The following is a 114244-nucleotide window of genomic DNA, read 5'->3' on the forward strand; positions in this document are numbered from 1 at the left end:
GTACCCCGACGAGGGGAGTGAAACAGTTCCTGAAACCGGATGCCTACAAACAGTTGGAGGGCGCAAGCCTGACAGCGTACCTTTTGTATAATGGGTCAGCGACTTAATTTAACGAGCGAGCTTAAGCCGGTAGGTGTAGGCGCAGCGAAAGCGAGTCTTAATAGGGCGTTTTAGTTCGTTGGATTAGACCCGAAACCGAGTGATCTAGCCATGGCCAGGTTGAAGGTGCGGTAACACGCACTGGAGGACCGAACCCACGCCTGTTGAAAAAGTCGGGGATGAGCTGTGGCTAGGGGTGAAAGGCCAATCAAACTCGGAAATAGCTGGTTCTCCGCGAAATCTATTTAGGTAGAGCGTCGGATGAATACTCTCGGGGGTAGAGCACTGGATGGGCTATGGGGGCTTACCGCCTTACTGATCCTAACCAAACTCCGAATACCGAGAAGTACTATCCGGCAGACACACAGTGGGTGCTAACGTCCATTGTGGAGAGGGAAACAACCCTGACCGCCAGTTAAGGTCCCTAAGTTATGGCTAAGTGGGAAAGGATGTAGAACTCCCAAAACAACCAGGATGTTGGCTTAGAAGCAGCCATCATTTAAAGAAAGCGTAACAGCTCACTGGTCTAAGTAAGGGGTTCCGCGCCGAAAATGTACCGGGGCTCAAGCCATACACCGAAACTGCGGGTGCATCCTTCGGGATGCGCGGTAGCGGAGCGTTCTGTAAGTCTGCGAAGGGAGATCCGTGAGGGCTCCTGGAGATATCAGAAGTGCGAATGCTGACATGAGTAACGATAAAGAGTGTGAGAGACACTCTCGCCGAAAGTCCAAGGGTTCCTGCGCAACGCTAATCGGCGCAGGGTTAGCCGGCCCCTAAGGCGAGGCCGAAAGGCGTAGTCGATGGGAATGCAGTTAATATTCTGCAGCTTGTGGGTAGTGACGGATGCCGTGTGTTGTATCTCCTTATTGGATTGGGGGTGCAGCGAAGGTGTTCCAGGAAATAGCTCCCACGTATAAACCGTACCCGAAACCGACACAGGTGGACTGGTAGAGCATACCAAGGCGCTTGAGAGAACTATGCTGAAGGAACTCGGCAAAATGCTCCCGTAAGTTCGCGAGAAGGGAGACCTCATGGTGGGCAACCATTGTGGGGTGGCACAGACCAGGGGGTGGCGACTGTTTATCAAAAACACAGGGCTCTGCGAAGCCGCAAGGCGACGTATAGGGTCTGACGCCTGCCCGGTGCTGGAAGGTTAAGAGGAGGTGTGCAAGCACCGAATTGAAGCCCCAGTAAACGGCGGCCGTAACTATAACGGTCCTAAGGTAGCGAAATTCCTTGTCGGGTAAGTTCCGACCTGCACGAATGGCGTAACGACTTCCCCGCTGTCTCCAGCATAGACTCAGTGAAATTGAATTCCCCGTGAAGATGCGGGGTTCCTGCGGTCAGACGGAAAGACCCCGTGCACCTTTACTACAGCTTCACACTGGTATTCGTCACGACATGTGTAGGATAGGTGGTAGACGTTGAAGCCTTGGCGCCAGCTGAGGTGGAGTCACCCTTGAAATACCACCCTTGTCGTCATGGATATCTAACCGCGGTACAACCATATCCGGGACCGTGTGTGGCGGGTAGTTTGACTGGGGCGGTCGCCTCCCAAATGGTAACGGAGGCGCGCGAAGGTGGGCTCAGAGCGGTCGGAAATCGCTCGTTGAGTGCAATGGCATAAGCCTGCCTGACTGCGAGACTGACAAGTCGAGCAGAGTCGAAAGACGGCCATAGTGATCCGGTGGTCCCTCGTGGAAGGGCCATCGCTCAACGGATAAAAGGTACGCCGGGGATAACAGGCTGATGATGCCCAAGAGTCCATATCGACGGCATTGTTTGGCACCTCGATGTCGACTCATCACATCCTGGGGCTGGAGCAGGTCCCAAGGGTTTGGCTGTTCGCCAATTAAAGTGGTACGTGAGTTGGGTTCAGAACGTCGCGAGACAGTTCGGTCCCTATCTGCCGTGGGTGTAGGAGAATTGAGAGGATCTGTCCCTAGTACGAGAGGACCGGGATGGACGTACCTCTGGTGGACCTGTTGTGGCGCCAGCCGCATTGCAGGGTAGCTATGTACGGAAGGGATAACCGCTGAAAGCATCTAAGCGGGAAACCCACCTCAAAACCAGTTCTCCCTGAAGAGCCGTGGAAGACCACCACGTCGATAGGAAGCGTGTGGACGTGCAGCAATGCATGAAGCTTAGCTTTACTAATAGCTCGTTCGGCTTGATCCTCTCATTAGTCAATGCTCATCTTTTAAAAGCGCCCTTGGCGCTTTGAAAAGATTGGTTGGTTTTGTTCTCACGGACGTACCGGTCCTTACGGACCTGTCCTGCGAACCACGCGGCCTGACCGGCCGGCGGCCGCTTGGCCTTGCCTTCGCTGCGCTCGGAACAATCGTTCCCTCGCAACAAGGGCAGCACGCTGCAAAAAAAAACAGCCAATCTGAAAAATATCATCGATAAGACCAGTTTGTTCTCAGCGCAGCACGCTCAACACCCGCAAGGGAAAAGAGCCGAACCGAAAGGGTCGCAAGGCTGACCGGCCGCCGCCCGATAGGGCGCGCCTGCGCAGGCCTGCTAAACGCAGCCTACGGCCGTGAGCACAAACATAAAGACCAGTTCACAACAAAACTGCGCTTCGCCGGCCTGGTGGCCCCAGCGGGGAGCCCCCACCCGATCCCATCCCGAACTCGGCCGTGAAACTCCCCAGCGCCAATGGTACTGCATCTTAAGGTGTGGGAGAGTAGGTCGCCGCCAGGCCTGCTAAACGCAGTTTTGTATCTCTCAAGCGCGCTACCGCCTCTCGGCTACCTGAGCGCTAACTCTTCAACAATAGCGCTCACGCGCGCAACGACCTGCACGCTGCGATCCGCGAGAGCGACCTGACAGGCCGGCAGCCTCATGGCCGTGCCTCAAGCCCAACGGGGACACAAACAAACCCCTGAAACAAAATATAACGCGGGATGGAGCAGTCCGGTAGCTCGTCAGGCTCATAACCTGAAGGTCGCAGGTTCAAATCCTGCTCCCGCAACCAAATCATAAAAAAAATCAGCCCCCTCGGTGAAAACCAAGGGGGCTGTTTGGCGCGCTACCGCCTCTCGGCTACCTGAGCGCTAACTCTTCAACAATAGCGCTCACGCGCGCAACGACCTGCACGCTGCGATCCGCGAGAGCGACCTGACAGGCCGGCAGCCTCATGGCCGTGCCTCAAGCCCAACGGGGACACAAACAAACCCCTGAAACAAAATATAACGCGGGATGGAGCAGTCCGGTAGCTCGTCAGGCTCATAACCTGAAGGTCGCAGGTTCAAATCCTGCTCCCGCAACCAAATCATAAAAAAAATCAGCCCCCTCGGTGAAAACCAAGGGGGCTGTTTTGTTTAAAGGCATCGACCACCAAGGAATGGGGAACATCTCGTCTGTAGAGGTCATTCAAAGGGCTGGCTCGGCGCAGCAGAGGGCAGGCAGATGTTCAGTCCTGCTCTTGTTCGAAATAATTTGAGTGTTCCGCCGAAATCAGGTCGATCGTTGAATCGAGGCGGGAGAGGTGCAGGATACCGGCGGCTACGGCCGCCTTGCTGTCGTGGGCTTTCACCGCCTCGGCGATCGTCTCGTGATCCTTGAGGAGTGGCGGCATCCTGTCCAGTCTGGCCAGGCCCAGTGTGCACAGGCGATCAACCTTCGCCTTTTCGACGGAGATCACATCAAAGGCGAATTCGACTTCGGCAATTTTGCAGAGCGCCTGGTGAAAGGCATAATCCAGATTGCCGAAGGCTTCGAAGTTCCTCTCCGCAATGACATTGCGCTGACCGGCGATGCAGTCGTCCAGCACTGCCGCCCCCGCGGCGTCGCAGCGCCGGGCGGCCAGGTCCAGCACTTCCTTTTCCACGGCTGCGCGCACGAAACGAGATTTTTCGATTTCCCGCGTCGAGAATTTCCTGACCTCGGTTGCTCTTTGAGGCCGGATCAGCAGGAGGTCGAGACTTTCCAGGCGGCTGAAGGCGTCCCTGACGGGCTGCCGGGAGACACCGAATTTAGCCGCGATATCGGCCTCGGAAATCCGGTCTCCCGGTTTCAGCCGCATCGATCCGATCTCGTTGTGGAGATAGTCGAAGATCTCATCGACACGCGGCCTCCGGTCGCTCGTCTGTTTCAATTGCACAATTCCATTTTCCTCTGACGCCCGGGATCAATAGGCGCATTTCGCCTTCGATGCCAGCTACCTGTTCCGGTCTTCCAACCCTGCAAGCAATTCGCGACATATGAATTTCAGACTAGTATTCCAGATTGCGGACTAGTATACTAGTAATAAGTTATCAGGACCCGTGCCGATGTGATCAGACCTGATCGCGAAGCGTGGGTTCTGGAGCTGTCCGATTGGGAATGACGGATGGAGAACCGGTCGATTGACGGCCAGCCGATAGAAGGCCAGAGACGATACCTCCAAGACCGGGCGCAGGCCGCCCGGCCCGGTCCAAAATGACGCGGCTCAAAGCGATGCAGGATCGGATCGTAGTGTTGCTGTCCGGGATTCGCTGTTCGCGTCTCCGCGCGTCTTTAGTTTTGCGGCGGGGCAGAGCGACGAAAGCTTGCGCACCTTCAAGGCACGGGAGCCAAAAAAGAGCGAAAATGAACGGGTGGCGCGAGACCAGAAGCTTCAAGACACATCGCAGTCCCAAGGACTTTCAATGGCGACACGGCGTCTGACAGTGATGCGGAAAAAGGAAATGAAATGAAACTCAAGGGCAAGACAGCAATCGTTACCGGCGGCGGCCGGGATATCGGCAGTGCCTGCGCGTTGAAACTGGCGGAAGAAGGCGCGAATGTCGCCATCAACTATTTCTCCAGCAGCAAGGGCGCGGATGCCACCGTGGAGGCGATCAAGGCGCAGGGTGGGCAGGCGTTCGCGCTTCAGGGCGATCTGAACACCCAGGCCGATGCCGAAGCGCTGGTTGCCAAGACGGTCGAAGCCTTCGGAGGCGTGGACGTTCTGGTCAACAACACCGGTGGACTGATCGCGCGCAAGAAAGTGTCCGAGATGTCTCTCGAACACTGGCAGGCGGTCATGGACGTGAACCTGACCAGTACGTTCCTCATGATCAAGGCCTGTATGCCTTACCTGACGTCCGGAGCCATCGTCAACATGGCCAGTCAGGCCGGACGCGATGGAGGAGGCCCAGGCGCGGTGGCCTATGCAACCTCGAAGGGGGCCATCATGACCATGACCCGCGGCCTTGCCAAGGAACTGGGTCCCGACGTCCGCGTCAATGCGCTGTGCCCGGGCATGATCGATACCGACTTCCACAACATCTTCACCAAGGACGAGGTCCGCCGTAACGTCGAAGCCGCGACACCGGTGAAACGTCAGGGTATGCCGGTCGATGTCGCCAATCTCGTCCTGTTCCTGGCCTGCGAGGATTCTGCTTTCATGACCGGTGCCAGTGTCGATATCAACGGCGGCATGCTGTTCAGTTGATGATGTGCGAATGGGGAGACAGTTTTGCCATAAGCTGTCTCCTGCCTTCATGACTGGAAACACGGTCTGATCACAAGCTGCTCTCGATCCGGCAAAAGTGCTGGCGAGATTGCGTGCTCAAGTTCACGGACTTGCGACGGTGTTTCCCGGATTTTTTCAACGCATTTGTTTGAATAATCTTTTTTACATGCACCAGTCGGCGGACAGCGTGGGTGACCCTAACAAAACAGGATCGGCACCTGGCGTCTGCTGTTCTGCACCGGCAATCGTCTTTTTCTTCAGCGGGCTCATCGGTAACACCGGCTCAGAAGCCGATGTTACCTGATTTTGCGTGCCCGAGGCCGCCCCGTCCGTCATGAGAATTGACGCCAATGACTTTCCCCCTGCAGCAGATCCTTCAGCGGCCTCAGTCGAACAGCGACGGCAGGAACAGGGAGAAGGCCGGGACGTAGGTGATCAGCATCAACGCCACGAAAAGCGCCAGGTAGAACGGCCAGATCGATTTGAGCGCGTCCTCGATCCGGATCTTGCCGACGGCGCATCCGACGAACAGACACGTGCCGACGGGTGGTGTGCACAGTCCCAGACCCAGATTGACCAGCATCATGATGCCGAACTGTACCGGATCCATGCCGAGTTCTCTGGCGATAGGCAGGAAAATCGGTGTGCAGATCAGGATAAGGGCAGCCATGTCCATGATCATGCCGAGCACCAGAAGCATCAGGTTGATCAGCAGCAGGATGACGATCTTGTTCTCCGAGATCGCCAGGAGGAATGTGCTCAGCTTTGTCGGGACCTGGTAGAGAGCGAGCAGATAGGCAAAGGAACTGGCAAAGCCGATCAGGATCATCACCATCGCCGTGGTGCGCAGCGATGACGTTACGCAGACGACGAATTCCTTCCAGCCGAGGGTCCTGTAGACAATGGCGGTCAGGGCGAGGGCGTAGATTGCTCCGAAGGCACCGGATTCCGTCACCGTGAAGACGCCGGACAAAACGCCGCCGACAATTATGACCGCGGTGATCAGGCCGGGTATGGCGCTGACGGCGGATCGGGCCACGGCCCGCCAGCCCGGAAAGGGTTCGGAGCCGTAATTGTGTTTGATCGCCACCACATAAGCGGCGACGGCGAGGCACAGGCACATCAGGATGCCGGGGATGACGCCCGCCAGGAACAGCTTGGAAATGGATATGCCACCGCCGGCGGCCACAACAAAGATGATCATGTTGTGGCTGGGCGGAATGACGATGCCTGCGATGGACGACGTGACGGTGACATTGACCGCATAGTCCGGGCGGTAGCCTTTTTCCTTCATGACCGGGACCAACAGGGAGCCGAGCGCGGAAATATCGGCAATGGCCGATCCGGAAATGCCGCCGAACAGCATGCTGGAGGAGATGTTCACCATGGCGAGGCCGCCGCGAACATGGCCGACAAGAGTGGACGCGAACCGGACAAGGCGGGCGGCAATGCCGCCGTGTAGCATCAGCTCACCCGCGAAGATGAAGAACGGAATGGCGAGCAGGGAAAAGGAGGCAATGCCGGAAATGGAGCGCTGAAACGTCATCAGCAGCGGGAAGCCCTCGTACCAGAAGGCGGCGGCCGCGGAGATGCCCATGGCGAAGGCGACCGGGACGCCGAACAACACACTTATGCCGAACACACCCAGCAGAATTGCGAGACCCATATTCAAAGACCTTTTTTATTCGGAGATCTCGCCGCGCAGGGTGCTGAGGCCTCTCAGGACGAAACGCGAACCGGCGAAAATAACGATGAGTCCACCACAGGCGACAGCCGAAGCGGTGCGAATACTCTCCGGGATGTTCAGCATCGGAAGAAGGGTTGACCAGCCGAACTCGAAAAGCTCAAGGCTGGCGATGAGCATGACGGCACCGAAGATCGCCAGAGCCAGGTCGGTCAGCAGGAGCAGGACCTGTCTTGCCTTGCGCGGCAGCGCGTCGCGCAAAAACGTTACGCCGAGATGCGACTGTTCGTGAATGCCGACGGCTGCCCCCAGGAACGTGATGTAACAGATGAGGAGAAGGGCCAGCTGCTCGACCCAGGTCGGTGTCGAATTGAGGACATAGCGGCCGAACACCAGCCAGCCGAAGGTTGCCACGAGAACAACAAGCGCGATCGACCCGATAAACACACAGACATTCTTCAGACGGGTCAGCCCTGTTTCCAGGCGGTCCGCGAAGTCCCTGAAATGCGTCATTTCATTCTCCCGGCGGCGGGCCGTGCCGGAGGAGTGAGCACGGCCCGACACATGTATTATTGCGCGTTTCTGAACATGTTGACCAGGTCGGTCAATTCAGGATTCTGCGCGAGGTACTGCTCATAGACCGGAGCCATGGCCGCCTGAAAGGCCGCCTTGTCGGCGACGTTGTTCACCGTGACGCCGCCACCTTCAACCTTGGCCATGCTGGCGGCTTCGCGTTCCTGCCAGAGCTTGCGCTGCAGCTCGGTGCTGTTGTGCCCGGCGACCCTGACGATCTCCTGCTGTTCCGGTGTCAGGGAGTCGTAGGTTTTCTTGCTCATGCACAGGCACTCGGGAATGATGAGATGCTGGGTGAGCGAGTAATATTTTGCGACTTCGAAGTGATTGGTGGATTCGTAGGAGGGCGGATTGTTCTCCGCGCCGTCAACGACACCGGTCTTGATGGCCTGATAGACTTCGGCAAAGGCCATTGGCGTCGCGTTGCCGCCCATGGAATCGACCATTCCGACGAACAGGTCGTTGTTCATCACCCGTATCTTCATGCCCGCGACGTCCGCAGGCTCCTCGATGGGTTTCACGGAGGTATAGAACGACCGCGCCCCTGCATCGTAATAGCCAAGAGCGATCAGGCCTTTCGCCGCAAGCCCTTTGCTCAGGGCAGCGCCGGCCTCGCCATCCATCAGCTCGTACATCTGCGGCACGCTTTTGAAGATGAACGGCAGGGAGACGACATTGGCCTCCGGAACAACCTGGCCCATCGGTCCCAGGCTGAAGACGCCGAAATCGATGACGCCAAGGCGGGTCTGTTCGATAGCGTCGGGCTGTGAGCCCAGAACGCCGGAATGGAAGATCTTGGCGGTCAGTTCACCGCCGGTCTTCTCGCTGAGTTCCTTGGCGAAGGCTTCCATACCGTGCGAGACCGGGTAGTCCTCAACATGGATATTCCAGCCGCGCAGTTCGCGTGCCTCGGCTTCAAGCGCCGGGATTGCGAGCGACGCCGCAACGACGGATCCAAGAAGCATGGCTAATTTGAGAGATTTGAATTTGGTCATCGGTTCCTCCCTGTTTGACCTCTGTAGACGATATTTATTTTACAAATATTTATAAGTTAAAAAAATAATAAGACAAATTTCCGCGAGCTTTTCGATCAACCGACTGATTTGAGAAGGTAATTTCCGGACCGGCGATGAGGCGCGCTCCTGCGTCAAGCCGGGGCTCTGTGTCATTCGATGTTCTTTAATGGTGGCGGCTGCGTCCTTGCCCTGCGTGCTTCAGGTGTTGAAAAAAGCCAGGGGAGGGCAAGGAAGGCGATATAAATTTTTACAAATAATTGACAAGTAGGGTTGAGGCGAATATCTCTTTAAAGGGACAAGACGTGTCCTGTTCTGCAAATATCGGAGTGTCTCCTGTGGCGGGTTTGAGCAAGCAATCACACGAAAAACTGATGAATGTGAGCACGGCGACACTGACAACCGTTCTGTTCAAGCATGGATTGAGAAATATTTTTCTGCAGGGGCCGCAACGGTTGCGCCCCGGCCCGAACATGGTCGGGCTTGCCTATACGCTGAGGTATATTCCGGCCCGGGAAGATCTGGATCGCCTCGAAACCTTCGCCAACCGCGAGAATGCGCAGCGCAAGGGCGTCGAGGAATGTCCGGAAGGGGCGGTCTTCGTGATCGATTCTCGCGCAGATGCGTCGGCCGCATCCGCGGGATGCATTCTGGCAACACGGCTTCAGTCCCTGGGATGCTGCGGGATCGTCACCGACGGGGGCTTTCGGGATACGCCGGAAATCGCCCAACTGGAGATGCCCGCCTATCACAGCCGCCCCAGCGCACCGACCAACCTGACCAAGCATCATGCCGTTGCGATAAACGATCCGATCGCTTGTGGAGGGGTCGCGGTTTTCCCGGGAGATATCATTGTCGGTGACAATGAAGGCGTTGTCTGCATACCCGAACATATGGCAAATGAGGTGGCGAACGAAGCGGCGGAGATGACCGTCTTTGAAGATTTCGTCCTGGAAAAGGTGCAACATGGGGAGTCGATATTCGGGCTATATCCCCCGACCGACGCCTCGACAAAGGAGAGGTTCAAGACTTGGCGGCACGAAAGAAGCAGGTAGTAGCACTTGCGGCAGCCGAGGGGCAGGTTCGCGACCGGACGCTCTCCGACAGGGCGTATGAGAAGATTCTCGCCAAGATCATGGATGGGGATATTCCCGTCGGCGGCAAGCTGCCGACCGAGCAGACGCTTTCAGAGGAACTCGGTGTCTCGCGGCCGGTGCTTCGCCAGGCGCTCAAGCAGTTGCGTGAGGATGACGTGGTCGTCTCGCGCCAGGGATCCGGGTCCTATGTAAAACGCCGCCCGGAAGGCGCGGTCCGGGATTTCGCACCTGTCGGTTCAATCGCCGATATTCAACGCACCTTCGAATTCAGGGCGGCCATCGAGGGTGAGGCCGCCTTTCTTGCGGCGGAACGGCGATCGGAAGACGATCTTGCGGAATTGCGCAACGCGCTGCTGGAGCTGGACCGCTGTATCGAGAACGGCGAATTGGGTGTGGCGGCCGACGAGGCCTTTCATGTCGCCGTGTGCAATGCGGCGGACAACAAGTATTTCGTCGCGGCAAGGTCGTCGATGAAATCCAATATTCTCACCGGCATGAACCTCACCAGAAACCTCACGCTGACAAAACCGCAGGATCGTCTGAAACTGGTCCAGTCCGAGCATTATTCGATTTTCGAAGCCATCGAGAAATCCGACCGGAAGGGCGCCAGAAAAGCAATGCGAAGCCACGTCGAAAATGCCCGAAAGCGGATTTTTGAGGGCTGAGATTTTCGCAGTTGCGGTCTGGCCTCGTTTGCTTCTGGGCAAACGTGTTCACTCGATCTGAAGAACGATTTTGCCGATATGGTTTTTCTGGCCGAAAGCTTCCTGGGCCCTCGCGATTTCCTCAAGCGGGAAAGTGGCGGCGACCAGCGGGCCTATGTCGCCGCGTTCGATCCTGCCGACCAGATTGCCGAAGACGTCCGGTTCCAGAACGGTGCAGCCGAAAAAGCTCAGGTCCTTGAGGTACAAGGTGCGCACGTCCAGTTCGACGAGAGGTCCGGCAATCGCGCCCGCCACCGCGTAGCGGCCGCCGGGCCGCAGGACGTCGAGCAATGCCGGCCAGCCGGGGCCGGCCACCAGGTCTATTACGACGTCGATGCTGTCGGGCCCGAGTTCTCGAACCGGGTCCTCGTTGCGGCCAATCGTTTTCGCAGCGCCAAGCTGTCGGATCGCATCGGCTTTGGCAGCACCAGTGACCGCGATGACTTTTGCGCCGCGTGCCTTGGCCAACTGGACAGCCGCCGAGCCGACACCGCCCGATGCGCCGGTCACCAGGACAGTGTCGCCCTGTTGGACCTTTGCGCGGGTCAGCATGTTTTCAGCGGTGGAATAGGAACAGGGGAAGGACGCCAGGTCCGCATCCGACAGGCTGCTGTCGATCTTGTGGGCATGGCGGGATGCAACGCGCACGAAATCGGCAAACCCGCCGTCGCATTCCGAGCCGAGATACCATGGTCTTGGGAGTTCGGCCCCGTTCACTTCGCGCAGGCAGGGTTCGATGAGGACGCGCTCGCCGATCCGGGCAGCCGAAACCCCGTCGCCGACCGCAACGACATGACCGCAAACGTCCGCGCCCTGGATGCGGGGGAAGGTCAGCGGCCTACCTGACCAGGAGGCGTCTTCCGCAGCCGCGTTTTTCGAATACCAGCCGATACGGGTGTTGATGTCGGTATTGTTCACGCCAGCCGCCGCCACGCGCACGACAACGTCCCGAGTGCCTGGCCGGGGCACCGGGAGGTCGGTCCGCCATTGCAGCATCTCGGGGCCGCCGTGTCCCGTCAGAACTATTCCGCGCATGGTCTCCGGCAATGTCATTGAAGGTTCCTTTTCAGGTAGAATGATTACTCTACTTGCGTTTGGTAGAGCAGTCATTCTACCTTGTCAAACATGAACGAACTTCAGACACGGATAGCTGCCGGCCTTGAGCGTGCCTTCGCGGCGCACGGGTTCTCGGCACCGAATATCGAGGCACTTCGCGATGCCGCGCAGGTCAGTCTCAGGACCCTCTATAAATATTATCCCTCCAGAAACGACATGGTGCTGGCTGCACTGGAGTTTCGACACGAGCGGTATCTGGAGAAGATCTTTTCCGGCCTGCCGGCAGCGCCACGGGAGGCACTTTTTGAAGTTATCCGTCGGGTCGGGCAGTGGATGGAGAGCGAAGCCTCACATGGATGCCTGTTTCATTCCGCTGTCGCGGCTGCGCCGGAAAACGGGGCGTTGAGACATCTTCTGCAGCGCCACAAGCAGGAATTCGCACAGCGGCTGGCCGCGGCAGCGAAGCGTCCGGAGAACGAAAAAGAGTTGCTGCTGATCTGCGAGGGTCTGATGCAATTGTGGCCCTTGTACCGGAACGAGGCCTGTGAAAGCGCCCTGCAGCTCGCCGCCGCGTTGCTGGCAGATGACGGCGGCGGACAACCGACGGCGGGTCGCCGCGACCTGCATGAAACAGTTGCCTGAGACCTTTCCGGAGCGGACAAGAAAATGACCAGCCGTCCGAAGCCGCTGCAGGATTTCCTTTCAGTTGCCCTTGATGTGTTTATGGAAGCGGCAAGCGGATCGGAGAGCCAAAGCGCCCTGTCACGCATCGAAAGAGCGCTCGCCAAGTCGGCGCCGGTTCCTGCTCAGGAGGGGCGGTGCCTGCCGGTTTGCAGCCATTTGAGGGCGTTCGAGGAAAAAGGTTCCGGGCGCACGGCTCTGGGTGGTCTTCTGGACAGGTTTTTCGAGCTTGAGCCAAGGCTTGTCTGGCGGGGCCGGGCCGGAGACATGACGAACGCCAGCACGAACTTTACCGAAGGGCACGCAAACGCCGTTATTGTCGGGCCGTCCGGGATGGAGCGGCGGTCGGATGTCTGGCTGGGTGTTTCGCTGCTGGCGCCGCATGTCCGCTATCCCGACCATTCCCATCCACCGGAAGAAATCTATCTTGTGGCGAGCAAGGGAGAATTCCGTCACGGAGGCAGCAACTGGTTTGAACCCGGGCCCGGCGGATCTTTCTACAATTCGCCCGGCATAGACCATGCCATGCGCTCCAGGGACACGCCGCTGCTGGCCTTCTGGTTTCTCTGTTCCGGCGACGCGGACCAGGCATAGGGACGGCATTGCGCGAGAACGTCGGTTGTTTAGGGTGTGGGCCCATAAAATTGTACTTTCAGGCATCAATCCGACAAAGAAGAACAAGGAAAAGCCTGAAGAGCCATGCTGCTGCATGGGGCAAAGGCTTTGATGCGGCTCTTCGCAGCCGGATTGATGTCCTTCGGATCGTTCAGAAAGCGACTGTCTCCAGCGTTGCAAAATCTGGAAACCACCCGAACGTATTTGCAATGCAAACGCTGCCTCGGGCGGTTTCCAGAATAGGCGAAACCGTCTAAACGCGACACGCTTTAGCAGGTTCGGCGGCTTTGCCAGATTCAGTCCCGGTGTTCTGCTTTCCGTACGCGTAGCACGGTAAAAAGGTTTTCACGGAATGGGTAATCAATTCCATTTGGTTATCGAACGATCCGGGATTGCCATTATTCCGATGACGGGCTTTCCGCTAGACATGTTCTATCGGGAGTGGCAGCGGTTTTCGGGCCGCACATCCCGGCAAGTGGAGGAGACACTATGAAATACACGCCCAAGAGCCTGTGTGCGGGCCTGCTCGCGTCCGTCGTAATAGCGGGTGCAGCGCCTGTTCATGCCGAAACCTACATTGTCGCGGTCGGTGCGGCTTCGAACAGTCTTCAGGGGCGAAGCGCTGCGCGCTTTGCCGAAGAGCTGCAGGAGCGCCTCGGTGACGCCGACAAGGTTGAATTCTATGCGGATGCGCAGCTCGGTGACGAGAAGGAGCTGATGCAGAAACTCCGTCTCGGCACGGTGCAGTTCACCCTCATTTCATCCATCATGACCAATGTCGCACCGGAATTCGCCCTGTTCGACATGCCGTTCCTGGTTCAGGACCGGGAGCATCTGAAGGCCATCGACAAGAACCTGGTCCGGACCGAGCTTGCTCCCAAGGCGGAAGCGGCCGGACTGCACGTGATCTCGACCTGGGAAAACGGTTTCCGCCAGATCACCAACAGCAAGAAGCCGATCAATGTTCCGGCAGACCTCGATGGTCTGAAAATCCGTACGCCTTCCTCGGAGTGGCGTGTGGCGATGTTCAAGGAATGGGGCGCCAACCCGACGCCGATGGCGTTTTCGGAGGTGTTCGTCGCCTTGCAGACCGGCACCATGGACGGACAGGAAAACCCGCTGACGAATATCGTCGGCGCGAATTTTCAGGAAGTTCAGGGATATCTGAGCCTGACCGGCCATGTCTATTCGCCGACCTATCTCACGACAGGCGCCGGGACCTGGGGCAAGATGTCTGACGACGTCAAGGCGATTGTCGGCGAAGTGGCTTCCGAGGTTCAGGACTGGTCTCTGGCCCAGGGTGAAAAGGCGGACAGCGAGCTGGTCGACAAGGTTCGTGCCGCGGGCGTCGAAGTGAACGTGGCCGACAAGGCTGCCTTCGTTGCTGCATCCGCGCCGATCTACGAAGCTTTCGCCGCAAAGGTCGAGGGTGGCGATAAACTGGTCGGTCTTGCCCAGGGCCTCGCCAACTGAAACACGATACCAATGAAGCCGGCCGGAGATAACCGGCCGGCGAAATGGACCGGGAGGAGCCATGATTGCCCTATTCGAGCGCATACTTGTGCGCGCAATCGAGGCTGTCTGCATCGCCTTGCTGCTCGCCCTGACCGGGGCGGTCATTTATTCCACGACGATGCGTTATCTTGGATGGTCACCGTCCTGGTATGACGAACTTGCAAGCGTGATGCTTGCGTGGCTGACGTATTTTGGAGCGACCTACGCCGTTTTCATGCGGCACCACATGTCCTTCGCCGGCCTGGTGGCGGCGCTTCCGCGAGGGCCGGCCGTAGCGCTCGCCCTGTTTTCCGAAATACTGGTCCTCGGCTATTTCGCTCTGGTTGCCTGGTATGGAAACGCCGTTCTTGCCGTTGCCAAGTGGGATTCCCTGCTGAGCCTTCCCTGGATGACGCTCGATATCGTTCAATCCGTCATTCCGGTCTCTGCGGTGCTGATGATCGTCGGGACACTTCTCACGATGCCCCGCACCCTTCGGGACGCAGCTTCGGGCATCGACCACGAGCATGCCGAGATCGAACAGGCAATCGCCGAAGCGGAAAAAGACGCCCAGGCGCTGCTTCTCAAGGAGGCCGGCAAATGATCCTTCTTCTGACAACCGTCGCTCTGATCGCGCTTATTCTTATCAACGTGCCGATCGCCATTGCCATCGGCATCGTCTCAGTCGGCGGGTTTCTGCTCACGTCCGGCCCCGACCGTCTCTACGACATGGTGATCGCTCTGTATTCGGGAGCGACGTCCTTTCCACTGATCGCCATCCCGCTGTTCATTCTCGCGGGCAACCTGATGAACACATCGGGCATATCGGTCAGGCTCATCAATTTCGTTTCCGCCCTCATCGGGTTCGTCCGCGGCGGGCTGGGAATGGTCAACATCGGTGTCTCGATGGTCTTCGCCGAGATTTCCGGCTCGGCCGTTGCCGATGTCGCGGCAACGGGAACGGTGCTGATCCCGGAGATGAAGAAACGCGGCTATTCACGGACGCTTGCGGCCGCCATCACGTCATCCTCGGCGTCGCTTGCGATCATCATTCCGCCGTCCATTCCGATGATCCTCTACGGCGCGATCGCGGAAACCTCGGTGCTCAAGCTGTTCGTCGCCGGTATCGTGCCCGGCGTGATGGGCGGAGGGCTGCTCATGCTGGTGACCTACATACTGGCGGTGCGCTACGATCTGCCGCGTGCCGAAGGGTTCGATCTCGGCCATGTCGGCAGGACCTTCCGCGAAGCCTTCTGGGCGCTGACCATGCCGGTGATCATCCTCGGAGGCATTTTCTCCGGGCTCGTGACGGCGACCGAAGGGGCCGGCCTCGCGGTTCTCGCCGCCCTGGTGATCGGGCTCTTCATCTATCGCGACCTGGATATACGCCGGTTGCGCAAGACAATGCTGGAGGGCATCAGCCAGACGGGTGTGGTCATGATGCTGGTGGCGACGTCCGCCGCGCTGGGCCTGTTCCTGACCCAGGCACAGGTTCCCCAGCAGCTTGCCGCGCAGATCACCGAGATCACCACGAACCCCTATATCGTGCTTGCGCTGCTGAACCTGCTGCTGCTTGTCCTCGGGATGTTCCTGCATGGAGCGGCGGCGATCATTCTCGTCGTCCCGGTGGTCATGCCGCTTGTGAACGCCGTCGGTATCGACCCGATCCATTTCGGTATCATGGTGACGCTGAACCTGGCAATCGGGCAGCAGACGCCGCCTGTCGCTTCGGTGCTGATCACGTCCTGCTCGATCGCCAAGGCGGGCATCTGGGAGACGTCGCGCACCAACCTGCCATTCATCGCGGTCCTGGCGCTGATCCTGCTTCTGGTCACCTACGTTCCCCAGGTTTCACTTGCATTGACGGAGTATATTCAATGACGCCTCCCAAACCCCGTCTGGTTCTGACACTGGGCGACCCTGCCGGCATCGGATCGGAGCTGGTTGCACGGCTGCTTGCCGATCAGGAGGCCCGCGAGGCGGCGGACGTCCTGATCCTCGGCGACGAGGGCGAGTTGAAAGAGGGAATGAAGACGGCTGGTCTGTCCTTCGACTATGCCATGGTCAGCGGTGCCGCAGCGCTTTCCGAAGCCTCCGGAACACCGCTCTTTCTCCAGGTGGGGCGAGCTCCGGAAACGGGCTGGAAACGCGCGGAGGCGACGGCGGAGGGCGGTGCCCATTGCCTGTCGACGCTCGGAGCCGGTCTCGATCTCGTCAGCTCCGGTCAGGCCGATGCGCTGGTGTTCGCGCCTCTCAACAAGGCATCCCTGCATCTGGCCGGCATGCGGCAATCGGACGAGCTGCACTGGTTCGCCGACAGGCTCGGCCATAACGGCAGCGTCTCGGAACTCAACGTGATGGAGGGGCTGTGGACCAGCCGGGTAACAAGTCATGTCGCCCTGCGCGAGGTTGCCGATCTCATTACCGAGGACAAGATCATCGAGGCTTCGCGGCTGATCCATGGCGCGCTTGTCGAAGCGGGCATTGAAACGCCGCGGATCGGGGTCTGCGGGCTCAACCCGCATAATGGCGACAACGGCAATTTCGGCAGGGAGGAAATCGAGATCATCGTTCCGGCTGTCAAACGGGCGAAGGCGCTCGGCCTGCCGGTCGAGGGGCCTTATCCGTCAGACACGATCTTCCTCAAGGCGGTCGCCAAGGAACTGGACGCCGTCGTCACGCTCTATCACGACCAGGGCCAGATCGCGATCAAGCTGCTCGGCTTCTGGCAGGGCGTGACCGTTCAGGGTGGGCTTCCCGTCCCGGTCACCACGCCGGCTCACGGCACCGCCTTCGATATCCGTGGCAAGGGCTGCGCCAATGTCGGCCCGATGCGAAACGCCTGGAACATCGCCTGCACCATGGGGGGCCGGCGCCGTTCCTCACGTATTTCCCAATGACTGGATCTCCCAAATGAAAATCAAATCTGTTCGCACGCGCGTCTGGACCTGGAAAGGACCGACGGTCCCGCCGCAGGGCAATTTCTGCACGAATGCTTCCGATGCGCTCTGGACAAAGGGCGACGCCATGTCGTCCTTCCGGTTTTACCAGTGGTTGACGTGTGAGGTGGAAACAGAGGACGGCACCGTGGGGATCGGCAATGCCGCCCTTGCGCCGACCATCGTCAAGAAGGCCATCGACGACTGGTACGCGCCCCTGGTGATCGGTGAAGATCCTTTCGACTACGCCTATATCTGGGAAAAGATGTACCGGCGAAGCCATGCCTGGGGCCGCAAGGGCATCGGCATGACCGCCATATCCGCCATCGACATCGCCATCTGGGACCTGATGGGGAAACTTGTCGGTAAGCCCGTGTTCAAACTGCTGGGCGGGCGCACCAAGGAAAAGATCCCGGTCTATTATTCAAAGCTTTATGCCGGATCCATCGACAGCATGCAGCGCGAAGCCGAAGAAGCGATGAAGGGCGGTTACAAGGCGTTCAAATCGCGTTTCGGTTTCGGGCCGAAGGACGGCATGCCCGGTATGCGCGAGAACCTGAAACGGGTCGAGGCGGTCCGCGAAGTGATCGGCTATGACAACGACCTGATGCTCGAATGCTACATGGGCTGGACCCTCGATTACGCGAAACGCATGCTGCCGAAGCTGGCGAAATACGAGCCGCGCTGGCTGGAGGAACCGGTGATTGCCGACGATGTCGGGGGGTATGCCGAACTCAATGCGATGAACATCGTGCCGATTTCGGGCGGCGAGCATGAATTCTCGATCATAGGCTGTGCGGAGTTGGTCAACCGCAAGGCCGTGAGCGTCCTGCAGTATGACACAAACCGCGTCGGCGGCATCACCGCTGCCCAGAAGATCAACGCGATCGCGGAAGCCGCGCAGATCCCGGTGATCCCGCATGCGGGACAGGCGCATAACTACCATGTGACCATGGCCAATACGAACTGCCCGATCAGCGAATATTTTCCGGTCCATGACGTCGAGGTCGGCAACGAACTCTTCTATTACATCTTCGAAGGCGATCCAGAGGCGCAGGACGGCTATCTACAGCTCGACGACACGATGCCGGGTCTTGGCATTTCGATCACCGACAGGCACCTGCAGCATTTCGAGATTACGGAGTGAACATGATCGGCTATTCCGGTATCTGGCCTGTCGCTCCGACGCCCTTTCACGATGACGGTTCAATCGACGAGGAGGGAATGCGCCGCGTTCTCGACTGCCTGATCGACCAGGGCGCCGACGGCATCTGCATTCTCGCCAATTTTTCCGAACAGTTCCTGATCTCCGATGCGGAGCGGGAGCTTCTGACACGGCTGTCTCTGGAGCATGTGGCCGGCCGCGTTCCGGTGATTGTCACGATCAGCCATTTCGCCACCCGGATCGCCGTCGAGCGTGCACGTCTTGCCAGGGATCTGGGCGCTGCCATCGTGATGATGATGCCGCCCTATCACGGGACTCTTTTGAAGGGCAACGCCAACCAGACCTTTGAACAGTTCCGGGCCGTTGGCGACGTCGGCATCCCGATCATGATCCAGGATGCGCCGCTTTCCGGTGTCGATCTGCCGGTGCCTTTGCTGGTACGTATGGCGCGCGAGATCGAGATGGTGAAACTGTTCAAAATCGAATGCCCTCAAGCGGCCAACAAGCTGCGTGCGCTGATCGCCCAAGGTGGAGACTTCATCGAAGGGCCGTTCGATGGCGAAGAAGGGATCACCCTGCTCGCCGATCTTGATGCGGGCGCGCGCGGATCGATGACATCCGGCATGATCGTCGACCGGATCAAGCCGGTGATCGAACTTTACCATGCCGGGCGGACGAAAGAGGCGGCCGATGCCTATGCGCGGGTCCTGCCGGCCATCAACCACGAGAACCGGCAATGCGGCTGGCGCTCCTGCAAGGCCGCCATGGTGGAGGGCGGTGTTATCCGTTCGGAATTCTGCCGGCACCCGATCGAGCCGCTTCAGCCTGCCATCCGGGATCGGCTGCTGAACCTGCTCCGGCCGCTCGATCCGCTGGTGCTGCGTTGGGGCCGATAGCCGTCATGGCGACGGATCTTGACGGGTAAATGGTTCAAACAGAAGAGACAGTGCGATTTGACCCTCCGCAAGCGGGATTGTTCCGGTTCAATGGATAGAGCAAAGTGGATGCGCCGAAGACTGAGCGGATCGACTGATATGCACGGAACCTTTGACATGGCGATCCTGTCTCGCCTGCGGTTCAAACAACTCGCCCTTGTGGCCAGCCTGGAAGTGACCACGAATCTTCACGAATCCGCGCGCGAACTGAACCTGTCGCAACCGGGAGCGACCAAGCTGCTGAAGGAGGTCGAGGAAACGCTGGGCGTGACCCTGTTCGAGCGCCAGTCCCGGGGCATGAAAGCAACAGCCTATGGCGTCGTCGTTGCCAGGCACGCCCGCCAGATTATTTCCGAAACCGGGCGCCTGAAGGCGCAACTGTCCGCCATGCAGAGGGGCGAATACGGGAAGGTGCGGCTCGGGGCCATCATGGAGGCCTTGCCCGGGCAGGTTTCCAAGCTGCTCACGAACCTGATGGAATCGAGTTCCGGGCCGCAGATCAGCCTCACGGTTTCAACGTCCGACAACCTGATTGCCGGGCTCAACGAAGGGGCGCTCGACTTCGCGCTGGGCCGTCCCGTAGAGCATCTCGACATGAGCGGCATCCGGTTCGAACCGCTCTGGCAGGAGAAACTGGCCGTCGTCGCCGCACCCGGCCATCCACTGGTGAAGATGGACCGACTCGACCTGAAGGACCTCGACGGCTTCAGCTGGATCCTGCAGCCGCGTCCCAGTCCCATGCGGATGTCCATCGACCTGGCGTTTGCCCGCGCCGACCTGCCCGCACCGCATTACAGTCTGGAAACATCGTCGATGCTGATGACGACCGTCGCGGTCGGCGAGAGCGACCTGCTGGCCGTCCTGCCGCAATCGGTCGCCACCTATTATTCGAACAGCGGGCTGATCCGTATCCTGCCGGTGCAACTGGAGGAGCACATGAGCCGCTATGGGCTTCTCATCCCGAACAAGGATGAATTCGGTCCCGAAGTCGAGGCGCTGGTGTCTCTGGTGCGGTCACTGTTTTAGGCGCAAAGGCCTGGCGGAGGCTGACCTCGTCAGCGCCCTCTTTACTCCCGGCGGGGTTCGGTCAAGACATTCAAATCGCGCGTCGACTCCACCCACGGCATGGACAGCCGTTTCCGGACCGCCGGGGATAGGAAACCGTTATTTCGGACGACGGTTTGGAAGGGTTGCTCAAGCCGCGCTTCCGGGGTCGGTACCGCATGGCGGCCGCCCGCGTCCCTGGGGGCTGGCTTGCATCGAGCATCGAATTCGCTCAATAAATAGTCCACTTCAAGATCCGATTGCCGGTCGTGCGTCGTTTCATTTCAAGGACTTCACAGCTCAAGGCGGGACATTTCATGTTTGATGATATCGGCATGTTGGCCAGGGAGGCGACAGAGTGGCGTCGGCACCTGCACGAAAATCCGGAACTGCAATTCGTTGAAACCGATACGGCGGCCTATGTGGCGGACAAGTTGCGGAGCTTCGGCCTGGAACCGGAAACGGGTCTCGGTGGCACGGGCGTGGTTGCCGTTATCGAAGGCAATGGCCTGGCCGGCAAATCCATCGGCCTGCGCTGTGAACTGGATGCGCTGCCCATCGAGGAACAGACAAATGTTTCCTATTCCTCGAGGCGCTCCGGTGTCATGCATGCCTGCGGTCATGACGGCCATATGGCCATGCTGCTGGGCGCGGCGAAAAAGCTTGCCGCCGACCGGGAATTCCCTGGCCGGATCGTCCTCATCTTCCAGCCGGCGGAGGAATTCGGCGGGGGTGGTGAAAAAATGATCGCCGACGGCCTGTTCGACAGGTTTGACTGCGACGAAGTTTACGGCATTCACAACATGCCGGGGATCGAATCGGGCAAGGTTGCCGGTGTTTCGGGTGCGGTCATGGCTGCAGCCCGGGCCTGGGATCTGAAAATCGAAGGCAAGGGCGCGCATGCGGGCTGGCCGCACACGGGTATCGACAGCATCGCCGTCGCGATGGATTTTGTGAGCGCATGCAATGCGATCGTCGCGCGTGAAACCGATCCTATCGCGGCCGTCGTCATTTCGACGACCCAGATCCACGCGGGCAACAACTACAATGTTATTCCGCAGTCGGTTCATGTCGGCGGCACCATCCGTACCTTGTCCGACGCCGCCATGGCCGATGTGATTGCGCGCATGCAACGCGTGGCGAGGGGCGTTGCGATCACAAAGGGCTGCGAGGTGACTTTCGACGTTCAGAGCGGATACCCGGTGACTGTCAACCACGGCTCGCAGCTTGCCGGAGCGCTCGCGGCGGTGCAGTCGGCTTTCGGGAACGAAGCCGTGGAGACGGAATGCGATCCAAAGATGGGTACGGAGGATTTCTCCTACATGCTGAACGAGAAACCGGGCGCTTATCTGTTTCTCGGCTCGGGCGATGTGGCGCCGCTGCACAATCCCTCCTACGATTTTCCCGACGGGATCATAGAACGCGGAATCGGGGTCTGGATGACTGTTGCGAAGGCGCGCACCGCCGCCTGAGCATCTACACTATCGACGTTTCAACGAAGCCGGGCCTTGCCCGGCTTTTTCTTTAGGCATGCCTAAAAGGTAATCTTGACATGTCTAAGATTCTTATTGAACATGTTTAGACACAGAGAAAGACATTTTCATGTACGATCGCAATTCCCCTTTCACATCGAGGCAATCGGTTCTCGAGCCCAAGCAGAAAACCGAATTTGCCGAGGAGCGGCTCTCCCAGGCGATCTTGTGGTGTGAACTCACGCCCGGTTCGACGGCTACGGAAGTGGAGCTTGCAGAACGGTTCGGCCTCGGGCGTGCGGCGACCCGCGCGGCGCTTGCCAAGCTTTCAGCCTTCGGTCTCATGCAGTCGATTCCACGCCTCGGGTGGAGAGTTCTGCCGATGAGCGGAGCGCTGATCGGGCAGGTGATTTCGGCCCGCCGGCTCGCGGAGCCGGCACTGGCCGAAGCCGTGTTGACGGCCGGCGCTCTTGGCCAGGCCGCGAACCTCGCCAACATGATCTCCATCATCGGCGATCAGTGCGATGAAGGATCGCTTTCCACCCGGCGCGGATATGAGCGCGACTTGCTCGACCTCGCCTGTCAGGGCGTCAATCCGATCGTGGCCAATTTTCTTGCCAGCCTCTGGGATCAGTCGGACCGGATCGTGCGGTTCCTCGAGATCGGCGGCGCCAAGCCGATGGGGTCAATCGACGCGGAAGCCCTCGTGGATGCGCTTGTTGCGGGGGAGAGGGCGCTGGCCGAAACGGTGCTCATGGAACATCTCGACAGATTTCAGAGCTTCGCCAGTGCAGGACTGCTCAACGATGGCAGCGAGCTGGTGTTGGACGGAGGAAACTCGAAGCGGCAGGCGGCATCGGGAAAAAAACAAGAAGAAACAAAAAAGCCTGCAGACGGACCTATTCGCGTTTCCTCACGCGACGGGTCATCCAGTAGGGGAACATAATCATGAACGCGTTCAGAAAAACGGCGCACCGCATTGCGCCACTTATACTTTCGGTCGGACTGATCTTCACGGCTCCGGCGGCCGGATTTGCGAAGGACCTGCTGACGGTCAATCTGGTGAACGAACCGGCGACCCTCGATCCGCATCAGCAATGGAATCCGGACAGCTACTACGTTTACAGAAATATCTTCGACAACATGCTGACCCGCGACAATGCGGGTGAAATCGTGCCGCAGATCGCAACGGGCTGGAGCCAGGACAGCGATACGGAGATCACTTTCGATCTGCGCGAAGACATTGTCTTTCACGACGGAGAAAAGCTTACGGCCGAAGATGTCGTCTACTCCATCGAGCGCATCACCGATCCGGATTTCGCCAGCCCTCAGCTCGGCCAGTTCAACAAGATCATCAAGGCTGAAGCGCTTGGCGACTTCAAGGTCAAACTGACCACCGACGGTCCCTATCCGGCGCTGCTGGCACAGCTCATCAAGCTGTCCATCGTTCCCGAGCACGTCGCCTCTTCGGTGACGTCGGAAGAGTTCAATGCCGCGCCGGTCGGCAGCGGTCCCTACAAGTTCGTCAAATGGGACCGCGGCGTGGAAGTGACCGTGGAAAAGAACGACGGCTACTGGGGCGACAAGGGGCCATTTGAAACCGTCTCCTTCAAGGGGGTGCCGGATGCGTCCACCCGCATGGCGAACCTGCAGGCCGGCACCGCCGATCTGGTGGTCACGCTCAACGCGGACCTTGCCCAGCAGCTTGAATCCAGTGGCCGCGGCGTTGTGAAAAACGTGAACACCGAACGCGTCGCCTATTTCGCCATGAACAGCACCAAGGCTCCGCTCGACGACATGGAGCTTCGTAAGGCAATCGGCTACGCCATCGATCGTGAAGGCATCGTCGAAGGCTTGCTGGGCGGTTATCCGAAAGTGGTGGACCAGATGTTGTCTCCGGCCCATTTCGGTTGGAAGGACGGCATGACCGGCTTCACCTACGACCCTGAAAAGGCCAAAGAGATTATTGCGGGCCTTGGCGACGACGCGAAGGTCGAGATGGCTCTGGCAACCTCGCCGGTTTTCGACCAGCGCGTCGTGCAGGCCATCCAGCAGATGCTGACCGAAGTCGGCCTGAATGCGTCCATCGAGATCGTGGACATGGCCACCTGGCTGAAGGATCAGCAGACAAGCAACGATCAGGCGCCGTTGCTGACTTTCTCGCGCTGGTCCTGCGCGTGCCAGGATCCCGACGGCATCATGTATCCGCTGTTGCATTCGTCGTCCGCATGGTCGCGGTTCTCGGATCCGAAGATCGACGCATTGCTCGATGCCGCGCGCGGCGAGCTGGATCTGGAAAAGCGTGCTGCGCTCTATGCGGAAATCAACGGGCTTGCCGTGGAAAAGGCCGCCATCCTGCCACTCTATCAGGCCGCAATCATCTACGGCGCGTCGGACAAGCTGGAATGGCAGCCGACCTCCAACGAGAGCATGTTCCTGAACCGCATGGGCTGGTCCGAATAACCCTTCAAGGCCGGCAACTTCATGCCGGCCGCTCCCCCTTTTGCCGCGCGTCCCGTGCGGCGGACTTCACGCAAGGAGACTCTGAATGTCTTTTTTGAAATTTCTCAAGGCAGCCGCTGTCGTCTCGGCGATGCTGGCCACGGCTTCCGCGGCGCTGGCCAAGGACGAGCTGGTGGTCGATCTGGTGAACGAGCCGGCGACCCTTGATCCGCATATGCAGTGGAATCCGGATAGCTACTACGTCTATCGCAACATCTTCGACAACCTCGTCACCCGCGACAATGACGGCGAGATCGTGCCACAGGTTGCCGAAAGCTGGAAACAGATCTCGGACACCGAGCTGCAACTGGATATCCGTGGCGGGATCACGTTTCACGACGGGGAGCCTCTTACGGCTGACGACGTTGTCTATTCGGTCAAGCGGATCACCGATCCGGACTTCTCCAGTCCGCAGCTCGGTCAGTTCAATTCCATCGCCGACGCTAAGAAAATTGACGACAACACGGTTGTCCTGACCACGAAGGAGCCTTACCCGGCCCTTCTCGCCCAACTGGTGAAACTGTCCATCGTGCCCGAGCACGTTGCCGGCAAGCTCGGCAAGGAAGGCTTTAACGAAGCTCCGGTCGGTTCCGGCCCCTACAAGTTCGATGGCTGGGATCGCGGCGTTCAGGTTACCCTGAGCAAGAACGACGCCTATTGGGGCGACAAGGGGCCCTTTGAGACCGTGGTCTTCAAGGCCGTGCCGGATGCTTCCACCCGGGTTGCGAACCTGCGCGCCGGTACCGCCGATCTGGTGGTTTCGCTCAACAGCGACCTTGCCATGCAATTCGAGGGCGCCAGCGGGGTCAAGGTATTGTCCGCGCCGACCGAACGTGTCGGCTTCATGGGCATGAACACGCTTGTGCCACCGCTCAACGATCCGGAAATCCGCCGTGCCGCTGCGATGGCAATCGACCGCGAAGGCATTGTCGAAGGCATTCTGCAAGGGGGCGAAAGTGTTGCCAGCCAGATGGCAACCTCCGCGCATTTCGGTTTCGTGGACGGCGCGGAGCCCATTCCCTTTGACCTTGAAAAGGCCAGAGCGATCGTTGAGGAAAAAGGCGATGCGGCCAAGGTGCCGATGAAATTCGCGACCTCGCCGGTCTACGACCAGCGCATTGTCCAGGCCATCCAACAGATGCTGAATGAAGCCGGGTTCGACGTCGAAATTTCGATGACCGACATGGCGACCTTTCTGAAGGCCGCCCAGAACCCGGACCAGACAGGCCGCCCTCAGCTCAGCTTCGGCAGGTGGTCCTGCGCCTGCCAGGATGTCGACGGGGTACAGTATCCACTCCTGCACTCGTCCTCCAACTGGTCGCGCGTCAACGACCCTGAACTGGACACGCTGCTGGAAACCGGCCGGGCGACGCTTGATGAGGAAGCCCGTCTGGAAGCTTATTCCAAGGTCCAGAAGATCGTGGCGGACAACACCTACATTTTGCCACTCTATCAGGCGGCTGCGCTTTACGGTGCCAATGATGCGCTCGTCTGGCAGCCGACCGCGAACGAAAGCCTCTTCCTCAACCGGATGAGCTGGCAGAACTGAGCAAGACGCAATGACAAGCTTCCTCCTGCGCCGTCTGGGTCAGTCGCTCGTCGCGCTCTTCGGTGTCATGACGCTGGTGTTCTTCATCCAGCGTCTGACCGGAGATCCGACATATCTGCTCGTGCCCGAAACGGCGACGCAGGAGGACATCGAAGCCATGCGCCATGCGCTGGGCCTCGATCGGCCACTGTTCGTTCAGTATGTGGACTTCTTCCGGGATACGCTGAGTTTGGATTTCGGAAAATCCTTCATTCAGAATGTCCCTGTCACCACGATCATCGCGTCGCGGCTTCCCTATACGCTGGAGCTTGCCGCCGGAGCCCTGCTGGTCGCGGTCGTCATCGGTGTGCCCCTCGGGCTTTTGCTGGCGCTTGCGCAGAAGAAATTCTGGACCAACGGGCTTATGGGAATTGTGCTGGCGGCACAAAGCATGCCGACGTTCTGGAGCGGCATTCTCATGATCCTTCTCTTCGGCGTCTCGCTTGGCTGGCTGCCGCCGTCAGGCTCGGGATCGTTCGCCCATCTCATCATGCCCTCCATAGCACTGGGCCTACTGTCCATGGCGACATACGCCCGCATCATGCGCAGTTCGGTCCTGGATGAACTGTCGAAAGACTACATCCGTTCCGCAAGGGCGCGCGGCGTGAAGACCCGCAGGCTGGTGATCCGGCACCTGCTTCGCAACTCTGCCATTCCGGTTATCTCCATCACCGCGCTGGAAATCTCCCAGCTTCTCGCCGGTGCCGTGATCGTGGAAACGGTGTTTGCCTGGCCCGGGCTGGGTCTGTTGACAGTCCAGTCCGTGGTCTCGCGTGACTTCGTTGTCGTTCAGGGCGTCGTCCTGCTTGGTGCCCTTGTGACGATCCTGATGAATTTTCTTGCCGATATTCTCTACAGTTTCGTGGATCCCAGGATCCGTCTGGACGGAACCGGCGGATGACAAGAGCCCTCCAAAGCCTGCGCATGGTGTTCTTTCCCGCGGACGGCAAGGGGATACCCGTAGGCGTGTTCGTGATCATCGTCGCGTTCATGGTTCTGGTCGCTGGCCTGGCGCCCCTGCTTGCACCGGTCGATCCGAACACCCAGAACCTGATGGGACGTTTGAAACCACCGGGAACAGTCGCCCGGGGAACGTTGTTCGTACTCGGCTCGGACGAGCTCGGCCGCGATCTGCTCTCCCGGCTGATGTATGGCGCGCGCGTATCCCTGTCGGTCGCCTTTCTGTCCGTCCTGCTTTCCGGGCTGGTGGGAACGGTGCTCGGGATGGTTGCCGGTTACAAGCGCGGCTGGGTCGAGACGGTGATCATGCGCGTCGTGGACATCTTCCTGTCGATCCCGGCAATCCTGCTTGCGATCATAACGGTTGCGGTCCTCGGACCGGGATTCGTCAACGTCATCCTGGTGCTGGCGCTGACCCGCTGGCCACGCTATGCGCGTGTTGCCTACGGTCAGACCCTGTCCGTTGCGAATATGCCCTATGTCCGTCTTTCGACGGCCATGGGAGCCAGTTGGGTCCGCATTCTTGCCCTGCATATCTTCCCGAACATCATCGCCGCCCTTTCGGTCGTTGCCACGCTGGAATTCGGCCTGATGGTTCTCTTCGAAGCAGGCCTGTCTTTCCTGGGACTGGGTGTCCAGCCGCCCACTGCAAGCTGGGGGGCGATGCTGAGCGTGGGGCGCAACTATGTCTCCAACGCCTGGTGGATCGCCACTTTTCCAGGAATCTGTCTCTTCCTTCTCGTGCTGTCGGTCAATCTCATCGGCGACCGTCTCAGCGACTATCTCAATCCCAAGTCACGGTAGTTTATCATGGAATTCGGTACTCAGTTTCAGGGACAAGGTGTTGTCGTCACCGGTGCCCTCGGCCTGTTCGGCCGCGGCATCGCCAAGGCGTTCGCGGCGGCCGGTGCGAAGGTCTGCGTTACGGACATGGACCAGGCCGCGCTGGAGGAACTGGTCACGGAACTCGGCGCGGAGGGAAGTTTCGCGCGGGCATGCGAACTGACTTCGGCCGATGACATGGACAATCTCGTCGCGGTCGTCGGCGACGCCTGGGGCGCCCCTGACATCCTGATCAACAACGCCGGCATCTATCCGAGCGGTTTTCTGCTCGACATGGACACCAGCGACTGGGACCGGATCATGGACGTCAACCTGCGGGCACCGTTTCATCTTTCGCGCGGCTTCGCCCTGCAGATGATCAATGCCGGCAAGACCGGCAGTTTCGTCAATATCTCTTCCGGTGCGGCCCGCAAGATGCGCCGGACCGTCGTGCCCTATTGCGTTTCCAAGACAGCGCTTGACCGGTTGACCAAGGGCTTCGCGGTCGAGCTTGCGGAGTTCGGCATCCGCGTGAATGCGCTCGAGCCGGGATTTGCGGCAGGAAGCAGCGTCAGCGCTCTTTCGGAGGAACACGTGAGCCGGGCAATCAGGGGCATACCCCTCGGGCGGTCGACCAGCATGGACGATATCGGGCCGGCGGTTCTTTATCTTTCTTCACGGGAAGCCTCCTATGTGACCGGGACGACGCTCTCCGTCGACGGTGGCAATTCCGCCGGCACGCTAGATGTATTCCAGGACAAGAAGACACCGCTATGAGCAGCTTGAAACCCGCAGCCCCGTATCCCTGGCCGGAGGGAAAGGCCTCCGCATTCTGCTTCAGCGTCGATGTCGATGCCCATTCGCCCTGGATGTGGAACAACCGGGACAATCCACCCGCACTGCTGTCCCATCTCGAACAACGCCATTTCGGTCCGAGGGTCGGGCTAGCACGGCTTGCCCGACTGCTGGAGTCGGTCGGCATCAAGGGGAGTTTTTTCGTGCCGGGCGCGGTTGCCGAGGCGCATCCCTGGATGCTGCCGGAACTGGTGGACGCCGGCCACGAGGTGGGGCTTCACGGATATTTCCACGAGCTGGTCCAGCAGGTCAGCGATGCGGAATTCTCGCGCATGCTCGAGGCCTCCATAGCCCTGTTCGAAAAGCAGGTCGGGAAAAAACCGGCGGGGTTCCGCTCGCCTGCCTGGGAGATGACGCCTCACATGGTCGCGGAGGTCAAGCGCCACGGCTTCTACGACAGTTCACTCATGGGTTTCGATACGCCCTATTGCGTGGACGGGCTCACCGAGGTGCCGGTCAACTGGGCGACGGACGATGCCATCTTCTTCAAGTTCCTTGGCGGGCCGGGCGTGGATGGCTGGCCGCCGGTGGGGACCGATGCGGTGCTTTCCGCCTGGCGGGAGGAACTGACGGCAAGCCGCAAGTTCGGCACGCTGTTCATACTCACCGTGCACGACTGGATCTCCGGACGTGGTGCGCGCACGCTGATGCTGGAAAAGCTTCTCGGCAGTGTACTGTCCGACACCGGTATCTGGGTCGCGACAGTTGGTGAAGTCGCGGCGCATTATGAAGCGGTGACGCCCGGACGGGATGCCGTTTCGCCGGAGATACCGGAGACCCTCTTCAACCATCCGGCCTGGAAAGGCGCCTGATGCAGACCTGGAATGTTCACAAGCAGCAGCTTGTCTCGCAGAAAGGCATCGTCGCGGCCCAGCACTTCGAAGCGGCACAAGCCGGTGCCGCCGTTCTGGATGCCGGCGGCAATGCCATGGATGCGGCCGTTGTCACTGCGCTCGTGCTCTCGGTGCTCGAGCCCTGGTTGAGCGGCGTCGGCGGCGGTGGCCTGCTTCTTTGGGCCGACGGGAAGGGGCAGGCTGTCGATACGCTGGATTTCAATGTCCGCGCCAGCCGCAACATGAACCGTGACCAGTATCCGCTGAGCGGCGGGCTCGATGGCGACTGGTTCGACTGGCCCGCTGTGGAGGACGACCGGAACCTGATCGGCTATTCCTCCATCTGCGTGCCCGGCGCAATCGCGGGCTTTGCCGAAGCGCTGGAGAAATACGGCACGATCAGCTGGGCCGAGGCGCTTGCGCCGGCTATCGAGTTTGCCGAACGCGGCATGATCGTCGACTGGTTCACCAGTTTATGTCTTGCCATCGATCTGTCGGGCCTGTCCCGATTTCCTGCCACGGCAGACCTGTTCCTGGACAATGGCAAACCACGCAAGGTCGGGCTGGGGGAGCAGGAAGCCTTTCTGCCGATGCGCACCAAGGCAAGGATGCTTCGCCGCCTCGCGCAGGCGGGAGCGAGGGATTTCTACGAAGGCGGCATTGCCAGGAGCCTTGTCGAGGACCTGCAGGCGGGTGGATCGGTCATCGATGCGCAGGACCTTGCCGGCTACCGGCCGCGCTGGTCGCACTCCAGATCCGCGCCTTACCGGGAAACGACGGTGCATGTCGTTCCGGGCCTGTGCGGGGGAGCCAGTCTCCTCAAAACGATGGGGCTGCTTGAAGATGTTCTGCCGGGGCTTGAGGTGAACAGCGCGGAAGCGGCGTCTGCCTACGCCAGAGCGATCCGAACGACCTATGAAGACCGCCTGCAGACCATGGGTCATGCAGGAAACCGGGAAGACTGCACCAGTCATGTCTCGGTGGTCGACAAGGACGGCAACATGGTGTCTCTCACCAACACGCTCCTGTCCCGCTTCGGCTCCAAGGTTCTCCTGCCGCAAAGCGGCATTCTGATGAACAACGGCATGATGTGGTTCGACCCACGTGACGGGGTGCCGAACGCCATCGCGCCATCGGCGCAGCCGCTTGCGAACATGTCGCCGGCCATCCTGCATCGGGAAGGCAAGCCCTGGCTGGCGATCGGCGCGGCCGGGGGGCGGCAGATATTCCCCGCGCTGGCTCAGCTCATTTCCTATCTGGTGGACGGGGGGCTCACGCTGGACGAAGCTTTCCATGCGCCGCGGCTTGACGGCAGCGGGCCGACGATTGTGATCGACCGGACAGCGGAGCCGGACGTCGCGGCGGCCGTCGCCGAACACTATCCTGTGCGGATTACCAGCAATACGCTGCATCCGGTATGCTTCGCCATTCCTTCCGCGGTGCTGAACGACCGCAGCTCCGGCGAGCGATTTGGCATGGTTCATCCGGTGAATCCCTGGACGGGCGCCGCTGCAGGAGGGGCCGATGGCTGACGCAAGCGCTGACGTCACCTTGAGGATTTCCGGCTTGAAAGTCTCCGTCGGTTCCTCTCGGGTTGTCGACGGGGTGAATATCGACATTGGAAAAGGCGAAATCGTCGCCCTTGTGGGAGAGAGCGGGTCCGGCAAGAGCCTGACGGCGCTGTCCGCCATGGGACTGCTGTCCGGGCGCGTCGTCCAGAGCGGAGGCGATATTCTTTTGAACGGCGAGCGGATCGATCCGCTGGATGAGCAGGAGATGAGCCGTCTTCGCGGGACGCGCATTTCAATGATTTTCCAGGAGCCGATTGCGTCTCTCAACCCGCTTCTGAGCGTCGGGGAACAGGTTGCAGAGAGCCTGTTCGTGCATGGGCGGGCGGGGAGGCGCGAGGCCTGGTCGCAGGCTGTGCAGATGCTTGCGGATGTCGGCATTCCGGAACCGGAAAAACGTGCCCGGCAGTTTGCCTGGGAATTGTCCGGCGGCATGTGCCAAAGGGTAATGATCGCCTCCGCGCTGATCGCCGAACCGGATCTGCTGATCGCGGATGAGCCGACGACGGCCCTCGACGTCACGGTTCAGGCGCAGATACTCGACCTGATGCGCCGCCTGCGCGACAAGACGGGCACCTCGATCCTCTTCATTACCCACGACATGGGTGTGGTGGCGTCGATCGCCGACCGCGTCTGCGTCATGTACGGTGGAAGGGTTGTCGAGCAGGCGGAGGTGCACCAGCTCTTCCAGGCACCGAAGCACCCCTACACGAAACTTCTCCTGACTACGATTCCGAAAATTTCCGACACACCCAAGGCGGAACTCTATTCCATCAAGGGGACGGTTCCCGATATCAATGCCTTTCCCAAAGGATGCCGATTCCGCACCCGGTGTCCGCTTGCCGACGATGTCTGCCTGCTTCCACCCGAACTCGAAGCGGCCACCGGGGCACAGGGCGGGCTGGTCGCCTGCTGGCATTCGGACATGACGGAGACGCTGCAATGAGTGACGGGCAGCGTGAACCGGAGCCGTCGCCACGCCCGGTGCTTCTCCAGGTCGATGCCCTGAAGGTTCATTTCCCGTCGGGCAGGAAAAGCCTGTTCGGCGCGGACCAGGTCGTGAAAGCGGTCGACGGGGTTTCCTTCCTGGTACACGAAGGCGAGGCGGTGGCGATTGTGGGCGAATCCGGATGCGGGAAATCGACGACCGGCAATGCCATCCTGGGCCTCGCGCCGGTCACCGAAGGCCAGGTCTCGTTCCGGGGACGCGATATCGCCGATCTCGGACCGGACGAGCGTGCAAGCATGTGGCGCAATCTTCAGGTGATTTTTCAGGACCCTGTAGCCGCCCTCAACCCGAAGCGGACAATCGGCCAGTCGATCGCCGAGCCGCTTGCGATCAACAAGGTGCCGAGGACGCAGCAGAACGAGCGCGTTGCGACGCTTCTGGACCTTGTCGGCCTCAATCCGGGTCAGAGAGACCGCTTCCCGAACGAGCTTTCCGGCGGCCAGCGCCAGCGTGTGGTCATTGCCCGTGCGCTCGCGCTGGAACCGGACCTGATCATCTGCGACGAACCGGTTTCTGCGCTTGATGTTTCAATCCAGTCGCAGATCCTGAATCTCCTGATGAAACTGCAGAGGGATCTGGGTCTTGCGTATCTTTTCATTTCGCATGACCTGTCCGTGGTCCGGCATATCGCCGACCGGGTTATCGTGATGTATCTGGGTCATATCGTTGAACAGGGGCCGGCCGATGTCCTCTTCAGGGCGCCTCGTCATCCCTATACGGAAGCCTTGCTGTCGGCGATTCCCTTGCCGGATCCGATTCTGGAGAGGGCAAAGAAGCGGGTGCTGCTGGAAGGGGATCTTCCCAGCCCTGTGAACCCGCCGAAAGGCTGTCCCTTCGTCACGAGATGTCCAATTCGCGAGGCGCGTTGCGCCGATGAGAAACCGGGCCTGCAGCAAGATGAACATGGCCGGGAGGCTGCCTGTTTCCTGAGGTAGATCTCGGGCCGCTCCGGTCGCCTCCACCTACTCGCACGGCAGGCTCATCCGTATCCTGCCAATGCAACTTGAAGAGCGCATGAACCGCTAGGGCTTCTCATCCTTCCCAGCGGGTTTCGGTCAGGAGGTTCAGGTCGAGCGTCGATTCCGTCCGCATCATCGACAGCAGTTTCTGGGCAGCGGGAGAAAGAAAACCGTCTTTCCGGACGACCACTCCGAAGAGGCGCTCGAGCCTGGCTTCCGGGATCGGTACCTCGCGGATGATCGAGCTGCTTTCCTCCTCGGTGAGATTGCGGCGTGAAATCAGGCTGAGAAGATTGGTGCCGGCGATCAGGCGCGGCAGGTAGAGAATTGATGTGGCTTCGACCTGCGCCTTGGGCGCGGCGCAGCCGTGTCTTGCCATGAGTGCATCAAGCCAAGGCAGCGTGCCTGACGCAGAGGGGAGGATCCAGTTGTAGTTCGCAAGATCGGAGACCTGCGGCTTGCGATCGAACAGCGGGTGATCGGGGCGTGCGACAACGACCATTTCGTCCCGGATCAGCGGAGTGACTTCGAAACCGGCGATCGGCTTGGTGACATGGGTGAGCGCGAAGTCCAGGCGGCGGTCCTTGAGTGCGTCGATGATCGGACCGCTGATACCGGTCTCCAACTGGATCGTGACATCGGGCGATTCCCTGAGCAGCCTGCTGATAAATCCGGGAAGGTAGAATTTCGCCATGGTCGGCGCGCAGCCGAGCCTGATGTTGCCCGAGTAACCCGAAGCATACCCTTCGACCTCGCGGGTGGTTTCTTCCATCAGATGCCGAAGTTCGAAACTGCGCTCCCGAAGCAGGATGCCCAGTTCCGTCAGTTCGATGCGGCGCGTGGTCCGGGTGAACAACGAGCCGCCGATCGATTCCTCAAGCCGCTGGATAGCCTTGGAGAGTGCCGGTTGCGTGATGAACAGCAGTTCTGCGGCCTGGCCCATGTGGCGGGTCTCCGCGACGGTCTGAAAATAGTAGATGTCCCGTAAATTCACACTCATTCCTTTAAGCTATTAATCAATGAATATAATCAAATTGACGTTATGGATCGGCGCCGTCAAGCTTCCAGTGCATTTACAGGGAACCGGCTGGCCGCAGCCTGCCGGCGAAAGGTGAGGAAGAATTAGAATGAGTGTCGGTTCAAGAATTTATCTCAAGCGTCAGGTAACGCCTGCCGACATTGTGGATGGGTTTAGCGCGTTGCCGTCAGCCAATGTCGCCGACTCGATGAACCGCCTGAACTCCCTGGACTCGCGCATTCGCCGTATGGGCCCGCGGCTGGCCACGCCAATGGCGGGCGTCGCCCTGACAGCGCGGGTCAGTGCCGGTGACAACCTGTTGCTGCACAAGGCTTTGGACATCGCTGTGCCTGGCGATGTCATCATCGTTTCCAACGTGGGCGCGGATAGCCAGGCCCTCATGGGCGAAGTGATGTTCGGCTACGCCAAATCCCGGGGCGTTGCCGGGATTGTCTTCGACGGTCCGGTGCGCGACATCGATTCTCTCGACAGTCTGGGGCTTCCGGTGTTCGCCACCGGTCTGCGGCCCGGAGGGCCTTTCAAGAACGGACCGGGCGAACTGAACGTTCCAATCGCCTGCGGCGGCGTCAGCGTCAGCCCGGGAGATGTCATACTGGCGGACAATGACGGTGTGGTGGTGATCCCGAGGACCGGAGCCGCAGATGTGCTGCAGCGTGCCAGTGTCCTGTCGAAAAAGGATCAGGCGAAGGTCGCGGCAGGCCTTGCGGGAACCCTGGACCGGAGCTGGGTTGACCCTGCGCTTGAGGCCGCGGGTTGCGAGCAGATTGATGACTTCCATGAATGATATGTCCAGCTCAGGTGTGCCCAAGCGGGTTTTTGTCCGGGCGCCGATCCATGGCGATGCCGTCGCACTCCTGCGAAGCGACCCCCGTGTACAGGTGACGACCTGGGACGACCCGCAGGTAGATGCCTGGGAAACAGAAGCCGACGCGGTGATCGTACGCGGCCTCGAAGTGACCGCTGACGAGATCCTGCGGGCAAAGAGGCTCAAGGTAATCGGCCGGCATGGTGCGGGCGTCGATTCCGTTGCCGTGGATGCCGCCCGTGAAAAGGGCATCATCGTCCTCAATACGCCTTTCGAGAACACCCAGTCTGTGGCGGAGCTCACCGTCACGCTGATGATGGCATCGGCGCGGCGGTTGTTTGCTTCTTCCGAGCTCGCCTGTACTGGCCGCTGGGCAGAAGGGCGCAAGGGGACAGGGTGCCGCGAGCTGTTTCAAAATACCGTCGGTTTTGTCGGCTTTGGCCGTATTGCCCGGATGACGGCGCGTATTCTGACCTCCGCTTTCGACATGCGGGTGCTGGCCTATGACCCCAAGTTGCCGGCTGCCACCTGGCAGGCCTTGCAGGGCGACGTCACCCCTGTCGAAAATCTGGAAACGCTTTTCGCCAACAGCGATTTCGTCAACGTCAGTTTGCCGAAGACCAATGAGACATCGGGCCTGGTTTCCCGCGCCGCGATGGCTGCATCCAGGCCAGGTCTCATCCTTGTCAACACCGCGCGTGGTGGAATCGTCGATGAAGCAGCGCTGTTTGATCTGATGTCGCACGGGGTGATTGGCGCTGCTGCCTTCGACGTGTTCGAACAGGAGCCGCCTGACGGTGATAACCCGCTGCTCAAACTGCCGAATTTCATAGCGACTCCGCACTACGGCGGGGCAACGCAGGAGAGCCTGGAACGCGTTGCCAAGACAATCGCGAAAGAAACGGTCGCGGCACTCTTCGGGATGGAGACGGCTACCCATCGTGTCGTCTGACCGATGGATGGAACAGGGAGAAACCAGATGGGCGGTCAAACGATAGCGCAGAAGATACTCAGCAGTCATTCCGGTGCACGCGCCGAAGTGGGCGAGATCGTCGTCTGCGACATTGATCTGGTCATGGGGCACGACGCCAATGGTCCAATGGCCATCCGCGCTTTCGAGAAGATGGGTGGAACGCGGGTGACCAATCCTGAAAAGGTGGTCTTCGTGATGGACCATATGGGCCCGGCACCATTTGAGAAGGCCGCCAACCTGCAGGCGGTCTGCCGGAATTTCGCCGCCGAACAGGGCACTCAGTTCATGACGATCGGGGAAGGTGTGAGCCATCAGATCATGGCGGAGCGGGGCATGGCCAGGCCCGGCGGGCTTGTCCTGGGGAGCGATTCACACACGTGCACACTTGGAGCCTTCGGGGCGTTTGCGACGGGGGTGGGCGCCACCGACCTGGCTGCATGCCTGTTGACCGGGCGCAACTGGTTCAGGGTGCCTGAGACCTTGAAGATCACATTCGAAGGCAAACTCGATCCGGGTTGCTCGACCAAGGATGTGATCCTCTACGTCGTCGGCCGGGTCGGGGCCGATGGCGGCAATTACAAGTCGTTCGAGTTCTACGGCGACTGGCTGGAGGACATCGGAACCGCGGACCACATGACACTGGCCAACATGCTGGTGGAGATGGGCTGCAAGTGCGGGTTTGTCTGTCATTCCAACCTGGGTATCGAAGCGGATCCCGATGCGGTCTATGCGGAGGAAACCGTCATCGACCTGACGCGGATCGAGCCTGGTCTGGCAAAGCCGCATACGGTCGACAATTACGCGCCGATCTCGGAGCTGGTCGGCATGAAAGTGGATCAGGGTTTTCTCGGAAGCTGCACCAATGGCCGGATCGAAGATATTCGTATCGTCGCTGCCATACTGGCCGGCAGGAAGATCCATGAGGATGTCCGCTTCATAGTCACTCCTGCCTCGAAAGCCGTTCATATCCAGGCGATGGCCGAAGGTCATATCGCCACGCTGATGGAGGCGGGCGCTGTGTTCTTCACGCCCGGTTGCGGTGGCTGTGTGGGAACCCACGGGGGAGTGCCGGCAGATGGCGAAGTCGTGATTTCCTCCGCCAACCGCAACTTCCGCGGCCGGATGGGCAACAGCAAGGCCTCGATCTATCTCGCCTCACCGGCTTCCGTCGCCGCAGCGATGCTGACCGGCGTGGTCACCGATCCACGGATGTTGGCGGAGCAGGAGGGTGCACATGTCTGACGTCGCACTGAAATACGGAGACGATATCAGCACTGATCTGATCATCGCGGGCAAATACACCAAAACCCTGAACCTGCAGGATCTGGTGGACCACGCCATGGAGGACATCGATCCGGATTTCCTGTCCAGGGTGGGCGATGGAGCCGTGCTCGTGGCCGGCAAATACTTCGGTTGCGGCTCCTCGCGGGAGCAGGCGCCGGTGGCGCTGAAGGCGGCGGGGATCAAAGTGGTGCTCGCAAGTTCGTTCGCGCGGATTTTCTTTCGCAACGCCATCAACATCGGCTTGCCGATCATGGAATGCGACACGTCGTCGATCAGCGACGGAGACCGGATCGATTTCGACATCGGTACCGGCACGGTCACCAACGTGACGACCGGCGCCGTCATTCAGGCCAAACCGCTTCCGGACAACATGGTGAAGATCCTGAGTGCGGGGGGAGTGGTCGAGTACCTGAAGGAACAGGGAAGCTTCTGAGTTGGAATTCCGGGGAGGGAATCAGTGCTAAAGGAAAAAACAGCAGATGTGGTGTCGGGAAGTCTCCTGCTCATCATTGCTTTTGTCATGTATGCGAGTCTTCCCAAGGCCGGTGAAACCGTCATCGCCGGGACTGATCTGAGCCTTGCGCCCAGACTTGTAGCGTTGTTGCTGGGGGTGTTGAGCGCGGTGCTTCTGCTGCGCGGGTTATACGCTTTCCGGTCAGGGCGCGTCTCCAAAGCCGCGGAACGGATCGCGCATCCCTACCGGCTAGTGGGAACCGCAGCGCTGGTGGTCGCGGCGGCCTTGCTGTTCGAACCGCTCGGCTTCGCTCCAACCGCTGCGCTTTACATCTTCGGCCAGAATTTCGTGCTGTGTTATGAGCCCGGCGAGTTCCGCCCGTTACGCGCGGCAATCGTCGCGATCGTGGCTGCCGCGGTGATCTGGTATCTGTTCACCCAATGGCTGTCGATGCCGTTGCCCAGCGGTATCCTGTGAGGCAGTTCCATGTTTGAAACGATGCTCGCGGGCTTCTATTCCGCATTCGCGCTGGACTGTCTTCTGCTGATTGCCGGCGGTGTGGCCCTCGGCGTCATGTTCGGATCGATTCCCGGACTAACGGCCTCGATGGGTCTCATCCTTTGTCTGCCGTTGACGTTCTCGATGACGCCCCTCAACGGAATCTCGCTGTTGTGCGGACTTTTCATCGGCGGCATTTCGGGGGGGCTGATACCGGCGATTCTGATGAACATACCCGGTACGCCCGGTTCGGTCGCAACCCTGTTCGACGGCTACCCGATGATGCGGAAAGGGGAATCGCAAAAGGCACTCGGCGCTGCGGTGGTTTACTCGTTCCTGGGTACGCTGTTCGGCATCGCCGTCCTGTCGGTATTCGCGCCGATGCTGGCGCGCTTCGCGCTCAAGTTCACGCCTTACGAGTATTTCGCGGTGTCGTTCTTCGCTCTGGCGCTGATCTCCAGCGTGAGCTCCGGTTCGATGCTCAAGGGGTTCATAAGCGGCGTGCTGGGCATCGCCATCGCCATGGTCGGGATGAGCCCGGTCGGAGGGATACAGCGCCTGACCGGTGGGAACGTGGACCTGCAAAGCGGATTCCTGATGGTGCCGTTCCTCGTCGGCCTGTTCGCGATCTCGGAGCTTTTTCACAATGCCGGGGCGGGTTTCTCCAAGGCAACCATGATCCAGAAGGATTTCCGGATGCGCGGTATCGGCATCGGAATCGGCGATTTCGTGCGCAACATCCGTACCTTTTTTGTCTCTTCATCCGTGGGAACCGCCATCGGCATCCTGCCGGGTATCGGCGTCAGCACAGCCAGCATCATGGGGTATCTGGCAGCCAAGAAGACGTCTAAACGCCAGGACCAGTACGGCACCGGTGTCGTGGACGGGGTAGTCGCGTCGGAATCGGCCAACAATGCCTGCATCGGCGGCGCGCTGGTGCCGCTGCTGGCGCTGGGCATTCCGGGCGATACGGTCGCCTCGATCCTGCTGGGCGCGCTGATCATGAACAACATCCAGCCAGGGCCGCTGCTGTTCATTACGCAGGGGGAACTGGTCTACGGCATTTTCACTTCGCTGGTGATTGCCTCGTTCTGCATGCTGGTGATCGTCCTTTTGCTGATGCGGGTCTTCATCCGGCTGGTGCAGACACCGAAGAACATCCTCATGCCGATCGTGATCGTCATGTGTCTCGTTGGCGCCTTTGGCGTCAACAACCGGGCCTTCGACGTCTGGTCTGTGGTGATGTTCGGCGGCTTGGGCCTTGCCCTGCGTACCTTCGGGTTTCCGCTGCAGCCGGCGGTGCTGGGCTTCATTCTCGGACCGATCGTCGAAACGAATTTCTATCGGGCGCTGACGATGGCGAACGGAAACTACTCCGAGTTCGTCCTGCGTCCGATCAGCGGGGCATTCCTGGCCGCGGCGGTGATCTTCATCCTGCTGCCAGTCGTCGGGCCGGTCTTCGCCAGGTGGCGGGACAGTGCCCGCCCCGGAATACCCAAGCCATAACAAAAGAAGGAGGAAAAAATGTTATTCAAAGGAGGAAACAGAATAATGACACACGCAATGACCAAATGGGCCGCAGGCGCGCTTCTCGGTGCGGCCATGGTGGCAGCTCCCCAGGCGGCTTTTGCCGACGATGCCTATCCGTCCAAACCTGTGCAGCTCATCGTGCCCTATAACCCGGGTGGCGATACCGACCTGCTGGGCCGCATTTTCGCGAGCGAGCTGGAAAAGACACTCGGTGAGCAGGTGGTCGTGGTCAATGTTGCCGGCGCCTCCGGCAGCATTGCCACCACCAAGGTCAAGGACTCCGCTCCGGACGGCTACACCATGCTGTTCCACCATTCGGGCGTTCTCGTCAGCATGCTGACGGGCGCGATCGACTTTTCCTATAACGACATGACCCTGCTTGGTTCCGTCGGCCTTTCACAGGGATCCATCTGGGTTACTGGCGCGGGCTCGCCCTACCAGACGATCGAAGACGTTGTGAAAGCCTCGAAGGAAGCCCCGGGCAGTGTCAAGATGGGCGTGAACTTCGGCAGCCAGACCCATGTGCACGCGGTGGCGTTTGAGCGGGCCGCCGACGTCAAGCTTCACATGATCGATGTCGGGGGGATCGGCGAGAAGATCGTTGCCATTCTCGGCGGCCATGTGGACGCGACCGAAGTGCAGGCCGGAACGGTTACCAGCTACCTGGAAAGCGGCGACATGCGCGTTCTGGGTACGACGGCCGGCGAACGTTTCGATGGCATGCCGGACGTTGCGACCTTCTCAGAGCAGGGCGTCGAGGTGGCGATGCCAGACCGGATCTTCTGGGTCGCGATGCCAGCAGGCGTGTCGCAGGATGTCATCGATACGATGACCAAGGCAATTCAGGAAGCCGGAGCAAGCGAGTCGCTGAAGGCGGAATACGCGAAGGTGAAGATGACACCGATGTTCCTGAGTGCGACGGAAACGGCTGCCTATCTTGACGCCGAGTACCAGTTCAATGACGGCTACAAGGAAGTCTTCCTGTCGAAAAAGAAGAAATAACGACGCACGATCACTTGAAGACACCGAACGGGCGCCTGATCTCCAGGCGCCCGTATTTTTGCGCGCACTCTCGAACGCAAAAGCCATACCGGAGAACGCAAGCCAAATCCGTCGCGCTGTCTTGCACCGACCGGGGCATGCCGTATTCCGGTTTCTAGCGCACCGTGGAAAAGGCGGTCGGAGCAAGAAAGCTGGAAGCGATATTGGCGACGACTTCGCCGTGCTCGGCCTGATGCGCGGAACGGGCGGAGACCCATTCGGGATCGGTCGCAAAGGCGGTCCACAGCCGCTCGCGCTCCTCCAGCGATTCCCATGCCAGGAAATAGGTCAGGTCGTGGTTCGACGTCCCTACCAACGTGGTGAAAAAGCCTGCGGGGCGCAGGCCGATCCGTTGCCAGATGCGCAAGGTTGTCGTTTCGAACCGTTGCAGGAGGGCGGGCATTCCACCGGGCACACATGAATAGACACGCATTTCATAGATCATCGGGATTTCCTTTTGGAGCCTGCGATGGAATTCGCGGCGACTTGATCGTGAGTGCTCAGGTCATCGTCGATACCTCGCGCGTGTTCGCGCGGCAGGCGGATCAGAGAAAAGTTCAATTCCTGCATGGTCATGCAGGGGTTGGCCGTGACCCTAACCCCCGACCACGGCGGTCTGGTCGGAATAGCGCACGGTGAAGGTCATCGATCCTTCGTTCAGCATCCAGCGGCGCAGGTCATACCGGCGCAGGCCGGCGGCGTGGAACGGGTCGGCGTCCGCGATCTCGCGGGCTTCCGCCTCATCCCTGGCGCGCACAATGATCATGCCGCCATAGGGCACGTCCGCACCTTCCTCGAACAGCGGACCGGCGCCGAACAGAATGCCGTCGCGCTCCATCCTGATCTGATACTCGAGATGCGCGGGCAGAACCTCCTGCATCCCTGGGCCGCGTGCCGGCGTCGTGGTGATGACATAGAGCGACTGGCGCAGCATGCTGGCGTAGAGGTCTTCGGGTTTCTGTGCACTCATGGTGAGGCTCCAATCGGATCTGAAACGACAAGGCCCGCCGGAAAAGACCGGCGGGCCAGGACGTCAGCGTTTGTCGATTCCGGCTGAATCGATCACGTCGGTCCAGACAGCGATCTGGCCTTCGATAAGCGCCTTGAGCTCCTCGCCGCTCGATCCGCCGGCCTTGGCTCCCAGGTCGCCGATCTTTTCCTGAACCTCGGGCAATTCCAGCGCTTTGTGCACCTCGCCGCGAATGCGTCCGGCAATGTCATCGGGCACGCCGGCCGGCATGCCGATCGCGGTCCAGGAGACGACATCGAAACCGGGGGAGACGGTTTCCGACACGGTCGGAACGTCGGGAGAATCCGGCCAGCGGTTTTCGGAAGTCGCTGCGAGGATGTCATAGACGCCTGCCTCGGCCTGTCCGCGGATAACGGTTCCGGTGTCGATGATCACGTCCACTTCGCCGCCCATCAGCGCCGTACTTGCCGCAGCGCCGCCCTTGTAGGGCACGTGAATGAACTTCGCTCCGGTGCGAAGATCGAGAAGTTCACCGGTCAGGTGCTGGGTGGATCCGACGCCGGAGTGGCCGATCTTGAGCGTGCCGGGTGCTGCCTTGGCAGCCTCGATCAGCGCATTGATGGACTCGTATTCGCCGGATCTGGCCGCAATGAAGAACGGGAACTGGCCCAGGGTGGAGATGAAGGTGTAGCCATCGACGGACTCGTAAGGCAACTGATTGTAAAGCGCCGCGGCCACGGCGTGGCCACCCACCATCAACTGCATGGTATAGCCGTCCGGATCCTGCTTGGTGACGTAGCCGGAAGCCACGGTGCCGCCTGCGCCGGGGCGCGATTCCACGACCACCGGCTGTCCGAGGCCCTTGGACATTTCCTCGGCCAGAATGCGGGATACGGTGTCGGCATTGCCACCGGCGCCAAAGCCGTGGACGATCCGCAAGGAGTGGTCCGGAAAGGTGTCTTGCGCGGCGGCAGGCAGTGCCAGCGCGAGGGTTAATGGCAGAGCTGCCAGTAATTTCTTGAACATTTCAGTCCTCCCAGTTGTTCAAGCCCCTGTTCCGTCAGCCCGGGCTTGTTGAAGGCTTTTCGCTTGACTCAAGGCGTTGAGTGGACGGGTTTTCTCATGGCCGAAATCCCTGACCAGAGGGCCAAAACGATGAGGACGGCCGAGCATGCGACCAGCATGGCGCTTATCGGCCGGGTCAGGAAGATCGTGAAATCGCCGCCGTACAGCAGCATGGTTCGGCGGAAATTGTCCTCAAGCAGCGGGCCAAGGACAAAGCCCAGCATGACGGGGGCCGGTTCGAACCGGTAATTCTTCATCAGGTAGCCAAGCACGCCGAAGGCGAGCGTGAGAACCACATCCGTGATGCTGGTGCGGTGTGAATAGACGCCGACACAGATCATGACGATGATCACCGGATAGAGCTTCTGGTAGGGCACGCGCAGAAGCAGCACCCAGAGCTTTATCAGCGGAATGTTGATCAGAAGGAGAATGATGTTGCCCACGAAAAAGCTGGCGATCACCCCCCAGAAAAGCTCTGGCTGATCGACCGCGAGGCGGGGTCCGGGAATGATGCCGTTCAGGATCAGCGCGCCTATGATCAACGCCATCACCGCATCACCGGGGATGCCCAGCGTCAGTGTCGGGATAAAGCCCGTCTGGGCGGCCGCGTTGTTGGCGGACTCCGGTGCCGCCAAGCCGGGCAGATGCCCCTTGCCGAATTTTTCGGGTGTGCGTGAGAACCGCCTCTCCATGGCATAGGCCATGAAGGAGGCAATGGCCGCACCGGTCCCGGGCAAGGCGCCGAAGAAACTGCCGATGCCGGATCCGCGCACAATCGGCAGAACAAGGGAACGGGCCTCCGCTCTTGTGGGAAAGACGTCCCGCATCGTGATTGAGAGCGCCGGTCCCGGCGGGCTGCGCCGGGAGGCGTTGCGGATGATCTCGCTGACCCCGAAGAGGCCCATCGCCAGGGATACCAGGCTGATCCCGTCCGCCATTTCCGGCATGGCAACGAAGCGGTAGTAGCCGGTCGTCGCATCCGCACCGACAAGTCCCAGGGCGATCCCGAGGAGCACCATGGCGAAGGAACGGATCTGGGAACCGGTGCCGATCAGTGAGGCGGCCAGCAAACCGAGGATCACGAGCATTGCGTATTCCGGTGCGCCGAAGCGCAATGCGATGATCGTCATTGGGATCGCAGCCAGAACCAGAATGGCAACGCCGACAATACCGCCGACGAAGGACGAACAGGCCGCCACGAAAAGCGCAAGCCCGGCGCGACCGCGCTGCGCCAGCGGATAGCCTTCAAGACAGGTGACCACCGATGAAGGCGTTCCCGGCAGGTTCAGAAGGATGGAGGCGATGGAGCCGCCGTACTGAGAACCGTAATATATGCCCGCCAACATGATCATCGAGGTTGTTGCGTCGAGGTAGAAGGTGACCGGCAGCAACAGCGAAATCGCCGTGATGGCGCCGATCCCGGGCAACACCCCGATGAGCTGACCGATGAACACGCCGATGAAGGCATACATCAGGATCTCGGGTTGCAGGACGACGCTCAGACCGAGCAGGAATTGATCTATCATCGCTACCTCCAGAATGCCGGAATGGGCAATTCGAGTACGACAAGGAACAACAGCCACCCTCCAAGGGTTGCGAGACAGGCGTAAATCAGCACGGGCAAGGGGCGCGCTTCGTCATCGGCGAACATCGAGACGACGACGGCGAGGAACATCGACGGCACAAGGCCGGCGATGTCGATAAGGCCGGCGAACAGGAGGATGGCCGTCGAGACGAAGATCAATCCGCGCGGATGCATCCTGCCCGCCTGGGCGGCTTCGGGGGTTGCGACGTCAATGGCGATTATCGCGACAGCCAAAGCGCAGATCAAAAATCCCACCACACGAGGGATGTACCCCGGACCCATCTGGGTCAGGTTGCCCACCGGGTAGCTCCAGCAGATCATCAGCATCACAAGACCCGCCACAAGCAGCACGCCGCCGCTCAGGGCGCGCCGCGTTGTGCCTGGCCAATCCTGGGTCGCGCTTTGCATAACCGTCTCCTCCCTGAGACCGTTGATCGATGGGGCCGGTCTTAAGGCCCCTTGTTCATGGTCCCTGCCGGTGTCTCCGCAGGTGCCGGCGGAACGATGCCGAACATGTCGGCGACCACCGCCAGTCGCTTGAGTGTACCTTCGGCAATCGGAATGCCGTTTCGCATGCGTTCGGCAGACAGACAAAATCCGCGTTCCCCGGGCATCAGGATCTTGTCGGTGCCCGGCGCACGGGGCAACTTCCTGAGGCGGTCCGCCAGATCCGTAATGTGTTCGGCAAAGGTGTCCGGCTGACCGAAAGCCGAGATTTTTATGGCCAGCGCTGCGCCATTCATGGTGCCCTTTTCTCCCGCCAGTACTGGAGCGATCGCGGGGTTCGCGACGAGAACGCTTGCCAGAACTTCGATCATCAAGGACAGGCCGGATCCTTTGGGCCCGCCAAGCGGCGTCAGCGTCGCCACATCCGAGGGGTCCGTCGCAGGCGTGCCATCGGTGGCAATAGCCCAGCCTTCCGGTATGGCCGACCCTGTATCCCTGGCATGCATGATCTTTCCCAGGGCCACGGTGGAGGTGGACATATCCAGAAGAAGAGGCAGTCCCTGCGATGGCGCGGCAATGGAAATCGGATTTGTCGATAGTCCGGATACCCTTGCGCCGTGGTAGGCCATCAAGGGCCCTGAGGCCGTCATGACTATTCCCAGACAGCCGTTTTCCGCAGCTCTTAGCGCGAAGTAGCCGACGGCTCCAGCGTGGGTGATGTTACGTGCCGAGCACCAGCCGATCCCGAGACGCCCGGCGGCTTCCACTGCCGTATCCATGGCAGCGATCATCGCGGAAGGACCGGGAGCGCGTGCCGCTTCCAGAACGGAAACGGCCCCTTCCCGGGACACGACATGGGGAACCGCCACCGGATCGATGGTCCCCTGTTCGGTCATCTCGATATAGCGTGGTATGCGCAGTACCCCATGTGAGTCCGCTCCGCGCGCATTTGCCCAGACAAGGATTTCGGCCGTGTTTTCCGCATGAACCGGGCTGTAGCCGCCGGCCTGCAGAAGCTCGGCGGCATACCGCTTGAGTTTGTCCGGTTGGAACAGGCTCATGCTTGTGAGCTCAGCGGTGTCGGGAAGAATTTTTTCAGCCAGGCATGGATCAGCGCCCGGGTGTGCGGCTCGTCCTCATCCGAAAGCGGGAAATGGGAGACGCCGGTGGGGATCATCAGTTCGGCATTCGCACCGGCTTTTTCGAACAACCGCATTGACTGTTCCATCGGCGTGATCACATCCCCTGCGGTATGGAACAAGAGAAGCGGGCGCGGCGCGATCTCGGCCACGACATCTTCCGCACGGAAGTTGTACATGCTGATGGCAGTCTCGACCGGTACTTCGAACTGGGCATGCGGAGACAGGTTCTTGCGCAGTTCCTCGGGGATGGGAACCACGTCGAAGCGCGAAACCCACAGGCTTTCGCCCGTTGCCGCCTTGTGCTTACGGCCCTCCTCCAGAAGAGCGGTGAACTTCGCCCAGGCCTCCGGGGTCGGGTGTTGTCCGCGGAATTTGCGCTCGCCGTCTCCCCAGCCGCAAAGCGACAGAACACAGGCCACGCGCTGATCGACACCGCCGGTGAAGATCGCGACGGCGGCGCCGAAGCTGTGGCCGGTGACGCCTATGCGGTCCGGGTCCACCTCTTCACGCTGTGCAATGAAGCTGAGCGCGTTGCGCGTGTCGGCGACCTGATCAAAGCACCGCACCTCGCCACGCGCGCCTTCGCTCTGGCCGCAACCGCGAAAATCGATGCGGAAAACGCAATAGCCCATTTCCTCGATCATGCGCGCGACAAGCTCCACGTGAGACTTGTCCTTGGTGCCGACGAAACCGTGCAGCACGATGAAGGTCGGCAGGCGTTGTCCGGGTTTGCGTCCTTCGGGGACGTGAAGAGTGCCTGACAATTTCAGGCCGTCTGACATGAACGTGAGATCGTGTTCCATTCAGGGTCCTTGTGTCTCTTCGAGAGTTACCGGGTTTGCGCGCACCGTGCGGCGCAGAAGGCTTCGAACCGTGCCAGGTGATCGCGCAGGAAGGCTTCGGTGTCCGGATTGGTGATGCTGGCAGCCTCCACATCGACCTTCCCCCTGGCGCCTGCGATCTGCACCTCGGGCTTCGCCATGATTTGCATGTCCTGACTGTGGAGCACCTGACGCAGGCTTTCATGGACCCTTGCACCACCGAGCAGGCCGGGGGAAACGCTCCAGATTGCAACAGGTTTGTCCGTGAGCGGATTTGGGCTGGCGCGGGAAAACCAGTCGATCGCGTTTTTCAGCGCGCCTGGAATCGACCAGTTGTATTCCGGTGTCACGATCAGCAAGGCATCGACACCGGCGGCCGCGTCTGTCATCGCACCGACGGCTGCGGGCAAACCGGCGTCGAGAACATCCTGATTGAACAGCGGCAGGGTGCCCGGGTTGGGCAGGGCCTCACATGTCATGCCCTGGGGCACCAGACCCGGCACGGCGCGGGCAACCGCCCTTGAGAGCGATTGCTGCCTGAGCGAGCCTTCCAGAATTCCGATTTTGATCACGTTGTCGTCCATACCTTGTGTTGGGGGCGTCATGCTTCCTGCGGGGCGGCCCAGGGAAACTTGTGCGCGAGCCAGGGGGCGGGTGCGGGTTCTCCCCAGACGTTCATCACGCGGACATTCTCGGGCCGCTTCAGAGCGGTGATAACGTTCGGTTCATAGCGGTCATCGTCGTGGATGAACGCCATGCCGCCGGCGCATTCGACCATCGCGCCGCAGGCGTCGATGTAATAGGCATAGGTGTTGTCACCCGGCCGGTGCCGCCCGGGGCCCCAGACCAGCATCTTGTCGTGGGTGTCAAGTAAATCGCCGAGACGGCAGTAGTCGGAAAATTCGGAAACTTCCCAGGAATAATGGTGCATGCCCGTCGGGCCGCGCACGATGCCCAGAATGTGATGCAGGCGGTTGCCGCCGCGCATCCAGCTCAGCCCGTCATCCACCATCCGTTCCGACAAGCGCAGACCCATGATCTGCTCAAGCTGGGCTCGTGTTTCAGCCGGTTCCGGTGAAGTGATATTGACGTGGTCAAGGCGCAAGGGGCCGAGTCCGACCGTGGCATGCCGCCGGCCGTATGTTTCATCCGCAATCGGGGAGTGGACCTCGAAAGTATGACCTTGAGGGGTCACGAAGCTCATGCCTTTTTCGCAGCAGGACAGGCTCGGCTGCGTCGCGACGACGCGGCACCCGGCGGCCTCGACCCTGCCTGCGGCTTGCGTCACGGCGTCTTCCGAGATTGCATCGAAGCCGATGGACCGGACGGAGTTTTCGGAAGCTTGATGCAGGACCAGTTCCGCCCGGCGTCCGTTCGATGACAGCCAGACAGAGCCATCGTGTTCATGCGTGACATGCAAGCCGAGGATGGAAACCGACTCTTCAACCAGGGCCTGGACGTCAACCACGTTCAACTGAACATGGCCGAGCGCATTCACCAAGTAGCTCATTTCTTCATCCTTCAAGTCCTCATTAACCGGGACGCTAACACGTACTTTCTACAATAACAAATATTTTCGAAAATCTATGTATAGTGGAAAAGTGGCAACGTTTATGGCCGCGCCTGGCTGGATCGCCGGTGCCCGTCAGCCCTATGATTCCGCTTCCACTCTGTTGGACAGGGTTCCGATTCCCTCGATCTCCACCTCGACAAAATCGCCCGGTTTCAAAAACTCAGGCGGCTTGCGCGTGATGCCGAAACCCGTGCAGGTCCCGGTGACAATGACGTCACCGGCAACGAGTGGTGCAAAGGTCGAGATGTAGGCGATCAGGTAAGGGATATCGAAAATCATCCGCGCGGTGCTCGTGCGCTGCTTTTCGACGCCGTTCACCCGCGTTGCCAGCTGAAACCCGCGCTCCTGAACGGGCAGGTCGCCGGCTTCGACCATCCAGGGACCGAAGGCGCCGGTTCCGGTGAAATTCTTTCCGGCGGTAAACTGGTGCGAGTGCTTTTGCCAGTCGCGGACACTGCCGTCGTTGTAGATTGAATAGCCGGCCACATGGGGCATGGCCTGATCGGCTTGAATGTGTCGGCCTGGCTTGCCGATGATCACCGCCAGTTCGCCTTCGAAGTCGAGACGTTCCGATTGGCTTGGCTGGATCAGAGGATCGCCATCGGCGATTTGCGAGCACGGCAGACGCAGGAACAGGACGGGATGCTCGGGTGTCTTGGCCGGGTCGCTGCCTGTTTCATGATAGTTCAGGGCGGCCATGACGATCTTGTCCGGGTTGGGCACCACGGGCAGCAACCTGACCTCATCGAGGCCGAAGTCCGGTCCGGTGACATTGCCGGGAAGGTCTTGTGGCGACCCTGCCGCCAGGAAGGACCTCAGATCGGGGAACAGTCCGGCGGAGCGGTGGCCCAGATCGGCAATGCCGTCGCCATGGACGATTCCCCAGGAGGACCGCTGATCCTTGATGAAAGAAACCAGTTTCATTCGCAACTCTTTCAATTTTCGAAAATATATATATCTTGGAATATGCAGTCCGTTAAGAAAAACTTTGATATTTGTGTATGAGGCGTGTCTTAAGGGATATTCGAAGATCTGGTGTGTTGCCTGGAAGCTGCCGCTGCGTACTCCTGTCATCCAGGTGACGGGGCCTTTGAAACAGACTGAAACGTGTCCGGAACCAGGGCCGTATATGAATCGGAGTGCTGCTTGAAAAAGACCGCTGGAACGCGCAGCCCGAAACAAGCGAAAACCGGAGATCCATCCTCCGGCCAGGACGTCCTGTCGCGGCTGCGCAACGACATTGTAAGCAGTGTCTTCGAACCGGAGACCCGTCTGAAGTTCGCGGATCTGACCAAACGCTACGATGTGGGAATCGGCACGTTGCGTGAGGGGTTGTCGCAACTGGTGTCGGAAGGTTTCGTTACGCTGGAGGCGGGCAAGGGGTTCAAGGTCGCTCCTGTGTCAGCCGAAGAACTGATTGAGATTACCGAGCATTTCATCAGCCTTGAAAAGCGAGCGCTCCGCGATGCGATCGAGAATGGCGACGATGACTGGGAGGCCAATATCGTCGCGGTTCATCACCGTCTCAGTCTGATCGAGAGCCTCCCCTGGGAGGAACGGATGACGCGGCACTCGGAGTGGGTCCAGCGTCACCGGGACTTTCACGAGGCGCTGGTTGCGGCTTGCTCGGGACGTTGGCTGTTCAGGCTTCGCTCGATCATGTTCGACCAGCTCGACAGATACCGCTTTGTCACCAAGAGAGCGCCGGAGGGGCTCGGAGGACGAAAATTCGAAGAACACTCCGAGATCATGGCCGCGACGCTGGCGCGCGATGCCGACCTGGCGTCAAAGCTTATTGAAAAGCACATAAGCGACACCTCGGAACGTGCGATCAGGTTGCTCTGACCCGATCAAGATAATCGGTCTTTCGGCCCCGCAATCGATTGCGATTGCGGGGCCGTTTGTTTTTGAAACAGCCAGACACAATGACCGGAATACCGCGAATTCTCAAATTCGATATCTGGATGAACTGCGCAGGGCGCGGTCTTGACGCTCGAAACTCAGATCGTTCGTATTCTGTTGGCAGAAGCGATCCATAGAGCTCTGGCGACTCAATCACGCCATCCCTATCAGCGCGAAAAGATAGAATGTTGCCGCCCGGAAATTAGTTCGAGGCGGCAAGCAGGATGGACTTTAGCCCCCTGTGCAATAGTACCAGAAGCCTTCAGTCATGGCGCTGTTGGTCCATGTCCAGCAAAGTGTGGGATCAGGCGGCGGCGGCGGTGTGTTCGCTGCAACGACGATAAGCGTTCCAAGGGTTACACCAAATACGGTTCTTCCCCAGTATTGGCCCCGCCAACCTCTCGGGCGGTTAACAACATTTACATTCACATTGCGATTAATTGTGGTGTTGTTGTTTACATTCCGGTTGACGGTGTTTTTGTTTACGTTGCGATTCACAGTGTTTTTGTTCACATCGCGATTGATGTTTGTGTTCTTGTTGATGTTTGTATTCTTGTTTCTATTGTTTATATGCCTGTTTTCGGCGTTGTGGCCCGGCCGCTTTCTGTCAGATATTTGCACAAGCTCGGAATGAACCGGATTTGAATCTTGCGCAGCGGCATGTATCGAGGAATTGACAAGAGGAGCTGCCGTCATCGCGACGGCTTGTCCGACCCCCGCACCGAGGAGGCTCAAAGCCATCATTGTTGCAGTTATTTTAGAAAGCTGCATATTTCGAAAATCTCCTGTATTCAAATTTTCGCTTCATAAACCCGCTTTGCCCCTCTGGAACAGATAGTGGCACCCAAAGCGGTTGGCAAAGCCTTTTGGCATTTTAGGTTAGCACTGGCCACTGTACATTGGCGCATCGCGTCCCGTGTCGGTCGTTTTGGCACCCGAAGACGTGATCTGACCATGTGCCTGTCACCGTTTTCCCGTCGCCAGCCTATGGTTCGGCGGTCGGTCAGGGTGACGGTTTGTCAGCCGGCGACTTGTTCGTGGAGCTTCGGGTTTCTCTTGATGCGAGCGGCGTCGTCCCGTCCTGCCGCCGCCAAAAGATCGAAGAAGGCCGGGATGGCGAATGCGGCGTCGGCGTGGAGCCGCCGCCGGGTGATCGAAGGGCGGGCCTCAACGGATCAAATCAGCGTGATCATCCGTTCCAGATTTGTCATCGCCCGCACCCCGTCATGAATGTCCGGTGCGGCGGAGCTTTCCTGCCGGAAGGCCGAGGCGACATCCTTGATCAGGGCATTGTAGCCCTTGTGGTCCTCATTGGCCGCCGCGGTGAAGTTCGGGGTCCAGGACAGGGTATCGGAGGTTTCCGAAAGGGTTGCCGCCGGATCGTCGGCCTTGAACGGCGGGTCGCGGTAGCAGGCGACGTTGATGACGTTGTCGACTTCCAGGCGGATGTGGTCGCCCATGATCTGAATGGCTTCCATCGGCGTTCCCCGGGACTGGACCGTGCCCATGACGATAGTGCCGATCGCCCCGTTGCGGCATTCGAAATTGAGATGAAACAGCAGGTGTCCCGGTTCCGGCTCGATCTTGCGAAGCGCCATGTCGGCGAAGTCATCACCCGCGAACCAGGGGATGAGGTCCATGTAGTGGACGCAGTGGTGGAGGTAGAAGCCGGTGTAGTCGACTTCACCGGCAAAATAGGTCGGTGCGGTCATATAGGTGCCGGTAATGCCAAGCACCTTGCCGAAGTCGCCCTTGCGCAGGACATTGCCGGCGATCCGGTTGCCGGTCGAATAGCGTTTCATGAAGCCGACCAGAACGGGCCTGCCGGTGCGCTCGGAGACAGCTGCGATTTCACGCGCTGCGGCGGCGCTTTTCGCCGGGGGCTTTTCCAGGAACACCGGCAGGCCACGCTCCAGAGCGGCGATGGAAGCCACGTGGTGCAGATCCGGCCCGACGGCCATGCCAATGGCGTCCAGGTCCTTGTGGGCGATCAGCTCGCGATAGTCGGTGTAGATGGCCTCAGCACCATACTGCCAGGCGGCGTTGGTGGCTGCGTCCTGATTGACGTCGCAGACGGCGGCGACGTTGATGCCGTTGCGGCCAAGCTGAGGCATGAGCATTTGCGTTGCGTGGCGGCCGCAGCCGATCCATCCGATATTCAGGGTCATTGGGCGGTCTCCGCCATGGCAAGGCAGGACCGGATCAACGCCAGGCCTGCCTGCAGTTTTTCTGTTTCGTCCTCACGCGGCATGCGCCAGTGGGCGATTGGCAGGCCGACGCGGTCGTCGTTCCTGCGGAACGGTTCCAGGGACACGGGTCCGGTGTATCCGATGTCGGCAAGCGCCTTCATGATCGCGGGCCAGTCGAGATGGCCGGTGCCCGGGAAACCGCGATGGTTTTCATTGGCCTGGAAATGCACGACGCGCGGCCCGGCGGTCCGGATGGCATCGGGAATCGACCGCTCTTCCATGTTCATGTGGAACGTGTCGAGCACGATCCCGAGGCCGGGATTGTCGACCTTGTCGCAGACTTCGACGGCCTGACGGGTGGTGGAGACGATATCGGTTTCGAACCGGTTCAAGGCTTCCAGCGCGAAGACGCAGCCCGCATCCGCCGCGAGAGGCGCAACCACCGCCAAGCCTTCGACGGTTCTGTCCGCCCTCGACTGAATCTGCCCATCCGACCAGGGGGCCGGGGCGCGGCCGGCGAAGACCAGCGGCTCGCCATAGAGCGGGCCGCCGATGATCCGGGCTCCGAGCGCAGACGCCACCTCGACGCAACGTTTCAGATAGTCGATACCGCCTTGTCTGGATGCCGCTTCGTCGCCGGCGATCGATCGCTGCAGATTGACCCGAGCCGCCAGCACGACACCAAGATCCGCGTCCCGCAGGGCATCGGCGGTTTCGCGCAGATCCAGATCGTCGTCAGGCTCCGGGACCAGAAGCTCGACAAAATCGAAGCCGAGGTCGCGGATGTGGCGGAAGAGGCCCAGATCGGCGCGGGTAAAGGGCCGCACGAATTGCATGGAAATGATGCCGACGGGGTTTTTCACGTTGGGTGCCTTTAGTGTTGTCATCCCTTGACCGCGCCTTGGGTGAGGCCGCTGATCAGGCGCTTCTGGACGATCAGGAACAGGATGGTCGCGGGCATGGCGCCGATGATGCCGCCGGACGTCAGGAGACCCCATTCAACCTCATATTCGCCGATGAGGGTCTGGATGGCGACGGTGATCGGACGGACGTTCCGCCCGCCCAGGGTGAGGGCGTAGAGGTATTCGTTCCACGCGGTGATGAAGATGTAGATGCCGGTGGCGATGATGCCGGGAGTGCACAACGGCAGAACCACGCGCCACAGCGCACCGAGCCGGGTACAGCCATCGGTCATCGCGGCCTCGTCGAGGCTTTTCGGGATGCCATTCATATAGCTGGTCATCATCCACACGGAGAAGGGGATGGCGACCGTCGCATTGGCGATGATGAGCGCCAGGTGAGTGTCGAGAATGCCCAGAACGCGCATCATCACGAAGAGCGGCAGGATCAGCAGCACCACCGGGAACATGTTGATGATCAGAAACTGCAGCAGCAGGTAACGCTTGCCGCGAAACGAGAAGCGGGAGAAGGAATAGGCGGCCGTCACGCTCAGGCTGAGGCCGACGACAACAGTGCCGGCGGCGATGATGAAGGAATGGATCAGATTGGTCAGGAAGCCGACAGTCGAAAACAGGCGGATATAGTTCTCGAGCGTCGCGCCGGCCAGGCTCGGGCCTTCGGTGAACAGCCGGTTCTCCGACGTCAGCGAGGTAAGCAGCATCCACAGATACGGCCCGAGCGTGAAGGTCAGGATGAGCAGCATGGGCACATCGACGATCAGGATCCGTTTCAGAAGGGATTTGCGTCCAACCATCAGTTCACGGACCTCCCTGCACGGCGGAGATAGACAATCACGAGCCCGAGAAGCATGAGCGTGAACAGGACGGCAAGCGAGGAGCCGTAGCCGAAGTCCAGATTGGTACGCGCCTTGATGAAGGCGTAGAGCGGCAGGGTGTAGGTGGCATAGCCGGGGCCGCCGCCGGTCATGACGTAGATGACGTCGATCGAGTTGGCGACCCAGATGGTTCTCAGCAGAACCGCGGTCACCAGGACGCCGGAAATGCCCGGCAGGGTGATGTGCCAGAACTGTCGCATCGGACCGGCTCCGTCCAGGGAGGCGGCTTCATAGTAGCTTTTGGGGATCGACTGCAGGCCGGCAAGGATCATCACCGCGAAGAATGGAAACCCCTGCCAGGTGAGCGTCAGGATGATGGCGTAGAGAGCTGTGTCGGGATCGGCGAGCCAGGGAACCGAGGCCTTGATCAGGCCCAGGCGGAGCATGAACTCGTTCAAGATTCCGTAGTTGGCGTCGTAGATCCATACCCACATGAGGGCGATCACGACGCTCGGCAACGCCCAGGGAATGATTATCAGGGCCCGGGCGAGGGGGCGCCAGGGGAATTGCTGGTTGAGAAGCAACGCCGTGGCGAGACCGAGCAGAAGCTGCGCGGGGATCGTCACGGCGATCCAGATGATCGTGTGCCGCAGGGAAATCCAGAACACCTCGTCCTGCAGGGCAGCCGCGAAGTTCTTCAGACCGACAAAGGTGAAGTCCTTCGGCTTCCAGAGGATGTAGTCGTGCAGACTCATCCAGGCCGCCTGGATCATCGGGAAGAACACGATGGCCAGCGTTACAAGGACGGCGGGCGAGAGCAACGCGTAAGGGAGCACCTTTCGCGCAAGAGCCGCCCGGCCTGGCAGTCGGTCCGCCGGTTCGTTCATGGTGAGCATGGTCGAATTTCCACTCGGTGCGGGAGGTGTCTCCCGCACGCAGTTCAAGTTTTCCGTCTGCCGTTTTCAGGCAAGTCCTGTTTGTGTCCCGGATCCAAAAAAATGGCGGGCCCCGCAAGGCAACGTGCCCGGCAAGGCCCGCCTGGGAGGAGTCAGGGATTATAGAGCTTGTCGATCTCGGTGTTCATCTGTTCCGCGGTGATTTCACCGGTCAGGGCACGCTGCATGTTCACCGGCCAGACCGTGTTCACGAAGTCGGAGGTTTCCGGCACGTTCGGCAGCAGGTTGGCAAAGGGCAGAGACTGCACTGTCGCGTCCACGAAGCGCTTCTCATGCAGTGTCCAGCCTTCGCTGTCGGTCTTGGTCACCGGCAACTGGCCTGTCGCCTTGTTGAACTCCATATTGTTGCCGGCCGTCGACAGGAAGGAAATCCACTTCCACGCAGCGTCCTTGTTTTCCGCCGAAGAGAAAACGGCGGTCGATTCATCGCCGAATGATGTCCAGTGGCCGCCGCCACATTCCGGTACGGGGGTTGCGGAAACCGCGTCGCCGAGCGCTTCGACCATGCCGTTGGAAGAGCCGATGTGGTGGATCGTCATCGCGGTCTTGCCGGCCTTGAACGCGCCGGTGACTTCCTTGAAGCCGTCATTGGGCGCGGAGGGCGGGAAGACCTTGTCCTTTTCGAAGAGGTCTACCACCCACTGGGTACCGGCGACGCCGGCGTCGCTGGTCAGGCTTCCTGCCGAGAAATCGACATTGCGCGAAAGCACGAAGCTGCCCCAGTGATCGTGACCGCCCTTGCCGCCCCGGAAACCGAAGCCGTAGACATCCGGCTGACCGTCGCCATCGGTATCGCGGGTCAGCTTCATGGCCACATCGCGGAACTCGTCACAGGTCTTCGGCACTTCAAGGCCGAGTTCCTCGAGCATGTCCTGACGGTAATAGAGGTAGAGCACCACATACTGGATGGGCAGGTAATAGGAGTTGCCGTCGGAGGCCTTGGTGAGATCCAGAAGATTGTCCTGCAGGTCGGCCTTGCCGTCCCAGGCGTCGATGCGATCACCGATCGGTTCCAGCGCGCCCATTTCCACCAGGCGCGGCTGTGCGAACATCTTCACCATCGCCGCATCCGGCGCGTTGCCGGCAACAATCGAGGTGTAGAGATTGTCGTAATAAGAGTTCCAGGGAATGTTCTCGGCTTCGATTTTGATGCCGGGATTCGCCTTTTCGAACTTTGCGACCAGTTCCGACATGGGATTGTCGGCATTGTCGAAATGGTACCAGAATCGAACGGTTTCATCCGCATAGGCTGTGGCCGTTCCGGCGAGCAGTCCAACGGCCAGCGCGGCCGATATGAGTTTTGACATTGCTTCCTCCACTTTATTTATATCGTTATTCGAGACCGTGTAAGTTCGCGAAAAGCCCTCCCGGCTTCCGCCGCAGCCTTGCGGGCTTCGGGTAGTTCAAGGCTCATTTGCATGAAGCCGTGGACGACGCCCGGATACAGGGTGTATGGGTCGGTCCGGCCGAGGCTGCGAAGCTGGCGGACCAGGTTTTCCGTATCCGAGCGAAGAGGGTCGACGGCCGCCGCGTTGAAGAACATCGGCGGCAGCTTGCGCAATTGGTCATCCGAGGCTTGATGCGGGGACACCAGCGGCGACTTCCTGTCGTCCGTAGCAGCCACATACCAGTCCCAGTAGCGCATCATCTTGGCCCGGGTCAGGCCGGGGCCGTCTTTCTGGCCGAGATAGGACGCGGTTTCGAAATTCGCGTCATAAACGCCATAGAACAAAAGCGCCGCATCCGGCCTTGGCAACGCTGCATCCTGCATCATGAGCAGCAGGGTCAGCGCGAGATTGGCGCCGGCGCTGTCTCCGGCGACAGCACGCGGTCCCGAGCACGCGGCAAGGTCCTTGTGACCGGCCGTGATGGCGGTCCAAACAGACATGCAGTCCATGAGGCCGGCGGGAAAGGGGGCTTCGGGCGCAAGGCGGTAGTCGAAGGTCAGCACATGGGCTCCGGCCTCCAGAGCCAGCAACCGGGCGGCACGTTCGTGGGTCGCCATGCTGCAGAAGGCCCAGCCGCCGCCGTGAATGAAAACGATCAGACCGTCCGCGCCTTCCGGGCTCATCAGGCGGCAGGGGATCGAGTGTCCTTCACGGGCGTCAATCGAGAACTCCCGGATGGGCATCCCGGGCAGGTCGCTGTTCCAGCGCGCGTTGGTCTGCTCGGCAAGTTCGCGGCCCTCCGGCGCGGACAGAAGCGTCGGATCACCGAGACCGGCGTCTTCTTTCGCCAGGCGCTCGAGAATCCACTGCATGCGCTCCGTCGGGATCAGATCCGCGTCTGTGGGCTGGAGACCGGTCATGATTTCACCGGTTCCCTTTCCGTCTTGACCGTCACGATGCTCGGCCCGAAATCGACGATGGTGGTGATATGGTGCGACAGCGCCTCGACGGCCTCCGGCCGGTTTCCCGCCGCCAGCGCGTCAAGGATGGCGACATGGCGTTCTGCTGTTTCGACCAGACCGCGGTTCGGTTCGGAATTCAGGATCTTGTAGCGGTGATTGTGTATGAGGCAGCGGCGCAGAATGGGCCGGACGCTCGGCATGTCCGCGGCATTGTAAAGATTGAGGTGGAAACTCCGGTCGTGAAGGGAGAGCAGATATTCGTCTCCCGCCTTCGCGGCCTTGCGCATGGCGTTGAGGTCCGCTTCCAGTTCCTTGCGCAAAAGCGGCCCGAAGCGGTTCAGAACTCTGACGACGCCACGGCACTCGATGTCGCGGCGGATCAGGATCAGTTCGTGCGCGTCCTCACTGCGGCTGTCCGCAACGAAGGTGCCCCGGTGCGGCACGCGCTCCACCAGACCGTCCGTCTGCAGGAACATCAGTGCCTCGCGCACGGTGCTCTGGCTGCATTCGAATCTGTCGGCCAGCTCCAGTTCGAGAATCGCCGCGCGCGGGGGCAGGTTGCCCAGCATGATGTCCTTCTGGATTTTCTCGAAGATCGCATGGCTGCGCTTGGTGGCACGGCGGGGCTGTTGCCGGGGGCGCCCGGGTTTGCCGTTTTCCTGATTGTCGAAGCTTTCCGCCGCCATGCCGGTCATGTACCACTTGAATATCGATAACGTTATCGATAATGTAGCGATAATGATGCGCCGATGCAAGCGGAAGCGTCGCAAGGAATGAAATGCGGCTCCTTACCGCAGATGATTTTGGGAGATTATGCCGATGTCATGGAGCGAGAAAACGGACCGGAAACAGAAGCGCATGCTGCGCGGGAGGACATTTTGGCCGCTATTCAGTTAGAGCAGATCGTGAAGAACTACGGTTCCTTCCAGGCAGTGAAGGGGATCGATCTGGAGGTTCGGGATGGTGAGTTCGTGGCCTTTGTCGGTCCGTCGGGCTGCGGCAAGAGCACCTTGCTGCGCATGATCGCGGGGCTGGAGGAAATAACCGGCGGCAAACTGCAGATCGAAGGCGCCGTGGTCAACGACCTTGAGCCGAAGGACCGGGACATCGCCATGGTGTTTCAGGACTACGCGCTCTATCCGCACATGTCTGTGGCCGACAATATCGGCTTCGGATTGAGGATGCGCGGAATGAGTGCGCAGGAACGGCGCCGGCAGGTCGAGGAGGCTGCGGATATCCTGCAGATCACCGCGCTTCTGGACAGAAAACCGGGGCAGCTTTCCGGTGGTCAGCGCCAGCGCGTGGCGATGGGGCGGGCGATTGTCCGCAGGCCCAAGGTGTTCCTGTTCGACGAACCCCTCTCAAACCTCGACGCCAAGCTTCGCGTCGACATGCGCACTCAAATCAAGCGGCTGCACAGCCTCCTGAAGACCACGATGGTCTATGTAACGCACGATCAGGTGGAGGCGATGACGCTGGCTGACCGTGTCGTTATCCTCAAGGATGGCGAGGTGATTCAGCAAGGCGCCCCGGTGGATGTCTACACGCTTCCCGAAACGCGGTTTGTCGGCGAGTTTATCGGTTCGCCGAAGATGAATATCCTGGAAGCCAGATCGGTCGGGCAGAATGGCAAAAGCGCGGCAGTTATCGGCGAGATGCGGATACCGCTTGGGCAAAGGCAGCTCGCCGCAGGCCGGGACATCCTGTTCGGCGTCCGTCCGGAGCACCTGATCCGCTGCGCCATTGACGAGGCCATGTTCCACACGACGGTCGATGTGCTGGAGCCGCTCGGTTCCGACACGATGGCGATCTGCATGCTCGAAAATCAGGAGATTACCGCCCGGCTCGCACCCGATCCGTCCCTCAGGCCCGGTACGCGGCTCGATCTGAGGGTCAAGCCGGAGGACATTCACCTTTTCGACGCGGCTACCGGCACCCGGATCTGATCCGGGTACCGGTCCCGCTTCTGGTCCGACTTTCTGACTCAGGTCCCGAAAATGCCAATACTCTCTGGGCGCTTCGGGATCTGAACGACTTGCACTGTCTTCAACGGCCGACGGCGTAGGCCTGCATCAGTCGGGGGGTCGCACCCGCCTTCAGTGTTCCGTCCGCCTCGCGTTTCGCGGCAGTCAGCCTGCCAATGCTCCAGTCCCCGGAAACCTCGATCGAATGGCCCCGCGCCCTCAGCTCGGCAAGCGTGCTGTCGCTGAAATTGCCCTCGGCCATCAGGTGACCCGGCTGGCGCTGGCGCGGATGGAAGGAGGTTGGAAAATGAGTGGTGTGGAACAGCGGCAGGTCGATGGCCTCCTGCAGATTGAGCCCGTGATGGACGAGGCGCAGGAACAGGGAGAGCTGCCACTGGTCCTGCTGGTCGCCTCCCGGCGTGCCGAAGGCGAGCGCCGGCCGGCCTTCGTGGAAAGCAAGGCTCGGCGTCAGCGTGGTGCGCGGACGCTTGCCGGGTGCCAGGCTCGCGGCGAGGCCTTCTTCCAGCCAGAACATCTGCGCCCTTGAATTGAGGCAGAAGCCGAGTCCCGGGATAACCGGAGACGATTGCAGCCAGCCGCCGGACGGCGTCGCCGTCACCATGTTGCCCCAGCGGTCGATGATGTCGAGATGCACCGTGTCGCCGCGCCGCTCCGACAGGTGCGCCATGGTCGTTTCGTACAGCCCGGTTTCAGCGATCCCGGCCCGGTCGATCACCGCCATGCTTCGGGCAACCTGATCTTCATACCCGGGAAGCGTGCCGGCACGCAGGTCAAAAGAGGCGCGGCCGGAAATCAGGCCGCGGCGGGCGGAATTGTAGTCTTCGCCAAGAAGCTGGAGAAGCGGCACGTCGATGAAATTCGGATCGCCGTAATAGACCTCGCGGTCGGCATAGGCGAGTTTCATGGCTTCGGTGACGTGGTGGACGAAATCCGGTCCGGCCGGGTCCATCGCGCCGATGTCGATGCCGCGCAGAAGGGCGAGCGATTGCAGGAGAACCGGTCCCTGACCCCAGGGGCCTGTCTTGGCAACGGTCCAGTCGTGATAGTCGTCCGTCAGAGGGTCCTCGTAAGAGGCTTGCCAGTTTGCCAGATCGTCAGGAGTGAGGACACCCTTGTGCCGGCTGCCGGAGCCGTCCATGACCTCGGTGCTCTCAAGGAAAGTTCCGATCTCCTCGGCGATGAAGCCCCGGTAGAAGCAGTCGCGTGCAGCATCGATCTGCTGTTCGCGGCCGCTTTTGCCTTCAGCCTCGTCAAGCAGGCGTTTCCAGGTTGCCGCCAGCACGGGGTTGCGGAACATCTCGCCGGCCTGGGGAACGTTGCCGCCCGGAACCCAGGTCTCAAAGGACGTCGGCCACTCCTTTTCGAAAAATTCGCTGAGCCCGCCGATGGTCGAGGCCGTGCCGCGCAGTATGGGCTGGCCGTGTTCGGCATAGTAGATCGAGGGTTCCAGAACATCTCGCAGGCTCAGCGTGCCCCGGTCGCGCAGCATGAGCATCCAGCCGTCGAAAGCGCCCGGAATGACGGTCGACAACAGGCCGTTGCCGGGGATGAGGGACATGCCCTCGGACTTGTAGTGGGCGATGGTCGCACCGGCCGGCGCCGGGCCCTGGCCGCAAACGACCTTTGTCTCGTCTCTTTGCGCATCGTGGAAGATGACCGGAAGATCTCCGGCAGGACCGTTCAGATGCGGTTCCAGAACCTGCAGGACGAGGCCGGTTGCTACCGCTGCGTCAAAGGCGTTGCCGCCTTTTTCCAGGATGCTCATGCCGACAGCGCTGGCAATCCAGTGGGTCGAGGTAACGACGCCGAAGGAGCCGGTAATTTCGGGGCGTGTAGTGAAAGTCGTCATAATATACTCATTCGGGTTGAAAAAAGCTGTCTCAAGTCTCGCGCGGGTCGAGAGCATCGCGCAGGCCGTCGCCGAGCAGGTTGAAACCGAGCACGACGAGGAAGATCGCCGCGCCTGGCCACCAGGCCATCCATGGTGCCTGGGTCATGAAGTTCTTGGCGACGTTCAGCATCGACCCCCAACTGGGCGCCGGAGCCTGCTGGCCGAGCCCCAGGAAGGAGAGACTGGCCTCGGCGATGATTGCGGTTGCTACGGTCAGCGTGGCCTGAACGAGGATCGGGGCGAGAACGTTGGGAAGAATGTAGCGGCCCATGATGGCGGTGTGGGTGAGACCGACGGCGTGCGCGCCTTCCACAAAGTCCTCGGTCTTCACGGCAAGCACCTGCCCGCGTGTGAGCCTGACGAAGATCGGCACGGCGGACAGGCCTATGGCGATCATCGCGTTGGTCAGGCTTGGCCCGAGAAACGCGGCGAGCGCGATGGCCAGGATCAGAAAGGGCGTTGCCAGCAGCGCATCGGTGACGCGCGAGATCGCCTGATCGGTCCAGCCGCCGAAATAGCCCGAGATCAGGCCGAAAGGCACGCCGACCAGCACCGCTATGATTACGGAGACGACGCCGGCCAGCAGCGAGGCCTGTGCGCCCCAGATCATGCGCGACAGGATGTCCCGGCCGATCTCGTCGGTGCCCAGCCAGTGAGCAGCAGAGGGCGCCTTGCGGATCGCGCTCCAGTTTGTGGCCAGGGGATCGTCGATCGGCAGGATCGGTGCGGCCAGCGCAATGGCAATGAAGAAGGCGACGATCACCAGCCCGAACTGGGCGCTTCTGTTGACCTTCAGCTTCTTCCAGGCGCGGTTTTCCGGCCTGACGGTCTCTTCTGCCGGATCGGCGGCGGAGGTCACGGCGCTCACAGGCTGCTCCTCATACGCGGGTTGAGAAGGAAATAAAGAACGTCGGCGACAAGATTCATCAGGATGAAGCCGGCGGCGGTGCACATGACGACTCCCTGAACCACGGCATAGTCGCGGGTGAAGACCGCATCGACAATCAGCTTGCCAAAGCCGGGGATGGTGAAGATCTGCTCCGTCAGAACCGCCCCGGCAAGCAATTCGCCGAAGAGGAGTGCGCTGAGTGTGACGATGGGCAGCAGTGCGTTGCGGAAAGCGTGTTTCAATATGACGGTTTGTTCCAGCAGGCCCTTGGCTCTCGCGGTGCGCACATAGTCGGCTTTCAGGACGCCGAGCATGGCGGAACGGGTATGGCGCATGAGCGTGGCGGCAAGGGCGGTGCCCAGCACGAAAGCCGGCATGATCATGGTCTGGAAGGATTTCGCCGGATCCACGAAAGGCGATACATAGCCCGAGGCCGGCAGCCAGCCCAGATGCACGGAGACCAGCATGATGAGCATGATGCCGAGCCAGAAGTTGGGGATGGACAGGCCGGAAAGCGCGATGAAGTTGGCGATGTAGTCGACGGCCGTGCCTTTTTTGACGGCTGAGAGAATTCCCGCCGGAATGCCGATCGCGAAAGCGATGATCATGGCCATCACGGCGAGCTGGATGGTGACCGGCAGCTTGTCGCCGATCAGGTCCAGTACCGGTTGGCGGGTTCTGAGGGAGATGCCCAGATCGCCCTGCAGCATGGCTTTCATCCAGTAAAAATACTGCATGATGATCGGGTCGTTGAGGCGGTATTTCTCGCGAATGAACTCCAGCATCTCTGGATCGCGTTCCTCGCCCGCGAGCACGAGAGCCGGATCGCCGGGCAGCAGTTTCTGCAGCACGAAGACGAAGATCGACACCAGGATCAGCGTCGGTATGGCGATGAGCAGCCGGCGCGCAATGTAGGACAGCATTCAGGCACTACCCGGTTTGAAGCGGATCCCGGCGAGGAGCCGGGATCCGCGGTTGGTGTGGATTATTTGAACTTGACGTTCTCGAGGCGGATCATGCCGTCCGGATAGGGTGTGAAGCCTTCCAGCTTCTCGGAAAGCGCCCAGATCCAGGTTACGTGATAGAGATAGATGATCGGCAATTCCTCGATCAGGATGTCGCGCGCCGCGTCGTATTTGGCCTTTCGGGTGGCATTGTCGGTGCTCGTGCGGGCTTCATCCAGGAGCTTGTCGACTTCCGGAATGCAGACCTTTGAATCGTTGATGCCGCCCTCGCAGGTCATGAACTGGTGGATGTTGCCGTCAGGATCGACACGGCCCGACCAGCCGACCTGGCTGCCCTGGTAATTGCCGGCCGACTGGTCCGCCAGAAGGCTGGCGAATTCCATCGTCTTCAGCTTGACGTTGAAGCCGGCTTCAGCGGCCATCGACTGCACCACCTGCATCATCTGGGTCTGAACCGGGTTGTTGGCGACCTGGATCTCCACATCGAGGCTGTCATAGCCTGCTTCCTTCAGGAGCTCCTTGGCTTTTTCCACGTCGCGGGCCTGAATCGGATAGTCCTGATCGTACCAGGGGCTGGTCGGCGGGAACGGCTGATTGCCCGGCGCGAATGCGCCTTCGAAAACCACCTGGTTGATGGCGTCCCGATCGAGCGACAGGCTGAAGGCCTGACGGATCTTCGGATCGTTGCCGAACGGGTTGTCACCCTTGTCGCCGTTGTTGATGTTCACCGTGATGCCCTGATAACCGAGGCTGACGGCCTCGGCGTAGGACAGATCCGCATCGTCCTTGACGGAAGCGACATCGGTGGCCGCCAACCGCTCAAGCATGTCCAGATCGCCGGAGCGCAGGTTGGCCAGACGCACGGTGGTGTCCGGGATCGGCAAGAAGGTCACCGTGTCGAAGTTGATGGCATCCGCGTTCCAGTAGCCGTCGTATTTACCGAGCACGATGCGGTCCTGCTGGACGCGCTCCACGAATTTGAACGGGCCCGAGCAGACCGGGTTGTTGCCGAAATCCACTCCGGCGGCGGCTGCGGCGGTCGGTGACATCATCATGCCCGAGCGGTCGGCGAACTGGGCAAGCAGCGTCGCGTCCGGGGCTGTCAGATTGATTTTGACCTGCAACGGTCCGGAGACCTCAACGGAGTCGATGGACTTGACTTCGCTCTTGCGGCGGCTTTCCGGCAGGGTTTTCGAACGCTCGATATTGGCCTTGACGGCCTCGGCATCGAACGGCGTGCCGTCATGGAAAGTGACGCCGTCGCGCAGGTCCATGGTCAGGACCTTGCCGTCATCGGACCAGCTCCAGCCGGTCGCGAGCTGCGGAATGATTTCGAGATCCGGTGTGATGTCGACCAGTTTGTCGCACAGCGACGCATAGACGATGCGACCGACGAACGTCCGGGACTGATCGGGATCGAGCACATCGGCATCGTCCTGAAGGCCGATGCGCAGATCGGCGGCATGGGCCGCCGTTGCCAGGGTTGTCGCGCTCAGCAGCAGCGCTGCCAGGAATTGCTTACGCATTGTTGTGACTCCTCTCGGAAAGCTTGATTTGAGTTTCTGTTGCGGCCGTGACCGGCTCTTGTCGTTGACTTATTTCGCGAAACAGCGCGAAACGCTTCTCCGCGTTTTCGCTCCTTGGCGGCTCTCGGACGGAGCCTTGCGAATTCTCGGCGATTTTCTCCCAATGATGGCAGGCGACCATCCGCGCGTTGGCAACGTCGGTCAGCGCGGGTTTTTCCGTGCCGCACAGGCTGGTCGCATGTGGGCAGCGGGGGTGAAAGCGGCAGCCTGACGGAGGGGCGAGCGGCGAGGGCACGTCGCCTGTCAGGGAAACGTCCATGGACCGGCCATGGGGCGAGGCAATCGGGATTGCCCGCATCAGCGCCTGCGTATAGGGATGCAGCGGTTTGTCGTACAACGGGTCATTGGGCGCCAGTTCGACGATTTCACCGAGATACATCACGGCGATGCGGTCGCTCATGTGCCGGATGACCGCGAGATCATGGGCAATCAGGATCAGCGTCAGGTCGAATTCGGCCTTCAGGTCCTCCAGAAGATTGATGACCTGGGCCTGCACGGAGACGTCGAGGGCGGAGACCGGTTCGTCGCCGACAATCACCTTCGGGCCGCTGGCCAGGGCCCGCGCGATGCCGATACGCTGGCGCTGGCCGCCGGAAAACTCATGCGGATAGCGGTTGGCGAAAGCCGCGCGGAGGCCGACCTTTTTCAAAAGATCCGCCACTTTCAGGCGCCGTTCCTTGCGCGAAAGCGACGTGTGAACCTTCATCGGCTCCTCGATCAGCGCGCCGACGGTCATGCGCGGATTGAGCGAGGAAAACGGGTCCTGGAAGACGAACTGAAGATCCTTGCGCAGGCGGCGCATCTCCGGTTCTGAAAGAGACGAGATGTCATTGCCCTCGTAGAGCACCGCGCCCTCGGATGCCGGCAGCAGCCGCACCAGCAGACGGGCAAGTGTGGACTTTCCGCAGCCGCTTTCGCCGACAATCGAGAAAGTTTCCCCGCGCCGGATGTCCAGGGACACCTCGTTGACGGCGCCGACGGACACAGAGCGGCCGAACAGGCCCTTGCTGCTGGCAAACCGCTTTGTGGCTGAGCGCGTCTCGATGATCCTGTCGCGGGTCGGCAGCCTCATGATCCGGCCTCCTGGAGCACGGTCTCGGGGAACATCGTCTCCAGCGGGGCGTAATGGCAGGCGGCCCGGTGGGAAGGGCCGAGTTCGTCAAGCGGCGGTGTCGAGATCTCGCAATTCGCCTGTGCGAAGGGGCACCGGGGCGTGAAGCGGCATCCCGAAGGCATTTGATCGATCGCCGGTACCATGCCACCGATCGTCGCAAGCCTGCCGGAGCGCGGACCGACGGAAGGAACGGAGCTCATCAGGCCGATCGTATAGGGGTGCTGGGGATCGTCGAAGATGGAGGCCACCGGACCGTCCTCAACCATGTGGCCGGCATACATGACGCAGACCCTGTCGGCGATTTCCGCGACAACGCCCAGGTCGTGGGTGATCATGACGAGAGCCGTCCCGGTTTCCTTCTGAAGCTCCTCGACCAGATCGATGATCTGGGCCTGGATCGTAACGTCCAGCGCAGTGGTCGGCTCATCTGCGATCAGCACCGCCGGATCATTCGCAAGAGCCATGGCGATCATGACCCGCTGGCGCATGCCGCCGGAAAGCTCGTGCGGATAGTCGTCCAGCCGGCTGGATGCGGCGGGGATCTTCACCCGATCCAGCATCTGCAGCGCGCGCTGCCGCGCCTCGGCCCGGGTCACATGCTTATGGCGCAGCACGACCTCGGCAATCTGATCTCCGATCCTGTAGGAGGGATTGAGCGAGGTCATCGGCTCCTGAAAAATCATCGAGATCGTATTGCCGCGAAGATCCGCCATGGCGCGTTGCGACAGCTCAAGCAGATCGCGATCACCGAACATGGCTGTGCCGGACATGACCTGTGCGACGGACCGGGGCAGCAACCCCATGAGGGACAGGGCGGTGACCGACTTGCCGCAACCGCTCTCGCCGACGATACACAGGGTCTCGCCCGGGCAGACAGCGAAGGAAATACCGTCGATGATGTTGGCGGGGGCGCCCTTGAAGCGGAGCGCGAGATTTTCGACGATGAGAACGGGAGTGACGTTCGGGTCAGTGACCTTCGACATCGGCCACCTCTGTCACGTTCTGGTAGAGAAGGCGCTGCTGGAGGGCCAGAAGATGGCTGCGCATGGCTTTTTCCGCTGAGACCGGGTCGCGATTCTCAATGGCCTTGATGATATCGACATGCTGGGACTTGTAGAGCGTCATCGCGTCACTGGTCCTGAGCGCTTCGCGCACATGGCGCCAGGCCGCATCCTGCCGGACCCGGTCGACGACATCGAACAGCGCCAGGAACAGTGCGTTCTTGGCGGCGCGCGCGATGGCCCGGTGCAGGGCGCTGTCCCAGAGTTCCCGGCCATCCATGTCCTCGGCCTTTCCGAGGCGGCCGGCAACCTCGCGCATGGCGGCGATATCCGCCGAATTGGCCCGCAGGGCCGCGAGACGGGCAAGGACGGGTTCTATCTGCAGCCGGACTTCCATCACTTCGAGCATGTTGGAATTCTCGTGCAGGGAAAGGATCTGCTTTTCCGGGTGGGCGGGTTCGCTCCCGATGAACGTTCCCGCACCCTGTCTCCGCCAGATTTTGCCCTCTGTTTCAAGCACTTCCAGTGCACGTCGCACCGCCCTGCGGCCGACGCCGATGGTTTCGGACAGCTCGCGCTCGGTGGGAACCTGCTCGGCTCCTTCGGCCGTCAGCTGATCGACGATGATCCTGAGCCGCTCTAGAGCCATGCTGGAATTCCGCTGAGAAGGCTTTTCCGTTTCGTTCATGCCACACCAATCCGAACCAATTTGAATTGGTGTCAGTATTGTTGGGAAATCTTCGGCGCGCAACCCTCCACGATGAGGCTTCCGGTGGCGTGTTTGCCTTTGCCTCAACTGAATTCCTTAGGCGAAGTTCAACCGTTTTGTCGCAATGAACTTGCCCTAATGACTTGTTTTAAGAGAAATATTTTTCCGACTTGGTAAGTCCGTAGCTCTCCGGTTTTTCGAGAGGTGTCTGGTGTTGCTTGAAATTTGTGCGATGGAACAAATTTTAATCGGTCACCTAACGGTCGAGATTATCAACGCGAGCGCGCAAGGAAATTTCGAAAATTTCAGTAAAATGTCCAAAATATTCTGACCGAGCGGTAGGAATAGTCTATGTATTTCAAGATGGTTGTTCGGTCCTGAGCCCTCTGGGCAAGGAAAGGCGATAACCAGTTGATTGGTTCGCTTCAGATATCCTGTGACGGGAAATGCGAGTGGTGATGTTTTGGGCGTGCCGGATCTTTGGGCGATGGCGCAATTGACAAGAGTTTTGTCTTCGGCAATCCTCCGATGGACATAGCGGCATTCGTTCAGCCGCATGGCAACCGCGCCCCGATCTGTCGCAGCTGATACCTGCGGGTCGGGGTTTTTTTGTGCCCGGCCGTAATTGCGCGTTCTCGAAGTGTCGGACTGGTGGAGTTGAAGGTGAACATGGCTTTGAGGGAGATTCCGGTCGGCGTCCTGTTTTCGAAATCCGGATCCTATTCCGTGATCGGCCAGGAAGCCTATTGGGGTGCCCGCATCGCTATCGACGAAATCAACGCGTCCGGGCAGTTCGATTTCCGCTTCCTGAGGGTTGACGGCGAGCCTGCAGGCCTGGCTGAGAACTATGCCGTCGAGGCTGACCGGTTGATGCGTGAAGCCGGATGCCGCCACATTGTCGGCACCCAGACCTCGTCCAGCCGCAAGGAAGTGCTTCCGGTTCTGGAGCGCGGACGCGGACTGCTCTGGTATACGACGCCCTATGAGGGCTTCGAGAGCCATGACAGGGTCGTCTATACGGGGGCCTGTCCGAACCAGGGGGTTGTTCCGCTCTTTCGCCACATCGTGCCGGAATACGGACGCGATGCCTTTCTGATCGGTTCCAACTATATCTGGGGCTGGGAAACCAACCGTATCGCCCGCGAACTTCTGGCTGGTTGCGACGGCGAGGTACTCGGCGAGAGATATGTCGCGATCGGTGACGAGAATATCGTTCATCTGATCGCGGAAATTCGCGAAAAGCGGCCTTCTTTCATCTTCAACAACCTGATCGGCGTCAGCAGCTATGCGTTTCTTCGCGCCATGAAGGAACTGGCTGGCGAAGAGTCCGCCTTCGCGCCGGGTCGCTGTCCGATCCTGAGCTGCAACCTGACCGAGGCGGAACTGCCGGTTCTGGGCGCTGCGGCGGATGGACTGATTTCCACCTCGACTTATTTCGAAACGCTGGAAACACCGGAAAACGCTGCCCTTCGCGCACGTCTTGAAGGAATGCGTGGTCCGGAGAGGGCGATCTCCTCCATGTTCGTCGGGCCGTATGAGGCGGTCTGGCTCCTGGCGCGGGCGATCGAAGCTTGCGGGAGCGATCATCCGGACGACGTGCTGGCGGAGCTTTGCCGTCAACCCCACAAGACGCCTCTCAGGGAGATCCGCATCGATCCGCAAACCCAGCATGCTCACCTGCTGCCGTTGATCGCGGTGGCAGAGACGTGCGGCCATTCGGGCGATGGTGCGGCTGGGCGATCGCGCTTTCGCATCGTCGAAAAGACGCCTGGACCTCTGGCCCCGGATCCCTATCTCGTTCACTACGATCCGCTGGACACGGGCGCCGCAGGTCGCCCGGCGGGCTCTGCGCGGATGTCCGCTCCGGTGGCCGGCAACGCCTCGAAGCTGAGGCTGGTGTCGTCATGAGCAATCTGTTCCGCACCCCCAGTTTCCGAGGCTGGTCCGCCAGCATCCTGCACAAACCGCATACGGACCGTGACGCTGTGTGCCGTCAGCTTGACCGTCTCGGTGTGGAGATTTCGACCGCGTGGCCGGAACTGCCGGCTGGGGCCGAACAGGCAGACCTTCTCATATTCGATGCAGATGCTGGCCATGATGCCCAGTTTCCGTGGCCGGCCGATGCCCATCCAATGCCGATGATCGCCCTGATGGGAACCGAAGCGCCGGGACGCGTCGAATGGGCGATCCGGCGCGGGGCCATCGCCCATCTCAACAAGCCGGTCACGTCAAGCGGTGTTTATGGCGCGCTGGTCGTCGCGCAGCGGACCTTTACCATGCGCCGCGCCTCCGAGGAGCGCATCGCCACACTGGAGGCACGGCTTGCCTGCCGACCGCAGGTCGCGGAGGCCATCCTTCTGCTCATGCAGCATCAGGACGGCGATGCGGAAACGGCCTACCGTCTGCTGCAGGACATGGCGATGAAGAGCCGCCAGACCATTGAGGCCGTGGCCAGGGATCTGATCGAGCGTGCGGGAGGGGAGAATGACGGCCGACGCGAAGCCTGAACTCCTTCCGGTTGCCGCCACCGATCTGCCGCGAGGTGTTTTGTGGAGACTGGTTCGCAGAAAGCTGGCACTTTTTGCCATGGTCGTGATCGGGATCATCGTCGGGGCAGCCCTGTTCGCGCCGCTGGTCGCGCCTTTCAATCCGGAAGAACAGTTCTTTGAGGGCCTGACACTGGAAGGCGCGCCACTGCCGCCAGGCGAAAGGTTCTGGCTCGGCACGGATCTTCTCGGCCGGGATCTGTTGTCGCGGCTGATCTACGGAGCCAGAACGTCGCTCATCATCGGGATCGTGGCAAACGGTATTGCCGTGGTGGTCGGGGCTTTCGTCGGCATTCTCGCAGGCTTCTTCCGCGGCTGGGTGGAGACGCTGCTCATGCGGTTCACCGACCTGATGATGGCTTTTCCGGCGCTTCTTCTGGCGATCACCCTGGCGGCGATCTTCCAGCCTTCGCTATGGATCGTCGCCATGGTCATCGCCATGGTGAACTGGGTGCAGATGGCGCGTGTCGTCTATACGGAAACCAGGTCGCTTTCGGAGCGGGAGTTCATTCTCGCCGAGCGGGCCATGGGAGCGGGGCTGTTCCGCATCCTGTTCCGTCACATTCTGCCGCACCTTTTGTCCTCCATCGTGGTCTTCGGCACGGTCGGCATTTCCACGACCGTGCTTCTGGAGGCAACGCTCAGCTATCTGGGCATCGGCGTGCAGCCGCCGACTCCTTCCTGGGGCAACATCATCTACGAGAACCAGACCTATTTCACCTCCGCTCCCTGGCTGGTGTTCTTCCCCGGCTTCGCGATTATCGCCCTGGCGCTGGGCTTCAATCTCCTGGGCGACAGCTTGCGGGAAGTGCTTGATCCGACCCAGAAGGGGAGGCACTGATCATGGGTGGATATGTCCTGCGGCGCGTCCTGCAATCGTTGCTCATCCTGCTCGGGATTTCGTTCCTGACATTCATCCTCTTGTACCTGATCCCGGCGGATCCGGCGCGCCAGATCGCAGGCCGCAGCGCAACGGCGCAGACGGTGGAGAACATCCGCGAGCAACTGGGTCTCAACCTGCCGTTCTACCAGCAGTATTTCCGCTATCTGACGGGCCTTTTGCAGGGCGATCTCGGGCGGTCCTATCTGCAGAAGACGGAAGTCGGCGAGCTGATCCGCTCACGCCTGCCCGCCACTCTCCTGCTGATGGCGGGCGCGATCATCTGCGAACTTGCCATCGGCCTGACAATGGGAATCGTTGCAGCTCTTCGCCGCAACACGGCGACGGATACAAGCCTCATGGTGCTTTCCTTCGTCGGCGTTTCCTCGCCGCAATTCGTGATCGGCATCCTGCTTCTCTATGTGTTCTCGGTGCAGCTCGGGTGGTTTCCGATCGGTGGTTACGGGACATTCCGGCACATGGTCCTGCCGTCGCTGACGCTCGGTCTGCTGGGCGCCGGCTGGTATTCGCGCATGATGCGCTCGTCGATGATCGATGTGCTGCGCCAGGACTTCATCCGCACGGCGCGGGCCAAGGGGCTGAAGCGCTGGCAGGTGCTGTTCGGCCATGCCATGCCGAACGCGCTGCTGCCGGTGATCGCGATGATCGGCATCGATATCGGCCTGTTCATGAGTGGCATCGTCGTGGTGGAAAGCGTTTTCGGATGGCCGGGCATCGGACAGCTCGCCTGGCAGGCCATCCAGCGCGTCGACATCCCGATCATTATGGGCGTAACGCTCGTCTCCGCATTCGCGATCGTTCTCGGAAACTTCCTCGCCGACCTGATCGTGCCCCTGATTGATCCGAGGATCAAGCTGCGCTGATGCGCGGAAAGAATGCCGGGAAATCCACCGAAAGAGCGGACCGGCTGAATCACCTTAACCTGGAGGTTTGATCATGAATAGAACACTTCTGGCAGGGGCTGCCGCCCTTCTTGCCGCCACGGCTCTCACACCCGCGCAGGCGGATGACATCAAACAGGGTGGGTCGATGATCGTCACCTACAAGGACGATGTCTCCACGCTCGATCCGGCAATCGGTTATGACTGGCAGAACTGGTCGATGATCAAGAGCCTGTTCGACGGTCTGATGGACTACGAACCGGGCACGACCAACCTGATGAACGACCTTGCCGAGGACTACACGATTTCCGACGACGGCAAGGTCTTCACCTTCAAGCTGCGCGAGGGTGTCAAGTTCCACAATGGCCGCGAGTTGACTGCGGAAGATGTCAAATACTCGCTCGACCGGGTTACCAATCCCGAGACCCAGAGCCCGGGCGCCGGTTTCTTCGGCTCCATCAAGGGCTTTGACGCCGTCGCCGCCGGCGACGCCGACAGCCTTGAAGGGGTGACGGTGGTCGACCCCTATACGGTGAAGATCGAACTGTCCCGCCCGGACGCGACGTTCCTGCACGTGATGGCGATCAACTTCTCGTCCATCGTTCCCAAGGAAGCCGTAGAGGAATGGGGCGCCGATTTCGGCAAGCACCCGGTCGGCAGTGGCGCGTTTTCGCTGGAAGAGTGGACCCTCGGACAGCGGCTGGTGTTCAAGCGCAACGACGACTACTGGCGCGCCGGTGTGCCGAAGCTCGACGAGATCACCTTCGAGGTCGGCCAGGAGCCGATTGTCGCCCTTTTGCGCCTGCAGCGCGGCGAGGCCGATATTCCGGGCGACGGCATTCCGCCGGCGAAGTTCCTCGAGGTCGCAGAGGATCCGCAATACAAGGACCTGATCATCGAGGGGGGGCAGCTGCACACCGGTTATGTCACCATGAATGTGAAGATGCCGCCTTTCGACAAGCCGGAAGTGCGCAAGGCCGTCAACATGGCGATCAACAAGGATCGCATCGTGCGCATCATCAACGGCCGCGCCGTTCCGGCCAACCAGCCGCTGCCGCCGACCATGCCGGGCTACGACACCAACTACGAAGGCTATGCTTACGATCCGGAGGCCGCAAAAGCACTTCTGGCCGAGGCTGGCGTCGGCGACGGTTTCGAGACGGAACTCTACGTCTACAACACCGATCCGAACCCCCGTATCGCCCAGGCCATCCAGGCGGATCTCGCCGCCATCGGCATCAAGGCTGAAATCAAGGCGCTGGCCCAGGCCAATGTCATCGCAGCCGGCGGCGAACCCGATCAGGCGCCGATGATCTGGTCCGGCGGCATGGCCTGGATCGCCGACTTCCCGGATCCGTCCAACTTCTACGGCCCGATTCTCGGCTGCGCCGGCGCGGTCAAGGGAGGCTGGAACTGGTCCTGGTACTGCAACGAGGAGCTGGACGCGCTGGCAACGGCCGCCGACAGCATGACGGACCCGTCCCAGAAGGCCGAGCGCGAGGAAGCCTGGCGCAAGATCTTCATCGCGGTAATGGATGACGCGGCCTGGGCACCGGTCTTCCATGAACAGCGTTTCACAATGCGGTCCGAGCGGCTGGGTGGTCCTGACGCCATCTTCGTCGATCCGGTCCATATTCCCGTCAACTACGATTATGTATGGGCGAAAGATGTGCAGTAACTGCAAGGCCGCTTACACCATCCACGCGGCACAGCATCACTTCGGCTGGGACAATTCGTTTGCCCCGGCCGAGACGGTGGCTCCCGGTACGGTGCTCGAATTCGAGTGCCTCGACAGTTCCGCGGGGCAACTGACGCCGGAGAGCACCGTCCAGGATGTTGCGGACCTGGATTTCGGCAAGATCAACCCGGTCAATGGCCCCATCCGTGTGGATGGGGCCGAGCCGGGCGATGCACTGGTCGTGAAGATCCATGAGTTCAAGCCATCCGGTTTCGGTTGGACCGCCAACATTCCTGGCTTCGGTCTGCTGGCAGATCAGTTCAAGGATCCGGCGCTGCACATCTGGTCCTATGACAAGGACAAGCCGGTCACGTCCGCCTTCGCTCCTTTCGGAAAGGTGCCGCTCAAACCCTTCGCCGGGACGATCGGCGTCGCGCCGGCGGAGGCTGGACTGCATTCCATCGTGCCCCCGCGGCGCGTCGGTGGAAACATGGATATCCGCGACCTTGCCGCCGGAACGACGCTTTATCTGCCGATCGAGGTCGCGGGTGCGCTGTTTTCCATCGGCGATACTCATGCCGCTCAGGGCGACGGCGAAGTCTGTGGCACGGCCATCGAGAGTCCGATGAACACGGTGATCGAACTGGATCTCATCAAGGGCGCGGACCTGAAGATGCCGCGTTTCGAGACGCCGGGCCCTGTCACCCGGCATCTGGATGAAATGGGCTATGAGGTTACGACCGGGATCGGTACCGATCTCTTCGCGGGCGCTCAGGCGGCCGTGTCGAACATGATCGATCTCCTGTGCGCCCGCCACGGATACAGTGCGGTTGATGCCTACATGCTGTGTTCGGTGTGCGGCGATCTGAGGATCTCGGAAATCGTCGATGCTCCGAACTGGGTCGTGTCCTTCTATTTCCCGAAGGTCGTGCTCCAGTAGTCACATCCGGGCGGTGGTCATACGACTGCCGCCCGCCTTATCAAGCCCGATACCAGAGTGAACAGAGTGTCCACATCGCCAGATCCCTGCGCGTCCTCCGACGGCGTCGTTCTTTCCGTCCGGGGGCTTTGCACCGACGTTGCCACGCCAACCGGAGCAAGGGCCGTGGTGAGCAACCTCTCCTTCGATCTGCGGCGGGGGGAAACGCTGTGTATCGCCGGAGAGTCCGGTTCCGGAAAATCCATCACCGCGCTGTCGATCATGGGGTTGCTGCCGGAACGGATGGCCCGGGTTTCGGGTGGAGAGGTGCTGTTTGAGGGCCGGGACCTGACGAAGATCCGCGAAGATGAATTGCGCCGCATTCGCGGCGGCGACATCGCGATGATCTTTCAGGAGCCGATGACGTCGCTGAACCCGGTTCTGACCATTGGGCGGCAATTGCGCGAGGCTATCCTTGCGCATCAGGACGTTTCGCGGTCGAAGGCGGAAAAGATCGCCCTGACGATGCTTGAGTCGGTGCGGCTCGCGGAGCCCCGCCGCCGTCTGCGTCAGTATCCGCATGAACTGTCCGGCGGCATGCGACAGCGGGTGATGATCGCCATGGCGCTCGCCTGCAATCCGAAGATCCTCATCGCCGATGAACCGACGACAGCCCTCGACGTGACAATCCAGGCGCAGATCCTGCAGCTCATCCGGGACCTGCAGCGCGACTTCGGAACGGCCGTCATCATGATCACCCATGACATGGGGGTGGTCGCCGAAATGGCGGACAGGGTGATCGTGATGAACAACGGCAGCATCGTTGAGCGTGGCGAAGTCGCGGATGTCTTCGAGCGGCCGTCTGATCCCTATACGCGCCGGCTGCTGGATGCGGTTCCGAAGCTGGGTGCCATGGCCGGTCTCGACAGCGCGCCCAAGGCGGGGCTTCAGGCGCAGCCGCCGGTTCTTGAGGTGGAGGACCTCGTCGTCCGCTTCGATCTGCACGGCGGACTTCTCAACCGGGTCACTTCCCGCGTCCATGCGGTCGAGGGTGTTTGCCTTCACCTTGACCCCGGGGAGACCCTTGGGCTGGTCGGGGAAAGCGGCTGCGGAAAATCCACCATCGGCAAGGCGCTCCTGAACCTTGTGCCCTGGGAAGGCTCAATCCGGGTGGCGGGACGCCACGCAGGTGTCGGCGGCGCGGCTATGCAGAAGCGCCTGCGCCGGGACATGCAGATGATCTTCCAGGATCCCTATGCCTCGCTCGACCCGCGCATGACTGTCGGCGACATTGTCGGCGAGCCGCTTGTCATTCACGGGTTGGCGAAAGGACAGGACCTCAAGGACCGTGTCGCTTCGCTTTTCGAGCGTGTGGGGCTTCCCGCCGACGTACTGGCCCGCCATCCGCACGAGTTCTCCGGCGGACAGCGTCAGCGTATCTGCATAGCCAGGGCGCTTGCGCTGTCGCCAAAGGTGATCATTGCCGACGAAAGCGTTTCGGCGCTCGACGTTTCCGTGCAGGCGCGTGTGCTGGACCTGCTGCAGGAACTGCAGGAGGAGCTCGGACTGTCCTATCTCTTCATTTCGCACGACATGGCCGTGGTGGAAAAGATCTCCCACCGGATCGCCGTGATGTATCTCGGCCAGATTGTGGAGACCGGCACACGGCGGCAGGTCTTCGAAAATCCGCAGCATGAATACACGCGGCGTCTTCTGAAAGCGGTGCCCATTCCGGACCCGAAAAAGCGGCGGGCCGTCTTCGATGTGCCAGCCGGTGAAATTCCCTCGCCCGTGCTGCCCCTCGGACAATCCGTCAGCAGGGTGCGCTATAATGATGTCGGCGAAAAGCATCTGGTTGCGGAGACACTTCATGATTGAACGGCCAACCTGAAAAAGCCTACAATAGCGGGACTTTGGAGACCGCTGACATGACGGCATTGGATGACCTTCTGGAGACGGCGCAGGCCTTGATCTTCGACTGCGACGGCACATTGCTTGCCACGCCGGATCTCTATGCGGGAGCCTGGCAGGCAGCGTTCGCATCCGCAGGGCAGGACATGGCCGCCGGCTGGTACCACGAGCGGGCAGGCATGTCCGAACACGTTCTGCTCGATGAGTTCGAGAAGGAGCGGTCCGTGATCCTCGACTGGGAGCATGTCGTTCTGGCCATGCGCTCGGCCGTTCTGCAGCGGATCGGTGCGGTGCGTGAGATTTCCGCCGTGGCCGGCATCGCCCGACGGTTTGAAGGGCAAAAACCAATGGCGGTTGCTTCCGGTGGCCCCAGGGAGATAGTCACCGCCTCACTTGAAAGTGCCGGATTGATGCCGCTCTTTCATACCGTCGTGACGATGGATGACGTCGCCAACGCGAAACCGGCACCCGATCTGTTCCTGGAAGCCGCGCACCGGCTGGGCACGGCTCCGGCGGACTGTCTGGTCTTCGAAGACAGCCGACAGGGCATACAGGCGGCCCGGAACGCGGAAATGCGTGTCATCGATGTGAACGCCCTGATTGCCGATGAGGCCGCAACGTTCTGACGCATTTTCTCCGTTCTTGAAGGTTTCTCCGAGCCGGAAAGATCGCGGATCGAATCCGGTGCAGCCGGGGAGGCCGGAAAGCGCGTCGCACGGATGCTCTCGCGCCTTCGATGGACCGACAGCCGCGCGGTTCCGCTCAATCCGATGGAGCCACCCGGTAAGGCACGATCCCGCGCCGTCCGGGTTCGATGAAAGGATCCTTGTCGATTGCCGGGAAGGCGCGCTGGTCGCAATTGTCCCTCGGGCAGATCCGGCAGTTCACGCCAATCGGCTCGGGGGGCGAGTTGCTTTCAACATCGAGACCGTCGGCATAGACAATGGCGTCGGCATATTTGACTTCGCAGCCGATTCCGAGCGCGTATCTGCGCTCTCCGGTGGGATAGTCGGGCTGATGTTTGGTGACGCTGGTGGCCATGCACAGGTAGTTCACGCCATCGGGCATCTGCGCGATTTGTGCGGTGAACTTGTTCGAGTTCTGCTCGAAAGCCTGATGAACATTCCAGCGCGGGCAGGATCCGCCGAACCTGGCGAACTGGAAGCGGGTGGCGCTGTGTCTTTTGACGACATTGCCGGCGCGGTCAATCTTGACGAAATAGAACGGTAAACCGTTCGCGCCCGGTCGCTGCAGGGTCGACAAGCGGTGACAGACGGTCTCGATGCTGGCGTCCGTCAGATTCGACAGCAATTGAATGTCGTGACGGCATCTGGTGGCGGCGCGCAGGAAGTCGTCATAGGGCAGCAGCAGGGCACCCGCGAAATAGTTCCGAAGAGCAAGTCTGGCGATGCTCTGTGCGGATTGGGTCTTGAACTTCGCCCGTTCTACTTCCCCGGAGATGACATCCTTCACGCAGAGTTCGGCGATGAACGAACCGAGGAGGAAATTCTTGGCCGATTTCGGAATGGCGCGATAGACGGAAATCCGGCGCGTATAATCTTCCTGGCGAATAAGGGTTCCCTGGTAGTCGGGATGTTGTTCTACCGTGATCTTGAAGCGCTGCTGCAGCCAGTGAGTCAGGCTGTCGAATTTCGAGGCGCTGTTCGGCAGACCGATTTCGTAACACAGTTTTTCCGCCGCCCGGTCGAGGGAGTCGACATAGTTGTCGATGTAATGAAAATAGTCGCGAACCTCGTCGTAGGCGGATTTTCTGAATGAAGCGCCGGCTTCTCCCGCACCGCTCATGTGCACCAGTTCGTCTTCGATGGCGTCGCGATCCTGAAAACCGCGAAGGTTGCCGTAAAGATCCATGATGGCCTTGGTTATTCCAGGCGCGCGGGTGACCAGTTCATGCAGTTCCTGCTTGCCGATGGCAGAACTGTGGAACCTTGTGTCGGCGAAGATTTCCTGCAGGTCCCGAACGACCCGGTCGAGATCGTTCTTCTCGAAGGCTGCCAGATCGGTTCCGAAGATGCGGTTGATGGACAGGAGGACCGATGCCGTGACCGGCCTGTTGTTGTTTTCGATCTGGTTGACGTAGGCGGTCGACAGGCCGACCTTTCTGGCGAACTCTCCCTGGGACAGACCGAACTCCGATCTGATCTGCCGCAGCGTGTGGCCTGAATAGAGTTTCTTGTTCAAGACACCATCCCCCATCTGTCCGGTGGGCTTCCGCGCATGACGGGCCTTCCTCTAACCTCTGTTGAGGTCAGCCTTTTTTCGTCCTCCTGCGCATGCAGAATGCTCTATATGCTAATTATTAGCAATACGCAGTATGCGTTTTTACATTTTACAAAAGTGCCTTGCTGGTGAATGGTCCCGGCATACACCTCAGAACCAATCCGGGAGGAAGCCATGACCGCTCATTTTGCTCTCGACGCTCGTGCTGGCCTGAAAGGTCAGAGCGAACCCGTCGCAGGAAACGCCCGCTGGCCGATCAACCTGTGCGATGCCATGACACCGCGTCAGCTCGAAGTCATGCTCTTGTTGTGCGAGGGAATGGTGAACAAGCAGATCGCCTATGAACTGGACATCTCCATAGCGACCATCAAGGTGCATATCCGCAACGCAATTACCCGGCTCGGAGCGAAAAATCGGACCAACGCCGTGGCGATTGTTGCTGCGAACAGCGCGATTTTCAGAAACGCAGCGGTCTGACGGCCGGTCCCTGGTCACCGGAGCCGGAACGCGTTTTCCGCCTCACGTTCCCCGCTTGATCATCGCTGTGTGGATGCGTGTGACTTCAGAAGACAGGAAGTCGCAGAAATCCTTGGCCACAATCGAAATCGGGCGATGCGTCGGGGTCAGGATCGACAGGCTGTTCTGAATACGCGGGCGGAAGGGTCTGAAGACGATCATCGGCGGGCCCATGCCGAGCCGGCCCATTTCCTGTGCCTTGTAGGCGGTTATCATGTCGCAGATCAGGGCGCAAAGCCCAGCCTGGACGAAATGCAGTCCCGGCAGCGCGGTTTGCAGCTCGAAGCGCTGGTTGAACTGCACGCCTGCGTCCCTGAACCTGGCGAGAGTCTGCTTGTGGCTGCGGTGCTCTGCATGCATCAGTGCCAGGGGGTAGCCGTCGAGTTCCGCCGGTGTGATGACCTCTCTCGAGGCCAGCGGATCCGTTGCCGGAATGGCGCACATGCATTCCAGGTCGAAATCGATCTGGTCGAAAGAGTTGCGAGCGCGCGGCGTCTCCGTGAAGCCGATATCGAACTGCTGGGCCGCGATCAATTCCTCGATCTCGGCGGACGTCTTGCTTGCAAGGGCGACCTTGACGCTGGGTTTGTCGGCGATGAACTGCGACAGGCTGTTGGGCAGGAAATCGGCCGCTGCTTCCGGGATGCCGGCGATGCGTAGCTGGCCGTGTTCGCGATTGGCGAGGCCGCGCAGGGTGCGTTTGGAAATCTCCAGACGCTTCAGGATCGCTTCGGCTTCCTCCAGAAAGAACTCTGCTTCCGGGGTGGGAACCAGCCGGCCCTGCTCGCGCATGAAAAGTTTCAATTCCAGTTCGGTTTCAAGCCCGGCGATCGTCGAACTGACTGCGGGCTGCGTCCGGCCAAGCGTACGAGCTGCTTCAGAAATCGAACCGCTTCTCATGACTTCGCGAAAGGTGGCCAGTTGCCGGATTGAAAGATTCATGGTTCCTCGAGAACCGCTCCCCAATTTATATTTGAATCAATGTGGCCCTTAATTTGCAGTGGGTCAACTACTGCGGTTTTAGGCTCTGATTAGCGTAATTGTTATTTCTACTAGACTGAATTTTACTGAAAGCATTCTCATATAAAATGGCGAATCCATCTTGGAGTGTCTTGTCGCGCAGTCAATAAAAATAAACTTTTTTGATGTATTTTTCTGTATTTTCCCGTTTTACGCGAATGGTTTCCAGAGTCGGTCAAGATCAAAGGTACTCACGTCCCGGATCAACTCGATGAACTCCCTGGCGGCATGATCGAGAGACAGCCTGCCTTTTTCGGCTGTTGCTCCTGCCGCATTGCCAAGCGCTCCTGCAGGGTTCAGGTCCTGGGCCAACCAGCCGAACTGTGCTTTTCCGTGGCCGCGAAGATGCTTGAATTCCTTCAGAAACTTCTGCTGTTCGGAGAGAAAATCCTTCGTCAAGTCCATGCGTACGAGCTCGGGGTGCAAATGCAGCATCAGCGATGTCTCCACGTCACCGCCATGTATGCCGTAGGTGAATTCCTCTTGCGGATAAAGACCTTCCGGCTGACCGAAGCGGAGCCAGTTCGTTGCCGTCACGAACATGCCGTGTTTCACTCGTAGGTCGCGGGCCACGATATCGAGGACCGGCACATTGCCGCCGTGGGAGTTGATCAGCACCAGCTTGCGGATGCCTGCTCTGGAGACGCTTTCGCCGATCTCCAGCCAGCAGCGGGTGACCGTTTCCCAGGACAGGGTCAATGTGCCGGGCGAGTGGATATGTTCGTCCGACTTTCCCACCGCCTGAACGGGAAGAAATGTTACCGGCAAGTCCTCGGGCAGGAGCTCCACAACGCGGCGGATCTGGCCCTGCGCGATGGCGGTGTCGGTAAAGAGCGGCAAGTGGGGGCCGTGCTGCTCGATCGCCGCAACCGGTAGAACGGCGATCCAGTCTTCCCGGGCCGGGTCGTTGAAATCGACTGTCGTCATTTCATGCCAGAAACGCTTGGGCAGCATCATTATGTTCCTGTCCGGGTTGGTGTCTGCGCCCTCTTTGCATACCCCGGCGGGGCAGGCAAGAGCTGGCCGGCATCCGGCCAATCACGCACATATGATCGGTGTTTGGGGATGATGTTCAGACTTTACTGACTTGTTGCGGGGACAATCCGTGCCATGATCGGTGCGCTTTTGTCGAACATGCCGGCAGCCCAGTTGAGAAACAGCGGTGTTGCGGGCGTTGCTGAACCTGATTCCGGAGAAGTGTCTTCGGCGCGGGCAGAAGGCCGTGCGCGCGAAAGTCTTGCGGCTCCCGGGGCCGTCGCACTGAGGGCAGCCAGCAGCCCGGTTCTGACCTCCGAAGCCGTTCTCGCGCTTCAGGATGCGGATGCGGCCGAAGCCAATGGAAAGCGTCGGAGAGATGCTTCCCGTGAGGTGGTCGATGCGTCGGGAGATGCCAAGGCAGGTGAGGAGGTAGCTTCCACTCCGGATGCCGGGACCAACGCCTTGTCCGGCGGGGGAAACGTTGCGAGCAACGCACTTGAAGCTCCACAGGACGAAGAAGAAGATCAAGACGGCGACGGTCTGAACGAGGCTGAAGAAAAGCAGGTTGATGAGCTGTCACAGCGGGACCGGGAGGTCCGGGCTCATGAGCAGGCGCATGCCCGCGCTGGTGGCGCCCACGCCGGTCCGCCCAGCTACACGTTCCAGCAGGGACCGGACGGCAAACGGTATGCCGTGGGCGGCGAAGTGCAGATCGACACATCCAGGGAACGGACTCCGGAAGCAACCATCCGGAAGATGCAGACGGTCATCCGCGCCGCAACCGCACCCGCCGAACCCTCCCCTCAAGACCTGAAGGTCGCGCAACAGGCGCGCTCGCAGCTGGCTGAAGCTCAGGCCGAGCGCCGTCAGATGCAGGCGGAAGAGACGGCCAGTGGCGACGAGAGCGCTGAGGGCGCGCCCGCTGCCGAAGGTCCGGGAAGCGTTGCCGCCAAAGCAGAGCCCTCTTCTGGCACCGAGACCTCCGCAGAGTCGTCCCGGCTGGCGCCGGATGGGACTTCCGGAGAGACCGGCGACGCGCGCGTCAGCGGCACAGATGCCATTTCCGCCTATCAGTCTGCGCTCGACCGCAGCAAGGACGCCGGGTCTCTTGCCGCAATATTCGTTGCCTGACAGAACGCTGCTTGAGAAACCCGTTCATGCGTGACACAAAGTCATTTCCCCTTCCGGGCAGGTGACGCACAGGGCGCCGCTCCGCGTCGTTTCAAATTCTGGTCAAGTTATGCAAGCAATTGCCGCCCGCCGCGTTGTTTCGGCGATCTTTTTCATGTGCGGGTCGTCAATCGGCCTGTGGGCTTCACGTATCCCGGACGTGAAGTCCGCGACGGGGCTGGATGAAGGCGGTTTCGGACTGCTTCTTCTCGTCATGGCAAGCGGTGCGTTCGTCGCCTTTCCCTTCACCGGGGTTCTCATCGACCGGCTTGGGGCGGCTCCGGCGACAAAGATTTTTTCGGTGGCGATCGTCGTCAGTTTCACGACGATCGGGTTTGCGCCCACGACCTTGTTGCTGGCCGTCGCGATGTTCGTTTCCGGCTTTTGCATCGGCGCGCTGGATGTCTCCATGAACGGCTGGGGAGCCGAAGTGGAGACAAGCCTCGGACGGCCCGTGATGACCTCGTTTCACGGTCTTTACAGCCTGGGTGCAGGCGTCTCGGCAGCGACCGGAGGTCTGGCGATCGAGTTCGGGCTCAACCTGCCCTGGCATTTCGGCCTGTGGGCGGCAATCACGGTTCCTTTCCTTGTCTGGTTCTGGCGTCAGCCCTGGCCTCAGGTGGAGGTGATCACCGGAGAGGGTGGCAAGGCGCCGCTCTTCGCTCTGCCGAAAGGCGCCCTGGTGCTCGCCGGACTGATCGCACTTGTGGGCGCATTCGGCGAAGGCGCGATCACCGACTGGGCGGCGCTCTATCAGATCGACGACCTTGGTTACTCGGACTCCATCGCGCCGACGGCCTTCACTGTCTTTTCCATCGCGATGGTCGTCATGCGGCTTGCCGGTGACAGGGTCATTGCAAGATACGGCCCCGTGCGGGTTGCCCGGATGAGCGGCATTGTTGCCTTTCTCGGCTGCCTGCTTCTGGTTTCCGGACTCAATATCTGGGTCGTCTGGACAGGGTGCTTCATCATGGGGATCGGTTATGCCGTCATGTTTCCGCTTGCCATGTCCCGCGCCGCGAGCGATCCGCATATGTCCAAGGGCTCCGCACTGGCTGCGGTCGCCACGCTCGGCTACGGGGCGTTTCTGCTCGGTCCACCCTTGCTCGGCTTTGTCGGCGATGCCCTGTCACTCAGAGCCTCCTTCGGCGCTGTCGCTCTGTTGACACTGGCGCTGCCGTTTCTGGCCGGTGCCCTGAAGTCCCCGCGACAAAATTGAGTCACTCTTCGAAAGCAACTCGAGACTGTTGAGCCACACGGGGCGTCCTGTCCGACGATCCTGAGGCGGCTTGGGAAACGCGGCTCCAGGCTTCAGACGAACGGGCGGGAGCATTGCGATGCTGGCTGACTTCAACAAACAGGCGTTTTCTGTCAGGCAGGCTAAGCCGGGAAACCTGTTTTCCGGCGAATAATCAGTACCAAAAGGTCATTGAACAAAATTTTGTTGTGAAAATTTCCCAGTGTCATTCGACGGTTAAATAAGTCCGCTAGGGTGCGCTGAATGGGAGCTGGGTTAATTCGAATCAAGTTGAAAACAGGTGTGATTTGATGGCTTTCAACTACAAGAAAAGTATAACGTTTCGTCTGGTTCAGGCTGCGAAGGCACAGAGAGCCAGGTCCGGCGCACACCTGATGCGAATCGGCCTGCATCCCGGACAGGAACTCGTGCTGAAAGTGCTGGCAGACGGTGACGGGCGTACAATGAGCCAGCTTGCCCTGGCGCTCGGTGTGCAGCCGCCCACCGTGACCAAGATGGTCACCCGTCTTTCCGCTCAGGGCTTCGTGCGCCGTCAGGTCTCCGATACGGACGGCCGGCTCGCGAGGGTTTTCCTGACGGAAACCGGGCGGGAACTGGTGGTGTCCGTGGACAAGTCCTGGAAGCGGCTGGAACGAGAGGCGATGTCAGGCCTCGACGACAAGGACCGCAAGAAGCTGCGCAAGCTTTTGCGCCAGGTGGAAAAGAACCTGGCGATTGCCGTTGACGACGACCCGGAGCACGAATCCGATTTCGATACGGACGAGGAAACCGAGGACGGGAAGGGCAAGGAAAAAGAGCTTACTGCCGCTTGATACCTGTCCCTGTTGCCCTGCCGGCATGACATTCGTGACAGTGGTGTGACCGTCTCCTTCATATCCTTCCGGCCGGAAACATTACAAAACGCTCATTTGCAATTTCTGGGCTCCGCAACCATCTGCCTCGCAGGAACAAGGTTAGAGTTGCATGAGCGAGAACAGAATGTCCCCGAGGATCAATGAAGAACGCGGTGCCCGGCGCGCGGAAGAGTTGCGCCGCCGGTTCCGGCATGTCTCCGACACCTCCTTCAGACGGGCCTCCGTGGGCCGAGCGCACAGTAGTGGCCGTCTGTATTTCGGACAAAAGCCCGCCGCCACGGCCCCTTCTTGGGGGGAGGTGAAAGCGCGCCGGCCGCACCTGGACAATTTTCTGATCTGGTGTGTCCTTGCCGTGGTCGTGGCCATTGCGGGATTTGCTGTTTTTTAGATCAGACCCCCTGACTTTCTCTCGATTGAGAGCCGCGCTGGGGTGAAAACGGCGCCTGCGGGAACCTTTCTGCTAGGGGTGCGTTTCTTGGTGAGGCACCGGAACTTGCCGAGGCCTTCCCGCCCTGTGACCTGCTGCAAAGGACGTTTTCCGCCAGCGCCTTCCCCGCGCTGCAGCGGGAGGTTGAATCAGAGCAGAAACGGAAATCCACCCTCCAGCTTCAGGAGGGCGATCTTGGTGTCTGTGCCTCCGGCGCCGGAATAGCCGCCCAGCCCGTTCGCCGAAAGGATGCGGTGACAGGGGATGACAATGGGAATCGGGTTGGCGCCGCAGGCCTGGCCGATCGGCTGACCATATGTGTCGAGATCGCGGGCCAGATCGCCGTAGGTTCTGGTCTGTCCGTAGGGAATTGCCAGCATCGCCTTGAAGACGGCCTGATGCAGTTCGCCGCCCTTTGGAGTAAGCGGCAGGTCGAAATTCTCCAGGCGGCCGTCGAGATAGGCCAGCACTTGCCGTCCGGCCTCTTTCAGCAAAGATGTTTCTTCTTGGCCTGGAGGCCCATTCCATTGTATCTGGGTGATTGCGCCGTCAGTTTCATGAATCGACAGGCGCCCCAGCCATGTTTGAATTTCTGCGACAGGCATATTCGTCTCCGCTTGGCCTGCGGACAACGTAGGGCACGGCCGGACTTGCCTCAACCGGTGAATCTCGGCCGGAACACTCCGGTTTCGTATCCTTTCATCAATGGATGAATTCAGGGGAAAGGCCCGCCGCCGATGGCGCAGGATAATCAGAAACACTTTCCCGCCGGAGGCCACGTTCCCGTGGTGCCCCTGGTCGGGATAAGCCTCATTGTTCTGGCCTGCCTGTGTTTTGCTGTGCTGGATGCCATCGCCAAATATCTTTCGGCCAGCCTGCCGACCCTGCAGATTGTCTGGATACGGTTTCTCAGCCATACCGTCATTGCGATTGTGCTGTTCCGTGTGTGGAAGACGCCTTCGCTTCTGAAGACGGGACGACCGGTGCTGCAGCTCGTGCGCGCGGCCTGCCTGCTCTCCACGACGATCCTGAATTTTCTCGCCGTGCGCTACCTGCAGCTCGCCGAAACCATGTCCATCATGTTCGCCACGCCTTTCGTGATCACTGCTCTTGCCGGGCCGCTGCTGGGGGAATGGGCGGGTATCCGGCGCTGGTGCGCGATCATTGTCGGTTTCATCGGCGTGCTGGTCGTCACCCAGCCGGGGGTGGGGGGCATGCATTGGGCCGCTATCTATTCGGTCGCTGCCATGTGCACCTACGCGCTCTACGCGCTTTTTACCCGCCAATTGACCGCCACGGACGGTTCCGCGGGCATGCTGATCATTTCCGGTCTTGTTGCGACCGTCGCCATGACCCCGGTTGGCCTGTCGGTCTGGGAGACGCCGCAGGACATCTTGACCTGGGGTCTGTTGCTGGCCACCGGAGCGCTCGGTGCGGGCGGGCATTTCGTGTTTATCATGGCGCACCGGATCGCCCCCGCACCGGTGCTGGCACCCTTCATCTACAGTCAGATCGTCTGGATGATTGCGCTGGGCTATCTGGTCTTTGCCGATGTTCCCACGCTCAGTACGCTCCTAGGAGCCGCCATCGTGGTCGGATCCGGCCTCTACATCCTTTACCGGGAGCGGGTGAAGGGCATTTAGAGCACAGCCACCAGATATCGGACTGTTTCCGGGCCTGTCTGGAAGCCGAGTTTCAATCCGGCGTGAAGAGAGCGGAATCCGGTGGAGGGGCGTCCAAAGGTTGACGGGCTCGTTGACTTCCAGTCTTATTGGCCCATCGCGTTGAAACGCTGATAAGATTTTGTAACCAGCCTGTTTTCAGGAGGAATGGGATGGAACTCAACCGCCGTATGTTGCTGGGAGGTGCCGCAGCCACCGCCGGCAGTCTTCTCATGCCGCAGGTCGCGCAGGCCAATGCCGCCGCGAATGCCTATTTCAACGGCTATGAGGAAGACGCCGGTTTTCAATTCCGGCGCACCAATTTCAATCGTATCGATCCCGTCTGGCGGCGTCAGATGGTCAAATATTTCAGCCCCGAACCGCCGGGCACGGTCGTCGTGGATACTTCCAATCATTTCCTTTACTGGATCTGGGAGAACAACACCGCTCTGCGCTACGGCGTCGGTGTCGGCCGCGAAGGCTTCAAGTGGTACGGCCGTGCGCGCATCGACAGGAAGGCACTTTGGCCGCGCTGGGTTCCGCCTCCGGAGATGCTGAAACGCCAGCCGGATCTGCCGCGTATGGTCGAAGGCGGGGCGGCGAACAATCCGTTGGGTCCGCGGGCACTCTATCTTTACCGCGACGGATCGGACCTCGGTTACCGGCTGCACGGCACGCTTGAGCCCTGGAGCATCGGCCATGACGTGTCCAGCGGTTGCGTAAGGATGTTCCCGGAAGATGTTATCGACCTGTATCAGCGTTGCCCCAAGGGGACAGCGGTTCTGGTGCTGGAGCATCTCGGGGCCAGCGCCGGTTGAGACCGGAGCTTTGAAAAAGATGTGACTGACTGAGTGACAGGATTGGGGGCTTTCTTGGGAAATCGGATTGGCCATTTCGGCCGGGGCGTACTCGCTGCCCTTCTTTGCGTGATGGGACTGGCTGCCTGCAACAGTGCCGGCGGGCTTGTTTCGCCGGATGTAACCAATGCTCCGGCGGCCGGGTTTGCTGATATGTCTCCCGGATCCGAGGAAGAGTTCATCATCAATGTCGGGCGCCGGATCTACTTCCCGGGTGGATCGGCGGTCGTCACCGATGAAGCCCGGATCACGATCACGAAACAGGCGAGCTGGCTGAAGCAAAACAAGAAGTGGCTGGTCAAGATCCAGGGTCATGCCGATGACTCGGGAAGCGAGGCCGCCCAGAAAACCCTGTCGACGAAAAGGGCGAATGCCGTCATGGCCGAACTCGTCAAGCTTGGCGTCAGCCCCAAGCGGATGTGGGTCAAGGGATATGGTGTGGAGCGTCCGGTCACCGACTGCGATGCCGTGGCCTGCGAGTCGCAAAACCGGCGAGTCGTCGTCAATCTGAGAGAAGAATTCGACGATTCCGCGCCGCGGTGACGCAGGGTCATGTCTCTGGGGAAGGTTATTCAAAACGGGATAGGGGTTCGATCCGGACCTGACCGTTCATCTTTCTCGTCATTCAGCGGACTGGCAGTGTATCGATATCATAGCGGCCCGGGGTGTGGACTCATCGGTGAAAATGAATTGGTTTGAGCCCGCACCCTAGACTAAAATATGCGTTTACCTCTTCGCGCGGGAGCTATAACGGTCTTTGCAGATGTTCTGCGGCCATTGAGAAAACAGTGAATGTCTGAAGACAACGGATCAAAGTCTCCCGCACCGGGTTTGCCGCAAAAACCCGGTAAGCGGCTTACGCTCGGGCATATCGCCGACCATCTCGGAATTTCCACTGCCACGGTTTCCCTTGCCTTGCGCGACAGTCCTCTTGTCGCCGAGGAAACGCGCGTCAAGGTCAAGCAGACCGCGGAAGAGATCGGCTATATCTATAACCGGTCGGCGGCATCCTTGCGCACCGCGCGCAGCCAGATTGTCGGCGTGGCTGTTCACGACATTCTCAATCCCTATTTTGCCGAGGTGTTTTCCGCGCTTGAGGATGCGCTTGAAGAGCAGGGGCAGATGATATTCATCTGCAACCACCGCGACGATGTTGTTCGCCAGCGGGCTTTCGTGAACACCCTTCTGCAACACCGCGCGGACGGTCTGATCCTGTGCCCGTCGGTCGGCACGTCGGCGGAGGAGATCAACCGTCTCGTGGATCAGGGCATTCCGGTGACGCTCGTTGCGCGAGAAGTGCCTGGCGTGTGGGCACCATGTGTGCGCGGAGACGATCTCGGCGGTACGTCACTGGTTACCAAACACCTGATCGATCAGGGTCACAAGTCTATTGCCATGGTCGGCGGACGGCGGGAGAGCTCCACCGGACGGCTTCGAAACGCCGGATGGCGGAAAGCATTGAGCGAGGCCGGCATCGATCCCGACAAGCAGATCGATCTGCCCGAACTGATGACCCAGGCTGACGGCCGTGGCGCAATTCCCGAAATCCTTAAGGCGAAGGTCCGTCCGACGGCGATTGTCGCCTTCAACGATCTGGTGGCGTTTGGCATGATGACGACCTTTCGCAGGGCGGGCGTAGAGCCGGGGCCGGACATGGCGATAACGGGATACGATGATATTGACGGCGCAGATGCCCGCACTCCGGCGCTGACGACGATCCGCAATCAGCCGGACAAGATCGGGCGCCTGGCTGCCCTGACCCTGTTGCGGCAGATTGCAGGGGAGCGGGTTCCGAACAAGCCGATTGTCATCGAACCGGAACTGAAGATCCGCGAAAGCTCGCCGCCCCCGGGTGTGCGCCTCGCCCCTAGGCTGGCCGAATAGAGTCACAAGCGAAAGTCAGTCTCAAATAAAACGGGCGGCTGTGCCGCCCGTTTTTTTGTTTGCCGCTGGTCCCGATCTTAACGGGGCTCGTCCCAGAGGCCCTTGAAGATGGCGTAACAGGCCAGCAGGAGCACAATGGTGAACGGGAAACCGGTCGAAACCGCCATCGCCTGCAGGGCACCGAGCCCGCCGCCGATGAGCAGGGCAATCGCCACCAGCCCTTCGAATGTGCACCAGAAGACGCGCTGGGACATCGGCGCATCGACCTTGCCGCCCGCGGTGATCGTATCGATGACCAGCGAGCCTGAGTCCGATGACGTCACGAAAAAGACGATCACGAGGATAATGGCGATGAACGAAGTGACCGATGCCATCGGCAGGTCCGCAAGCATGCCGAACAGCGACAGTTCGGGACTGTAGCTGGCAATGACATATTCGCGCACCTGGCTGCTGCTGTCCGTCAGAACCTGCTCGATCGCCGTACCGCCGAAAGCTGTCATCCAGAGAACGGAGACTATGGTCGGAATGATCAGGACGCAGGTGACGAATTCACGCACTGTCCGGCCGCGGCTGACACGGGCGATGAACATGCCGACGAAAGGTGACCAGGAGATCCACCAGGCCCAGTAGAACGAAGTCCAGCCCTGACGGAAACCATCATCCTCTCGGCCGAATGGCATTGAGAGAGGGATAACTTCACGGGCATAGGCGCCGAGGTTGGAGAAGAAGCTGGACACGAGCGTTCCGGTCGGGCCGGCGATGATCACGAAAACCAGCAACAGGGCCGCGATCAGCATATTGATCTCGGAAAGGATTTTGACGCCGCCGTCGAGGCCGCGCAAAACGGAGACCAGAGCAACCGCGGTGATGCCGATGATCAAGATCACCTGGGCCGTGATGCTGACCGGAATGCCGAACACGAATTCCAGACCGGCATTGGCCTGCTGGGCGCCGAAGCCGAGCGAGGTCGCAAGGCCGAACAGCGTCGCGAAGACAGCCAGTATATCGATAATATGACCCGGCCAGCCCCATGTGCGTTCCCCGAAGATCGGGTAGAACACCGAGCGCATGGTGAGGGGCAGTCCCTTGTTGAAAGAAAACAGGGCCAGTGCCAGCGCGACGACCGCGTAGATCGCCCAGGGATGAAGTCCCCAGTGGAAGATGGTCGCTGCCATGCCCATGGCCTTCGCGGCGGCCACATTTTCCGGGATGAGGTTTCCATCCGCGTCGAAAGGCGAAGCCACGCCGAGAGGTTCGGAGAACGCCATGTGATAGACCGGCTCAAGCACCCCGAAAAACATCAGGCCGATGCCCATTCCGGCAGCGAAGAGCATCGCGAACCAACCGAAATAGGTATAATCGGGGTCCGCGTCCTTGCCGCCGATACGGACCTTTCCGAGCGGTGTCACGATGAGCGCCAGACACACCAGAACAAATACGTTTCCGGAAATGATGAAGAACCAGTCGAGACTGGATGTCAGCCACTTGCGCAGCGAGTCGAACAGCGGTCCGACTTCTGTCTGGAAGGCGAGTGTCAGAAAGACAAACGCCACGATCGAAAGGCCTGAAACGAGAAAAACCGGATTGTGGACATCAAGATTGAATGGACCGACGCTGGTTTCGATATTGTCCTGGCCAATCTCGTAGTCCGTGTCGATGATGCCGGCGGCTCCCTCGGGGTCGGGGATGCCCGGGCTGGAATCGTTGTCGCTCATGAGCGCGTTCCTTGTTGTTCGAGAGTTCCGTTTACCTGACGAGGAATACGGAGACGTCCGAATGTGTCGCGATGCGGCCACCGTTGGAGGGCCAGACATGATCTGAAAGGTTGGGAATATGCGTTTGCATCACCACCAGATCGGCACCGTTCTCATGTATTGCCGTCAGCAGGGCGTGTTCCATATCCGCTGTGGGGTCATGAGAAAATATGGCGTGACCGGAAGCCGTTATCCCGTGCTTTTCAGCCTGTCCGGCGGAATAGGATTCGAGCTTCTTCCGGAACTCTTCCGGAGTGTGCGCAAGGGCTCCGGGCGCCGCGGAAGTGACCGCGGCGAAGACGACCGGTATGCTGTCCCTTTTCGCAAGGTAAGCGGCTACGGAAATTGACTTTTCCAGTTTATCCGCATGGCTCAAATCGATTGGAATGAGTAGTTTTTTAAACAAACGTCCCTCCTCGTTTTTCCAGGGCAAGAATAGATGGGAATCTTGCCCTTCATCCGGGTTGGTGGAGGTGCAGTTTTTTTTAAAAACGTTCTACTTTTATCTTGGTTCCCGACCGTCCCTGACCACTTATCCTAGAGTGGCATATGCCACATGGAACGTCAAAGAACGACAAACACACCTCCCTGAGCGACGGGAAAGGGCGGATGATGGCGGATTCAAACTGTGTGGGGAGGGAGCTCGCGGGCAATCAATCCGATGTCGAAGCCGGTTCGGGAACGAAAACGACACACTTGTTGCGACCGGAGCTCTTGGCTTGGTAAAGCGCAGTGTCCGCCTTCTGCATCAGCGTGGAGAATTCGATGTCTTCACGGGCGGTGACGGCGAGACCCATGCTGCAGGTGATCGTCTGGTCGACGTTTTCCATCTGGCAGTCTGTCAGGATTATCCGGCGCAGTCTTTCACAGACCAGCAAGGCCTCTTTCTCCTGCGTTTCGTGCAGAAGGAGGCCAAATTCCTCACCACCGACCCGGCCGAACACGTCGACAGCCCGCAGCGCATTGCTGATGGATTTGGAAAACTGTCTCAGCACCGTGTCTCCGGCGGCGTGTCCGAAGCGGTCGTTGATCTGCTTGAAATTGTCGATGTCCAGCATCACGGCGGTGAAGGGCTGCTTTGATCTGCGGAAGCGCTGAATTTCCGTGTTGGCGCGTTCCAGAAACGCGCGCCGATTGAGGATCTGTGTCAGGTCGTCGATACTCGCGACCCGCTCCAGATTGGTCTTGGCGGTCATCAATGCCTGGTGGTCGCGCTGGCGGGCGATCTCGTGACCTATCCAGTCCGCGAACTGACGGACGATCTGAATGTCAGCTGCGGTGAAGTCGCGTTTGCGGGCGGCGGGAGCCGAAAAGTTGATGGTTCCATATGGGACACCATCGACGAGCAACGGCGCGCCGATATAGGTTTCCAGGGAAAACATATCGTAACAGGGGTGCTCGGAGAATGCCGACTTCGAGGCATTTGCCGTCGCGAGCGGTCCGTTGGCCTTGAGGGTCAGCGCACAATATGTATCGCCAAGCGAGAAGGTTGCGCCGGAAACAAGCTCGCCCGCAGGACTATGGGCGTAAGCGAGTGTGTAAAGGTCTTCGGTAATGTTGCTGATAATGCCGAATGGCAGCTCGAAGTGTTGACAGCCGAGCCTCAGGATCTCCGCGATTTTTTCCTCGTGGCCGAGTTCGCGGGTCGATGTGATGGCATAGAGTTCGGCCAGGGTCTTTTCGGTTTTCTTGCGATCGGTGATATCGTTTATCAGGACAACAAGCGCATCGACACCGCCCAGGTCGTTAAAGCGCGGATTGCAATCCAGCTGACATTCGCGCCGGACCCCGTCAGGAAACTGCAGGCTGATTTCCGCGGCAACCTTCTGCCCCCGGTGCGCTTTTTTGATGATCGGTCGCAACGCCTCGCGTTCCCTCCAGGGCAGCCGATCTTGCAAGGACGTTCCGATCAGTTCGTCGGGCGAACCGTCGAACCATTCACAACCGGTCTTGTTGATGAAGACGCATAGTCCGTTGGGATCGATCTCGGTGATGCCTGCTGAAACGTTGTCAGCCATGAGAGACAGGTTTTTGTAGGCGCTTTCCGCGCGGGCCCTTGCTTCCTTGAGTTCGGTGATGTCGGCGCGAATTCCGGCAATGCCCCCGCTTCGGGTACGGGTTTCCGAAATTCTCAGCCAGCGCCCGTCCGCCAGGTTCTGTTCGATGACGGAGCCGTTCGCTTCACGGTGTTTCTCCAGGCGTTGCGCCACCCATTCATCGTCGCTCAGGCCGTCGGTGTTGTATTGGTTGCGCGCCAGGCCGAAACGCACGATGTCCTCGAACCGGCTTCCTGGAACGATTGCCGCTGTGGAATGGCCGTAGATATCCCGATAGTTCTCGTTGCAAATGATGAGACGGTCGTCGCCGTCATAGATGGCGAAGCCTTCCGAAATTGCATCAAGCGCATCCTCGAGCGTCAAGGCGATGTCGCCGAGCTTCTTTTCCAGCGTCTTGCGCTCACTTATGTCGCGCACAACGATCAGATAACCGGACAGAGTGTTCGCCGAATTGAATATCGGTGCGTGGATGACTTCCACGGAAGTCGTCGTGCCGTCACAGCGGATCACTTCGAAGGCATGGGCCTTTTGCCGGAGTTGCTGGGCCTCGGGAGAACTATAGAGTTCGCCGAGTTCCTCGAATTCCGCGGGGTTGGCGAAAAACTGCTTGGTCTTGGTGCCGGCAAGTTCCCCGGGCTTCGCACGCAGCAAACGTTCCGTGGCTGTGTTGGCATACACGATAATCCGGTCCGGATTGGTCACCAGAACGCTTTCGTTCAGTTCGCCGAACGATTGTTCCAGATCCAGTGTGATGCTTTCAGCCATCTCCGTCCTGCCGAATTCAGTTTCAATCGGTTCTACATTATTAAGGACAAAAACTTTAACAAAGAGAATATGTAAAGCTGTTCATTAGGTTGAGTTTATTTACCTTTCTGAAGATTGATCTTCTCATTGTTATTAATGCTTATATTTATTTATCTTTGATTCTCCTGCAGGAACGCGTCGATTTTCTTAAGTGCAGCTTTGATGTTCTGTGTCGAATTGGCATATGACAGCCGGATGTAACCTTCTCCGAGTACACCGAAATCCGGTCCGCCGATCACCGCGACACCGGCCTCCTCCAGTAAGGCGGAGGCCAACTTCTTGGCAGGCCAACCAGTGTTCTTGATGTTCGGATAGGCATAAAAAGCACCGAGCGGTGTCCGGCAGGAAACGCCCTCGATTGCGTTCAGCCCGTCGACGACCACGCGGCGGCGGGCGTCGAATTCCGCAACCATGGATCGTGCGGCGTCCTGCGGTCCCGTCAGCGCTGCCAGCCCGGCATATTGCGCCGGCGCGTTGACGCAGGACCAGGCGTTGACCGCCAGTTTCCGGGCGTTGTCTATCAAGGCATCCGGCCACAGGGAAAACCCCATGCGCCAGCCGGTCATCGCGTAGGTTTTCGACCAGCCGTCCAGCAGGATCAGGCGGTCGCGCAGGCCTTCGAATTCCAGCAGGGAAACATGCTCCATGCCGTCATAGGTCATTTGCGAATAGATCTCGTCGGAGAGGACGGCAACATCCGGATGGCGTTCGAGGCCCGCGGTCAGCTTTTCTATCTCGCTGCGGGGTGTGACGCCACCCGTCGGGTTGGCGGGGGAGTTGAGGATGAGCAGGCGGGTGTTTTCGGTGATGAGAGAAAGTGTTTCGTCGGCGGAAAAGGCGAATTCGTTTTCCTCGCGGATCGGCACCGGTATCGGACGGGCGCCGGTGAATTCGATCATGGACCGGTAAATGGGAAATCCCGGGTCGGGATAAAGAATGTCTGCTCCCGGCTCGCCGAACATCAAAATGGCCATGAACATGGTGACCTTGCCACCGGGCACGATCACGACGTTGCCAGGATCCGTTTCCGTGCCGTGGCGCCGGAGCAAGTCCGCCGACACGGCTTCGCGCAAGGGAACGATGCCGGTTGCCGCCGTATAGCCGTGCTGCCCGTCCCGCAGCGCCTTTATGGCAGCCTCGACGATATGCTCGGGTGTCCTGAAGTCGGGTTGGCCGATACCGAGATTGATGATTTCGCGGCCCTGTCCGGCAAGCTCGTTGGCTCTGGCAAGAACCGCAAAGGCGTTTTCCTCGCCTATCCGGTCAAATCCGGCGATCGTGTGGAGCATCGGAACCTCCCCCGTTGTATCTGTTTCTATGCTCAAAGGGTATTCGCCAGAGCCGGGTCTGGAAAGGCAGGAATGAGCGCAAACGGTTCGCTGCAGGGCGGGCGTTTGTCAGCTCGCGCGGGAAAATGCAGACCGGCTCTCCCATTGCGCCTTCGATGTGCTTATATTCCCGGCAAAGCAGCCCGCCCTCAGCGGGCGAATTGGAAATCCTCTTGTCAGGAAAATGCATGATGTCTGTGACCCAGGACGCCCGGACACAGATCCCCGTTACCGTTCTGACGGGGTATCTCGGAGCCGGAAAAACCACTCTTCTCAACCGAATCCTTACCGAAAATCACGGTCAGCGCTATGCGGTGATCGTCAATGAATTCGGCGAAGTGGGGATCGACAACGATCTTCTTGTCGAATCCGACGAAGAAATCTTCGAAATGAACAATGGCTGCATCTGCTGCACGGTTCGCGGGGACCTGATCCGCACCGTGCAGAACCTGATGAAGCGCAAGGGGGCTTTCGACGCGATCATTGTCGAGACGACGGGCGTCGCCGATCCGGCGCCTGTTGCGCAGACATTTTTCATGGATGATGACGTTCGGGCTTCCGCGCGGCTGGATGCGGTCGTCGCGGTTGTCGATGCCAGGCATGTCCTTCAGCGTCTCGAAGACACGGAAGAGGCGGAAGACCAGGTCGCCTTCGCCGATGTCATCCTGATCAACAAGACGGATCTGGTTTCGCCCGAAGAACTGGCAAACGTGGAGGCGCGGGTCCGTTCCATCAACCCTTACGCGGTTCTCCACCGAAGCGAACGCTGCGAGGTCGATATCGCCAAGGTGCTCGACCGCGGCGCTTTCGATCTCGACCGCATTCTTTCTCTCGATCCGCATTTCCTGGAACATGGCGTTCATGCAGACGCGTGCGGTCCGGACTGCGATCACGATCATCACGATCACGAACACGGGCATCACGACCATGACCACGGGCACCACCATCACCACGAGGGCGGCACGCATTCGGTCAAAAGTATCTCCCTGAGGGCAGGGGATATCAATCCGGACATGTTCTTCCCCTGGATCAACCAGGTGACCCAGGTGCAGGGGGCGAACATTCTGCGCCTCAAAGGCATTCTGGCGTTCAAGGACGATCCGCAGCGTTATGTCATCCAGGGGGTGCACATGATTGTCGAGGGGGATCACCAGCGTGACTGGAAGGCGGACGAACCGCGGGAAAGCCGGTTGGTGTTCATCGGCCGCGATCTCAACTGGGATGTGCTGAAAGACAGTTTTCAGGCCTGCGTGGCGGAATAGGGATCCAAGTTTTGCCGACAGTTGCACCTGTGGATGTTGACGGCTTTGTCGTCCGCGCCGGTTTCCTGAAGACTTGCGCTTATTTTGCCTCCGGAGAAGGCGGGATTACCCTGTCAGGATCGGGAGAACGTACGCTTCAGCCGCATAAGGCCGGCCTGCTGGCGGCGGTGCCCGCCAGGGATGGCAAGGCGTTGATCACCTCCGGCGACGATGGTTGCATCTACCTGAACGGAACGGATGGGTCTTCGGAATTGCTGGCGGAACGGCCACGCAAATGGATCGACCTGATCGCATCCGGCCCGTCCGGTGCGGTCGCCTTCGCCAGTGGGCGGACGGCCTGGGTGCGCCTTGCCGACGGCAGCGAAAAGGAGTTCGCGCACGAGAGGGCGGTCGGAGGGCTCGCATTCGCGCCGAAAGGCTTGCGCCTCGCGGTTTCCCGCTATGACGGGGCAACGCTGTGGTGGGCCGGTACGGTCGGCGCACCGGTAGAGCTGAGCTGGAAAGGGGCCCATCTCGGCACGAGCTATTCGCCGGACGGAAAATATCTTGTCACGGCCATGCAGGAAAATGCCCTGCACGGCTGGCGGCTGACGGACGGTCAGGACATGCGCATGACCGGCTATCCGGCCAAGGTCAAATCTTTCAGCTGGTCGGTCAAGGGCCGGTATCTGGCGACCTCCGGTGCCAATGCCGCAATCCTGTGGCCGTTCTTCGGGAAGACGGGCCCGATGGGGCAGGCGCCCCTCCAACTCGGCACGCGAGGTGACAATCTTGTCAGTGCCGTCGCCTGCCATCCCAAGGAGGAGGTCGCCGCGGTCGGTTATCAGGACGGCATGGTGCTCATGTGCCGGTTCGAGGACAGCGCTGAAGTGCTGCTGCGGCGACCGGGGAAGGGACCGGTCTCCACGCTGGACTGGGACACGGACGGCACCCGGCTGGCCTTCGGAACGGAAACCGGCGAAGCCGGGATCATCAGTCTGGAGGACTGACTTCAGCCGGGCGAAGCGGTTCGCAAACAGGAGTGACGATGGCACGGATCGTGATGTTGATGGTCATGCTGCTCAGCGGCACGGCAACATCTCAATTGCCGGAATTCTCTCAACAGTACCGCCAGCGGCTTGGCGGTGCGATTGATGCGCTTGAAGAGATCCTGGCGGATTTCCGCAGGGATGCCGCGGAACACGGGCTGACCCCGGTTGAAGCCATCGCCCGCCAGAAGGCCTCCGGCGATCCTTTCATCAGGTCGCGGGGCGAAAGCATGGTCGAGGCGGAAATCCGCTTGAGCCGCTTGAAGCTGCAGCAGGAAGAGCTGCTGACTGCGGGGCCTGTACAGCGAATGGTGGTCTTCGCGCGTGGATTCGATCCGCAATTGGCAAAGGCGACGGCGGAAGATTATGAACCCGCTGTGCCGGTCACGATTGCCGGCTTTACCAGCGCCGGGGTCGGAGCGTTCGCGGGCTTTCTGATCATGCGTCTACTGACCGGGTTCGCCCGGCTCGGGCGTCGCCGCAGGAGTGTTTGACGCCAGAAAATTTGCGGCGTGACAATTGCCCGTTTTCCGGCGCCCGGACAGACCCGGCATCGCCCGGACAACCCTTTTGACCGACGCGCGAAAAATACGCTAAGCAGTTACTTTGAAAGGTGCCTCGTGCACGGCCCAGCGGGAAGGAAACCGGATGGATGCGATCACCCGAATGCGGTGCTTCATTCAAGTAGTCGATTCGAACGGGTTTTCCGCCGCCGCCCGGGAAATGGGACGCTCCAAGGCCCTGGTCTCCAAATATGTCGGCGAACTTGAGGATGAATTGGGCGTTCGGCTGCTGAACCGGACCACGCGGCAGGTCTCGCTGACCGAGGTCGGCGGAGCCTATTACAAGGAAGCGGCCGATATCCTGCAGCGGATCGATGATCTGCAGGCCTCCGTTCAGTCGTCGCACAAGGAGGTCAGGGGACGGCTGCGGGTGTCGGCGCCCCGATCCATGGGCGACGAGATGCTCAACAAGGCGATGATGCAGTTCCTGCTGCAGTATCCGGACATCACGCTGGATCTCAGGCTGGAGGATCGTTTCGTCGACCTGGTCGAAGAGGGCTTCGATCTGGCCGTACGCGTCACCCAAATGGAAGATTCCAGCCTGATCGCCCGCAAGATCGCTCCCTTCCGCGCCGTCCTGTGCGCCTCGCCCGAGGCGATCGAGAAATTCGGGGCGCCGAAGGTTCCGGCAGATCTTCTCACCCGCCCGTGCATCATCGACACCAATCACCGGTTCAAGCAGAACTGGATCTTTTTCGACAAGGGCGAGCGGTTGTCTGTGGCCGTCAAGGGGCCTCTGGAGGTTAACAGTGCGGCGGCAGCGCGGGAGGCGGCGCTGTGCGGGCTCGGTTTTCTCAGAACGCCGCTGTTCTTCGTCAATGAAGACATACGGAAGGGGAACCTGGTGTCCCTTCTCGATGAATTCGAAGAGCCCATGCGCGGCATCTACGCCGTTTACCCGCACCGGCGGCACCTGAGCGGCAAAGTGCGGGCCTTGGTCGATTTTCTCGTGGCGTGGTATGGCCCCGGGCGGTCCCACTGAGGCCGGGACGGCGGCCAGGGTACGGCTGATCAATTAATTCAATGCGATCGAAAGATGCCTGGAGTATCCGTTTTTCTCACGATATGCTCCCGCACAAATCAATTCGTATGAGAGTGATGTTTCAGGCGAGAAAAACAGGTTATGACTTGCGGGTAAGATGTTGTTTACGTGATTGAATGGGGGATTTTGCCGATCTTGGGTGTTTTTATTTCAGTTGAAAAATAACTTGAAAGCAACTTGCAAATTTCAAGCTCGCGTTAGAGACTTGTTTCATGAAGGAATCTGAGGAACAAATTGCCTCCCGTCTGGAACAGGTGTTCTGGAGCAGAGGGTTTGCGGAGCCTAGCGTTCCGGAGCTGCGTGCCGGCGCCGGTGTCAGTATGCGCACCCTTTACCGGTATTTTCCTTCCCGAGAGGCCATGATCCTGGGCGCGCTGGAGCATCGTCACCGCCGTTACCTCAGTTATGTGCGCGAAGGCGTCGCCACGCCGGGATTGGGGGCGGCGGAGCAGCTGTTTGACAAGCTTGGCGGCTGGATGCGCATAACCGACGGCAAGGAGTGTTTTTTCCGTCAGGCTCTGGCGGCTAACCCGGACAGTTCGAGCATCAAGGCGACGGTCACGCGCCACAAGGGAGAGCTGCTGAAGTTTTTCGGAGAGCTCAGCGGGCAGGAGAAATTCGCGACGACCCTCTATATGCTGCATGAGGGCGTCACTTCCTGCTATGCGGAAATGGGAGAAGTTGCCGTCGAGGATGCCAAACAGCTGGTGCGCCAGATGTTCAAGACGGACATCGACAAAAGGCTCTCATAAGTCTCCCACGGCCGCCATTCTGGCTGCAAGGCAGCAAACTCTGACGTCTCACCGATGACAAACCTGTCGTCCGTCCTCCCGGACGGAGCGTAGCGGAGACCCGGGACCGGTGAGCCGAAGTCTGCCTTATTGAGAAAGCGGCTTCGTCAAAGTTTGTGCCTCCCAGGTCCTGGCGCGCACTTCGCGTGGCCGGGATGATGACCGGAACAGATGGACTTTATCAGCAGCCTGACGGCAGCATGAGCCGCTTTTTTTCCAAATGCCGACATCAGTCCTTTCCGGACTGCGCCAGTCTTTCCTCGGCCATGGCGTCCGCGATGGATTCAGGTGTCGTTTCCTGCTGCGCGGCCCGCTCGAAAATGGCTGCAAGCGTGTCGCCGATCGCGACGGTCTTTTCGCGCACAAGCGCGTCATTGCTGCCCGGTGTCGCCAGTGCGATGGAAATGACGCCACCTGCGTTGATCGCATAGTCCGGTGCGTAAAGAATGCCGCGTTGTTTCAGAGCCACGCCATCCCCCGGGGTCTGAAGCTGGTTGTTGGCTGCCCCGGCGACGATCCGTGCCCGGATTTGCGGAACGGTTCCGGCGTTCAGGCCCGCACCCAGGGCGCAGGGAACGAAGAGGTCGGCCTCGACCATATGGGCTTGTGCCGGATCGGCAGTCGCTGCCCCGAATGCCTCAACCGTACGAAGAACGGCGGGTGCATGGATGTCGGAAACAATAAGTCTGGCGCCTGCCTCATGCAGCATGCGCGCAACATCGAAACCGACATGGCCGAGACCCTGCACGGATGCTGTTCTTCCTTCGAGGCTGTCGCTTCCGAACACGTGGCGCACAGCGGCCCGGATCCCCTCGAAAACGCCGAGTGCGGTGTAGGGCGAAGGGTCGCCAAGTCCGGTGGCGCTTGTGCCGCGCACGTGGTTCGTTTGCCGCGCGACGGCTTCCATGTCCTGCGGCGAGACGCCGACGTCCTCTGCGGTGATGTAGGTTCCCGACAGCCGATCCACGTGGCGGCCGAACGCTTCCATCATTCCGGCAGTCTTGTCCTTGCGCGGGTCGGCAATGATGACCGCCTTGCCACCACCCAGATCAAGGCCTGCGAGCGCATTCTTGTAAGTCATGCCGCGGGACAGGCGCAGGGCGTCGGTCAGGGCATCGTACGGGTTGCCGTAAGGCCAGACGCGGCAGCCGCCGAGCGCGGGGCCCAGTGTGGTATCGTGGACCGCTATGATCGCGCTCAGGCCGGTGTCCCTGTCCCTGACGAACACGACGTTTTCATGGTTGTCCATTTCAGGATGGTCGAAAACGGTGCTATGACGGATCGTGGAATGCAAGGCGTTCATGGCTGGATTGTCCGGCTGGTTGAGAATGCAAATATTTTAGGCTTGTTCGAGGGAATAATGTCTTTTTTGTCCTCATCAATTGAAATAAAGAGGATCAAACATTCCGCTTTGTCGATAAAAGGCCAAAATTTGTTCCAAACAGATATTGCGCCGCACACACGCGCCATTTTCCTGCCGTCTTCTGTGGTCTAGGTCTTGTGGCGTGACGTCTGATCAAACAGGTGATTCCGGTGCAATTTTGTCCAGCCTCCTTCCTCAGAGCTGTTGGTTCGGCGGTTCGCCGGATTCTTCTCGGGGTCAGTTTTCTTCCGGTTCTGCTGACCAGCGTCTCGGCGCATCCGCATGTGTTCGTGGAAGCCAGGTCCCGGCTGGTTTTCGACGATCAGGGCCATGCGGTCGCGGTCAACCACATTTTCCGGTTTGACGACGCCTTTTCGGCATTCGCGATCCAGGGCTTCGACACGAACGGTGATGGCGTCTATTCGCGCGAGGAACTGAGCGAGCTGGCGCAGGTCAATGTGGATAGCATGGCTGACTTCGGCTATTTCACATTCGGCGACAACACCCGGATCGAGTTCGATTTTGCCGCTCCCTCAGATTATTGGCTGGAAGTGGAGGCAGTGCCGCTACGGGATTACTGGGCGATGAAGCCGGAAGATTTCGAGGCGATGGCTGAAGACGTGCGCATGAATGGCGGTTCGATGCCGCAAAGCGTCGATCTTCTGGAACTGCATTTCACGCTGCCGTTCACGGAGCCGAGCGATGCGGCCAATCCGATCACGCTTGATGTCTATGATCCTACATATTACGTCGATTTCCGTTTCGGCAGCGAGGACAGTGCCGTCGGCACGGTCAATGCGCCCGGCACATGCCAGGTAACACGCAAGGAGCCGCCGCCTCTGGATGACGCCACAGCCTACGCCCTGGCGCAGATCGGCGCCGACCAGCGGGATCTGCCGCCGGAGCTGCAATCGGCCGCCGCGACACAGGTCAATCAGATGATCGTAAACTGCGCCACCGCCTCGGTATCCGGCGAAGCCCGGGAAGTCTCTGCCGAGGTGGCTGGAAGTGGCGCGACAGTAGCTGATAACGCCTCGGCGTCTCCAGCCGGTGGCGCGCCATCGCGCGCAGAGGCTGTCGTCAACTCGGCCGAGACAACCGTAGCCGTGATCGATCCCGCCGCGCAGAGCATCGTTCAAACAGGCTTTCTGAACACGATCTTCGGGACGATCGCTGTAAAGCAGAAGGAATTCTATCAGGCGCTGGTGGCAAGCCTCAGATCGTTCCGCAACAATCCGAACGCCGTGTGGCTGCTCATGGGGCTGTCCTTCGCCTATGGTATTTTCCACGCGGCGGGGCCCGGACATGGTAAGGCGATCATCACTTCCTATGTGGTCGCCAACAACGAGACCTTGCGCAAGGGCGTTGTCCTGTCCTTCGCCTCCGCCTTCGCCCAGGCGGTGACGGCCATCGTTCTCGTCGGCGGCCTGGCCGTGGTGTTCAATCTTACAAGCCTCGCCATTCAGGATACCGCCCGCTGGTTCGAGATCGGTTCCTATTTGATGATCACGGCGCTCGGCGGATGGCTGCTCTGGCAAAAGGCCGTCCGGCCAGCGCTCAATGCCGCCGCATCCCGGCTGGCAAGCGGTCAGCTTGCCTTTGCGGGGGCCGAGGTCCATGGGCATGATCATCACCATCAGCACGGTCACCATCATCACGGGCACGGGCACGGGCACGGGCATGATCATGGCGATCACCATCACGCGGTGGGGCTGGATGGGGTCTGCGCCACTTGCGGCCATGCCCATGCGCCGACCCCGGAGATGCTCAGCGGGCGTATCACACTGGCGCGGGCGGCTTCCATTATTCTGGCTGTCGGTCTGCGGCCCTGTACCGGCGCGCTGATCGTACTGGTTTTCGCCCTGTCTCAAGGCATGATCGCAGCAGGTATCGCCTCCACCCTGGCGATGGCCGTCGGCACCGGCATCACGGTCTCCCTTCTTGCCGGGTTGGCAGTCGGCGCGAAGGATCTGGCAGTGAGGCTTTTCGGCGAAGGCAGTCCGATGTCCGGCCGGATCCACAGGACCATAGAAATCCTTGGGGCGGCGATCGTGTTCCTGCTCGGCGTGACTCTGCTGATCGCGACGGTCGGCTGGGGGTAGGTGCCGGCTTCTTGAGTGCCTGCTGTACCCACCACACCGCGCTGTCCCGGACCTACCTCATTTTGCGTTATTGGTCCCGGATCAGGTCCGGGACAGCGCGGAGGGAAAGGGCGGCATCATGCCACCCGGCAAAAATCAGGACCTGTTTGACAACAAACAGCGCTTCAATCCGTCTTCAAAGACCGAGGCGTTTTTCCCGGTAACTGCGTACGGCGTCGCCGAATGCCGCGAACAGTTTTTTCGACGGTCCGTCCGTCGCAACCCAATATTCCGGATGCCACTGGGTGGCGAGCACATAGCCGGGGCTGTCCGTAAGCGAGACCGCTTCGATGGTGCCGTCTTCCGCGAGGGCTTCGACGGTCAGGCCGTTGCCGAGGTCGCCGAGCGCCTGCCGGTGGAGGGAGTTGACCTCGAAAGGTTCCGCGCCGAGCACCTTTTCCAGGCCTCCGCCCGCAGTGACTTCAACCGGGTGGGCAATGCGGAAACGTTCTTCCTGATGTTCGGAAACCGGGGCACGGTGGTCCTTGCGCCCCTCGATCGCCTGGATTTCCGTCAGGAGCGTACCGCCCAGGGCGACGTTCAACTCCTGCATGCCGCGGCAGATGGCAAACACAGGAACGCCGCGTTCAACAGCGCGTTTGAGGAGCGGCATTGTCGTGGCATCGCGATCCGGGTCATACGGGCCATTTTCCTCCGTCGCTTCCTGGCCGTAGAGCTGAGGATTGACATTCGAGCGCGAGCCGGTTGCCAGAACGCCGTCGACCTGATCCAGCGCGGCGTCCAGATCGAGGTCCGGCCCAAGCGACGGCAGGATCATCGGAATGGCATCGGAGCCTTCCAGAACGGCCTGAAGATAGGTCGACACCGCAGCGTGCCAGTTGTAGCCTTCAAGGGCTTTCACATCTGCGGTTACCAGAACGAGCGGTTTGGTCATGTTGAGGCCTGTCGTACGCTGATCAAGACTGTTGGCAAGGTGTTCGGCGGAAGACTTCTAGGTCACAGAATCTAATCCAGCAATCCCAGATCCTGCGCAACCTTGTAAAGCTGTGCCGCATTCTTGTTGCCGACTTTTTCCCTGAGATTCAGACGGTGGGATTCGACGGTGCGGACACTGATGCCGAGCTGCTTGGCGACTTCCTTGTTCGGCTGGCCGCCGGCGATGGCGGTCAGCACCTGGCGTTCGCGTTCCGTCAGGCCATAGGGATCTTCCACCGGGGCCGATGTGGTCGCGCCGACAAGTGTCGGTCCGACAGCGGCGGAGAAGTAATAGCCGCCGGTTGCAACGCTGGTGATGGCGGTGATCATCTCGGCGGAGGAGATGTCCTTCAGGATGTAGCCACGGGCACCGGCCTGCACCACTCCGCGCACATATTCAGGATTGTCATAGACCGACAGGATCAGGACCGCTGTGTCGGGCAGGATCTTGCGCACCTGCCTTGCTGCCTCCAGCCCGTTCATCACGGGCATGGAGACATCCATGAGGAGAACGTCAGGGCGCAGAGCCTCGGCAAGGTTCACCGCCTCGAGGCCGTTGGTTGCCTCTCCGACCACTTCCAGGTCCGGCACCTTCTGCAACCGGGCGCGAATGCCGTCGCGGACAAGCTCGTGGTCATCGGCGAGCAGAACCCTTACGGGTTTGCCGGTCTGCCGAGATGCAGGCGAAGGTGAATGAGCTGTCATCTTCAGATCATGCCGCCTTTGCGAGCTGTTTGTCGAGTGGCATCTGCACCCATATCCGGGTGCCTCCTGAGGACCTGCGTTTCAGTGTCAGGCGGCCGCCGAAGGTCTCGATCCGTTCACGCATGTTACGGAACCCGAGGCCACCTGTCCTGGGCAGCGGGCGCGGCAGGCCGATGCCGTCGTCTTCCACGGACAGGACGAGGCTGTGCAGGCCGACTTTCAGGCTGATGGTGACTTCGGACGCCTTCGCATGGCGGGCAACGTTGGTCAGGCATTCCTGGACGACCCGGTAGAGCGCGGTTTTCGCCCCCTCGGACAGGCGGGTCTGACACTGGTCGGCTGTCACGTTGACGACGATGCCGGACTGGTTCTGGAATTCCTTGCCGAGACTACCAAGCGCAGCCGAAAGCCCCATGTCGTCCAGCACACTCGGCCGCAGGTCGCGGGAGATGCGGCGGACCTCGGCAATGGTGCCGTCGAGGGTCTTCAGGCATTTGGACGCCTGTGCCTGCAGTTCCGGGGTGCTCCCGGCCTCGCTGTGGATCATTTCGACGCCGTAGCGCACAGAAACGAGCAACTGGGAAATGCTGTCGTGAAGTTCGGTCGATACGCGTTTGCGTTCCTGTTCCTGAACCTGAAAGATCCGGTTGGTCAGTTCTTTCAGCCTGCTGTCGGCGAAGCGCTGCTCTGAAAAGCGTACGCCGGCGATCAGCAGACCGGCAATCACGATCGCCGCGAGCGTGATCATGAAGGTCACGAGCAGCGTCTGCCGGATGCTGTGGGCAATGTCGGCACGGATCGCGGCGACCTCGCGGGCGATGTCGTCGGTATAAAGGCCGGTCCCCAGCATCCAGCCCCATTTGTCGAGCAGGATGGCGTAGCCGAGTTTTTCCTCAACTGTTCCCGTGGAGGGTTTGTGCCAGACATACTGATGGAACCCGCCACCGGCCTGCGCGGCCTGGATCAGGTTGCGGATCACGTGATCGCCATTGTCGTCCTGAAGGTCCCACCAGTTGCCGCCGACCAGGTGAGGCAGCTTGGGATGGACGATGTTGGTTCCGTCGAGCGTGTAGACGAAGAAATAGCCGTCATAATCGAAGGTGAGGTGCTGCAGGATATCCTTGACCCGCGCCTGGGCTGCCTTGCGTCCTCCCGGTTCGTCGCGGTAGATCTGTTCTATAGAGGTCAGGGCCAGGCTGACATAGTTGCGGATCTCCTGTCTCTTGGCAGACAGGATGCGCTGCTCCACCGCCTGGGTCTGGGCGTTGATCAGTTCGCGCGACTGATAATAGGTCGTGCCACCGATCAGAAAGGACACCGCGATCAGGGGCAGGATCGTGATGAGCAGCAATTTGGTCTTGAACGTCACTGAAATCGCCCTTTCGTTGCGCGGGTTTCCAACGTGCCGTATTTCTATTGCGCGCGTTCGGTAGTATTACTGAAGAACTGCGCAGAACCACGAATAGCATACTGACCATCCGGTCAACTAGACATACTGCGAGATCGGTGCAAGTGTGTGCGCCGGTCCGATATCGGGTCCGTTTAGGGAGGAAACTAATGGATCGTCGTTCATTTATCAAAAAGGCTGGCCTTGGCGCTGGCGGTGTAGCTGCCGGCTCCGTACTGGCTGCTCCGGCAATCGCCCAGGGCACCAAGGAAATGGTGATCGTGTCCACCTGGCCGCGTGACTTTCCGGGTCTCGGTGTTCCGGCACAGCGCCTGGCAGCGCGTATCGCCGAGCTGACCGAAGGCCGCCTCAATGTGCAGTATTTCGCCGCTGGCGAGCGTGTCGGCGCGTTCGACTCCTTCGACGAAGTCGCATCCGGTAATGCTCAGGCCTACATCGGCGCTGACTATTACTGGAAGGGCAAGCACCCTGGCTGGGCCGCTTTCACGGCCGTTCCATTCGGTTTGACCTACACGGAAATGGATGCCTGGATCAAATTCGGCGGCGGTCAGGAACTGTGGGACGAGCTGGCCGGTGAATTCGGTCTGAAGAACCTTGCCATGGGCAACACGGGCGTCCAGATGGGCGGCTGGTTCAACAAGGAAATCGAGACCGCGGACGACCTGAAGGGTCTGAAGATGCGCATTCCGGGCCAGGGCGGCGACGTCATGGCGAAACTGGGCGCGTCTCCGGTGTCCCTGCCGGGCGGCCAGATCTACGAAAACCTGGTTTCCGGCGCGATCGACGCAACCGAGTGGGTTGGTCCGTTCAACGACTACTTCATGAAGTTCTACGAAGCTGCGAAGTACTACTACTACCCGGGCATGCATGAGCCGGGCGCGCAGCTGGCAATCGGCATCAACAAGAACTTCTGGGACGGCCTCGACAAGGTCGATCAGGAGATCATCAAGGCCGCTTCCGCTGAAGAGAACGCCAACACCATGGCGGAAACCAACGCCAACAACGGTGTCTATCTCCAGCGTCTCATCAATGAGCATGGCGTTGAGTTGCGCGAGTTCTCCGACGAGATCTACGACAGCTTCGGTGAAGCTGCGCAGGAAGTTCTCGAGGAAGCGATGGATCATTCCCCGCTTTCCAAGAAGATCTTCGAAAGCGTGATCAACGCGCGTCAGGAAATCGGCAGCTGGATGGCGATTTCCGATGTGGCGTACAGCAACAAGCGCAACCGTTTCCTCGGTATTCCGGAATAAGCGGAACTGCGTACAAAAGGGACGGGAGCAATCCCGTCCCTCTTTTATATGGACAAAGATAAAAAGGCTTAGCCACGATGACGGCCTTGGACATGGTTCAAGACGGCTCGCCTGTTGTGAAATCCGGTGAAGAGCCTTCGCCGGAAAGCGCCCGCATCTATCGCCTGTTCGGCTGGATCGTATTGGCCATCATGACGGCGTTTTTGCTCAACAACTATCTGACCTACTGGCAGGATCTGCCCGGTATCGCACCGATCTACGGCGGGGCGGCCAACGGCTCGCTACCGATCCTGTGGTCCTGGCTGCAGCTTGCGCTCTATGGCGCGCTGGTGCTCGGCGCTGTCGCCTATGTCCTGAAAAGCGGTTGGACCCTGCGCGAGGACAGCCGCAGGATCAGCGACATCAACGCCTTTCTCATCCGGGCGGCGTTCTTCGCCGTGCTCATTGTCGGTCTCACCGACAGCGTGATCTCGTTCCTGCGCATCGAGGATCTGCTGTCCGGCGTTGTCGGCAAGGAGCTTGCGGACGATCTCGGCCGCGCCCAGTTCCGCGGTCCCTATCTTCACATGCCGCTTATCGCCCTGTCCGTTGTCATTGCCGCCTTCACCCGCACGCTCGGCTTCACCTGGCTGGCGCTTCTGGTGGTTGTCGCCGAACTCTTTATCGTGATCGGGCGCTTCGTGTTTTCCTACGAGCAGGCGTTCCTGGCGGATCTGGTCCGCTTCTGGTACGCGGCGCTGTTCCTGTTCGCCAGCGCCTATACGCTGCTGGAGGAAGGTCACGTCAGGGTGGATGTCTTCTACGCGGGCCTGTCCACCAGGACCAAGGGCTACGTGAACGCCATCGGATCCGTGGTCCTCGGGATGAGCCTGTGCACCGTCATTCTAGTTATCGGCATGGGTGGCAAGCAGAACATCATCAACAGTCCTATCCTGACCTATGAAACGACACAGGCGGGCTTCGGCCTGTTCGTGAAATATCTGATGGCGGGCTTCCTCGGCGTGTTCGCCGTATCCATGATGATCCAGTTCGTGGCTTATTTCATGGATGCGGTTGCCGATATTCGCGGTGAACCGGGCGGCCGGGATCACGACAGCCATTCTGTTCAATAGCGCCGACGAGACCGCTCGATATGGAACTTTTATTCCTTCTTCTCCTAGTTCTCCTGATGGCGTTCGCGCTCGGTTCCGGTTTTCCGGTTGCCTTCGCCCTGCCAGGGTCCGCCATTATCACCATCGGCGTGGCGGCCGGAACGGGTTACCTTTTCGCGGGTGATACCGGTGCCTATTTCTCACATGGCGGCCCGGGTCAGTGGCTGAGCGCGGGGGTGACAAATTTCCGCGGCATCTACTGGGAGGCCGAGCGGGATACGCTGATAGCCATCCCGCTCTTCGTCTTCATGGGGATCATGCTGCAGCGGTCCAAGATCGCCGAGGACCTGCTGGTGACCATGGCGAGGCTGTTCGGACCGGTTCCGGGCGGTCTTGGCATTTCGGTGGTGTTCGTCGGCGCTTTGCTGGCCGCGACCACCGGCATCGTCGGCGCGACTGTGGTGGCCATGGGCCTGATCTCCCTGCCGGCCATGCTGCGCAACAAATATTCAGTGCCTCTGGCAACGGGCACAATCGCCGCGTCAGGTACGCTCGGCCAGATCATCCCTCCGTCCATCGTGCTCATCATCCTGGCCGACCAGCTTGCCAGCGCCGTCGATCAGGCCGGCTCGCTGCGCCAGACGCTTTACAAGTCGAGTACCGGCGAACTCTCCATGCCGTCCGACTTTTCCGTTGTTTCGACGAGCGCCGGGGAAATGTTCCTCGGGGCGTTCCTGCCCGGGCTGGTGCTGGTCGGGCTCTACATGCTGTTCATTCTCGGCTTCGCGCTGCTCAATCCGAAGTCGGCGCCGGCCGTCCATGAAGAGGGCACTTTCACGTGCCAGTTCGCGGGCAAGGTCGTTCTTACACTGGTGCCGCCGCTGTCGCTGATCTTCCTTGTGCTCGGCTCGATCGTAGCTGGCATCGCCACCGTCAACCAGGCAGGCGCCATCGGCGCCGTCGGCGCCATGGTGATGGCCGGATACCGGCTGCGGGACGGTGAGCGCGGGGCTTATTCCCCGGCGATCATCGCCATCCTGGCCCTGCTCGGCCTTGCCGTGGTCGTCAGTTTCTTCGGCTCGGTGAATGTCAAGCTGATCCAGTCCAGCGACGATCTGCTGGCATTGGTTCTGGCGATTATTGCCGTTTCCCTCTTGCTGATCGCGATCTTCTGGTCCGGCTGGCGCACTCTGAAATTGCAGAACACCCTGCGCGGTGTCATGGTGGAGACCGCCAAGACCACGTCTCTGGTGTTCATCATTCTGCTGGGCGCCGCCATGCTGACTTCCGCCTTCCGGGCTTTCGGCGGCGAGGAGCTGGTCAAGGACTTCCTGCAGGGTCTTCCGGGTGGGTTCTGGGCGCAGTTCCTGATTGTGATGCTGGTGATCTTCGTCCTCGGCTTCTTCCTCGACTTCATCGAGATTGCCGTCGTGGTGGTGCCGATCGTGGCGCCGATCCTGCTGGCGGATCCGGAAGCGAACATCACGGCCGTATGGCTGGGCGTGATGATCGGCCTGAACATCCAGACTTCGTTCCTGACGCCGCCCTTCGGTTTCGCGCTGTTCTATCTGCGCGGTGTCGCTCCGGCGGTGGTCAAGACACTGGACATGTACAAGGGCGTGATCGCCTTCATCTGTCTGCAGCTCGTTGCTCTGGGGATCGTCGGACTGTATCCGCAGCTGGTGAACTATCTGCCGAACCGGTCCACGCTCCTGTCGGAAACAGCGCCTCCACCGAAAAATCCGCGTCTGCAATATTGCATGGAATCCCTCGTTCATGAGCGTTTCCAGGAAAACGGTGCCGGTATTCTGGCGGCGATCCAATCCGCGGAAGCCATCGACACCAGTTACCTGGCGGAAGACCTGCGCGAGGATCTGGAGGAAGGCTTTGAAAAGGCCCGCCAGGCGATTCCGCTGATGCAGGCGATCAAGGATGCCGAAGTAAAGGTCGCGGAAGCTGCTGTTGCCTACAAGCCGGTTCATGTCGAGGTCCGCGCGCTTGAACGCGATGCCCTCAGGATCGAGGAGCGGATCGAAGAACTTGAAGTGATCGTCAGCCGGTCAGGCGGCACCGGTGTCTTCACAGAAGCGCAGGGTGACCGCGCCCGGGAAAGCATCGAGGTCCTTCAGGCCGAGCATGACGCTCTGCTGGCGCAAATTCCTTCTGACTGGAAGGATGTCTACGCGACATTCTCGAAGATCCAGAAAGAAGAAAACACGGCGCGCCTGACGTACCGGAGGACTGTGGATCAGGCCTATGAACCGGTTCTCGAACTGAAGGCGATCCTCGCCGATACCGATCTGGTGGCGAGTTTCCGGCCCGAGCTGGAAGCGCTGAAGGCGGAAGTGCCTGGTCTTGATCCGGAGGCGGCCGAGGACGCTATTTCCGAGATGCGGTCCAGGGTCGGTGACGCGGAAGGTACGAGTGATATCCGCAAAGGGTTGAGCGAGGCCCGCAAGATCATGCGCAGCCGTCAGCCGAACGCGGAAGAAGCGGTTGCCGAAATCGACAAGTCGATCGCCGCGCTTGATGCCGATCTGGCATGGCGTCAGAAGGCCGCAACGGAGATCCTGCCGCAGCTGTCCACCTATGATGCGGCGATCAGCGACACGATCGGCCTGCGTCAGCTGGACCGCCTGCCAACCGACATGGCCCTCGACGTCGCCGCCTGCCTTTCCAGTCATCGGGATGTCTCGCTGAGCTTCTAGGACATTTGCCGCCCCGGCCTGGTGCCGGGGCCGTTCTCCTTGCATTGAAGATCCCGGCTCAGGTCCGGGACAGCGCCCGAGGTGTTGCGTGTCCTGAAGGGATTACCCCCACTTCACATCGCAAGCGAGCATATAGCCGGAACCGTAGATGGTGCGGATGTGGGCGGGTTCGTTGTTGCGGGTGAGTTTCTTGCGGATGCGCGAGATGCGCACGTCGATCGAGCGGTCGAGGCTCTCGTCACGGCCGCCGTGTTCCAGAAGGTAGTCCCGCGTCAGAACCCGTTTCGGCGCTCGCAGCAGGGCTTCCAGAAGCGTCGCTTCGCCGGTGGACAGAAATGTTTCCTCGCCTTCCGGCGAGATCAGGCTGTGCGAGGAGGGCTGGTAGACCCACCCTTCGAAACGCGCCTGTTCCGCACCTCGTGCAGGCTTTTCGCTGCCCGATGCGCGGCGCAGAATGGAGCGGATGCGGGCGACGACCTCGCGCGGGTCGAACGGCTTGACCACGTAATCGTCCGCGCCGAGTTCCAGGCCCATGACGCGGTCGCTGGAGTGGCCTCGGGCGGAGAGAACGATGATCGGCACCGAGGATTGCCGGCGGATTTCGTTGATCAGGGCCATGCCTTCCATGTCGGGCAGGCCGAGATCGACGATGCAGGCATCGGGCTTGTCGTATTTGAGCGCGTCGAGCATCTGTGCGGCGGTCGAAAGCACCTGTCCCTGAATATTGAACTGGGTCATGGCGTCCAGCAGCAGGTTGCCGATTTCCGGTTCATCATCGACGATAAAGACCGTGGGTCTCGCCAGCGGTTCGGAATGTGTCTGCAAGGCTCGGTCCCTGATCATCTATGAAGCCGCGACTGGTGGCGTGGCAAGGATGGTGTGGAGTGTGTCCGCCAACTGGTCTTCCGCGAAGGGTTTTGCCAGAACCGGAAATTCGCACCCGGTGTCCTGTCCCGCAAGGGACGACCAGTCGGCGTAACCGGACATGAGTGCTATGGCGAGGTCGTCGCGTTTCTGGTGTATTTCACGGGCCAGCGCCAGGCCGTTGATTTGTCCGGGCATGATGATGTCGGTAAGAACGGCACGCAGTTCCGGAACGTCCAGGGCAAGGCTGCGTGCATCCTCCGCGCTTTCGGCGCGCAGGACCGAATAGCCGAGATTCTGCAACTGCTCGGTCACGGTGTTGGCGACATCGGGATCATCCTCGACCAGCAGCAGAAGTTCGCCCTGGCCGCGGGGTGGCCGGGCCCCTCGCGTTTCGGCCAGAGTTCCGCCGTCACCGGCTTCCAGTCGTTTCAGCGGCAGGTAAAGCGTCAGATAGGTGCCGATGCCGAGTGCGCTGCTGATCTGGATGGCGCCGCCGGACTGGCGAATGAAGCCATAGACCATCGACAGACCCAGGCCGCTGCCTGTGCCGAAGGTCTTGGTGGTGAAAAACGGCTCGAAAACCTGCAACTGGGTTTGCGCGTCCATGCCGCTGCCGGTGTCCTCCACGACGATCTGCGCATAAGCGCCCGGTGAAACGCCAAGCTCATCGGCTTCCCGCTTGGCAAGACGGGTTTCGGTGAGCGCGATGCGCAGGGTTCCGCCTTCCGGCATGGCGTCGCGCGCGTTGAAGGCAAGGTTGATCAGTGCCGTTTCCATCTGGGTGGGATCGATTCGAGCGGCAATGTCCAGGTTTTCGATTTCCGTCTCCAGAATGATGGCCGAGGGCAGGGAACCCTCCAGAAGCCTTCCGGCGCTGGCGATAACCCGGGCGAGAGAAACGGTCTGCGGGTCGATTGCCTTGCCGCGGCTGAAAAGCAGAAGGCGCTGGATCAGGTCGGAGCCGCGTTTGGTGGCCTCGAGCATCGGCGACAGCTTGGCGTCGAGTGTTTCCTTCGCGATCGGAGTGTCCATCCGGCCAAGGCTGAGCAGATTGCCCATCAGGATGGCGAGAAGATTGTTGAAATCATGGGCGAGGCCGCCTGTCAGCTTGCCGACCGCGTCCATGCGCTGCGATTGCACCAGCGCGGCTTCCGCCTGTTTCTGGTCGGTCGCATCCAGCGACAGAACGAAGATCCCGAGCGTGCGGCCATCCTGGGTCATGTCGGGGATAAGAGTGGAACGCATATAGGCGCTGGAGCCGTCGGGCCGTTCACGCTCGTATTCGTAGCTGACGGCGTTGCCCTCGAATGCGCGGTTGATATGCGGCTCCAGGATCTTGAAGAGTTCCTTGCCAACGACTTCCGGCGCGGGCCGGCCTGCGATCGACGCGACGGACTGGCCGAACCAGTCCGCATAGCGGCGATTGGCGAAGCGAAACACGGGACCGGGGGCAAGATAGGCGATCAGGGCGGGAATGTTGTCGGTCACCAGTCGCAGCCAATCCTCCGACTGCCGCAGCGCCCGGGTACGTTCTTCTACCGTGCGCTCCAGCTTTTCCTGGCGGCGCCGGTCCTCGGTCACGTCCCAATAGGTGGTTACGAAACCGCCCAGTGGCAGTGGTGTTCCGGACACCGCGATGATCTGGCCGTTTGGACGGATACGTTCGAAATAATGCGGTTCGAACAGTTCGGCGCGTTTCAGTCTCCGCTGGATCTTGCCCTCGATGTCGCCGGGCCCGTATTCCCCGCGCTCGGCATTTACCCGAAGGAATTCCTCAAGGTGGGTGCCACGCCGCGCCAACTCCTGCGGAAAATCAAGCATTTCCCACAGTCCGC

General features: G+C 60.2%; 104 protein-coding genes, 2 tRNA genes and 2 rRNA genes (2 of these 108 only partly in view). 62 read left to right on the top strand and 46 right to left on the bottom strand.

Translation table 11 applies throughout. The features are described 5' to 3' along the window. From OA90_RS08535 to OA90_RS08555, 4 genes are all read left to right on the top strand, one after another. Nucleotides 1-2277, top strand: a 23S ribosomal RNA gene (locus OA90_RS08535); it begins 448 nt to the left of the window's first position. A gap of 413 nt (nt 2278-2690) precedes the next feature. Next, nucleotides 2691-2805 (top strand): 5S ribosomal RNA (rrf, locus tag OA90_RS08545). Nucleotides 2806-3002: 197 nt separating this feature from the next. Further along, nucleotides 3003-3079, top strand: a tRNA-Met gene (locus OA90_RS08550). Between the two features lie 218 nt (nt 3080-3297). After that, nucleotides 3298-3374 (top strand) — tRNA-Met (locus tag OA90_RS08555). Nucleotides 3375-3517: 143 nt separating this feature from the next. Here OA90_RS08555 and OA90_RS08560 read toward each other — a convergent pair. Continuing rightward, nucleotides 3518-4207 carry a GntR family transcriptional regulator gene (locus OA90_RS08560; RefSeq protein WP_208986040.1) on the bottom strand — a complete coding sequence of 230 codons (690 nt, stop codon included), beginning with the start codon at nt 4205-4207 and terminating at the stop codon, nt 3518-3520. 570 nt (nt 4208-4777) lie between these two features. Here OA90_RS08560 and OA90_RS08565 point away from each other — a divergent pair. Next, a complete protein-coding gene (locus tag OA90_RS08565; RefSeq protein ID WP_068409446.1) occupies nt 4778-5521 on the top strand; it encodes a 3-oxoacyl-ACP reductase family protein in 744 nt (247 codons plus the stop codon). 183 nt (nt 5522-5704) lie between these two features. Here the strand turns inward: OA90_RS08565 and OA90_RS28505 are convergent, their stop codons facing one another. Genes OA90_RS28505 through OA90_RS08580 form a run of 4 tightly spaced genes read right to left on the bottom strand, consistent with a single transcriptional unit; the run spans nt 5705 to nt 8794 of the window. Further along, on the bottom strand, nt 5705-5893 hold the full coding sequence (locus OA90_RS28505; protein WP_156510434.1) for a hypothetical protein: 189 nt from the start codon (nt 5891-5893) through the stop codon (nt 5705-5707). A 34-nt stretch (nt 5894-5927) separates the two neighbouring features. Beyond that, nucleotides 5928-7208, bottom strand: coding sequence for a TRAP transporter large permease (locus tag OA90_RS08570; RefSeq protein WP_068409448.1), 1281 nt, complete (start codon nt 7206-7208; stop codon nt 5928-5930). 15 nt (nt 7209-7223) lie between these two features. Beyond that, nucleotides 7224-7739 (bottom strand): TRAP transporter small permease, encoded by a 516-nt coding sequence (locus OA90_RS08575; protein WP_068409450.1) that lies wholly within the window; start codon nt 7737-7739, stop codon nt 7224-7226. Between the two features lie 56 nt (nt 7740-7795). Next, nucleotides 7796-8794 (bottom strand): TRAP transporter substrate-binding protein, encoded by a 999-nt coding sequence (locus tag OA90_RS08580; protein ID WP_082836919.1) that lies wholly within the window; start codon nt 8792-8794, stop codon nt 7796-7798. 392 nt (nt 8795-9186) lie between these two features. Here OA90_RS08580 and OA90_RS08585 point away from each other — a divergent pair, with 392 nt between their 5' ends. Beyond that, complete coding sequence (locus OA90_RS08585; RefSeq protein ID WP_068409452.1) at nt 9187-9867, top strand: ribonuclease activity regulator RraA; 681 nt, start codon at nt 9187-9189, stop codon at nt 9865-9867. Further along, nucleotides 9843-10574, top strand: a complete 732-nt coding sequence (locus tag OA90_RS08590) for a FadR/GntR family transcriptional regulator (RefSeq protein WP_068409454.1) — start codon at nt 9843-9845, stop codon at nt 10572-10574. The genes OA90_RS08585 and OA90_RS08590 overlap by 25 nt, the downstream gene beginning before the upstream one ends. Nucleotides 10575-10622: 48 nt before the next feature. Here OA90_RS08590 and OA90_RS08595 read toward each other — a convergent pair whose 3' ends face one another. Next, nucleotides 10623-11666, bottom strand: coding sequence for an alcohol dehydrogenase family protein (locus OA90_RS08595; RefSeq protein WP_068409456.1), 1044 nt, complete (start codon nt 11664-11666; stop codon nt 10623-10625). Between the two features lie 72 nt (nt 11667-11738). On the opposite strand from OA90_RS08595, the gene OA90_RS08600 reads away from it, so the two are divergent. From OA90_RS08600 to OA90_RS08695, 20 genes are all read left to right on the top strand, one after another. Beyond that, nucleotides 11739-12311, top strand: a complete 573-nt coding sequence (locus tag OA90_RS08600; protein WP_068409458.1) for a TetR/AcrR family transcriptional regulator — start codon at nt 11739-11741, stop codon at nt 12309-12311. Between the two features lie 24 nt (nt 12312-12335). Further along, complete coding sequence (locus tag OA90_RS08605; RefSeq protein ID WP_068409460.1) at nt 12336-12944, top strand: dimethylsulfonioproprionate lyase family protein; 609 nt, start codon at nt 12336-12338, stop codon at nt 12942-12944. A 510-nt stretch (nt 12945-13454) separates the two neighbouring features. Then, a complete protein-coding gene (locus OA90_RS08610; RefSeq protein WP_068409462.1) occupies nt 13455-14438 on the top strand; it encodes a TRAP transporter substrate-binding protein in 984 nt (327 codons plus the stop codon). 61 nt (nt 14439-14499) lie between these two features. Next, entirely contained in the window at nt 14500-15063 is a 564-nt protein-coding gene (locus tag OA90_RS08615) for a TRAP transporter small permease subunit (protein WP_068409464.1), read from the top strand. Then, nucleotides 15060-16340, top strand: coding sequence for a TRAP transporter large permease (locus tag OA90_RS08620; RefSeq protein WP_068409466.1), 1281 nt, complete (start codon nt 15060-15062; stop codon nt 16338-16340). The genes OA90_RS08615 and OA90_RS08620 overlap by 4 nt, the downstream gene beginning before the upstream one ends. Next, the gene (locus OA90_RS08625; RefSeq protein WP_068409469.1) at nt 16337-17359 is read left to right on the top strand and encodes a 4-hydroxythreonine-4-phosphate dehydrogenase PdxA; all 1023 of its coding nucleotides are present in this window, start codon (nt 16337-16339) and stop codon (nt 17357-17359) included. The genes OA90_RS08620 and OA90_RS08625 overlap by 4 nt, the downstream gene beginning before the upstream one ends. A gap of 13 nt (nt 17360-17372) precedes the next feature. Beyond that, nucleotides 17373-18545 carry an L-rhamnonate dehydratase gene (locus tag OA90_RS08630; protein WP_068409471.1) on the top strand — a complete coding sequence of 391 codons (1173 nt, stop codon included), beginning with the start codon at nt 17373-17375 and terminating at the stop codon, nt 18543-18545. A gap of 2 nt (nt 18546-18547) precedes the next feature. Then, nucleotides 18548-19459 carry a dihydrodipicolinate synthase family protein gene (locus tag OA90_RS08635; RefSeq protein ID WP_068409473.1) on the top strand — a complete coding sequence of 304 codons (912 nt, stop codon included), beginning with the start codon at nt 18548-18550 and terminating at the stop codon, nt 19457-19459. Between the two features lie 138 nt (nt 19460-19597). Further along, on the top strand, nt 19598-20524 hold the full coding sequence (locus tag OA90_RS08640) for a LysR family transcriptional regulator (protein ID WP_208986041.1): 927 nt from the start codon (nt 19598-19600) through the stop codon (nt 20522-20524). Nucleotides 20525-20859: 335 nt separating this feature from the next. Then, nucleotides 20860-22014 carry an amidohydrolase gene (locus tag OA90_RS08645; protein WP_068409821.1) on the top strand — a complete coding sequence of 385 codons (1155 nt, stop codon included), beginning with the start codon at nt 20860-20862 and terminating at the stop codon, nt 22012-22014. 130 nt (nt 22015-22144) lie between these two features. Further along, a complete protein-coding gene (locus OA90_RS08650) occupies nt 22145-22960 on the top strand; it encodes a GntR family transcriptional regulator (protein ID WP_068409477.1) in 816 nt (271 codons plus the stop codon). A gap of 2 nt (nt 22961-22962) precedes the next feature. Then, nucleotides 22963-24477 carry an ABC transporter substrate-binding protein gene (locus tag OA90_RS08655; RefSeq protein WP_068409479.1) on the top strand — a complete coding sequence of 505 codons (1515 nt, stop codon included), beginning with the start codon at nt 22963-22965 and terminating at the stop codon, nt 24475-24477. A gap of 85 nt (nt 24478-24562) precedes the next feature. Continuing rightward, nucleotides 24563-26065, top strand: a complete 1503-nt coding sequence (locus OA90_RS08660) for an ABC transporter substrate-binding protein (protein WP_068409481.1) — start codon at nt 24563-24565, stop codon at nt 26063-26065. A 10-nt stretch (nt 26066-26075) separates the two neighbouring features. Further along, nucleotides 26076-27005: an ABC transporter permease gene (locus OA90_RS08665; RefSeq protein ID WP_068409483.1), complete on the top strand. Its 930-nt coding sequence runs from the start codon at nt 26076-26078 to the stop codon at nt 27003-27005. Further along, nucleotides 27002-27868, top strand: coding sequence for an ABC transporter permease (locus OA90_RS08670; protein ID WP_082836922.1), 867 nt, complete (start codon nt 27002-27004; stop codon nt 27866-27868). Before OA90_RS08665 ends, OA90_RS08670 begins: the two co-directional genes overlap by 4 nt. Nucleotides 27869-27874: 6 nt before the next feature. Beyond that, complete coding sequence (locus OA90_RS08675; protein WP_199823647.1) at nt 27875-28663, top strand: glucose 1-dehydrogenase; 789 nt, start codon at nt 27875-27877, stop codon at nt 28661-28663. Beyond that, the gene (locus OA90_RS08680) at nt 28660-29553 is read left to right on the top strand and encodes a polysaccharide deacetylase family protein (RefSeq protein WP_068409487.1); all 894 of its coding nucleotides are present in this window, start codon (nt 28660-28662) and stop codon (nt 29551-29553) included. The genes OA90_RS08675 and OA90_RS08680 overlap by 4 nt, the downstream gene beginning before the upstream one ends. Continuing rightward, nucleotides 29553-31106 (top strand): gamma-glutamyltransferase, encoded by a 1554-nt coding sequence (locus OA90_RS08685; protein ID WP_199823648.1) that lies wholly within the window; start codon nt 29553-29555, stop codon nt 31104-31106. Before OA90_RS08680 ends, OA90_RS08685 begins: the two co-directional genes overlap by 1 nt. Then, complete coding sequence (locus OA90_RS08690) at nt 31099-32088, top strand: ABC transporter ATP-binding protein (RefSeq protein WP_068409491.1); 990 nt, start codon at nt 31099-31101, stop codon at nt 32086-32088. Before OA90_RS08685 ends, OA90_RS08690 begins: the two co-directional genes overlap by 8 nt. Continuing rightward, on the top strand, nt 32085-33086 hold the full coding sequence (locus tag OA90_RS08695; RefSeq protein ID WP_068409493.1) for an oligopeptide/dipeptide ABC transporter ATP-binding protein: 1002 nt from the start codon (nt 32085-32087) through the stop codon (nt 33084-33086). Before OA90_RS08690 ends, OA90_RS08695 begins: the two co-directional genes overlap by 4 nt. 97 nt (nt 33087-33183) lie before the next feature. Here the strand turns inward: OA90_RS08695 and OA90_RS08700 are convergent, their stop codons facing one another. Continuing rightward, on the bottom strand, nt 33184-34104 hold the full coding sequence (locus OA90_RS08700; RefSeq protein WP_068409827.1) for a LysR family transcriptional regulator: 921 nt from the start codon (nt 34102-34104) through the stop codon (nt 33184-33186). A 133-nt stretch (nt 34105-34237) separates the two neighbouring features. On the opposite strand from OA90_RS08700, the gene OA90_RS08705 reads away from it, so the two are divergent. Genes OA90_RS08705 through OA90_RS08735 form a run of 7 tightly spaced genes read left to right on the top strand, consistent with a single transcriptional unit; the run spans nt 34238 to nt 40695 of the window. After that, complete coding sequence (locus tag OA90_RS08705) at nt 34238-34933, top strand: RraA family protein (protein ID WP_068409495.1); 696 nt, start codon at nt 34238-34240, stop codon at nt 34931-34933. Next, nucleotides 34926-35906, top strand: coding sequence for a hydroxyacid dehydrogenase (locus OA90_RS08710; RefSeq protein ID WP_199823649.1), 981 nt, complete (start codon nt 34926-34928; stop codon nt 35904-35906). Before OA90_RS08705 ends, OA90_RS08710 begins: the two co-directional genes overlap by 8 nt. A 27-nt stretch (nt 35907-35933) precedes the next feature. After that, nucleotides 35934-37169 carry a 3-isopropylmalate dehydratase large subunit gene (locus OA90_RS08715; protein WP_199823650.1) on the top strand — a complete coding sequence of 412 codons (1236 nt, stop codon included), beginning with the start codon at nt 35934-35936 and terminating at the stop codon, nt 37167-37169. Further along, nucleotides 37162-37644, top strand: a complete 483-nt coding sequence (gene leuD, locus OA90_RS08720; protein WP_068409500.1) for a 3-isopropylmalate dehydratase — start codon at nt 37162-37164, stop codon at nt 37642-37644. Before OA90_RS08715 ends, leuD begins: the two co-directional genes overlap by 8 nt. Nucleotides 37645-37668: 24 nt before the next feature. Next, nucleotides 37669-38142, top strand: coding sequence for a tripartite tricarboxylate transporter TctB family protein (locus OA90_RS08725; protein ID WP_156510436.1), 474 nt, complete (start codon nt 37669-37671; stop codon nt 38140-38142). Between the two features lie 9 nt (nt 38143-38151). Beyond that, nucleotides 38152-39669, top strand: coding sequence for a tripartite tricarboxylate transporter permease (locus tag OA90_RS08730; protein WP_068409504.1), 1518 nt, complete (start codon nt 38152-38154; stop codon nt 39667-39669). Nucleotides 39670-39714: 45 nt separating this feature from the next. Next, a complete protein-coding gene (locus tag OA90_RS08735) occupies nt 39715-40695 on the top strand; it encodes a tripartite tricarboxylate transporter substrate binding protein (protein WP_068409506.1) in 981 nt (326 codons plus the stop codon). A gap of 154 nt (nt 40696-40849) precedes the next feature. Here the strand turns inward: OA90_RS08735 and OA90_RS08740 are convergent, their stop codons facing one another. The 10 genes from OA90_RS08740 to OA90_RS08785 form a co-directional block, all read right to left on the bottom strand. Continuing rightward, entirely contained in the window at nt 40850-41179 is a 330-nt protein-coding gene (locus OA90_RS08740; protein ID WP_068409508.1) for an NIPSNAP family protein, read from the bottom strand. 150 nt (nt 41180-41329) lie between these two features. Beyond that, entirely contained in the window at nt 41330-41704 is a 375-nt protein-coding gene (locus tag OA90_RS08745) for a YciI family protein (protein ID WP_068409510.1), read from the bottom strand. Between the two features lie 63 nt (nt 41705-41767). Then, nucleotides 41768-42730 (bottom strand): tripartite tricarboxylate transporter substrate-binding protein, encoded by a 963-nt coding sequence (locus tag OA90_RS08750; protein ID WP_068409512.1) that lies wholly within the window; start codon nt 42728-42730, stop codon nt 41768-41770. A gap of 68 nt (nt 42731-42798) precedes the next feature. Further along, on the bottom strand, nt 42799-44295 hold the full coding sequence (locus OA90_RS08755) for a tripartite tricarboxylate transporter permease (protein ID WP_068409514.1): 1497 nt from the start codon (nt 44293-44295) through the stop codon (nt 42799-42801). 2 nt (nt 44296-44297) lie between these two features. Continuing rightward, on the bottom strand, nt 44298-44762 hold the full coding sequence (locus tag OA90_RS08760; protein WP_068409516.1) for a tripartite tricarboxylate transporter TctB family protein: 465 nt from the start codon (nt 44760-44762) through the stop codon (nt 44298-44300). A gap of 41 nt (nt 44763-44803) precedes the next feature. Beyond that, the gene (locus tag OA90_RS08765; protein ID WP_068409518.1) at nt 44804-45862 is read right to left on the bottom strand and encodes an Ldh family oxidoreductase; all 1059 of its coding nucleotides are present in this window, start codon (nt 45860-45862) and stop codon (nt 44804-44806) included. Beyond that, complete coding sequence (locus OA90_RS08770) at nt 45859-46746, bottom strand: alpha/beta fold hydrolase (RefSeq protein ID WP_068409520.1); 888 nt, start codon at nt 46744-46746, stop codon at nt 45859-45861. Before OA90_RS08770 ends, OA90_RS08765 begins: the two co-directional genes overlap by 4 nt. A gap of 26 nt (nt 46747-46772) precedes the next feature. After that, on the bottom strand, nt 46773-47369 hold the full coding sequence (locus tag OA90_RS08775) for an NADPH-dependent FMN reductase (RefSeq protein WP_082836926.1): 597 nt from the start codon (nt 47367-47369) through the stop codon (nt 46773-46775). Then, nucleotides 47366-48274, bottom strand: coding sequence for a VOC family protein (locus OA90_RS08780; protein WP_068409828.1), 909 nt, complete (start codon nt 48272-48274; stop codon nt 47366-47368). The genes OA90_RS08775 and OA90_RS08780 overlap by 4 nt, the downstream gene beginning before the upstream one ends. 141 nt (nt 48275-48415) lie before the next feature. After that, nucleotides 48416-49261, bottom strand: coding sequence for a fumarylacetoacetate hydrolase family protein (locus OA90_RS08785; RefSeq protein ID WP_068409525.1), 846 nt, complete (start codon nt 49259-49261; stop codon nt 48416-48418). A 222-nt stretch (nt 49262-49483) separates the two neighbouring features. On the opposite strand from OA90_RS08785, the gene OA90_RS08790 reads away from it, so the two are divergent. Beyond that, nucleotides 49484-50182, top strand: coding sequence for an FCD domain-containing protein (locus OA90_RS08790; RefSeq protein WP_199823651.1), 699 nt, complete (start codon nt 49484-49486; stop codon nt 50180-50182). Between the two features lie 288 nt (nt 50183-50470). Here the strand turns inward: OA90_RS08790 and OA90_RS08795 are convergent, their stop codons facing one another. From OA90_RS08795 to OA90_RS08830, 8 genes are all read right to left on the bottom strand, one after another. Beyond that, a complete protein-coding gene (locus tag OA90_RS08795; RefSeq protein ID WP_156510437.1) occupies nt 50471-51010 on the bottom strand; it encodes a hypothetical protein in 540 nt (179 codons plus the stop codon). Between the two features lie 404 nt (nt 51011-51414). Continuing rightward, on the bottom strand, nt 51415-52407 hold the full coding sequence (locus OA90_RS08800) for a Gfo/Idh/MocA family oxidoreductase (RefSeq protein WP_068409529.1): 993 nt from the start codon (nt 52405-52407) through the stop codon (nt 51415-51417). Beyond that, a complete protein-coding gene (locus tag OA90_RS08805; RefSeq protein ID WP_208986042.1) occupies nt 52404-53315 on the bottom strand; it encodes a sugar phosphate isomerase/epimerase family protein in 912 nt (303 codons plus the stop codon). The genes OA90_RS08800 and OA90_RS08805 overlap by 4 nt, the downstream gene beginning before the upstream one ends. Next, entirely contained in the window at nt 53312-54145 is an 834-nt protein-coding gene (locus tag OA90_RS08810; RefSeq protein WP_068409531.1) for a carbohydrate ABC transporter permease, read from the bottom strand. The genes OA90_RS08805 and OA90_RS08810 overlap by 4 nt, the downstream gene beginning before the upstream one ends. Further along, the gene (locus tag OA90_RS08815) at nt 54142-55059 is read right to left on the bottom strand and encodes a sugar ABC transporter permease (protein ID WP_068409533.1); all 918 of its coding nucleotides are present in this window, start codon (nt 55057-55059) and stop codon (nt 54142-54144) included. Before OA90_RS08815 ends, OA90_RS08810 begins: the two co-directional genes overlap by 4 nt. Before the next feature lie 152 nt (nt 55060-55211). Then, on the bottom strand, nt 55212-56426 hold the full coding sequence (locus OA90_RS08820) for a sugar ABC transporter substrate-binding protein (RefSeq protein WP_068409535.1): 1215 nt from the start codon (nt 56424-56426) through the stop codon (nt 55212-55214). Between the two features lie 17 nt (nt 56427-56443). Beyond that, nucleotides 56444-57427 carry an alpha/beta hydrolase gene (locus OA90_RS08825; protein WP_156510438.1) on the bottom strand — a complete coding sequence of 328 codons (984 nt, stop codon included), beginning with the start codon at nt 57425-57427 and terminating at the stop codon, nt 56444-56446. Further along, a complete protein-coding gene (locus OA90_RS08830; protein WP_208986044.1) occupies nt 57424-58164 on the bottom strand; it encodes a GntR family transcriptional regulator in 741 nt (246 codons plus the stop codon). Before OA90_RS08830 ends, OA90_RS08825 begins: the two co-directional genes overlap by 4 nt. 183 nt (nt 58165-58347) lie before the next feature. Here OA90_RS08830 and ugpC point away from each other — a divergent pair, with 183 nt between their 5' ends. Then, nucleotides 58348-59415, top strand: coding sequence for a sn-glycerol-3-phosphate ABC transporter ATP-binding protein UgpC (ugpC, locus tag OA90_RS08835; RefSeq protein WP_068409847.1), 1068 nt, complete (start codon nt 58348-58350; stop codon nt 59413-59415). Nucleotides 59416-59515: 100 nt separating this feature from the next. Here the strand turns inward: ugpC and OA90_RS08840 are convergent, their stop codons facing one another. From OA90_RS08840 to OA90_RS08870, 7 genes are all read right to left on the bottom strand, one after another. Further along, nucleotides 59516-61303: a gamma-glutamyltransferase family protein gene (locus tag OA90_RS08840; RefSeq protein WP_068409537.1), complete on the bottom strand. Its 1788-nt coding sequence runs from the start codon at nt 61301-61303 to the stop codon at nt 59516-59518. 31 nt (nt 61304-61334) lie between these two features. Next, a complete protein-coding gene (locus tag OA90_RS08845; RefSeq protein ID WP_068409851.1) occupies nt 61335-62204 on the bottom strand; it encodes an ABC transporter permease in 870 nt (289 codons plus the stop codon). Nucleotides 62205-62209: 5 nt separating this feature from the next. Further along, on the bottom strand, nt 62210-63157 hold the full coding sequence (locus OA90_RS08850) for an ABC transporter permease (RefSeq protein ID WP_068409539.1): 948 nt from the start codon (nt 63155-63157) through the stop codon (nt 62210-62212). 62 nt (nt 63158-63219) lie between these two features. After that, nucleotides 63220-64725 carry an ABC transporter substrate-binding protein gene (locus tag OA90_RS08855; protein WP_068409541.1) on the bottom strand — a complete coding sequence of 502 codons (1506 nt, stop codon included), beginning with the start codon at nt 64723-64725 and terminating at the stop codon, nt 63220-63222. After that, nucleotides 64718-65857 (bottom strand): dipeptide ABC transporter ATP-binding protein, encoded by a 1140-nt coding sequence (locus OA90_RS08860; protein WP_068409543.1) that lies wholly within the window; start codon nt 65855-65857, stop codon nt 64718-64720. Before OA90_RS08860 ends, OA90_RS08855 begins: the two co-directional genes overlap by 8 nt. After that, complete coding sequence (locus tag OA90_RS08865) at nt 65854-66882, bottom strand: ABC transporter ATP-binding protein (protein WP_068409545.1); 1029 nt, start codon at nt 66880-66882, stop codon at nt 65854-65856. The genes OA90_RS08860 and OA90_RS08865 overlap by 4 nt, the downstream gene beginning before the upstream one ends. Next, nucleotides 66866-67549 (bottom strand): FCD domain-containing protein, encoded by a 684-nt coding sequence (locus OA90_RS08870; RefSeq protein WP_244274571.1) that lies wholly within the window; start codon nt 67547-67549, stop codon nt 66866-66868. The genes OA90_RS08865 and OA90_RS08870 overlap by 17 nt, the downstream gene beginning before the upstream one ends. A gap of 729 nt (nt 67550-68278) precedes the next feature. On the opposite strand from OA90_RS08870, the gene OA90_RS08875 reads away from it, so the two are divergent. From OA90_RS08875 to OA90_RS08910, 8 genes are all read left to right on the top strand, one after another. After that, on the top strand, nt 68279-69517 hold the full coding sequence (locus tag OA90_RS08875; protein ID WP_068409549.1) for a transporter substrate-binding domain-containing protein: 1239 nt from the start codon (nt 68279-68281) through the stop codon (nt 69515-69517). Beyond that, nucleotides 69514-70116: an ANTAR domain-containing protein gene (locus OA90_RS08880; protein WP_068409551.1), complete on the top strand. Its 603-nt coding sequence runs from the start codon at nt 69514-69516 to the stop codon at nt 70114-70116. Before OA90_RS08875 ends, OA90_RS08880 begins: the two co-directional genes overlap by 4 nt. After that, nucleotides 70094-70996, top strand: coding sequence for an ABC transporter permease (locus tag OA90_RS08885; RefSeq protein ID WP_068409553.1), 903 nt, complete (start codon nt 70094-70096; stop codon nt 70994-70996). Before OA90_RS08880 ends, OA90_RS08885 begins: the two co-directional genes overlap by 23 nt. A gap of 2 nt (nt 70997-70998) precedes the next feature. Next, nucleotides 70999-71919 carry an ABC transporter permease gene (locus OA90_RS08890; protein WP_068409555.1) on the top strand — a complete coding sequence of 307 codons (921 nt, stop codon included), beginning with the start codon at nt 70999-71001 and terminating at the stop codon, nt 71917-71919. Nucleotides 71920-71992: 73 nt separating this feature from the next. Then, nucleotides 71993-73615 (top strand): ABC transporter substrate-binding protein, encoded by a 1623-nt coding sequence (locus OA90_RS08895; RefSeq protein WP_068409557.1) that lies wholly within the window; start codon nt 71993-71995, stop codon nt 73613-73615. Further along, complete coding sequence (locus OA90_RS08900; protein ID WP_068409559.1) at nt 73605-74555, top strand: acetamidase/formamidase family protein; 951 nt, start codon at nt 73605-73607, stop codon at nt 74553-74555. Before OA90_RS08895 ends, OA90_RS08900 begins: the two co-directional genes overlap by 11 nt. Before the next feature lie 66 nt (nt 74556-74621). Next, nucleotides 74622-76412, top strand: coding sequence for an ABC transporter ATP-binding protein (locus OA90_RS08905; RefSeq protein ID WP_068409561.1), 1791 nt, complete (start codon nt 74622-74624; stop codon nt 76410-76412). A gap of 50 nt (nt 76413-76462) precedes the next feature. Further along, complete coding sequence (locus OA90_RS08910) at nt 76463-77071, top strand: HAD family phosphatase (RefSeq protein ID WP_068409563.1); 609 nt, start codon at nt 76463-76465, stop codon at nt 77069-77071. Nucleotides 77072-77207: 136 nt separating this feature from the next. Here OA90_RS08910 and OA90_RS08915 read toward each other — a convergent pair whose 3' ends face one another. Next, the gene (locus OA90_RS08915) at nt 77208-78647 is read right to left on the bottom strand and encodes a helix-turn-helix transcriptional regulator (protein ID WP_082836941.1); all 1440 of its coding nucleotides are present in this window, start codon (nt 78645-78647) and stop codon (nt 77208-77210) included. A gap of 213 nt (nt 78648-78860) precedes the next feature. On the opposite strand from OA90_RS08915, the gene OA90_RS08920 reads away from it, so the two are divergent. Next, a complete protein-coding gene (locus tag OA90_RS08920; RefSeq protein WP_068409567.1) occupies nt 78861-79163 on the top strand; it encodes a helix-turn-helix transcriptional regulator in 303 nt (100 codons plus the stop codon). 42 nt (nt 79164-79205) lie between these two features. On the opposite strand, the gene OA90_RS08925 is transcribed toward OA90_RS08920, so the two are convergent. Further along, complete coding sequence (locus tag OA90_RS08925) at nt 79206-80144, bottom strand: LysR substrate-binding domain-containing protein (RefSeq protein ID WP_068409569.1); 939 nt, start codon at nt 80142-80144, stop codon at nt 79206-79208. A gap of 228 nt (nt 80145-80372) precedes the next feature. Further along, nucleotides 80373-81176, bottom strand: a complete 804-nt coding sequence (locus OA90_RS08930; protein WP_068409571.1) for a creatininase family protein — start codon at nt 81174-81176, stop codon at nt 80373-80375. Between the two features lie 156 nt (nt 81177-81332). On the opposite strand from OA90_RS08930, the gene OA90_RS08935 reads away from it, so the two are divergent. The 4 genes from OA90_RS08935 (at nt 81333) to OA90_RS08950 (ending at nt 84870) form a co-directional block, all read left to right on the top strand. After that, a complete protein-coding gene (locus tag OA90_RS08935; RefSeq protein WP_068409573.1) occupies nt 81333-82331 on the top strand; it encodes a putative metalloprotease CJM1_0395 family protein in 999 nt (332 codons plus the stop codon). Nucleotides 82332-82440: 109 nt separating this feature from the next. Then, nucleotides 82441-83589: an MFS transporter gene (locus OA90_RS08940; RefSeq protein ID WP_068409576.1), complete on the top strand. Its 1149-nt coding sequence runs from the start codon at nt 82441-82443 to the stop codon at nt 83587-83589. 329 nt (nt 83590-83918) lie between these two features. After that, a complete protein-coding gene (locus OA90_RS08945) occupies nt 83919-84440 on the top strand; it encodes a MarR family winged helix-turn-helix transcriptional regulator (RefSeq protein WP_068409578.1) in 522 nt (173 codons plus the stop codon). 151 nt (nt 84441-84591) lie between these two features. Continuing rightward, a complete protein-coding gene (locus OA90_RS08950; RefSeq protein WP_068409580.1) occupies nt 84592-84870 on the top strand; it encodes a hypothetical protein in 279 nt (92 codons plus the stop codon). Between the two features lie 188 nt (nt 84871-85058). Here OA90_RS08950 and OA90_RS08955 read toward each other — a convergent pair whose 3' ends face one another. Further along, the gene (locus tag OA90_RS08955) at nt 85059-85403 is read right to left on the bottom strand and encodes a methylated-DNA--[protein]-cysteine S-methyltransferase (protein WP_208986045.1); all 345 of its coding nucleotides are present in this window, start codon (nt 85401-85403) and stop codon (nt 85059-85061) included. Between the two features lie 243 nt (nt 85404-85646). Here OA90_RS08955 and OA90_RS08960 point away from each other — a divergent pair, with 243 nt between their 5' ends. The 4 genes from OA90_RS08960 to OA90_RS08975 all read left to right on the top strand — a co-directional run bounded on the left by OA90_RS08960 (nt 85647) and on the right by OA90_RS08975 (nt 89311). After that, the gene (locus OA90_RS08960; RefSeq protein WP_068409584.1) at nt 85647-86552 is read left to right on the top strand and encodes a DMT family transporter; all 906 of its coding nucleotides are present in this window, start codon (nt 85647-85649) and stop codon (nt 86550-86552) included. 191 nt (nt 86553-86743) lie between these two features. Beyond that, nucleotides 86744-87388 (top strand): L,D-transpeptidase, encoded by a 645-nt coding sequence (locus tag OA90_RS08965; protein ID WP_068409586.1) that lies wholly within the window; start codon nt 86744-86746, stop codon nt 87386-87388. A 111-nt stretch (nt 87389-87499) separates the two neighbouring features. Continuing rightward, nucleotides 87500-87970 carry an OmpA family protein gene (locus tag OA90_RS08970; protein WP_068409853.1) on the top strand — a complete coding sequence of 157 codons (471 nt, stop codon included), beginning with the start codon at nt 87500-87502 and terminating at the stop codon, nt 87968-87970. Between the two features lie 249 nt (nt 87971-88219). Further along, nucleotides 88220-89311 (top strand): LacI family DNA-binding transcriptional regulator, encoded by a 1092-nt coding sequence (locus tag OA90_RS08975; RefSeq protein ID WP_068409588.1) that lies wholly within the window; start codon nt 88220-88222, stop codon nt 89309-89311. Nucleotides 89312-89388: 77 nt separating this feature from the next. Here OA90_RS08975 and OA90_RS08980 read toward each other — a convergent pair whose 3' ends face one another. From OA90_RS08980 to OA90_RS08995, 4 genes are all read right to left on the bottom strand, one after another. Further along, nucleotides 89389-91026: a BCCT family transporter gene (locus OA90_RS08980; RefSeq protein ID WP_068409590.1), complete on the bottom strand. Its 1638-nt coding sequence runs from the start codon at nt 91024-91026 to the stop codon at nt 89389-89391. A 31-nt stretch (nt 91027-91057) separates the two neighbouring features. After that, nucleotides 91058-91471 carry a universal stress protein gene (locus tag OA90_RS08985; protein WP_068409593.1) on the bottom strand — a complete coding sequence of 138 codons (414 nt, stop codon included), beginning with the start codon at nt 91469-91471 and terminating at the stop codon, nt 91058-91060. A 247-nt stretch (nt 91472-91718) separates the two neighbouring features. After that, nucleotides 91719-93887 (bottom strand): diguanylate cyclase, encoded by a 2169-nt coding sequence (locus tag OA90_RS08990; RefSeq protein WP_068409595.1) that lies wholly within the window; start codon nt 93885-93887, stop codon nt 91719-91721. Nucleotides 93888-94036: 149 nt separating this feature from the next. Next, complete coding sequence (locus OA90_RS08995; RefSeq protein WP_068409598.1) at nt 94037-95215, bottom strand: pyridoxal phosphate-dependent aminotransferase; 1179 nt, start codon at nt 95213-95215, stop codon at nt 94037-94039. Nucleotides 95216-95445: 230 nt separating this feature from the next. Between OA90_RS08995 and OA90_RS09000 the strand changes: the two genes are divergently transcribed. The 5 genes from OA90_RS09000 (at nt 95446) to OA90_RS09020 (ending at nt 99901) form a co-directional block, all read left to right on the top strand. Further along, nucleotides 95446-96516 (top strand): GTP-binding protein, encoded by a 1071-nt coding sequence (locus tag OA90_RS09000; protein ID WP_068409855.1) that lies wholly within the window; start codon nt 95446-95448, stop codon nt 96514-96516. Between the two features lie 11 nt (nt 96517-96527). Then, nucleotides 96528-97505, top strand: a complete 978-nt coding sequence (locus tag OA90_RS09005; protein ID WP_068409600.1) for a WD40 repeat domain-containing protein — start codon at nt 96528-96530, stop codon at nt 97503-97505. A 38-nt stretch (nt 97506-97543) separates the two neighbouring features. Further along, on the top strand, nt 97544-98038 hold the full coding sequence (locus tag OA90_RS09010; protein ID WP_068409602.1) for a DUF2937 family protein: 495 nt from the start codon (nt 97544-97546) through the stop codon (nt 98036-98038). A 154-nt stretch (nt 98039-98192) separates the two neighbouring features. Beyond that, complete coding sequence (locus OA90_RS09015; RefSeq protein ID WP_068409604.1) at nt 98193-99089, top strand: LysR family transcriptional regulator; 897 nt, start codon at nt 98193-98195, stop codon at nt 99087-99089. 272 nt (nt 99090-99361) lie between these two features. After that, on the top strand, nt 99362-99901 hold the full coding sequence (locus tag OA90_RS09020; protein WP_068409606.1) for a TetR/AcrR family transcriptional regulator: 540 nt from the start codon (nt 99362-99364) through the stop codon (nt 99899-99901). 268 nt (nt 99902-100169) lie between these two features. Here the strand turns inward: OA90_RS09020 and OA90_RS09025 are convergent, their stop codons facing one another. Continuing rightward, a complete protein-coding gene (locus tag OA90_RS09025) occupies nt 100170-101243 on the bottom strand; it encodes a Glu/Leu/Phe/Val dehydrogenase dimerization domain-containing protein (RefSeq protein ID WP_068409608.1) in 1074 nt (357 codons plus the stop codon). 230 nt (nt 101244-101473) lie between these two features. On the opposite strand from OA90_RS09025, the gene OA90_RS09030 reads away from it, so the two are divergent. Beyond that, on the top strand, nt 101474-103405 hold the full coding sequence (locus OA90_RS09030; RefSeq protein ID WP_082836943.1) for a DUF1007 family protein: 1932 nt from the start codon (nt 101474-101476) through the stop codon (nt 103403-103405). Nucleotides 103406-103580: 175 nt separating this feature from the next. Here OA90_RS09030 and OA90_RS09035 read toward each other — a convergent pair whose 3' ends face one another. From OA90_RS09035 to OA90_RS09045, 3 genes are all read right to left on the bottom strand, one after another. Then, complete coding sequence (locus OA90_RS09035) at nt 103581-104339, bottom strand: gamma-glutamyl-gamma-aminobutyrate hydrolase family protein (RefSeq protein WP_068409609.1); 759 nt, start codon at nt 104337-104339, stop codon at nt 103581-103583. A gap of 71 nt (nt 104340-104410) precedes the next feature. Continuing rightward, the gene (locus tag OA90_RS09040) at nt 104411-105085 is read right to left on the bottom strand and encodes a response regulator transcription factor (RefSeq protein ID WP_068409611.1); all 675 of its coding nucleotides are present in this window, start codon (nt 105083-105085) and stop codon (nt 104411-104413) included. Nucleotides 105086-105092: 7 nt separating this feature from the next. Next, nucleotides 105093-106454, bottom strand: a complete 1362-nt coding sequence (locus OA90_RS09045; protein WP_068409613.1) for a cache domain-containing protein — start codon at nt 106452-106454, stop codon at nt 105093-105095. Between the two features lie 188 nt (nt 106455-106642). Between OA90_RS09045 and OA90_RS09050 the strand changes: the two genes are divergently transcribed. The 3 genes from OA90_RS09050 to OA90_RS09060 all read left to right on the top strand — a co-directional run bounded on the left by OA90_RS09050 (nt 106643) and on the right by OA90_RS09060 (nt 111542). After that, entirely contained in the window at nt 106643-107743 is a 1101-nt protein-coding gene (locus OA90_RS09050) for a TRAP transporter substrate-binding protein (protein ID WP_068409615.1), read from the top strand. 77 nt (nt 107744-107820) lie between these two features. Then, on the top strand, nt 107821-108855 hold the full coding sequence (locus OA90_RS09055) for a TRAP transporter small permease subunit (protein WP_068409617.1): 1035 nt from the start codon (nt 107821-107823) through the stop codon (nt 108853-108855). 20 nt (nt 108856-108875) lie between these two features. Further along, nucleotides 108876-111542: a TRAP transporter large permease subunit gene (locus tag OA90_RS09060; RefSeq protein WP_068409619.1), complete on the top strand. Its 2667-nt coding sequence runs from the start codon at nt 108876-108878 to the stop codon at nt 111540-111542. A gap of 102 nt (nt 111543-111644) precedes the next feature. Here OA90_RS09060 and OA90_RS09065 read toward each other — a convergent pair whose 3' ends face one another. Together OA90_RS09065 and OA90_RS09070 are read right to left on the bottom strand one after the other, a co-directional pair. Beyond that, nucleotides 111645-112367 (bottom strand): response regulator transcription factor, encoded by a 723-nt coding sequence (locus OA90_RS09065; RefSeq protein ID WP_208986046.1) that lies wholly within the window; start codon nt 112365-112367, stop codon nt 111645-111647. Nucleotides 112368-112385: 18 nt separating this feature from the next. After that, nucleotides 112386-114244: the 3' portion of a PAS-domain containing protein gene (locus tag OA90_RS09070; protein ID WP_208986047.1), read on the bottom strand. The gene runs 97 nt beyond the window's last position; only the last 1859 of its 1956 coding nucleotides appear in the window; its start codon lies off the right edge, out of view — the gene reads right to left on this strand; the stop codon is at nt 112386-112388.

Source organism: Labrenzia sp. OB1 (assembly GCF_001624695.1).
Classification (GTDB): Bacteria; Pseudomonadota; Alphaproteobacteria; order Rhizobiales; family Stappiaceae; genus Roseibium.

What these genes read in the sequence shown, in the direction of transcription:
- OA90_RS08735 (WP_068409506.1), top strand. Translation starts at nt 39,715, where the DNA reads ATGACACACGCAATGACCAAATGGGCCGCAGGCGCGCTTCTCGGTGCG.
- OA90_RS08960 (WP_068409584.1), top strand. Translation starts at nt 85,647, where the DNA reads ATGGCGCAGGATAATCAGAAACACTTTCCCGCCGGAGGCCACGTTCCC.
- OA90_RS08980 (WP_068409590.1), bottom strand. Translation starts at nt 91,026, where the DNA reads ATGAGCGACAACGATTCCAGCCCGGGCATCCCCGACCCCGAGGGAGCC.
- OA90_RS08840 (WP_068409537.1), bottom strand. Translation starts at nt 61,303, where the DNA reads ATGACGACTTTCACTACACGCCCCGAAATTACCGGCTCCTTCGGCGTC.
- OA90_RS08805 (WP_208986042.1), bottom strand. Translation starts at nt 53,315, where the DNA reads ATGACAACACTAAAGGCACCCAACGTGAAAAACCCCGTCGGCATCATT.
- OA90_RS09060 (WP_068409619.1), top strand. Translation starts at nt 108,876, where the DNA reads ATGGAACTTTTATTCCTTCTTCTCCTAGTTCTCCTGATGGCGTTCGCG.
- OA90_RS08665 (WP_068409483.1), top strand. Translation starts at nt 26,076, where the DNA reads ATGACAAGCTTCCTCCTGCGCCGTCTGGGTCAGTCGCTCGTCGCGCTC.
- OA90_RS08575 (WP_068409450.1), bottom strand. Translation starts at nt 7,739, where the DNA reads ATGACGCATTTCAGGGACTTCGCGGACCGCCTGGAAACAGGGCTGACC.
- OA90_RS08705 (WP_068409495.1), top strand. Translation starts at nt 34,238, where the DNA reads ATGAGTGTCGGTTCAAGAATTTATCTCAAGCGTCAGGTAACGCCTGCC.
- OA90_RS08870 (WP_244274571.1), bottom strand. Translation starts at nt 67,549, where the DNA reads ATGGCTCTAGAGCGGCTCAGGATCATCGTCGATCAGCTGACGGCCGAA.
- OA90_RS08740 (WP_068409508.1), bottom strand. Translation starts at nt 41,179, where the DNA reads ATGATCTATGAAATGCGTGTCTATTCATGTGTGCCCGGTGGAATGCCC.
- OA90_RS08825 (WP_156510438.1), bottom strand. Translation starts at nt 57,427, where the DNA reads ATGACCGGTCTCCAGCCCACAGACGCGGATCTGATCCCGACGGAGCGC.
- OA90_RS08615 (WP_068409464.1), top strand. Translation starts at nt 14,500, where the DNA reads ATGATTGCCCTATTCGAGCGCATACTTGTGCGCGCAATCGAGGCTGTC.
- OA90_RS08780 (WP_068409828.1), bottom strand. Translation starts at nt 48,274, where the DNA reads ATGAGCTACTTGGTGAATGCGCTCGGCCATGTTCAGTTGAACGTGGTT.
- OA90_RS08785 (WP_068409525.1), bottom strand. Translation starts at nt 49,261, where the DNA reads ATGAAACTGGTTTCTTTCATCAAGGATCAGCGGTCCTCCTGGGGAATC.
- OA90_RS08660 (WP_068409481.1), top strand. Translation starts at nt 24,563, where the DNA reads ATGTCTTTTTTGAAATTTCTCAAGGCAGCCGCTGTCGTCTCGGCGATG.
- OA90_RS08935 (WP_068409573.1), top strand. Translation starts at nt 81,333, where the DNA reads ATGATCGGTGCGCTTTTGTCGAACATGCCGGCAGCCCAGTTGAGAAAC.
- OA90_RS08685 (WP_199823648.1), top strand. Translation starts at nt 29,553, where the DNA reads ATGCAGACCTGGAATGTTCACAAGCAGCAGCTTGTCTCGCAGAAAGGC.
- OA90_RS08925 (WP_068409569.1), bottom strand. Translation starts at nt 80,144, where the DNA reads ATGAATCTTTCAATCCGGCAACTGGCCACCTTTCGCGAAGTCATGAGA.
- OA90_RS08695 (WP_068409493.1), top strand. Translation starts at nt 32,085, where the DNA reads ATGAGTGACGGGCAGCGTGAACCGGAGCCGTCGCCACGCCCGGTGCTT.
- OA90_RS08995 (WP_068409598.1), bottom strand. Translation starts at nt 95,215, where the DNA reads ATGCTCCACACGATCGCCGGATTTGACCGGATAGGCGAGGAAAACGCC.
- OA90_RS08890 (WP_068409555.1), top strand. Translation starts at nt 70,999, where the DNA reads ATGGGTGGATATGTCCTGCGGCGCGTCCTGCAATCGTTGCTCATCCTG.
- OA90_RS08895 (WP_068409557.1), top strand. Translation starts at nt 71,993, where the DNA reads ATGAATAGAACACTTCTGGCAGGGGCTGCCGCCCTTCTTGCCGCCACG.
- OA90_RS08585 (WP_068409452.1), top strand. Translation starts at nt 9,187, where the DNA reads ATGAATGTGAGCACGGCGACACTGACAACCGTTCTGTTCAAGCATGGA.
- OA90_RS09055 (WP_068409617.1), top strand. Translation starts at nt 107,821, where the DNA reads ATGACGGCCTTGGACATGGTTCAAGACGGCTCGCCTGTTGTGAAATCC.
- OA90_RS08655 (WP_068409479.1), top strand. Translation starts at nt 22,963, where the DNA reads ATGAACGCGTTCAGAAAAACGGCGCACCGCATTGCGCCACTTATACTT.
- OA90_RS08680 (WP_068409487.1), top strand. Translation starts at nt 28,660, where the DNA reads ATGAGCAGCTTGAAACCCGCAGCCCCGTATCCCTGGCCGGAGGGAAAG.
- OA90_RS08650 (WP_068409477.1), top strand. Translation starts at nt 22,145, where the DNA reads ATGTACGATCGCAATTCCCCTTTCACATCGAGGCAATCGGTTCTCGAG.
- OA90_RS09020 (WP_068409606.1), top strand. Translation starts at nt 99,362, where the DNA reads ATGAAGGAATCTGAGGAACAAATTGCCTCCCGTCTGGAACAGGTGTTC.
- OA90_RS08775 (WP_082836926.1), bottom strand. Translation starts at nt 47,369, where the DNA reads ATGACGCCCCCAACACAAGGTATGGACGACAACGTGATCAAAATCGGA.
- OA90_RS08605 (WP_068409460.1), top strand. Translation starts at nt 12,336, where the DNA reads ATGACCAGCCGTCCGAAGCCGCTGCAGGATTTCCTTTCAGTTGCCCTT.
- OA90_RS08920 (WP_068409567.1), top strand. Translation starts at nt 78,861, where the DNA reads ATGACCGCTCATTTTGCTCTCGACGCTCGTGCTGGCCTGAAAGGTCAG.
- OA90_RS08595 (WP_068409456.1), bottom strand. Translation starts at nt 11,666, where the DNA reads ATGACATTGCCGGAGACCATGCGCGGAATAGTTCTGACGGGACACGGC.
- OA90_RS08620 (WP_068409466.1), top strand. Translation starts at nt 15,060, where the DNA reads ATGATCCTTCTTCTGACAACCGTCGCTCTGATCGCGCTTATTCTTATC.
- OA90_RS08910 (WP_068409563.1), top strand. Translation starts at nt 76,463, where the DNA reads ATGACGGCATTGGATGACCTTCTGGAGACGGCGCAGGCCTTGATCTTC.
- OA90_RS09025 (WP_068409608.1), bottom strand. Translation starts at nt 101,243, where the DNA reads ATGAACGCCTTGCATTCCACGATCCGTCATAGCACCGTTTTCGACCAT.
- OA90_RS08950 (WP_068409580.1), top strand. Translation starts at nt 84,592, where the DNA reads ATGAGCGAGAACAGAATGTCCCCGAGGATCAATGAAGAACGCGGTGCC.
- OA90_RS08635 (WP_068409473.1), top strand. Translation starts at nt 18,548, where the DNA reads ATGATCGGCTATTCCGGTATCTGGCCTGTCGCTCCGACGCCCTTTCAC.
- OA90_RS08745 (WP_068409510.1), bottom strand. Translation starts at nt 41,704, where the DNA reads ATGAGTGCACAGAAACCCGAAGACCTCTACGCCAGCATGCTGCGCCAG.
- OA90_RS08820 (WP_068409535.1), bottom strand. Translation starts at nt 56,426, where the DNA reads ATGTCAAAACTCATATCGGCCGCGCTGGCCGTTGGACTGCTCGCCGGA.
- OA90_RS08795 (WP_156510437.1), bottom strand. Translation starts at nt 51,010, where the DNA reads ATGCAGCTTTCTAAAATAACTGCAACAATGATGGCTTTGAGCCTCCTC.
- OA90_RS08945 (WP_068409578.1), top strand. Translation starts at nt 83,919, where the DNA reads ATGGCTTTCAACTACAAGAAAAGTATAACGTTTCGTCTGGTTCAGGCT.
- OA90_RS09040 (WP_068409611.1), bottom strand. Translation starts at nt 105,085, where the DNA reads ATGACAGCTCATTCACCTTCGCCTGCATCTCGGCAGACCGGCAAACCC.
- OA90_RS08630 (WP_068409471.1), top strand. Translation starts at nt 17,373, where the DNA reads ATGAAAATCAAATCTGTTCGCACGCGCGTCTGGACCTGGAAAGGACCG.
- OA90_RS08600 (WP_068409458.1), top strand. Translation starts at nt 11,739, where the DNA reads ATGAACGAACTTCAGACACGGATAGCTGCCGGCCTTGAGCGTGCCTTC.
- OA90_RS09035 (WP_068409609.1), bottom strand. Translation starts at nt 104,339, where the DNA reads ATGACCAAACCGCTCGTTCTGGTAACCGCAGATGTGAAAGCCCTTGAA.
- OA90_RS08885 (WP_068409553.1), top strand. Translation starts at nt 70,094, where the DNA reads ATGACGGCCGACGCGAAGCCTGAACTCCTTCCGGTTGCCGCCACCGAT.
- OA90_RS08965 (WP_068409586.1), top strand. Translation starts at nt 86,744, where the DNA reads ATGGAACTCAACCGCCGTATGTTGCTGGGAGGTGCCGCAGCCACCGCC.
- OA90_RS09000 (WP_068409855.1), top strand. Translation starts at nt 95,446, where the DNA reads ATGTCTGTGACCCAGGACGCCCGGACACAGATCCCCGTTACCGTTCTG.
- OA90_RS08815 (WP_068409533.1), bottom strand. Translation starts at nt 55,059, where the DNA reads ATGCTCACCATGAACGAACCGGCGGACCGACTGCCAGGCCGGGCGGCT.
- OA90_RS08830 (WP_208986044.1), bottom strand. Translation starts at nt 58,164, where the DNA reads ATGACCGGCATGGCGGCGGAAAGCTTCGACAATCAGGAAAACGGCAAA.
- OA90_RS08640 (WP_208986041.1), top strand. Translation starts at nt 19,598, where the DNA reads ATGCACGGAACCTTTGACATGGCGATCCTGTCTCGCCTGCGGTTCAAA.
- OA90_RS08675 (WP_199823647.1), top strand. Translation starts at nt 27,875, where the DNA reads ATGGAATTCGGTACTCAGTTTCAGGGACAAGGTGTTGTCGTCACCGGT.
- OA90_RS08730 (WP_068409504.1), top strand. Translation starts at nt 38,152, where the DNA reads ATGTTTGAAACGATGCTCGCGGGCTTCTATTCCGCATTCGCGCTGGAC.
- OA90_RS09010 (WP_068409602.1), top strand. Translation starts at nt 97,544, where the DNA reads ATGGCACGGATCGTGATGTTGATGGTCATGCTGCTCAGCGGCACGGCA.
- OA90_RS08625 (WP_068409469.1), top strand. Translation starts at nt 16,337, where the DNA reads ATGACGCCTCCCAAACCCCGTCTGGTTCTGACACTGGGCGACCCTGCC.
- OA90_RS08690 (WP_068409491.1), top strand. Translation starts at nt 31,099, where the DNA reads ATGGCTGACGCAAGCGCTGACGTCACCTTGAGGATTTCCGGCTTGAAA.
- OA90_RS08770 (WP_068409520.1), bottom strand. Translation starts at nt 46,746, where the DNA reads ATGGAACACGATCTCACGTTCATGTCAGACGGCCTGAAATTGTCAGGC.
- OA90_RS08800 (WP_068409529.1), bottom strand. Translation starts at nt 52,407, where the DNA reads ATGACCCTGAATATCGGATGGATCGGCTGCGGCCGCCACGCAACGCAA.
- OA90_RS08710 (WP_199823649.1), top strand. Translation starts at nt 34,926, where the DNA reads ATGAATGATATGTCCAGCTCAGGTGTGCCCAAGCGGGTTTTTGTCCGG.
- OA90_RS09050 (WP_068409615.1), top strand. Translation starts at nt 106,643, where the DNA reads ATGGATCGTCGTTCATTTATCAAAAAGGCTGGCCTTGGCGCTGGCGGT.
- OA90_RS08865 (WP_068409545.1), bottom strand. Translation starts at nt 66,882, where the DNA reads ATGTCGAAGGTCACTGACCCGAACGTCACTCCCGTTCTCATCGTCGAA.
- OA90_RS09015 (WP_068409604.1), top strand. Translation starts at nt 98,193, where the DNA reads ATGGATGCGATCACCCGAATGCGGTGCTTCATTCAAGTAGTCGATTCG.
- leuD (WP_068409500.1), top strand. Translation starts at nt 37,162, where the DNA reads ATGTCTGACGTCGCACTGAAATACGGAGACGATATCAGCACTGATCTG.
- OA90_RS08670 (WP_082836922.1), top strand. Translation starts at nt 27,002, where the DNA reads ATGACAAGAGCCCTCCAAAGCCTGCGCATGGTGTTCTTTCCCGCGGAC.
- OA90_RS08875 (WP_068409549.1), top strand. Translation starts at nt 68,279, where the DNA reads ATGGCTTTGAGGGAGATTCCGGTCGGCGTCCTGTTTTCGAAATCCGGA.
- OA90_RS08850 (WP_068409539.1), bottom strand. Translation starts at nt 63,157, where the DNA reads ATGCTGTCCTACATTGCGCGCCGGCTGCTCATCGCCATACCGACGCTG.
- OA90_RS08610 (WP_068409462.1), top strand. Translation starts at nt 13,455, where the DNA reads ATGAAATACACGCCCAAGAGCCTGTGTGCGGGCCTGCTCGCGTCCGTC.
- OA90_RS08930 (WP_068409571.1), bottom strand. Translation starts at nt 81,176, where the DNA reads ATGCTGCCCAAGCGTTTCTGGCATGAAATGACGACAGTCGATTTCAAC.
- OA90_RS08570 (WP_068409448.1), bottom strand. Translation starts at nt 7,208, where the DNA reads ATGGGTCTCGCAATTCTGCTGGGTGTGTTCGGCATAAGTGTGTTGTTC.
- OA90_RS08900 (WP_068409559.1), top strand. Translation starts at nt 73,605, where the DNA reads ATGTGCAGTAACTGCAAGGCCGCTTACACCATCCACGCGGCACAGCAT.
- OA90_RS08970 (WP_068409853.1), top strand. Translation starts at nt 87,500, where the DNA reads ATGGGACTGGCTGCCTGCAACAGTGCCGGCGGGCTTGTTTCGCCGGAT.
- OA90_RS08765 (WP_068409518.1), bottom strand. Translation starts at nt 45,862, where the DNA reads ATGAGCCTGTTCCAACCGGACAAACTCAAGCGGTATGCCGCCGAGCTT.
- OA90_RS08760 (WP_068409516.1), bottom strand. Translation starts at nt 44,762, where the DNA reads ATGCAAAGCGCGACCCAGGATTGGCCAGGCACAACGCGGCGCGCCCTG.
- OA90_RS08715 (WP_199823650.1), top strand. Translation starts at nt 35,934, where the DNA reads ATGGGCGGTCAAACGATAGCGCAGAAGATACTCAGCAGTCATTCCGGT.
- OA90_RS08580 (WP_082836919.1), bottom strand. Translation starts at nt 8,794, where the DNA reads ATGACCAAATTCAAATCTCTCAAATTAGCCATGCTTCTTGGATCCGTC.
- OA90_RS08565 (WP_068409446.1), top strand. Translation starts at nt 4,778, where the DNA reads ATGAAACTCAAGGGCAAGACAGCAATCGTTACCGGCGGCGGCCGGGAT.
- OA90_RS08990 (WP_068409595.1), bottom strand. Translation starts at nt 93,887, where the DNA reads ATGGCTGAAAGCATCACACTGGATCTGGAACAATCGTTCGGCGAACTG.
- OA90_RS08750 (WP_068409512.1), bottom strand. Translation starts at nt 42,730, where the DNA reads ATGTTCAAGAAATTACTGGCAGCTCTGCCATTAACCCTCGCGCTGGCA.
- OA90_RS08855 (WP_068409541.1), bottom strand. Translation starts at nt 64,725, where the DNA reads ATGCGTAAGCAATTCCTGGCAGCGCTGCTGCTGAGCGCGACAACCCTG.
- OA90_RS08645 (WP_068409821.1), top strand. Translation starts at nt 20,860, where the DNA reads ATGTTTGATGATATCGGCATGTTGGCCAGGGAGGCGACAGAGTGGCGT.
- OA90_RS08880 (WP_068409551.1), top strand. Translation starts at nt 69,514, where the DNA reads ATGAGCAATCTGTTCCGCACCCCCAGTTTCCGAGGCTGGTCCGCCAGC.
- OA90_RS08755 (WP_068409514.1), bottom strand. Translation starts at nt 44,295, where the DNA reads ATGATAGATCAATTCCTGCTCGGTCTGAGCGTCGTCCTGCAACCCGAG.
- OA90_RS08940 (WP_068409576.1), top strand. Translation starts at nt 82,441, where the DNA reads ATGCAAGCAATTGCCGCCCGCCGCGTTGTTTCGGCGATCTTTTTCATG.
- OA90_RS08860 (WP_068409543.1), bottom strand. Translation starts at nt 65,857, where the DNA reads ATGAGGCTGCCGACCCGCGACAGGATCATCGAGACGCGCTCAGCCACA.
- OA90_RS08975 (WP_068409588.1), top strand. Translation starts at nt 88,220, where the DNA reads ATGTCTGAAGACAACGGATCAAAGTCTCCCGCACCGGGTTTGCCGCAA.